The 115,343-nt window shown below is 36.4% G+C and carries 93 protein-coding genes (2 of these 93 only partly in view); 23 read left to right on the top strand and 70 right to left on the bottom strand.

From position 1 onward, the window contains the following. The 3 genes in view from AC27GZ_RS10200 to tsaA are tightly spaced (at most 13 nt apart) and all read left to right on the top strand, a layout consistent with a single transcriptional unit that may run on beyond the window. Positions 1 to 481 carry the 3' end of a cation:dicarboxylate symporter family transporter gene (locus AC27GZ_RS10200; RefSeq protein WP_487094881.1) on the top strand. It extends 1,724 nt beyond the left edge of the window, so 481 of the gene's 2,205 nt are visible here — the last part of the coding sequence; the start codon falls outside the window, past its left edge; it ends in the stop codon at positions 479 to 481. Positions 482 to 494: 13 nt separating this feature from the next. Further along, a complete protein-coding gene (gene rcsF, locus AC27GZ_RS10195) occupies positions 495 to 881 on the top strand; it encodes an Rcs stress response system protein RcsF (RefSeq protein ID WP_487094880.1) in 387 nt (128 codons plus the stop codon). Between the two features lie 10 nt (positions 882 to 891). Beyond that, complete coding sequence (tsaA, locus tag AC27GZ_RS10190; RefSeq protein WP_487094879.1) at positions 892 to 1,632, top strand: tRNA (N6-threonylcarbamoyladenosine(37)-N6)-methyltransferase TrmO; 741 nt, start codon at positions 892 to 894, stop codon at positions 1,630 to 1,632. Positions 1,633 to 1,862: 230 nt separating this feature from the next. On the opposite strand, the gene AC27GZ_RS10185 is transcribed toward tsaA, so the two are convergent. The 20 genes from AC27GZ_RS10185 to AC27GZ_RS10090 form a co-directional block, all read right to left on the bottom strand. Beyond that, positions 1,863 to 4,178, bottom strand: a complete 2,316-nt coding sequence (locus tag AC27GZ_RS10185) for a methyl-accepting chemotaxis protein (RefSeq protein ID WP_487094878.1) — start codon at positions 4,176 to 4,178, stop codon at positions 1,863 to 1,865. Positions 4,179 to 4,482: 304 nt separating this feature from the next. Further along, on the bottom strand, positions 4,483 to 6,663 hold the full coding sequence (locus tag AC27GZ_RS10180; RefSeq protein ID WP_487094877.1) for an ATP-binding protein: 2,181 nt from the start codon (positions 6,661 to 6,663) through the stop codon (positions 4,483 to 4,485). Further along, positions 6,660 to 7,820, bottom strand: coding sequence for a response regulator (locus AC27GZ_RS10175; RefSeq protein ID WP_487094876.1), 1,161 nt, complete (start codon positions 7,818 to 7,820; stop codon positions 6,660 to 6,662). The genes AC27GZ_RS10180 and AC27GZ_RS10175 overlap by 4 nt, the downstream gene beginning before the upstream one ends. 82 nt (positions 7,821 to 7,902) lie before the next feature. Continuing rightward, the gene (locus AC27GZ_RS10170; protein ID WP_487094875.1) at positions 7,903 to 9,642 is read right to left on the bottom strand and encodes an ATP-binding SpoIIE family protein phosphatase; all 1,740 of its coding nucleotides are present in this window, start codon (positions 9,640 to 9,642) and stop codon (positions 7,903 to 7,905) included. A 20-nt stretch (positions 9,643 to 9,662) separates the two neighbouring features. Further along, entirely contained in the window at positions 9,663 to 9,971 is a 309-nt protein-coding gene (locus AC27GZ_RS10165) for an STAS domain-containing protein (protein WP_487094874.1), read from the bottom strand. 41 nt (positions 9,972 to 10,012) lie between these two features. Then, positions 10,013 to 11,239, bottom strand: coding sequence for a methyl-accepting chemotaxis protein (locus AC27GZ_RS10160; RefSeq protein ID WP_487094873.1), 1,227 nt, complete (start codon positions 11,237 to 11,239; stop codon positions 10,013 to 10,015). Continuing rightward, on the bottom strand, positions 11,226 to 12,323 hold the full coding sequence (locus AC27GZ_RS10155; RefSeq protein ID WP_487094872.1) for a protein-glutamate methylesterase/protein-glutamine glutaminase: 1,098 nt from the start codon (positions 12,321 to 12,323) through the stop codon (positions 11,226 to 11,228). The genes AC27GZ_RS10160 and AC27GZ_RS10155 overlap by 14 nt, the downstream gene beginning before the upstream one ends. 44 nt (positions 12,324 to 12,367) lie before the next feature. Next, a complete protein-coding gene (gene cheD / locus AC27GZ_RS10150) occupies positions 12,368 to 13,027 on the bottom strand; it encodes a chemoreceptor glutamine deamidase CheD (protein ID WP_487094871.1) in 660 nt (219 codons plus the stop codon). Between the two features lie 52 nt (positions 13,028 to 13,079). Continuing rightward, positions 13,080 to 13,958 carry a CheR family methyltransferase gene (locus AC27GZ_RS10145; RefSeq protein ID WP_487094870.1) on the bottom strand — a complete coding sequence of 293 codons (879 nt, stop codon included), beginning with the start codon at positions 13,956 to 13,958 and terminating at the stop codon, positions 13,080 to 13,082. Further along, positions 13,943 to 16,702: a methyl-accepting chemotaxis protein gene (locus AC27GZ_RS10140; protein ID WP_487094868.1), complete on the bottom strand. Its 2,760-nt coding sequence runs from the start codon at positions 16,700 to 16,702 to the stop codon at positions 13,943 to 13,945. The genes AC27GZ_RS10145 and AC27GZ_RS10140 overlap by 16 nt, the downstream gene beginning before the upstream one ends. Positions 16,703 to 16,727: 25 nt before the next feature. After that, positions 16,728 to 17,186: a chemotaxis protein CheW gene (locus AC27GZ_RS10135; protein ID WP_487094866.1), complete on the bottom strand. Its 459-nt coding sequence runs from the start codon at positions 17,184 to 17,186 to the stop codon at positions 16,728 to 16,730. 75 nt (positions 17,187 to 17,261) lie between these two features. Beyond that, positions 17,262 to 17,789, bottom strand: coding sequence for a chemotaxis protein CheW (locus AC27GZ_RS10130; protein WP_487094864.1), 528 nt, complete (start codon positions 17,787 to 17,789; stop codon positions 17,262 to 17,264). After that, on the bottom strand, positions 17,789 to 19,909 hold the full coding sequence (locus AC27GZ_RS10125; RefSeq protein ID WP_487094862.1) for a chemotaxis protein CheA: 2,121 nt from the start codon (positions 19,907 to 19,909) through the stop codon (positions 17,789 to 17,791). Before AC27GZ_RS10125 ends, AC27GZ_RS10130 begins: the two co-directional genes overlap by 1 nt. A 34-nt stretch (positions 19,910 to 19,943) precedes the next feature. Next, positions 19,944 to 20,306: a response regulator gene (locus tag AC27GZ_RS10120; RefSeq protein ID WP_487094861.1), complete on the bottom strand. Its 363-nt coding sequence runs from the start codon at positions 20,304 to 20,306 to the stop codon at positions 19,944 to 19,946. Positions 20,307 to 20,346: 40 nt separating this feature from the next. Continuing rightward, a complete protein-coding gene (locus tag AC27GZ_RS10115; protein ID WP_487094860.1) occupies positions 20,347 to 20,634 on the bottom strand; it encodes an STAS domain-containing protein in 288 nt (95 codons plus the stop codon). A 521-nt stretch (positions 20,635 to 21,155) separates the two neighbouring features. After that, positions 21,156 to 23,000 carry a nitric oxide reductase activation protein NorD gene (locus tag AC27GZ_RS10110; protein ID WP_487094859.1) on the bottom strand — a complete coding sequence of 615 codons (1,845 nt, stop codon included), beginning with the start codon at positions 22,998 to 23,000 and terminating at the stop codon, positions 21,156 to 21,158. A gap of 200 nt (positions 23,001 to 23,200) precedes the next feature. Beyond that, entirely contained in the window at positions 23,201 to 23,569 is a 369-nt protein-coding gene (locus tag AC27GZ_RS10105; RefSeq protein WP_487094858.1) for a hypothetical protein, read from the bottom strand. 42 nt (positions 23,570 to 23,611) lie between these two features. Then, positions 23,612 to 23,854: a cytochrome C oxidase subunit IV family protein gene (locus AC27GZ_RS10100; RefSeq protein WP_487094856.1), complete on the bottom strand. Its 243-nt coding sequence runs from the start codon at positions 23,852 to 23,854 to the stop codon at positions 23,612 to 23,614. A gap of 51 nt (positions 23,855 to 23,905) precedes the next feature. After that, positions 23,906 to 24,505: a cytochrome c oxidase subunit 3 family protein gene (locus AC27GZ_RS10095; protein WP_487094854.1), complete on the bottom strand. Its 600-nt coding sequence runs from the start codon at positions 24,503 to 24,505 to the stop codon at positions 23,906 to 23,908. A 15-nt stretch (positions 24,506 to 24,520) separates the two neighbouring features. Continuing rightward, on the bottom strand, positions 24,521 to 25,309 hold the full coding sequence (locus tag AC27GZ_RS10090) for an AAA family ATPase (protein ID WP_487094853.1): 789 nt from the start codon (positions 25,307 to 25,309) through the stop codon (positions 24,521 to 24,523). A 207-nt stretch (positions 25,310 to 25,516) separates the two neighbouring features. On the opposite strand from AC27GZ_RS10090, the gene AC27GZ_RS10085 reads away from it, so the two are divergent. From AC27GZ_RS10085 to AC27GZ_RS10075, 3 genes are all read left to right on the top strand, one after another. Further along, the gene (locus AC27GZ_RS10085; RefSeq protein ID WP_487094852.1) at positions 25,517 to 26,128 is read left to right on the top strand and encodes a septation protein A; all 612 of its coding nucleotides are present in this window, start codon (positions 25,517 to 25,519) and stop codon (positions 26,126 to 26,128) included. Positions 26,129 to 26,167: 39 nt separating this feature from the next. Then, positions 26,168 to 26,470 (top strand): YciI family protein, encoded by a 303-nt coding sequence (locus tag AC27GZ_RS10080; protein WP_487094851.1) that lies wholly within the window; start codon positions 26,168 to 26,170, stop codon positions 26,468 to 26,470. A 141-nt stretch (positions 26,471 to 26,611) separates the two neighbouring features. Further along, a complete protein-coding gene (locus AC27GZ_RS10075; RefSeq protein ID WP_487094850.1) occupies positions 26,612 to 27,016 on the top strand; it encodes a lysozyme inhibitor LprI family protein in 405 nt (134 codons plus the stop codon). 85 nt (positions 27,017 to 27,101) lie between these two features. Here AC27GZ_RS10075 and AC27GZ_RS10070 read toward each other — a convergent pair whose 3' ends face one another. The 3 genes from AC27GZ_RS10070 to AC27GZ_RS10060 all read right to left on the bottom strand — a co-directional run bounded on the left by AC27GZ_RS10070 (position 27,102) and on the right by AC27GZ_RS10060 (position 31,665). Beyond that, the gene (locus AC27GZ_RS10070) at positions 27,102 to 28,157 is read right to left on the bottom strand and encodes an AI-2E family transporter (RefSeq protein ID WP_487094849.1); all 1,056 of its coding nucleotides are present in this window, start codon (positions 28,155 to 28,157) and stop codon (positions 27,102 to 27,104) included. Between the two features lie 155 nt (positions 28,158 to 28,312). Next, on the bottom strand, positions 28,313 to 30,910 hold the full coding sequence (locus AC27GZ_RS10065; RefSeq protein WP_487094848.1) for an ABC transporter permease: 2,598 nt from the start codon (positions 30,908 to 30,910) through the stop codon (positions 28,313 to 28,315). Then, positions 30,907 to 31,665 carry an ABC transporter ATP-binding protein gene (locus AC27GZ_RS10060; RefSeq protein ID WP_487094847.1) on the bottom strand — a complete coding sequence of 253 codons (759 nt, stop codon included), beginning with the start codon at positions 31,663 to 31,665 and terminating at the stop codon, positions 30,907 to 30,909. Before AC27GZ_RS10060 ends, AC27GZ_RS10065 begins: the two co-directional genes overlap by 4 nt. Here AC27GZ_RS10060 and AC27GZ_RS10055 point away from each other — a divergent pair. After that, entirely contained in the window at positions 31,664 to 32,326 is a 663-nt protein-coding gene (locus tag AC27GZ_RS10055; protein ID WP_487094846.1) for an arylesterase, read from the top strand. The genes AC27GZ_RS10060 and AC27GZ_RS10055 overlap by 2 nt on opposite strands. A 4-nt stretch (positions 32,327 to 32,330) precedes the next feature. After that, positions 32,331 to 33,902: a cation:proton antiporter domain-containing protein gene (locus AC27GZ_RS10050; protein WP_487094844.1), complete on the top strand. Its 1,572-nt coding sequence runs from the start codon at positions 32,331 to 32,333 to the stop codon at positions 33,900 to 33,902. A gap of 482 nt (positions 33,903 to 34,384) precedes the next feature. On the opposite strand, the gene AC27GZ_RS10045 is transcribed toward AC27GZ_RS10050, so the two are convergent. The 14 genes from AC27GZ_RS10045 to yceD all read right to left on the bottom strand — a co-directional run bounded on the left by AC27GZ_RS10045 (position 34,385) and on the right by yceD (position 45,167). Next, a complete protein-coding gene (locus AC27GZ_RS10045; protein ID WP_487094842.1) occupies positions 34,385 to 35,152 on the bottom strand; it encodes a TatD family hydrolase in 768 nt (255 codons plus the stop codon). 51 nt (positions 35,153 to 35,203) lie between these two features. Next, positions 35,204 to 35,530 carry a PilZ domain-containing protein gene (locus tag AC27GZ_RS10040; RefSeq protein ID WP_487094841.1) on the bottom strand — a complete coding sequence of 109 codons (327 nt, stop codon included), beginning with the start codon at positions 35,528 to 35,530 and terminating at the stop codon, positions 35,204 to 35,206. Between the two features lie 28 nt (positions 35,531 to 35,558). After that, positions 35,559 to 36,530 (bottom strand): DNA polymerase III subunit, encoded by a 972-nt coding sequence (locus AC27GZ_RS10035; protein ID WP_487094839.1) that lies wholly within the window; start codon positions 36,528 to 36,530, stop codon positions 35,559 to 35,561. A gap of 1 nt (position 36,531) precedes the next feature. Next, positions 36,532 to 37,167 carry a dTMP kinase gene (gene tmk / locus AC27GZ_RS10030; protein WP_487094838.1) on the bottom strand — a complete coding sequence of 212 codons (636 nt, stop codon included), beginning with the start codon at positions 37,165 to 37,167 and terminating at the stop codon, positions 36,532 to 36,534. Positions 37,168 to 37,264: 97 nt separating this feature from the next. After that, positions 37,265 to 37,732, bottom strand: coding sequence for an OsmC family protein (locus tag AC27GZ_RS10025; protein WP_487094836.1), 468 nt, complete (start codon positions 37,730 to 37,732; stop codon positions 37,265 to 37,267). Positions 37,733 to 37,866: 134 nt separating this feature from the next. Beyond that, positions 37,867 to 38,883 carry an endolytic transglycosylase MltG gene (mltG, locus tag AC27GZ_RS10020; protein ID WP_487094835.1) on the bottom strand — a complete coding sequence of 339 codons (1,017 nt, stop codon included), beginning with the start codon at positions 38,881 to 38,883 and terminating at the stop codon, positions 37,867 to 37,869. After that, positions 38,880 to 39,698: an aminodeoxychorismate lyase gene (gene pabC / locus AC27GZ_RS10015; protein ID WP_487094834.1), complete on the bottom strand. Its 819-nt coding sequence runs from the start codon at positions 39,696 to 39,698 to the stop codon at positions 38,880 to 38,882. The genes mltG and pabC overlap by 4 nt, the downstream gene beginning before the upstream one ends. 132 nt (positions 39,699 to 39,830) lie before the next feature. Continuing rightward, positions 39,831 to 41,066 (bottom strand): beta-ketoacyl-ACP synthase II, encoded by a 1,236-nt coding sequence (gene fabF, locus AC27GZ_RS10010; RefSeq protein WP_487094832.1) that lies wholly within the window; start codon positions 41,064 to 41,066, stop codon positions 39,831 to 39,833. Between the two features lie 132 nt (positions 41,067 to 41,198). After that, positions 41,199 to 41,432 carry an acyl carrier protein gene (acpP, locus tag AC27GZ_RS10005; protein ID WP_487054544.1) on the bottom strand — a complete coding sequence of 78 codons (234 nt, stop codon included), beginning with the start codon at positions 41,430 to 41,432 and terminating at the stop codon, positions 41,199 to 41,201. A 175-nt stretch (positions 41,433 to 41,607) separates the two neighbouring features. Beyond that, positions 41,608 to 42,342 (bottom strand): 3-oxoacyl-ACP reductase FabG, encoded by a 735-nt coding sequence (fabG, locus tag AC27GZ_RS10000; protein ID WP_487094831.1) that lies wholly within the window; start codon positions 42,340 to 42,342, stop codon positions 41,608 to 41,610. 8 nt (positions 42,343 to 42,350) lie between these two features. After that, positions 42,351 to 43,304, bottom strand: a complete 954-nt coding sequence (gene fabD, locus AC27GZ_RS09995) for an ACP S-malonyltransferase (protein ID WP_487094830.1) — start codon at positions 43,302 to 43,304, stop codon at positions 42,351 to 42,353. A gap of 47 nt (positions 43,305 to 43,351) precedes the next feature. Beyond that, positions 43,352 to 44,362, bottom strand: coding sequence for a phosphate acyltransferase PlsX (plsX, locus tag AC27GZ_RS09990; protein ID WP_487095261.1), 1,011 nt, complete (start codon positions 44,360 to 44,362; stop codon positions 43,352 to 43,354). Between the two features lie 73 nt (positions 44,363 to 44,435). After that, on the bottom strand, positions 44,436 to 44,606 hold the full coding sequence (gene rpmF / locus AC27GZ_RS09985; protein WP_116000475.1) for a 50S ribosomal protein L32: 171 nt from the start codon (positions 44,604 to 44,606) through the stop codon (positions 44,436 to 44,438). 48 nt (positions 44,607 to 44,654) lie between these two features. Next, positions 44,655 to 45,167, bottom strand: a complete 513-nt coding sequence (yceD, locus tag AC27GZ_RS09980) for a 23S rRNA accumulation protein YceD (protein WP_487094829.1) — start codon at positions 45,165 to 45,167, stop codon at positions 44,655 to 44,657. A 170-nt stretch (positions 45,168 to 45,337) separates the two neighbouring features. On the opposite strand from yceD, the gene AC27GZ_RS09975 reads away from it, so the two are divergent. Continuing rightward, entirely contained in the window at positions 45,338 to 45,934 is a 597-nt protein-coding gene (locus AC27GZ_RS09975) for a Maf family protein (RefSeq protein WP_487094827.1), read from the top strand. Between the two features lie 121 nt (positions 45,935 to 46,055). On the opposite strand, the gene AC27GZ_RS09970 is transcribed toward AC27GZ_RS09975, so the two are convergent. Together AC27GZ_RS09970 and rluC are read right to left on the bottom strand one after the other, a co-directional pair. Beyond that, positions 46,056 to 46,700, bottom strand: coding sequence for an HAD-IA family hydrolase (locus AC27GZ_RS09970; protein WP_487094825.1), 645 nt, complete (start codon positions 46,698 to 46,700; stop codon positions 46,056 to 46,058). A gap of 19 nt (positions 46,701 to 46,719) precedes the next feature. Next, the gene (gene rluC, locus AC27GZ_RS09965) at positions 46,720 to 47,715 is read right to left on the bottom strand and encodes a 23S rRNA pseudouridine(955/2504/2580) synthase RluC (RefSeq protein ID WP_487094824.1); all 996 of its coding nucleotides are present in this window, start codon (positions 47,713 to 47,715) and stop codon (positions 46,720 to 46,722) included. A gap of 749 nt (positions 47,716 to 48,464) precedes the next feature. Between rluC and rne the strand changes: the two genes are divergently transcribed. Next, positions 48,465 to 51,653, top strand: coding sequence for a ribonuclease E (gene rne, locus AC27GZ_RS09960; protein WP_487095260.1), 3,189 nt, complete (start codon positions 48,465 to 48,467; stop codon positions 51,651 to 51,653). A 111-nt stretch (positions 51,654 to 51,764) separates the two neighbouring features. Continuing rightward, positions 51,765 to 52,556 (top strand): ABC transporter permease, encoded by a 792-nt coding sequence (locus tag AC27GZ_RS09955; RefSeq protein WP_487094823.1) that lies wholly within the window; start codon positions 51,765 to 51,767, stop codon positions 52,554 to 52,556. A gap of 40 nt (positions 52,557 to 52,596) precedes the next feature. Here AC27GZ_RS09955 and AC27GZ_RS09950 read toward each other — a convergent pair whose 3' ends face one another. The 4 genes from AC27GZ_RS09950 to zwf all read right to left on the bottom strand — a co-directional run bounded on the left by AC27GZ_RS09950 (position 52,597) and on the right by zwf (position 57,382). Beyond that, positions 52,597 to 53,244: a bifunctional 4-hydroxy-2-oxoglutarate aldolase/2-dehydro-3-deoxy-phosphogluconate aldolase gene (locus AC27GZ_RS09950; protein WP_487094822.1), complete on the bottom strand. Its 648-nt coding sequence runs from the start codon at positions 53,242 to 53,244 to the stop codon at positions 52,597 to 52,599. Positions 53,245 to 53,317: 73 nt separating this feature from the next. Next, positions 53,318 to 55,132: a phosphogluconate dehydratase gene (gene edd / locus AC27GZ_RS09945; RefSeq protein ID WP_487095258.1), complete on the bottom strand. Its 1,815-nt coding sequence runs from the start codon at positions 55,130 to 55,132 to the stop codon at positions 53,318 to 53,320. An 82-nt stretch (positions 55,133 to 55,214) separates the two neighbouring features. Beyond that, a complete protein-coding gene (pgl, locus tag AC27GZ_RS09940; RefSeq protein ID WP_487094820.1) occupies positions 55,215 to 55,910 on the bottom strand; it encodes a 6-phosphogluconolactonase in 696 nt (231 codons plus the stop codon). A 2-nt stretch (positions 55,911 to 55,912) separates the two neighbouring features. Next, positions 55,913 to 57,382 (bottom strand): glucose-6-phosphate dehydrogenase, encoded by a 1,470-nt coding sequence (gene zwf, locus AC27GZ_RS09935; RefSeq protein ID WP_487094819.1) that lies wholly within the window; start codon positions 57,380 to 57,382, stop codon positions 55,913 to 55,915. 535 nt (positions 57,383 to 57,917) lie between these two features. Between zwf and AC27GZ_RS09930 the strand changes: the two genes are divergently transcribed. Both AC27GZ_RS09930 and pyk read left to right on the top strand, forming a co-directional pair. Further along, the gene (locus AC27GZ_RS09930) at positions 57,918 to 58,766 is read left to right on the top strand and encodes a MurR/RpiR family transcriptional regulator (RefSeq protein WP_487094817.1); all 849 of its coding nucleotides are present in this window, start codon (positions 57,918 to 57,920) and stop codon (positions 58,764 to 58,766) included. Positions 58,767 to 58,874: 108 nt separating this feature from the next. Then, positions 58,875 to 60,326 carry a pyruvate kinase gene (gene pyk, locus AC27GZ_RS09925; protein ID WP_487094816.1) on the top strand — a complete coding sequence of 484 codons (1,452 nt, stop codon included), beginning with the start codon at positions 58,875 to 58,877 and terminating at the stop codon, positions 60,324 to 60,326. Between the two features lie 180 nt (positions 60,327 to 60,506). Here pyk and AC27GZ_RS09920 read toward each other — a convergent pair whose 3' ends face one another. From AC27GZ_RS09920 to AC27GZ_RS09880, 9 genes are all read right to left on the bottom strand, one after another. Continuing rightward, positions 60,507 to 60,806, bottom strand: a complete 300-nt coding sequence (locus AC27GZ_RS09920; RefSeq protein WP_487094815.1) for a PilZ domain-containing protein — start codon at positions 60,804 to 60,806, stop codon at positions 60,507 to 60,509. A 96-nt stretch (positions 60,807 to 60,902) separates the two neighbouring features. After that, positions 60,903 to 64,997 carry an ATP-dependent RNA helicase HrpA gene (gene hrpA / locus AC27GZ_RS09915; protein ID WP_487094813.1) on the bottom strand — a complete coding sequence of 1,365 codons (4,095 nt, stop codon included), beginning with the start codon at positions 64,995 to 64,997 and terminating at the stop codon, positions 60,903 to 60,905. 119 nt (positions 64,998 to 65,116) lie between these two features. Next, positions 65,117 to 65,551, bottom strand: coding sequence for a CBS domain-containing protein (locus AC27GZ_RS09910; protein WP_487094811.1), 435 nt, complete (start codon positions 65,549 to 65,551; stop codon positions 65,117 to 65,119). 108 nt (positions 65,552 to 65,659) lie between these two features. Next, positions 65,660 to 66,520, bottom strand: a complete 861-nt coding sequence (locus AC27GZ_RS09905; protein WP_487094809.1) for an aminotransferase class IV — start codon at positions 66,518 to 66,520, stop codon at positions 65,660 to 65,662. A 33-nt stretch (positions 66,521 to 66,553) separates the two neighbouring features. Then, positions 66,554 to 67,402: a DUF4392 domain-containing protein gene (locus AC27GZ_RS09900; RefSeq protein WP_487094807.1), complete on the bottom strand. Its 849-nt coding sequence runs from the start codon at positions 67,400 to 67,402 to the stop codon at positions 66,554 to 66,556. Positions 67,403 to 67,433: 31 nt separating this feature from the next. After that, positions 67,434 to 68,387 carry a 5-oxoprolinase subunit C family protein gene (locus tag AC27GZ_RS09895; RefSeq protein WP_487094806.1) on the bottom strand — a complete coding sequence of 318 codons (954 nt, stop codon included), beginning with the start codon at positions 68,385 to 68,387 and terminating at the stop codon, positions 67,434 to 67,436. Beyond that, positions 68,384 to 69,115: a 5-oxoprolinase subunit PxpB gene (gene pxpB, locus AC27GZ_RS09890; RefSeq protein WP_487094805.1), complete on the bottom strand. Its 732-nt coding sequence runs from the start codon at positions 69,113 to 69,115 to the stop codon at positions 68,384 to 68,386. The genes AC27GZ_RS09895 and pxpB overlap by 4 nt, the downstream gene beginning before the upstream one ends. Then, complete coding sequence (locus tag AC27GZ_RS09885; RefSeq protein WP_487094804.1) at positions 69,115 to 69,840, bottom strand: 5-oxoprolinase subunit PxpA; 726 nt, start codon at positions 69,838 to 69,840, stop codon at positions 69,115 to 69,117. Before AC27GZ_RS09885 ends, pxpB begins: the two co-directional genes overlap by 1 nt. A gap of 25 nt (positions 69,841 to 69,865) precedes the next feature. Further along, the gene (locus tag AC27GZ_RS09880; protein ID WP_487094803.1) at positions 69,866 to 70,678 is read right to left on the bottom strand and encodes a putative hydro-lyase; all 813 of its coding nucleotides are present in this window, start codon (positions 70,676 to 70,678) and stop codon (positions 69,866 to 69,868) included. Positions 70,679 to 70,946: 268 nt separating this feature from the next. On the opposite strand from AC27GZ_RS09880, the gene AC27GZ_RS09875 reads away from it, so the two are divergent. From AC27GZ_RS09875 to AC27GZ_RS09865, 3 genes are all read left to right on the top strand, one after another. Continuing rightward, positions 70,947 to 72,503: an HD domain-containing phosphohydrolase gene (locus tag AC27GZ_RS09875; RefSeq protein ID WP_487094802.1), complete on the top strand. Its 1,557-nt coding sequence runs from the start codon at positions 70,947 to 70,949 to the stop codon at positions 72,501 to 72,503. A 94-nt stretch (positions 72,504 to 72,597) separates the two neighbouring features. Beyond that, the gene (locus tag AC27GZ_RS09870) at positions 72,598 to 73,554 is read left to right on the top strand and encodes a tetratricopeptide repeat protein (RefSeq protein ID WP_487094801.1); all 957 of its coding nucleotides are present in this window, start codon (positions 72,598 to 72,600) and stop codon (positions 73,552 to 73,554) included. A gap of 203 nt (positions 73,555 to 73,757) precedes the next feature. Continuing rightward, positions 73,758 to 75,191 carry a catalase gene (locus AC27GZ_RS09865; RefSeq protein WP_487094800.1) on the top strand — a complete coding sequence of 478 codons (1,434 nt, stop codon included), beginning with the start codon at positions 73,758 to 73,760 and terminating at the stop codon, positions 75,189 to 75,191. Between the two features lie 154 nt (positions 75,192 to 75,345). On the opposite strand, the gene AC27GZ_RS09860 is transcribed toward AC27GZ_RS09865, so the two are convergent. Together AC27GZ_RS09860 and katG are read right to left on the bottom strand one after the other, a co-directional pair. Beyond that, positions 75,346 to 76,314: a cytochrome-c peroxidase gene (locus AC27GZ_RS09860; RefSeq protein ID WP_487094799.1), complete on the bottom strand. Its 969-nt coding sequence runs from the start codon at positions 76,312 to 76,314 to the stop codon at positions 75,346 to 75,348. Positions 76,315 to 76,393: 79 nt separating this feature from the next. Then, positions 76,394 to 78,616 carry a catalase/peroxidase HPI gene (katG, locus tag AC27GZ_RS09855; protein ID WP_487094798.1) on the bottom strand — a complete coding sequence of 741 codons (2,223 nt, stop codon included), beginning with the start codon at positions 78,614 to 78,616 and terminating at the stop codon, positions 76,394 to 76,396. Between the two features lie 176 nt (positions 78,617 to 78,792). Between katG and AC27GZ_RS09850 the strand changes: the two genes are divergently transcribed. Then, positions 78,793 to 79,701 carry a LysR substrate-binding domain-containing protein gene (locus AC27GZ_RS09850; RefSeq protein ID WP_487094797.1) on the top strand — a complete coding sequence of 303 codons (909 nt, stop codon included), beginning with the start codon at positions 78,793 to 78,795 and terminating at the stop codon, positions 79,699 to 79,701. Between the two features lie 300 nt (positions 79,702 to 80,001). Here AC27GZ_RS09850 and AC27GZ_RS09845 read toward each other — a convergent pair whose 3' ends face one another. The 6 genes from AC27GZ_RS09845 to AC27GZ_RS09820 all read right to left on the bottom strand — a co-directional run bounded on the left by AC27GZ_RS09845 (position 80,002) and on the right by AC27GZ_RS09820 (position 91,046). Continuing rightward, positions 80,002 to 81,924 carry an arylsulfatase gene (locus AC27GZ_RS09845; RefSeq protein ID WP_487094796.1) on the bottom strand — a complete coding sequence of 641 codons (1,923 nt, stop codon included), beginning with the start codon at positions 81,922 to 81,924 and terminating at the stop codon, positions 80,002 to 80,004. A gap of 119 nt (positions 81,925 to 82,043) precedes the next feature. Continuing rightward, complete coding sequence (locus tag AC27GZ_RS09840; protein ID WP_487094795.1) at positions 82,044 to 83,573, bottom strand: sulfatase family protein; 1,530 nt, start codon at positions 83,571 to 83,573, stop codon at positions 82,044 to 82,046. A 48-nt stretch (positions 83,574 to 83,621) separates the two neighbouring features. Then, positions 83,622 to 86,021, bottom strand: coding sequence for a right-handed parallel beta-helix repeat-containing protein (locus AC27GZ_RS09835; protein ID WP_487094794.1), 2,400 nt, complete (start codon positions 86,019 to 86,021; stop codon positions 83,622 to 83,624). Between the two features lie 102 nt (positions 86,022 to 86,123). Then, positions 86,124 to 89,192, bottom strand: a complete 3,069-nt coding sequence (locus AC27GZ_RS09830) for a TonB-dependent receptor (RefSeq protein WP_487094793.1) — start codon at positions 89,190 to 89,192, stop codon at positions 86,124 to 86,126. A gap of 58 nt (positions 89,193 to 89,250) precedes the next feature. Then, positions 89,251 to 90,450, bottom strand: coding sequence for a FecR family protein (locus tag AC27GZ_RS09825; RefSeq protein ID WP_487094792.1), 1,200 nt, complete (start codon positions 90,448 to 90,450; stop codon positions 89,251 to 89,253). Beyond that, the gene (locus AC27GZ_RS09820) at positions 90,447 to 91,046 is read right to left on the bottom strand and encodes an RNA polymerase sigma factor (protein WP_487094791.1); all 600 of its coding nucleotides are present in this window, start codon (positions 91,044 to 91,046) and stop codon (positions 90,447 to 90,449) included. The genes AC27GZ_RS09825 and AC27GZ_RS09820 overlap by 4 nt, the downstream gene beginning before the upstream one ends. 661 nt (positions 91,047 to 91,707) lie before the next feature. Between AC27GZ_RS09820 and AC27GZ_RS09815 the strand changes: the two genes are divergently transcribed. From AC27GZ_RS09815 to AC27GZ_RS09800, 4 genes are all read left to right on the top strand, one after another. Then, a complete protein-coding gene (locus tag AC27GZ_RS09815) occupies positions 91,708 to 91,833 on the top strand; it encodes a hypothetical protein (protein ID WP_487094789.1) in 126 nt (41 codons plus the stop codon). 445 nt (positions 91,834 to 92,278) lie between these two features. Beyond that, positions 92,279 to 93,616, top strand: a complete 1,338-nt coding sequence (locus AC27GZ_RS09810) for a hypothetical protein (protein ID WP_487094788.1) — start codon at positions 92,279 to 92,281, stop codon at positions 93,614 to 93,616. 2 nt (positions 93,617 to 93,618) lie between these two features. Further along, the gene (locus tag AC27GZ_RS09805; protein WP_487094787.1) at positions 93,619 to 94,080 is read left to right on the top strand and encodes a hypothetical protein; all 462 of its coding nucleotides are present in this window, start codon (positions 93,619 to 93,621) and stop codon (positions 94,078 to 94,080) included. A 34-nt stretch (positions 94,081 to 94,114) separates the two neighbouring features. After that, positions 94,115 to 97,207: an EAL domain-containing protein gene (locus tag AC27GZ_RS09800; protein WP_487094785.1), complete on the top strand. Its 3,093-nt coding sequence runs from the start codon at positions 94,115 to 94,117 to the stop codon at positions 97,205 to 97,207. 70 nt (positions 97,208 to 97,277) lie between these two features. Here the strand turns inward: AC27GZ_RS09800 and rimO are convergent, their stop codons facing one another. After that, on the bottom strand, positions 97,278 to 98,741 hold the full coding sequence (gene rimO, locus AC27GZ_RS09795) for a 30S ribosomal protein S12 methylthiotransferase RimO (protein WP_487094784.1): 1,464 nt from the start codon (positions 98,739 to 98,741) through the stop codon (positions 97,278 to 97,280). A 222-nt stretch (positions 98,742 to 98,963) separates the two neighbouring features. After that, positions 98,964 to 99,908, bottom strand: coding sequence for a nuclease-related domain-containing protein (locus tag AC27GZ_RS09790; protein WP_487094783.1), 945 nt, complete (start codon positions 99,906 to 99,908; stop codon positions 98,964 to 98,966). Positions 99,909 to 100,250: 342 nt separating this feature from the next. Here AC27GZ_RS09790 and AC27GZ_RS09785 point away from each other — a divergent pair, with 342 nt between their 5' ends. Together AC27GZ_RS09785 and AC27GZ_RS09780 are read left to right on the top strand one after the other, a co-directional pair. Continuing rightward, on the top strand, positions 100,251 to 102,713 hold the full coding sequence (locus tag AC27GZ_RS09785; RefSeq protein ID WP_487094782.1) for a chondroitinase-B domain-containing protein: 2,463 nt from the start codon (positions 100,251 to 100,253) through the stop codon (positions 102,711 to 102,713). 87 nt (positions 102,714 to 102,800) lie between these two features. Continuing rightward, positions 102,801 to 103,331, top strand: a complete 531-nt coding sequence (locus tag AC27GZ_RS09780) for a DUF418 domain-containing protein (RefSeq protein WP_487094781.1) — start codon at positions 102,801 to 102,803, stop codon at positions 103,329 to 103,331. A gap of 184 nt (positions 103,332 to 103,515) precedes the next feature. Here AC27GZ_RS09780 and AC27GZ_RS09775 read toward each other — a convergent pair whose 3' ends face one another. From AC27GZ_RS09775 to AC27GZ_RS09740, 8 genes are all read right to left on the bottom strand, one after another. Beyond that, a complete protein-coding gene (locus tag AC27GZ_RS09775) occupies positions 103,516 to 104,403 on the bottom strand; it encodes a PDZ domain-containing protein (RefSeq protein ID WP_487094780.1) in 888 nt (295 codons plus the stop codon). A gap of 25 nt (positions 104,404 to 104,428) precedes the next feature. Next, positions 104,429 to 105,010 (bottom strand): hypothetical protein, encoded by a 582-nt coding sequence (locus AC27GZ_RS09770; protein ID WP_487094779.1) that lies wholly within the window; start codon positions 105,008 to 105,010, stop codon positions 104,429 to 104,431. Continuing rightward, the gene (locus AC27GZ_RS09765) at positions 104,997 to 105,578 is read right to left on the bottom strand and encodes an RNA polymerase sigma factor (protein WP_487094778.1); all 582 of its coding nucleotides are present in this window, start codon (positions 105,576 to 105,578) and stop codon (positions 104,997 to 104,999) included. The genes AC27GZ_RS09770 and AC27GZ_RS09765 overlap by 14 nt, the downstream gene beginning before the upstream one ends. Before the next feature lie 317 nt (positions 105,579 to 105,895). Beyond that, positions 105,896 to 107,494, bottom strand: coding sequence for an amidase (locus AC27GZ_RS09760; protein WP_487094776.1), 1,599 nt, complete (start codon positions 107,492 to 107,494; stop codon positions 105,896 to 105,898). 158 nt (positions 107,495 to 107,652) lie between these two features. After that, a complete protein-coding gene (locus tag AC27GZ_RS09755) occupies positions 107,653 to 109,809 on the bottom strand; it encodes a prolyl oligopeptidase family serine peptidase (RefSeq protein WP_487094775.1) in 2,157 nt (718 codons plus the stop codon). Between the two features lie 112 nt (positions 109,810 to 109,921). Then, a complete protein-coding gene (locus AC27GZ_RS09750) occupies positions 109,922 to 111,091 on the bottom strand; it encodes a pyroglutamyl-peptidase I family protein (protein ID WP_487094773.1) in 1,170 nt (389 codons plus the stop codon). 94 nt (positions 111,092 to 111,185) lie between these two features. Further along, on the bottom strand, positions 111,186 to 114,380 hold the full coding sequence (locus AC27GZ_RS09745; protein WP_487094771.1) for a TonB-dependent receptor: 3,195 nt from the start codon (positions 114,378 to 114,380) through the stop codon (positions 111,186 to 111,188). A gap of 285 nt (positions 114,381 to 114,665) precedes the next feature. Next, positions 114,666 to 115,343, bottom strand: the 3' portion of a protein-coding gene (locus AC27GZ_RS09740) for a FecR family protein (protein WP_487094769.1). 477 nt of this gene lie beyond the right edge of the window; the window shows 678 of its 1,155 coding nt (coding positions 478–1,155); its start codon lies beyond the right edge, outside the window — the gene reads right to left on this strand; the stop codon is at positions 114,666 to 114,668.

Here is a 115,343-nt window from a genome sequence, read left to right as displayed (position 1 = left end):
ATCACAAAACATTGCTTTTATTGTAAAAGAAAATAGACGCCGTGAATTTACGGATTGGAAAAATATATTTAGGCGCGATGATTTGATTATTGGTATACCTGAGTTGTTTTATAGTGAAAATTTAATTAAGCGATACTTTAAACATGGAAAAGTATGGGAAATATCTACCCCTAGGCTTTTCTTTAAGGAAGAATACCAACATATAGATGCTATGTTATTTGGGGCACCAACCGCTTCGGCATGGACGTTATTACACCCTGAGTACACAGTAATCGTCCCAAAACCAGCTCAACCACCACTCTTTATGGCATTTGCAATAAACAATAAAGATAATGCTTTTGAATTATTTATGAGAAACTGGATCACAACTAAGAAGAAAAATAATGACATTAAAAAATTATTTGATTATTGGATTGCCGGTAATAAACCTATTTTACTATCTGAAAAATTAGCTGAGTTAAAAACCTATGTCGAAAATTAGTTTTATAATAGCCATGTTTTTTTTATTAAACGCGTGTACTCACAATTATCAAGTTTCAACCAATTTAGACAAAGAAAACTTCAAGGAATATTTTTCAGCGTCTGAAGTAACTATTTATGAGCAAGAAGCAGACATTAGTGGTAAATATGAATTTATAGGCTTAGTTGAAGGTCAAGACTGTCAAGTTAAACCACATCATGCCGTTCCTGATAAAGTTATTGCTCGTACACAAGCGCGACAACTCGCATATAACAAACAAGCTAACGCTATAATATTTACTGGCTGTGCTGAGCTTTCTCCCGAACAACTCCAACTATTAAGCCAAAGCAATGATGCTCAACAATGTCACGCAATTGTTATTTGTTATGGTAGAGCTTTCGTCGTTGAAGATAATAGTTAACTAAGCTGATATGACTAATTCAAACGATAAAATAACCTTTAACGCAATAGGATATGTTAAATCACCTTATAAAGAGAAGTTTGCCATACCCAGGCAACCAGGATTAGTAGACGCGGCTAAAGGACAAGTTATTTTAACAGGCAAAGCTAATAACACAGACTTAATTAAAGAAATTGGCCAATTTTCACACCTTTGGCTTTTATTTGTGTTTCATGGGACTAAAGCGAAAGGATGGAAGCCACTTGTTAGGCCACCACGTTTAGGTGGCAACAAAAAAGTAGGTGTACTGGCAACTAGATCGACTTTCAGGCCAAACCCAATAGGTATGTCAGTGGTCAAGTTAACCTCAGTTGAAGTCAAAAAACACCAAGTCATTTTGCATATTTCTGGGCTCGACTTGTTAGATGAAACCCCGATTATTGATATCAAGCCCTATCTTCCCTACGCAGATTCAATACCTGATGCCCATGCTGGTTTTGCCCAACAACAGCCTGTAGATAGCTTGTCAGTGAATTTTAGCGGTCAAGCTCAGCAAACGATACATGAATTACAGGAAACTTACCCAAATCTAAGCTTGCTCATAGAGCAAGTATTAGCGCAAGATCCTCGCCCCGCCTATAAACAACACAAAGCAGATGACAAGAGCTATGCGATGTCACTGTATGATTTAAATATTGAATGGATGATGCAAAGCTTGTCAACGCTGGTTGTGACTAAAATCAGCAAAACCATTATAAAAACAAAGAATTAATAAAACTTAATTAATTCTTCGAGCTACGTGTACAACTTCTTTCTAGGTAACTTCTGTTTTCTTTATGCGTTTATCAAGTGCTAAGTTTGTTCAGGTTCTCTTAACGACATGACGAACATTAATAATTTGTTTGTCTTAAACAAAACATCGATGAGGAAGTAAGGCTTTATTATCAATAAAAGCTAAGGTAACAGGAAGGTTGAAACTGTTACCTATAATACTTTTTGTCCTTATTTAAATTGAGATACTTTGCTTTGTAATTCATCAGCAATCGTTGACAATGCGTTACTGGCACCAGATACGTCTTTTGAGGCATCAAATAGTTCTGTAGCAGATTTCTCAACAGTTTCCATGTTTTTCATGATAGCGTCACATGTATGCTTTTGCTCTTCACTTGACGCAGCCACTGAATGGTTAATGTTATCCAAATCTTTAATACCATTAAGTAATTCATTTAATGAGGTGGTGACTTCGTCTACTAAATGAATTCCGTCTTTAGCAGATACCGAGGCACGTTGCATCGAATTGACAGCTTCATCAGCCACTTCGGTTAAAGAATGGATATTTTCTTGAATTTCCACAGTACTTTTTTGTGTTCGAGTGGCAAGTTGGCGTACTTCATCTGCCACAACTGCAAAGCCTCTTCCATGCTCTCCAGCTCTTGCAGCTTCTATTGCTGCATTTAATGCTAGTAAATTTGTTTGTTCTGCAATTGAAGTAATAACATTCAATACATTATTAATACTTTCAACTTGGTGTTGTAGATTTTCTAACGTTTTTGATGAGGTATTAACTTCAGTAACAAGCTCATTAATATTGTCTCTCGCTAAGTTAGCTCGTTTAGTATTTTTCTCAGTAATATCTTTTGCTTGCGAAGTTTCATTAGAGGCTCTATTTGAGTTTTCAGAGACTTCTTCTATAGCATAATAAAATTGCTTTAAAGCATCATTCACAACATGAGACTGCTCTTGCTGTCTAGAGGCGACACAATTAGTTTGTTCCGTTGTTGCACTAAGCTGAGTACTTGATGAAGCGATAGTTTCAGAATTTTGTTTTATTGATTCTATAATTTGATTAATTAACGACAAGAAGCGATTAATCCCTTGTGTCACTTGATCTAATTCAGTTATGCCACAGTCCTTCAATACAATATTTAAATCAGCATCACCACTATTAAGCTTTTTAACTTCTTCCCCTATTTTCAGGATAGGTTTTGTTAATATCATAGACAACCAATAGGCTAGTATAAAAGTAACCGCAGTTAATAAAGATAAAACCGTAATAGCCGACCACCAAATACTACGACTTAACTTCTCAATAGATTCGTAGGCTTCAGCTACATCAATTTCAGATAATAGTGCCCATGTGTGAGGGCCATAGTGCACAGGGCCATAAGCTGACAAAACAGGTACACCACGATAATCATTTAATTCGGTATAACCTGAACGGCCAGCTAAAGCTTCATCAACGGCTAAACCACTAACAGGTTGAAGGCCAATGCTGGTATTTTGCTTGGCAATAAGTAATGATTTTTCAAGGTATCTATTAGATATAATTGCCAAATAGCCTTCTTTATCTTCGATAAAAAAGCGACTTTCATTTCTCAAGGTTTTATCGTTGCCTACTAAATAGGTCTCACCGCTTTGACCAAAGCCCTTATTTTTCCAATCATTGTTATGGGTCATAATGTTATTAATTTCCGCTAAAGGCATTTGGAAAATAAGAATCGCTTTAGATGTACCACCTATTTGAATTGGGCTTGCAATAAAACTTGCTGATGCATTATAAGAAGGCAGGTATGAGGTAAAGTCAGATATATAGGTTTCATTAGGTTTTAACTGTTTAGCATTTCTAAATGCCTCTGCAATACCTGTTTTTGCATAGGGTCCATGAAGCAAGTTGGTAGCGAAATCTAATTCTTTAAATACACTATATACAATGTTTCCTGTATCAGCATCGACTATAAAGATATCGTAATAGCCAAACTGATCTAAAAAATACTGAAAATCTTGATGGTATTTTTGGTGTGTACTCCCATAGGTTGTTTTAGTTTCAGGGACCACTAATTCATCTTTCTCACCTAATGAATGCGGATTATTACTGATGAAATCATATTGTAATAAATGTGCAGTTTGGCTGTTCTCGTTATAAAGCGATTCTACTTCTAGGCTAGTATTATTAAGTTCATCAAATTTCTTTCCAAATTCATTTTTATAATATTCATCTAGAGACTGAGTGATTTTATTCTCATTAGTAACATTGGATTGAGAAGCATATAGGTTAAAACCATCGATAAATTCCTGAGCAGCATTTTCAGTTTGAGAACTCGCAGATAAGGTTGTTATTTGTTTCTCTATAGTAGAAAAATACTTTTCAATTTTAGTACTAATTGCTGCTCTTTTTGCGATTAAATCACGTTGAGATTTTTTGTGAATATTTTCGTCTAATTCTTTAATTGACATTTGGGCAAGTAATACTACTACCGCCATTCCTGTGATAAGTACACTAGCAACCATACTTATTAAAATTCTAACTTTAAGACTCATGAATTAGATACAACCTTTAATGGGTTAAATGGGGACGAAAGATTACATTAAGCAAGTATTACGCCTAAAGTTTAATCAAGGAAAATAAGGCATTAGCGTAAATATCTTTTGTATTATTTATTTTTTGCACCAAAATTATCAAAATGTTGCACTGAATTGTGTTTTCAACAGTTCATTGAGCTTTTACCCAAAACACCATTCACGACTAATCTTATTTCTTTATGCAACTTCATGTAAGCAAGATTTAATCCCTCATATTCTTATGAGATGTTTTTTTCAGTTAATGGAAGAGATAGATTATTGACTATTTTGCAAGAAACTCTGCTAAGTCTTTTGAGTTGAAGGGTTTCCTAAGTACAGGGTAGTTCCAAGTTCGCTCTTCAGTTGCTATATAACCACTAATAGAATAAACCTTTATGTCTGGAATAACTTTTTTAACCATCTCAACCGCTTCACGCCCAGATAAATCAGGTAAGATCATATCCGTTATAAAAATGTCAAACTCGCTGTGGCTATCGAGAATGTTAATAAGCTCATCTTTGTTATTGGCCATAGAAACCTCTGCACCTTGGCTTTCCAAAAACAAGCAAACAAATTCTGCAATACTGATCTCATCATCTAACACTAAAACCTTTTTACCTTGCATGTTTGAACAAGTGTTCTTGTTTTTAACAGATTGAAATTGTTTATTAAGGGTTTTGCATTTAAATATTAAAGTAAAATGTGCACCTCCTAGTTCACTGTGCCCTTCTACTTGTATTTGACCGTTATGTTTATACATAGTGTTATAAACATTAGCTAAACCAATACCATTACCTTTATTAACGGACTTTGAGCTATAAAAGGGATCAAATATTTTAGTTAAATTTTCTTTTGCTATACCTGTGCCGCTATCTTTTACATGTACTTCTAATTGATTAGGGCCAGCTAGATTAATAGAAATTGCTATTTTGCCCGTTAGACCTTTTCCTTGAATAGCATCTTGAGCATTTAACACCAAATTAAGCAAAATATTGATAAACTCTCCTTGCGGAAACTTAATGACACAATGGATTGCTTCAAAATCAATTGTTAAATCAATGGTACTGAGTAAAAGCTGCTTAAATAAATATTTATTTTCTTGAATCTCTTTAATTGGATCGAAATTGACTACTTTAACTGTCGGTTTACGCGTAAAGGCCAATAGCCTTTCTGTTACATCCTTCCCTTTATCAATTGCGTTTTTAACACGGTCAATATACTTTGATATATCCTGTTCACCTCTAGAAAATTTTAACTCCAACATTTCAATTGCGCCTAGTGCCACGCCAAGTACGTTATTAATATCATGTGAAACATTGCCGAAAGTATTACCTAATAATGCTAAACGATTTGAAATGATTTGCTGTTGCTCTTGTCGAAACGCTTCTGTGACATTTTCAACAATCCAAATATAAATCCCTTCTTCAGCTTCATAAGTAACTGAAAAGTCAAAAACACTATTGTATTTATCAAAACTTACATTGGTATATTTGATTTGCCCTTGTTTTACAGCCTTTTTTTTATATTCCATGTAATCAGCAATACTGAAGTTGATATAGCTAAACAACACAGCGCTTGCGTTGTCTTGATGGGGGGAGATATCTTGATAAACAACATTGTCATTATCATCAATAAAAAAAATCGGCACTTTGATGGTTAAGTTAACCATAGCTAACAATTTTAACTTTTCAAAAACCCCCTCTTGACGGGTGATATCTTTAACAGTGCCATAAACCGCTTGAATATTACTTGATGTATCAAACTCAATTTCAGCCACAATATCTATTTTAACTTTTTCATTGTTAGCTAAATTAATCGTTGCTTTTAAATGGAAAGGCTCAGCGAGAGTTGTCGCTCTTTGCATTTTATCTATAAATAATTGTTGTTCTTTTCCTGACAGCAATTGACTGACGTTGTCGATACTAGGTTTAAACGTTTTTTTACTTACTCCATGCATTTTATAGAGTTTATTTGTCCAACTAAACAATTGATCTTGCAAGCTAAATCGCCAGTAACCAATATTATTGACTTTCTCAATAAGTGTTAGCCAATTATTTTGTCTCTGATACATAGCGCATAGTTTTTTATTATCAGGTATTGCTCTTATAGAGCCACATAATAAGCAAGGTGCATCACCATCAAACTCGGTAATTTTACAAATAAGACTTACCCAAATATTTTGCCTTTCTTGAGTTGTGAGAATACAGCTTATGTCAACCTTCTCTATGTCCCCAGAAAGGTGAAGCGTTATATGTTGCTTAAACTCTGATAAAGCCTCTTTTTCAAAGTGCTTCATCAAAAATTCGCTATTATCTTGATAACCTTTATATTCATAACCAAGTAATGTCATCAATTTGGGCGAATAAAACACGCTGTCATTTGCTAAATCCCATTGCCAGAATCCCTCATCGAGCTTATCAAGGGTTGGGATTTGATGGGGATGTTTGTGAGGGGCAGCTTTCAAAACAACTCATCCTCATCATCAATCTCTTGGGCAAGGTACTCTTGCTGCAAATTTAATGATTGTAATTGATCAACACTATGCGATGCACTATCAAGCAGTTGAACCACTTCAATAAAATTAACATCATCTTGCGTATGTCTTTTCAGCGCAGAATGCACTAAATCAGTGAGGTAATCTTCTTGCTCTACATTTAAATCTAAAACATGAAAACTTAACCCTATTTTTTGCACTATTTCATCCATCACTTCTTGATGATGATGTTTAGATATTTCGACCATTTTTTTTGTCGACTCTACTGCTTGCTTTATTTGTTCTTGAACCGTGACTAAAGAGTTTTTATAAGCAATAAAAGCCATTCTAGCGCCAACACATTCAATAACAGATGCTAGAGCGTCAATATAAATATCTGTATCTACAGTGCCTTGCTCTAGATTTAATATGAAAATAGAGACTTGAGGGTGATTAAAAATAGTTCTAGAGCCAAATTGATATAAACGAGATTTTACTTTTAACAATTCCATCACTTCTATTTCAACAGGAGAACATACGCCCCTTTCAGCACTGTAATATGCTGGTGTTTCATTTAAAGGATAAAAGGCGATACAACCATGTAACCCCATTGCATAGAAGAAAGAAAATATTTCATCACGAATATGCTCATAGCTATTGCATTGGTTAAGCTTAGAGGTAAGTTGCATACAACTGCCATATTTTGACGCTTGTGCCATTGAGATATTAATTACATTTTCTTTTGATTTTATCTCATTTTCAAACTCATGAATTTTCTCTTGATAACCAATTAAATGTTGCAATTTATTGTTTAAAGTTAATAGAGAAATAGGTTTAGCTAAAAAATCATCGACACCACACTCTAACCCTTGAAGTATGGCTTCTTCTGTGGCCATGCCCGAATAAAGAACAAAAGAAGTCGGTGAATTTGGGGTGTTTTGTTGTAACTTGATCCACTCTGAACCTCGATCAAGTCCAATATTTTCATCAACCAAAGCAATATCAAAATTAATATTTTCTTTAAGCAAATCATTAGCAACATTAAGGTTGTTTGCACACCTCACCTCAAAGTCATCTTCTAGACTTTCAGCTAATAACTTGAGGTACTCAATATCATCATCAATAATCAAAAGATTATGTTTATTCATTACTATTCTCCTTATATTTCCTTGTAAATTAATATCCACTTTTATTGATTAACATTGATATTGTTAAAAAATTTAAACCCTTTTAAGGATTGTCATGCCAAACATAAGTTGCAGTTACTAATGTGCCATTTTCTTGATAATCTAAGGTGTCACAAAGCTGATCTATCAACTCAATTCCACGACCACTTAGTTTCATGACTTCATCATTGTTTGAGCAATTATTTTTTATTACTTCCAATACATCAAAGCCTTCACCACTATCTTTCATATTGATCATCACCTTGCCACCATGAGCAAAAGGAAAGAAACTTACCTCTATATTTACATATCCCAGTGTTAATTTTTCTAGGCGTTTGGCTCTTTCATTATAATATTGACTAAAACCTTCAGGTGAGCTTTTCAATTCAGAACTTAGCCCTAAGACGCCGTGATCAAGAGAATTAACAAATAATTCAGTTAATAAAGTATATAAGCTTAGCCAATGTTCTCCCTCTCCTTCAATATCATTAATTTGGTTCATTAATAACGGGATGGGGTTAACCGTTGCTAATAACTTATCTGTTAAATTCAAGCGCCATGACCAACTTGGGTTTGCGTTATACAAGTTATCTTCAAAAGTAATACTGTCAGGGATGGTGACTTGAGAGGCGGACTTTTGTGGGGTAGATACTGTTGGCTCCCAACCTGAACATGGTACATCGATTAATGATATATCGTCTTCTTGTGGCATCCCCTGACAAAACAATTGCAGCTCATTTAAAACATGGTTTGCAATATTATTATTGAGCATGCCTGTTTCAGCGGTTTGTTCAAAATTATCCACGCCAAACTCTTGCCCTTTAGAATTTCTCGCTTCAATAATGCCATCAGAGATCATCACGAGATGATCACTTTCTTCAATAGAAATAACAGCGATGGGGGTATCTGGTAATAATTTAGGAAGAATTCCTAATGGTGGATGAATAGAGGGAAACTGTTGTTTAATAACTGCGTTTTTATCGAAAATATAAGCATTGGGTAAACCTGCATTAAATACATGCGCTGACTTTTCATGTGATGAAATACAAACAAAACAAGCTGCAAAAAATAAGTCATTCGGTAACAGAACATTAAGTTGCTTATTAACTTGAGCAATAATATCTATTAAAGAGAAACCTTTTTTAGTCATGGCTCGAAAAGTTTCAGTAACGGGGATTGCTCCAATAGAAGCCCGTAATCCATGGCCCGTAAAATCCCCTAAAAGTACATGAATATCACCATTAGGGCATAATGATGTTAACTGAATGTCCCCACTAAACATGGTGGCTGCCTGTTTAATTATCCCTATTTGATCGAGTGCAAAATTTCTTGATTCAATCACTTCAGACATCATTTTTTCGGCTAATTGAGCATCTTTATGTTGTTCTTGTTGCAAATCTTTTATCTGCTGATATAAATCGCTGATCCGTTGAATTGATTTAATTTTTGCTTTAAAAACTTGTGGCGTAAAAGGCCTGATAAGTATACCGTCGCCACCTGCTTCAACACTTTCAATATAGGATTTTTCAGTGTCCATACTCGTGATAAAGATAAGTGGTGCTAGATTGTCCCCTGAAAGCTCTTTTATGCGTCGAGTGGCTTCATAACCATCCATCACGGGCATGTTAATATCCATCAGAACTAAGTCGGGTTGAAATTCTATGTATTTTTCAACGCCTTTAGCACCATCATTAGCCACTTCAACCTCGTAGCCTTCCTCTTTTAACAGCGCGGACAGCATCAAACATTGAGTCATTGAATCATCAACAATCAATGCTAATTTGTTGTTTTTTATCTCTGTCATGTCAAGCATAAAAAAGTTCGCTAGTGCACAACATTCATTAAACGATGAAACTGAGCTATTTCTAAGATTTTACTTACCGTTTCATTGGGTTTACTTATGATTAACTCTCCTGTATTCATTTCAACATAATCTTTTAAGAGTAAAATCATGCCCAGCGCAGAGCTATCCATATAATTGGTTCGGCTTAAATCCAAGATAAAAGTCAAATTTTTATCTTGGAATCTACTATATGATTCTCGAAATTTTTGATGCAATGAAAAGTCAAACCTATCTTCAACCATAATAGATACTTGTTTGTTTTCTTCAGAATAATTTGCACTGACGGTCATAAGTTGCCTCCTTGAATAACCATTTTGATCGTAGAGATAAGTTAAAATAATTCGACATCACCTTCAGACATCGTAATTTGTTTCACACTGCGTTTACCTTCGCTTTCTTTAGTTTGCTGATAAATTTCTTGGCACTTTTCCTTTAATGTCACTAGTTGATGATGAGCAGACGTTTGTTTACTATCTTCGAAGCCTGACAAGACCTCACTGATTTCATAAATACTCTGCACATTCATTTCGAGTGAATACAGCGACTGCCTTGTTAAATCTTCAAATTGAAGAGAACGAACTCCAGTTGCTACAGCATCTTTTATTTTTGGTGAAAGAATCGCTAATTCCTCCACACTGAGCATTGTATGTTTATTAACTGTTTCAACATGTTCCATCATCACTGACATTTTATCTTTTGCTTCTAAAGTTGAGGTCATATCTGCTGAAGCCATTTTTTCTACAGATTCACGCAGTTTTGAAATCACCTCTCGAGATTTGTTAATCTCATTACGAATATCACTATTTAATTCTGTAGAACCTACCGATAAAGTACGTACTTCGTTTGCTACCACTGCAAAACCTCTTCCTGCTTCACCCGCTCTTGCAGCTTCAATAGCAGCATTAAGGGCGAGTAAATTTGTTTGACTGGCGAGCCCTTCTACTTGGGCAAGCAAATTAAAAATACTGTCAAATTGCGCCACCATTTCATCAGTAAAGCTCATTGTTTCTAAGCTTTGTTTGCTTGTATTAACAATAACACCAACAAAATCGTCAAGGGTTTGGTTAGACTGAATCACAAAGTTTTCTAACGTTGATTCTTCTTCTCCGTCCTTGAAACTGGTAGAGTTTTTAATTAAATTTTCAAACATATCTTGTTGCTCCATACTCAAGCCCTGCAAGTGTTTAAAACTGTCTGAAATACCTAGTACTGCTTCTTCAACTAAGGTTTTAGTGCGTTTTACTTCGTTTTCTATAATCTCTATTTCTTGATGTAAAAATTGCTGTAACTCCAAAACCACTTCATGAAACAAAGCATGATCCACAGCAAGAGTATCATCGGTACCTTTCGTGTTTTCCTTGCTTATTTGTGAAGACTGGGCTGAAAAGGTTTCAGATGAAGTTCGCTTGTAATATTGGTAGATATAAAAAATAAAAATAACAAGCAAAGTGCCTTGTAGTAGATAAAAAATAAGATCATTTTGCAGCAACACATGATTTAATATCAGTAAGGTCGATAACAAACCTCCTGTAATGACTAAATGTTTATTCTGATACATTTGCTGCCTCTTTCATTTCATTTCTATCTAAGCTTGCATAATCGAGAATAGCACTGCCTATTTGTGTTAATGGCAATTCCAGTACATGCGCATTCAGTGCATGTGCTTGACCTGGCATTCCCCAAACAAGGCTACTGGCTTTATCTTGAATAATTGTTCTAGCTCCTTGTTTTTTTAATTTCAACATGCCTTGGGCGCCATCTTTCCCCATCCCTGTTAGTAGTACCGCCTGTACATTACTGGCAACTTCTAATAGTGATTCAAATAAAACATCAACGGCAGGTTTATGCCTATTCACCTCTTCTGTATCCAGTAAAGTACAAAACATAGCGCCATTTTTCTGTGTGATTTCCAAATGCAAGTCGCCGGGTGCAATATAAACATGGCCTGATTTTATTTTTTGTCCATGACTGGCCTCATGAACCTCTAAAGGAAGTAAACTATTTAAACGTTTTGCGAAACTAAGACTAAAATTTTTCGGTATATGTTGAGTTATTACGATAGCCGGTGAGTTTTTAGGCATATCAGTTAATAATTTTTTAATCGCTTCTGTACCACCTGTGGATGCTCCTATCGCAATAATATGATTACTACGTTTAGCACCTGTAAAATTGACTTTTTTTATGCTTTGTTTGCTTGCTGATTTTGTAAGTGTATGTGCGAGTTGATAATTTTTATGATCAACTTTTACCGCCTGCTCTATTTTATCAATAAGCACTTCTTTAAAATTATCTTTAGTGGCTAAAAGCTCTTGTACACTTGGTTTTGCGATAAAATCGATCGCACCAAGTTCAAGTGCTTGCAAAGTAATATCAGCCCCTTTTTGTGTTAACGTAGATAACATAATAACTGGCATGGGCCGTAACCGCATAAGATTAGATAGAAAAGTGATACCATCCATTTTTGGCATTTCGATATCAAGGGTTAATATATCTGGGTTTAGCTCTTTTATTAACTCACGAGCAACAAGAGGATCTTCAGCCTCACCAACAACTTCAATGTTATTAACATGACTTAGTGCATCTTTAATAATATTTCGAATCATTGAAGAGTCATCAATGATTAATACTTTTATTAAACTCATATTAACTACACCCTCAGATTACCTAACTGTGCTTAAACTAAATATCAAAACAACTCAACATCACCTTCAACGTCTTTTTTATCAATTTTGCTTCGGTAATCACTTTCTCGACGTACAATAGTATCGTTATGTAAATTATTGAGATGTTTAACAAAAGCACGCCCTGTAAATGGTTCAAATAGTACTTTCCTTGGGCAAACATCTCCCAGATCACATTTATCAATGACAATGTCTTCTTCTTGTAAATAAGCTAAAGCAAAGTCTGCATTTTTTTTACCTACGTCAGACATTTGGTTTAGCATTTTTCCTCCACCAAACAATTTAGCACGCAGATTAACTCTTCGACCGCCACACCTTAAAATAGTATTTATGAGATGTTCCATAGCAAAATTACCATAACGAGTAGCATCGCTGACCAGTTCTCTTTTACCCCAATTTATTTCATGTAACTCTTTTGTGGTTAAAGGCAACATGAAGTGGTTCATTCCACCAATCTTTGCCTTATCATCCCAAATACATGCTGAAATACATGAGCCTAAGGTTGTGGCAATAACAACTTTATCAGTGGTCATATAAAACTCACCGGGTAATATTTTTGCTACAACCCTCTCTCGATTATTATCCCAATAATGATTTACATGGGTAAACTCAGGTAAGCATTGTTGTATACTTTGCTCCACTTTTAAGTGTTTATTTCTATGCACATCTCACCCTAAATAACCCTATAAAACCCATTAAAACAAAAGCATTTTAAACTTAATTTTTTCTAAACATTGTTCTACCGACAGTCGTAAAGTATTGCTGAAATTCTCCAAGATTTTCACTGTGACCAAGCATGAGTAATCCTCCTGGCGTTAATAAATCATAATAACGAGCAAATAAATCTTGCTGCGTTGCTTTGTCAAAGTAAATAATGACGTTGCGACAAAAAATAACGTCAAACTTACCTTTCATTGGCCATTCATGTAGCAAATTTAATCGCTTGAAAGTGATTAAGTCGGACACTCTTTTATCGACCTTTATTTTGTCAGCATTTATACCCACTCCTCGATGAAAGTAACTTTGCTTATATTTTTTACTCAAATTTTCTATTCGTCGATATTCATATATACCGGCTTTCCCTGTTGCTAACACATTAGAATCTATATCTGTTGCCAATATCTTAGCGTCCCAACCAGATAACTGCTCGCGCATTGCCTCCATTAATGAAATGGCAATACTATATGGCTCTTCACCTGTAGAACTAGCGGATGACCAAATTCTAAGTCGTTTTTTACCATTCGCTTGCGCCACTTTGCTTGATAACAACCTTGGAAGTTCTGTATTTATCAAATAGTCAAAATGATGCTGTTCACGAAAAAAACTCGTTAAGTTAGTAGTAATAGCATTGATAAAGTAATCTTTCTCTTCTTCTCCTTTTTCTTTTAATAAATCGCAATAGTCACTAAAAGAAGGTAATTGACGTTCTCTTACAATACGTGTCAGGCGCCTATAAACCATTTCACGTTTATGCTCATTTAAGACAATACCTGTATATTGGTATACAAAATCGCAAATAAAATTAAAGTCTTTATCGCAGAGACGTACTGCTTTATCTCGACTGACTGATTCCTTAATAATTAGAACTCCTCCCACTCTTGATCAGTGGCTGTTTGAATACGAGAGCTTGTAGAAGCTCTCGGTTTGGGAACAGCTAATCGAGTAGATTTACTTTTGGGCTTTTCTGTTGATGATGTATTGCTATTACCATTATTAAAGAAGGCAACTTGTTCAAGCAGTGCTTGAGACTGCTCTTCCATCGATTTACTAGAAGCCGCAGCTTCTTCAACCAAAGCGGCATTCTGTTGTGTCATTTCATCCATTTGACTTACTGCTGCACTAACTTCTCCAATACCAGCAGATTGCTCTTTACCTGCGTTATCGATATCACTGATCATATTACTTACTTCTTCGATTGAAGTTACTAGCTCTCTAAAAGTTTGCCCAGTTTCATCAACTAATTTAGTACCTTGCCCCACTGCTTCAACACTGTCATTGATTAAGCCTTTGATCTCTTTAGCTGCACCCGCTGATCTTTGTGCTAAATTTCTCACTTCAGCAGCAACTACTGCAAAACCTCGACCTTGTTCACCGGCTCTTGCCGCTTCAACAGCGGCATTAAGTGCAAGCAAGTTAGTTTGGAAGGCAATCTCATCAATTACACTGATAATATCGGCAATTTTTTTACTAGATTTATTAATATCACTCATCGCTGTAATAGCGTTATTAACTACCGAACCACCATTGGTCGCTTTTTCCATTACCGTATTAGATAATTTACTCGCCTCAGTTGAGTTCTCAGCATTTTGCTGTACTGTGCTAGTTAACTCCTCCATAGCAGAAGCTGTTTCTTCTAGGCTAGAAGCTTGAGATTCTGTACGATGGCTTAATTCGTTATTTCCTTGCGCAATTTCTCTTGCAGAATCAAAGACATTGGTAGAGGCTCCTCTTATTTCATCAACCATATTACTTAGATTATCTATAGAGCCATTCATCGCATTTGCTAAGGCTAAGAATTCCCCACCATAGTCGCTTCTCATGCTTTTAGTTAAGTCACCCTCAGCAAGCGACTGTGCAATATCAATAGCGTCAGTTATAGGGGCAACAATTGCATCCATTAAACCATTTATATTTTGCCCTAGATCCTTCATGAACCCTTCATACTCTTCTGTATCAATCCTGCTATCTAATTTACCGTCGGTGGCATCACTAATAAGGCTTTCTATTTGACTTTGTGCATCTTTTTCTTCAGTCAGATCAAGCCATTGTACAGCGGCTCCAACGTGATTTTTCTCTTCATCGAATAGAGCAATTGCAATTAATTGAAATGTTAAACCCGCCACTGTAATTTCAGTGTTGTATGGCATATTGGCGGGGTTACCTAATAAGTTTTGTTGATGGGCTGGATTTTTATGAAACACATCAAAGTTAGTACCAACCATAGTACTCACGCTAAATGCAGGTAAAACAGATTGTAATTGTGCTTCTCGACGACGCATCATGGTTAATACCGCAGGGTTAGCGTAAACAATATTGCCTTCTCTATCTGCCATCATTAAGTTTGTCGTCATACCATCAACAGCTGACGTTAAACGTCCTACTTCAACAGATTTAGCCCTTATTTGCGTAACATCCTGCCATTCAAGCGCATTACCTATATATTCACCTTGGGCATTACTAATTGCTGTAACACTTAACTCGAAGGTAAGATGCTTGATACGAATATCCGTTTTAAATGGTAAATTATTTATATCATCAAGTAATTTACGTTGATGCTGTGGATTTTTATGAAAGCGATCGATATTAGTACCTAAGATAGAGTCTATGTCAGCTTTAAATCCGGGCCAATTCTCTGCAAAGGTAACCTCATGTTCTTTAAGTAGAGCTAACGTTGCTTCATTAACATAAGTAATCTTAAAATCTCTATCAACCATTATGCTGGCGGTGCTTGATTGATCAATTGCACCCTGTAATTGAACGGCTTTGTTCTCTTGCAATCTAGCTTGAGATACGTCTTTCCACTCCAATGCATTACCAATATAGTTACCACTTTTATCTAGGATTGCACTCACGTTTAACTCAAAAGTTAAGTGCTTTATGCGAATATCTGTTTGATAAGGTAAGTTATTAGGATCATCAAGTAATCTTCTTTGATGGCTTGGGTTCTTATGAAATCCATCTATATTAGAGCCAATAATAGCGCTTATATCTGCTTTAAAACCAGGCCAGTTTTCAGCAAAAGTAGCTTCATGCTTTTTAAGCAATTTTATTGTGGCTTCATTTGCATAAGTTACTTCAAAATCACGATTGATCATCATAAAAGCCGTTGCCGACTGATCAAGTGCTCCTTGAAATTGTTCCGATATATCATTACTTTTCGAAGACTGCTTAGTTTTTGTATCCATAGTTGATCCTTTTTCAATATTTGCATTAGCAGCATCCGCTGCATCGATCATAGTGGTTGCGATAGTCTGGTATATTGCTGTCCAAGCTTTTTTAACAGGTGCTGTAAAGTCCTTCCCTAACCCTGTTGCTAAAGTTTTAATTAAAGCTGCCCCAACGGTATCGTAATGCTCAGTTTTAGCACCATATCCTACGTGCTTTACCCCTAACTTCTGTAAAACGGGAATAAGCTTGTCAGGCTCATCTAATAATTTTATTGCTGTATCAAGCATTGCCATCAGCTTTTTACCCTGCTCTGTTATATCGCTGGGAAATAAAGGTTTTATCGAGGGGTCCATTTCAAATAAAGTGTTATAAAAAATTTTTGCAGCTTGAGGAGCTATTGGTAATACTTTTTGCCAACTTGTCTGCACTAAACTAATTTGTCTTGGTGTCATAGTTTTTCCTTCGCCTTAAAAGTATTTAAATACAATAAAGTTCATCTTCACTGAGTAAAGCTGCGCTATCTAATAAAATCACTAACTTATCTTCAACACTTGCTAACCCTTTCAAAAAACAACTATCGATATTGTTGCCAAATTTTGGCGCCTGCCTGATGGATTTATTAGTAAATTTATACACCTCAGATACTGCATCAACGACTATACCAACCACCATAGTTCTTTCTTGAGTTTGATGTTTTAAAATAATAGTGACCGTTTTTTCGTTATAATCGAGCGGCTCTTGAGAAAAGCGCTGACGCAAGTCAATGATTGGAATAATGACGCCTCGTAAATTGATTACCCCTTTTATATAAGCTGGCTTATTAGGTAATTCAGTCACAGAGCTCCAAACTCTAATTTCTTGAACACAAAGAATATCAACCCCGTATTCCTCTCCTTGTAGAATAAAAGTAAGATATTCTTGCTCTATATCACTCATGTTAGCCACCTTAACTCCATTTTTGCGTAAGGTTCATTTTCATTAAATTAATTAGTTAGTTAGTTAGTTAGTTAGTTAGTTAGTTAGTTCATGCTTCTCAACTTGCTGTAAATGTTCAACATTAAGCAAGGTGACAACATTTTTACCAACATTGATTAAACCTTCTATATATTGTGGTTGAACATTTCCACCGAACGATGGCGAACTTTTAATTTCACTTGTTTCAACATTAAGCACATCTGAAACGGCATCAACGACAAAACCTATGGTGCGTGATGATTCATCACTTTGATAAGTTAAAACAATCACAACCGTAGTTTCATGATAAGTCGCTTTACCAATATTAAACTTCAAACGTAAATCAACGATAGGAACAATAACGCCACGCATATTGATAACGCCTTTAATATATTTAGGGGAATTAGGAATTTTGGTCGGAAGTTCCCAACTTCTTATTTCTTCAACACATAAAATGTCGACAGCGTATTGTTCTGTGTCTAGTGTGAAAGTTAAATATTGTTCACCACTGGTAATAAATTCAATCTCTTCAATAGCATGCTCACCTTGAGCTGGAATATCTGCTGCTAGCTCTTGAATATTCATTAGCTATGCTCCCCGACTATTGTTTGATTAATAGTTGAACCTGACTGGCGATTTTGTTGTGCAAAAGTCATTGCCATTTGAATCATTCCAGGAATATCTAAGATCATGGCAACAGATCCATCACCGAGTATAGTTGCCCCAGAAATGCCAATCACTTGTTGGTAGTTCTCTTTCAAACTTTTGATGACAACTTGTTGTTGTGCTAACAAGTGATCGACCATCAAACCTACTTTCTGGCCATCTGCTTCAACAACGACCAGTAAGGCATTTCCCATGTCGGTATACTCAGTGTGTAATCCAAATAATTGATAAACAGGAAGAATTGGTACATTTTCATCTCTAAGGCGATATAAAGCCATATTGCCAGAAACACGGTTGATGAGCTCTTCGTCTACTTGTAATGATTCAACGATAGAGATTAGAGGAATAATATAAGTTTCGGTGCCTACTTTAACTAATTGACCATCAAGTATAGCTAAGGTTAATGGTAAGTTGACTTTAAAGCAGCTACCCTTACCAAAATCAGATTCTACTTGGATCCTTCCCCCTAATGATTTGATATTACGTTTGACAACATCCATTCCGACCCCACGGCCAGAAATATCTGTAACTTGCTCTGCAGTTGAAAATCCAGGTTCAAAAAGTAGATCAAAAACCTGACTATCGGTTAATGTCGCATTCGGTTCAATAATCCCTTTCTCGACAGCTTTAGCGAAAACCTTCTGACGATTAATACCACCACCATCATCAGATATTTCTATAACTATATTGCCCCCTTGATGGTAAGCATCCAATGAAATGGTACCTTTTTCGGGTTTACCATTAGCAATACGAACTTCAGCAGGCTCAATCCCGTGATCTACCGCATTTCGCACTAAATGAACTAAAGGGTCTCCTATTTGCTCCATTACAGTTTTATCAAGCTCTGTTTGCTCGCCTTTTATTTCAAGCTCCATCGCTTTACCTGTTTTTATTGATAAATCATGAATTAAGCGCGGAAAGCGATTAAAAGCAAAACTAATGGGTAGCATGCGAATTCGCATAACACTTTCTTGTAGTTCTTTAGTGTTTTGCAATAGCTGCTCTAAACCATTAGTTAAGCGCTCAATTTTATCCATTTGAAAATCATTACCCAACTCTGAGAGCATAGATTGAGTAATAACAAGTTCCCCCACCAAATTTATCAAGCTATCTACTTTATCAACTCCCACACGGATAGAGCCAACATCAACTTTATTTTTAGCTTTCGGTTTGCTTGATTCATTTTTGTCAACAATAGTTGGTTTTTCTTTAGATTGTGTTTGTGTTTGTGTAATAACGCTATCAATAGCTGTAGGCGGAGTAATAGTTTCGGCTTCAACCTCAACACTATTTTCTACAGCATCAGTATTGTTCGAGGCTTCTTCATTATCAATTTTAATAATATCTAGTTCACACTCATCTTCTACCCACTCAAATATTTCTTTAATATCTTCAAGCGATGCTTGAGTAGCTAGTTCTAAATGCCAACTGAGATAAAGCTCTTGTGGGTCAATATCAGTCAATGCCGGTAACTCACTCGTTACAGCATTTGTTTCTAGCTCGCCTAACTCCGCTAACGCACTAAATAAAAACAGAGGGTCATTACCTGTTTTAGCTAAATTATGTTCAGGTACGAAGTGAATACGATAGCGAGTTAAGCTTGAGGTGTCAGCAGTATTTTCATCTGTTGTTTGCGCTGTAGCTGCATCACTGCTATTCAGTGCTAAACTTTGTTCTAATAATTTTGTTGTTTGTGAGATCTTTTCATGATTATAGTCTTCTTCATCCCTTGCAGCTTCTATCAACAACCTCATGCAATCTACCGAGGTTAGTAATAATTCAACATCTTTAGGATCAACTTCTCTGCGACCATCTCGCATTTCATCAAGTAAGGTTTCAACTAAATGCGTAAATTCAGTGACAGAATCAAAGCCAAACGTACCAGCCCCTCCTTTTATAGAGTGAGCAGCTCTGAAAATAGAGTGTATAGTTTCATGATCTCCAGGCTGCAAATTGAGTAAGCTTGACTCCATTAGTTCTAGCCCTTCAAAACTTTCCTCTAAAAAGCTTGGAATAAACTGTGATAAATCAACGCTCATGTGATTCCCTTACAATACTAATATTGTGAATAGATTATCGTACTACTCGCTTAATGGTTGCTAACAACTTTTCCGGATTAAAGGGCTTTACTAACCAGCCAGTTGCACCTGCTGACTTACCACGCATTTTCATATCAGTTGAGCTTTCAGTCGTTAACATCAATATAGGGGTAAACTTAAAGCTAGGAAGTTTCCTCAACTCTGAGCATAAGGTGATTCCATCCATATTCGGCATATTGACATCCGAGATGACAAGATCAAATACTTCTGCTTGAGCTTTGCTTAACCCCTCGCAACCATCTTTTGCTTCAACTGTTTGGTATCCAGCACTTTTCAAGGTAAAACTGACCATATCTCTTATTGAGTTAGAATCATCAACGACTAGTACTTTTGCCATGGTTTACTCCTATATTGATACTTCATAGTTCTGATAGCATTTAATTATTGTTTTGATTAGGTAAATACTGCATTAATAGTGAATCTTTGATACCGAGTTGATTGATACTTTCTTGCAGAACTTTTGATGCTGATTGAAATTCTAGCGATTTACCTTGAGCTAAAATATACGTAATAATGACTAAGACAAACTGAATCCCTATAGTGTCAATACGTGTTAAGGCACTGTCATCTATTACAATATTTTCATTCTCATCAATGATTGGTTGTATTTCAGTTCGATAGTCATCTACTTGGGCAATAGTGAGTTCACTAGGAAGTTTCAGCATTTAGCCATCCTGTTAGCTTAAGTTCTTGATTTATTCTTATAACAACACATCAAGATACTGACATTTAAGATCTTTATTCTTTAGTTTTTAACTATATGTCAGATTCTCACTAAATCAAGAAACTGAGATAAAATAATCAACAAAACACACAAGACATTGATATTTAAATAATTATTAACATCAACAAAGTTTTTTTAAAATTGATATAAGTAGAGTTAACAGCTAGCACAGAAGTTTAAAAGCGCAAGGTTAAGTAGAAGGATTTTAATAAAGAGGTTTTTAAGACAAAAAATCGAACAAGTTAACGTGGTAGGTAATAAATCATGATTAAACAAAAAAGCACAATGGCCCAAAAAGCCTTTTTGAAAAAGCTTAATTTTTTTTGTTTATCTTGAGGGTGTTTTTCAGGCAATGACATCCCACAATGACTACATTGTTTCATACCCTCTTTATTTTCAGTTTGACAAAAAAGGCATTTAATTAAAGGCTGATTCATAAATAATTCTTCCTCTTAATTTAAGCTATTGTGAGGTTAACTGGTGGTATAACTGTGGCAAGCGTAGTGGCAATTGCTCTGGTCGTAATATGACAGTAAAACCATCATTACCAAATAAGTAGGGTAAATAGGCTTGAGCATCGGTATCAATCGTGATGCAAAAGGGTTTAATGCCCAGTTTTTTAGCTTCACAAATGGCTTGGTGTGTATCCTCAATACCAAAACGTCCTTCATAATGATCAATGTCATTAGGTTTACCATCAGTTAAAATTAATAATAATTTCTCAGTACTTTTTTGCTCTTCAATAACTTTGGTTGCTTGTCTAATAGCTGCGCCCATTCTAGTGTAGAACCCTGGACGAATTGCTTGTATTCTGCCACGAACATGATCGCTATAGGGCTCATTAAAGTTTTTCAACATGGTAAAACGTACGTTATGGCGTTTTACTGATGAAAAGCCATACATAGCAAAATTATCGCCTACCGATTGTAAAGCCTCGCCAAATAGTAATAAGCTGTCTTGTACAACGTCAATAACACGATGTTCATTGTCTAGATGAGCATCTGTCGACATAGATAAGTCGGCAAGCAAAAGACATGATAAGTCACGGTTATTACCACGAAATGATTTAAACAAGCCTTTTTCAGCTGTTGCCGACATTTTACTTTCAACATGAAAATCCAACCATGCGCCTAAATCTAACTCTTCACCTTGTGGTTGTGCTTTTAGCCAGTAGCGTACACTACGTAATTGTTCAAATTGTGCTTGTATTGTTTTTGCTAACTTTTGTAGTTTTATCGGTAACTTTTGTGGCTTAGCATCTCGAGGAAGCATAGGCTGTAATAAACATCTATCCGGTTGTAATTGTTGCTTTTTATATTCCCATTCAGGTAAAGAGATGCCATCTCCCAAGGGAATATCATCTTCAGAAGCAGAAGGTAGATCTAAATCTATCTTAATTTGCCCACTTCTTTGCTGTTCTTGTTGTTTTGATAAAGTAATTACATCTAAATCTTCTATGGTACTTTGGCTATCTTCATCATCATCACTATCATCACAACCACGATCTAGCTTAGAGAATTCACTCCAAGAAAACATACTCTCTAAACGAAAAATCATCATACCGTGCTTTTCATTGGGTGAATCAACCCGCTCAGCTTTTTTACGACTGGTTTCTGTTTTTTTGGTGATTTTATTTTGTTGATTGCTTTCTGATGTTTCAGGGGATTCTTTATACTCAGGGCTAACTAAACTATCGGCTTTTGCTGAAGGATATAACCATAAGAACACAGCTTTTGGCGCAAAATTAACTAAGGGAAATTCAGTCACTGTTCCAGGTTTTAATAAAGCTTGAACAATGGCTTTCTCCATTGCTTGCTCAGCTATTGGTAGATCATCAATAGCAGGTCTTTGATCAACAAAAGCTTTAGCTAATTTTTGGTAACGTAAGCGCATTGATGGAAATTTTTCCAAAACATTCACAACAAGTGATTGATTGTCGTTTGCCCAATGATTGAACTTTCCTTGATGATTTGCAGCCAGTACTGCCAACCAAATATATAAATCGTAGTTAAGAGATTTCTGTTCAAAAATGGCGAGTGATTCGGGTAATCGTAAGCTTTCATCATCTTGCCATGCTAGAGAAATCTGTTGATTGTCACCTGATATTTTTTGTAAAAAACTTTTTCTTGTTAAATATTCTCGTGCGCTTGCCGCTTCTACACGCTTTACCGCATTACCGCCCAACGCTCTAAACACGACCCCCACTGATTTACTGACTTCATCAAAGGTGACTCTAGCCAGATCATATTCAGGATTAGCTTTTCGAGTGATATATTTATGCCAAAGACCACCAACCCACTCTTCCATTAAAATTCCAGTAATTTAACTATTTTTCATAGCCAAATTGTAGCAAGTATTTATCCCCGCAATGTGATGTGTATCAAATGATTAGTGTTTAAAGACAAGCTAAATAAATCACAAACTAAAAAAGGAAGCCAAGGCACGGAAGTAAAACCGCTAATTTAAGCCACAAAAGTAAGCAGCAAAAGTAAAGAGCTCAAAGCTACTTAAAAAATAGGGAGTTTTTTTGCCATGGCTCGCGCTAAATTGAACATGCCTATTAAAACAAAGCAAGCATGCATCGTGACAAAATAAAATATAACAATCATTAACGAGGTACTAAATTGGCTTGAATAAAACAGATAAAATATTGGCGCGATAGCAAGTAATACACCTGCAAATGCTGAGAGTTGAATACTTCGATATAAGTGTATTTTGTTATAGTTTGATAAGTGAATTTTATTTGATTTTCCTTGAGATGACTTGTACAAGTAATACAGTAAAACGAAGAAACTCAGGAGGGGTAACAGTAATAGATTTGCTAAATATAAAGACTGGTAGATTATCGCAAAGCTGTTGTTTTCATTAGACTTCATAGACTAAACCTGCCTTTATATCGCTAGTTGTCGACTAAGTAATTATATTAGATAAATTAGTGCAATGATAATTGGTAATACAATAACATAGGTTAACAGCAAATTTCTCCAAAGTGTTGGTGCATGTTTTAACTCCATAAAAATATCTGTTATTTGTTGCCCTTTTAAACAGGTTATCAATAAAACACAGATAATCAATAAATGGTTACTCTTTGAAAACACCTCAAGTAACTCACCTATCCCCACAGAAATAAGGGTTAAAATGAGTAAAAATAACCAACTCATGGTTAATATTCTACGGGTTAAACTTTTATACTTTAGCAAAATCATCTTTCATCAAATAACATAAATAATTGGGAAAAGAATAATCCAAAGCATATCAACCATATGCCAATAACTCGCACCTGATTCAAAGCCAGAAATATTGGTTTTGTTATAACCATTTTTAAACGCTTTAACACCAACAAACCCCAAAATAACCATACCCAAAAGCACGTGCATTAAATGGAAAAAAGTGATCATAAAATACAAAGTAAAAAAGGTATTAGTTTCAATGTCTATACCTAATTCAAATAAAGAAAAATATTCCCAAATTTTCACAAAAATATAAATACAGGCAAAAAGTAAAGCCACAAGCAGTAAGTTCGCCGCTTTATTACCACGATTTTGATACATAGCATTGAGTGCGATAGCGACAAAATAACTGCTGGTGATCAAAGCAATAGTATTTATTAACCCTGCATTTTGGTGTAATTCAGCTTTCCCTAAACTGAACATCTCAATATTTAGTTGCTCTGCAATAGCAAAACCGATAAATAAGATTGCAAAAACAGTGAGTTCAGCCAAAATAAAAAACCACATCGCTAAATCGCCAGGCAATCGTTTTTTATCCGCTGTCCATTCAGATTGACTACACTTAACAATTCCTTTATTCATATCAATTCATATTGATCATTTTTCATCAAAATAAATTCTAGCAACATCCATGAGTGCCTTAACGGTTTGAGGATCATCTGATAGCGGCTCAGCTAAGCAGCAACGACACACCTCTAATTCATCCATGCCTGAACTAATCATACGTGCTGCGTATATTAACAAACGTGTTGAAGCAACTTCATCTAAATCATTCTGTTCAAGTAAACGTAACGCACCGGCTAATTCAACTAATTTAAAAGCCAAGTGTGGATCAGCGCCGGCTTCTTTTATCAAAATTTGTTGCTCAACTTCAGGCGTAGGGTAATCAAAACGTAAAGCAACAAAACGTTGTTTGGTACTTGGCTTCATTCCTTTTAATAAGTTTTGATATCCCGGGTTATAGGATACTACCAACATAAATCCAGGTGCCGCCTCAAGCAGTTCACCAGTACGTTCTAACGGTAATACACGGCGATCATCAGCAAGAGGATGAAGTACTACAGTCGTATCTTTTCGTGCCTCTACGACTTCATCTAAATAACAAATGCCACCTTCACGAACTGCACGTGTTAATGGGCCATCTTGCCAATAAGTACCTTCAGGACCAATTAAGTGTCGGCCAACTAAATCAGCAGCGGTTAAATCATCATGGCATGCGACTGTATACAGAGGACGATTTAATTGTTCGGCCATATGTGCCACAAAACGGGTTTTACCACAGCCTGTAGGCCCTTTGATTAAAACCGGCAATTGATGTTCAAATGCATAATTAAATAAAGAAACTTCATTGCTTTGTTGTTGATAAAAAAGTGATTGCTCAGCCATAATGTTTTAAAAATAGTAATTAATTTGCACCTAAACTACCTTGCCTTTTATAAAAGTACAAACAGCATTAACCGCTTACTTGATGGAGATCATTGAATGGTGAAAGTTAATTTAATCTTGGTAATTTTTTGACTTTAGCTATTAAAGTGAAACGACTTTCGTTACCATTAAGACAAGCTAATAAAAGTTGTTTTTAAAAGGTTAATCATGCACGCTCTTCTTGAATATATTCCCCTAGTAGTCTTTTTAATTGTCTATAAATTTATTGATGTCTACTGGGCTACCGCCTCCTTAATTGTGGCTTCAGCTTTGCAAATTGGCTATTACTTCCTAAAAAAGGAAAAAGTACCTACACGTAATTGGATATTCTTTGGCTTAATTGCAGTATTTGGTGGTTTAACCATATTTTTTCATGACGATGCTTTTATAAAATGGAAAGTGACAATCATTAATGGCATTTTTGCGATTGCATTAATTGTCAGTCAATATATTTTCAAGAAAAACATTATTAAGCAGTTTTTATCAGAATCATTAACATTACCCGATCCTATCTGGTCAAAACTAAACTTATCTTGGGCAATCTTTTTTGCTTTATGTGGAATATTAAACTTATACGTAGCATTTAACTTTGATTTAGACACTTGGGTTAATTTCAAGGTTTTCGGTTTAACTGGTCTCACTTTAGTATTTGCTGTTGGCTCAATTTTTTCACTGTATAAATATTTACCTAAAGAAGATGAAGATGTCGCTGAAGTACTAGAAGATAGTATCGAAATAACTAGCAATGTAATGAGTGACTCCCCCGGTGATAAAAAATAACAACCAACTACAAATTCATTTATACATAATAGGAAAAATATGCTTTATTTAATTTACGGTGAAGATATCGAGAATAGCTTAGCAAAACGTTTATCGGTTAGAGAGCAACACTTGGCACGCCTACGTGACTTACAATCCGATGGAAGATTGCTTGCAGCTGGACCGTGTCCTGCTATTGACAGTAATGAGCCAGGCGATGCTGGCTTTACGGGCTCTTTAATCATTGCAGAATTTAATTCACTTGAGCAAGCACAAGCTTGGGCAGACGACGATCCCTACATTAGTGCTGGCGTATATAAAAATGTAACCGTGAAACCTTATAAAAAAGTTTTACCTGCATAAGGTTTAAGATAATCAATTTTCAGCTACGCTTTATTTGTAACAAGACACCTTTGAAACTATAACTATGAAACACTACCTAGAAAACGGTGCTAATAAAAAGGTGTCAGAGATGATTAAAGCGAGATAAGTGTTTATTACTATATGATGACAAAAACAAAATTTACTCTATTAATTGTAGCCTTACAATTTTGCTTACCTATTTCAGCTTATGCCGCTAAAACTGCTGCTGAATGTCAACAAGCAGAATGGTCAATACCAGAAAAGTCGAGCTGTTTAGATGGCATCATTAAAACACTTGATCGAGAGTTGCAAACTTGGGTTAATAACCACGTGTTTAATCTAGAAGAAAAAGCACTGAAAACAGGACGTCATTCAGCGTTAAAAATGTTTAAACGTTCACAAAGCAATTTCATTACCTTTAGAGACAATAACTGTCGATGGCAATATTTAGCGATATCTCCTGAAAAGGGTGCCGATATTGCCTACAAAAATTGTTATGTCACCCTGAGTCAAATGCGCATTAAAGAGTTAAGCGAAGTACAATAAGCTTGTCTTGGCTATAATTGTTTTGGCTATAAAGGATTTTGACCAAATTGTTTTGCAAAGCTTGGTTAGTTTAATATTTAGTTAATCAAGCTTGCTCTATTTCTCGCTCTACCGCTTCTTCATCACTGAGTAAAATGGCTATCCAACGCCCTTCAGGTGAGTTCTCACAGGCAATTTTCACAATCATGGTAAGTGGCACACTCAGTAGCATACCGACAGTACCTAACAGCCAACCCCAGAATATTAATGATAAAAACACCACTAGTGTTGATAAGCCGAGTCCTTTGCCAAGGTATCTAGGCTCAACCATATTCCCCATAACCATATTAATGCACACATAGCCAAGGCCAATAGCGCCAGCTTCACCCAAACCTAACTGTAGCATGGCTAACGTAACTGCAGGCACTGCTGCAATAATAGAGCCTATATTGGGGATATAATTTAATAGAAAAGCTAACACTCCCCATAATAAATAGAAGTCTAGACCAAAGAACCACAGCATTGCTGAAACTATAATACCTGTTGCAATACTTACCATGGTTTTAATGGCAATATAATTATTTACTGACGTTAAAAAGCGCTCAATTTGCTTTAAGCGCATATCAGGATCATCTAAGGCAAAGTGAAGCTTGATAGGAAAAGACGATGCTTCAAATAACATAAATACGACAGTAAGAACAATTAAGAATAAATTCGCCATTACAGAGCCAAAACCACTAAGCATATTAGCTGCCATGCCCATTGCTACTGCGGGATCAAAATACTCGAGTAAAATGCCTGAAGATATCTGGATATTATAACGAGCTAAAAAAGCTGTCAGCCAAACAAATTGCTCTTTTAGTTGTAATCTATATTGTGGAATAAGCTCAGATAATTCGTTTAAAGACTTACCTACCAAGCCAGCTAATGAAAGAGCGATAGAAACAAACAAGCCAATGACTATAATTACCGATATAACTTTCGGTATTTTATACTCACTTGCCTTGGCTACTAAAGGATTACAAATAATAGCGATAAATAAGGCCAGTAGGAATGGAACTAAAATGTTCGCGGCAATTTTAATACCAGCAAAAATAATAAAAATAGCAGCGATAGTTACAAAAACTTTGACAATACTTCTACTTTTAAGCAACTCGCCCATAAATGATAAATCCTTTAATGTTATTGTTCTTATGCGTTAATTCAATTTATTTAATGAAACTCGTTTTTTGCAATACGTTTATTGTTAAGTGCTTTACCTATGTATTTCATCTATGTGGCAATATAACTGAATATTGCCACTAATACCTTATATATCTACATGGTACGGCGAATTAAGGTCACGCTAGGTAAGTTAATTAATCGCCAACAAGCCAATAAACCAACAATGCCAACAAAGCTTGCACCAGCAATTATACCTATAATCCAAAAGTCGAAATGGAAACTAGTTTGCATATTAAAGAGGTTAGTTTGTAATAAATACACAGTTAACTCCATTGCCATACTTGCCATTAGGCCAGCTATAGCCCCTAAAGCAACAAACTCAAATAATACACTGTTTCTAAGTAAAGTCCCTTTCGCGCCAATGGTTCTTAAAATTGCGATTTCTCTTTCTCGCTCTTCCATACTTGCTTGCACTTGAGCAATCAGGACGAGGCAGCCTGCCATCACAACTAACACTAAAATAAATTGAACCGCTTTTGATACTTGTTCAATCACTTTACGTAATTGGTCGATCATAGCATCAATATCAATAATACTGATCGTTGGGTAGTCAGCGAGAAACGATTGCATCATTTTCTTTTTCTCTTTAGAGACATAGAGTGATGCAATAAAGCTTGCCGGAAAATCAGCTAAAACTTGCGGGCTAAAAATCATATAGAAATTTGGCTGCATAGATTGCCAATTCACTGTACGAATTGAGGTAACAGGCACTTTGATTGTGTCACTACCTAACTGAAAGGTTAATTCGTCACCCAATTCTATGCTTAAGCGCTCAGCCAAACGTTCTTCAATTGACACCTCAGCAGTTGTTGAAGTTTCATCCCACCAGCTACCTTGGATGATTTCATTTTCGTTTGGAAGTTGAGCACGCCAGGTTAAATTAAGCTCTCGTCCTACGCCTCTACGGCCATTATCATCACCATTATTTTCTTCTTTTGTTACACGCTTTTTAATTTGATCGCTATTGATTGCCGTTAAACGCCCACGGATTACCGCATATAAATCACTCGAAACAATGTCGTTATTTTCAATAAAATTTTCTACTTCATCTTTTTGATCATGGGCTATATTCACTAAAAATAAATTAGGGGCATTTTCTGGTAACTGTGCTTGCCACTCAGACAATAAAGCACTTTTAATGACAACAATCATTAATAACAGTTTAATAGCGATGGTAAAACTGACGAGTTGTACACTGTTAGCTGCAGCCCGCCTCTTTAAATTAGCCATAGCTAGGTGCCAAGCCGCACCTGATTTACTACCAACCGTGCGGCTCAAACTCATCAAACCTCGTCCAAGAACAAGTAATAACGCAGAAACTAAAATGCCTGATAATAGTAAGTTGATACTTAACGTTATGTTTCGGCTAAAAAGCACTAATAAAAAGAACAATGCTAATATGGGAGGTAATACTTGCAAGATTCGCTGAGCTAACGACTGCTTCCCTTCAACAAAGTTTTCATCTCTTAAGGTCACTAATGGTGAGGTAGCAATTAATTGCTTTAATGGCACTAATGCAAAAGCAACAGCACAAACTCCCCCAGTTAATACCGCCATAGCAAATGGATAAAAGCCAATCGGCATTAATTGATACGACAATATTGAGAAGGTATCTTGGCTTGCTTGATTAAGCTGTACCGGTAAATAGTCTTTTATCGCATATAAGCCTAACTGCGCTAATACATACCCGCAAAACAAACCTATTAAAATACTGACAAGACTTAAACTTGTCCAATGTAAAACATACAATTTACGAATATGTGATAACGATGCTCCCATCGCTTTATATACGGCAACACTGTTTTGGTGTTTTTGCCCATAACGTCTACTCGCTACTGCAACCGCAACTGCCGCTAAAATTATGCCTAATAAGCTTGCCAGCGATAAGTATTTTTCAGCGCGGTTTAACGCTCTTGATAAGGGTGATTGGCTCGACTGAATATCATACCAACGTTGGGTATCGTTTAGTTGTGGCTTAATCCAATCATCTAATGCTTTGATATCGTTTGGATGGCCAGCAAATAAATATTTATAGGTGATTCGGCTTCCCGCTTGTACTAAATTTGTCGCTTTTAAATCATCAAGATTTAGTATTACTTTAACCCCTGATGTAAAAACACTAAAAGAAGCATCAGGAATTTGCTCAGCTACACCAGCAATAACAACTTGGGTATCACCTATTTCAATAACATCTCCAACCGATACCGATAATAAAGAAAGGAGTTTAGGCTCCACATACACACTACCCTGCTCTGGTGCATGCATAGCTTGTGCTGTAGAGTTTTCACCTGAACTAATTAATAGCTCACCACGTAAAGGGTAAGCATCAGTAGTAGCAACTAACTCAACTAATTGCATATTATCACCAGCAAAAACCATAGATGACATTAAGACTTGCTCTGCTTGAGAAATATTTAATTGCTGACTTTGCTGTGATATTAAAGTTAAGTTGAGTTCAACTTTTTCATCATCAAGTGAACGACTAGTACGCAATATACGATCAGCAGCAATAAAGCTGGTGCTTTCGTTGAGTAAAGCTTGTTTAATTTGCCCAGAAAAACCCGCGAGTGAAAAAACACTCATTACGCCTAAAATAATTGCAAGCATGATAATCGTTAGTTCACCACGCTTTAATTCATGAAAAAACAATCGCATTGACTGCTTAGCCCAATTAGAAATTAAATGACTCATACGTTTGCTGACTTAATGATAGATTGCTGAAGTGTTTGTTCATTTTGTTCTGATGTCTGATCATCCAAACTGGCTTGACTGCTCAAATGACCATTACTCATTTCAACACTGCGCTGACAACGATCGGCTAACGATAAGTCATGAGTCACCAATACAAGCGTAGTACCGAAGCGTTTATTCAAATCAAATAATAATTCTGTGATATGGTTTGAGGTTTGTTTGTCCAAATTACCTGTTGGCTCATCAGCAAACAAAATATCAGGTTTAGTAATAAAGGCGCGCGCTATTGCAACACGTTGTTGCTCTCCTCCTGATAATTGAGACGGAAAATGATTGGCTCTATCACTTAATCCTACTTGTGCTAGAAGTGCCAATGCATCCTCTTTTGCATCCTTATCATTAGCAAGCTCTGCCGGTAACATGACATTTTCTAACGCTGTTAAACTATTAACCAATAGAAATTGTTGGAAGATAAAGCCAACATGATCAGCTCTGACTTGACTACGTTCTTCTTCATTTAGCTGGTGCAAAGGCTTGTTTTTAAGATAAACTTCACCTTGTGAAGGTAAATCTAATCCTGCTAAAAGTGATAAAAGTGTTGTTTTTCCTGACCCAGATGAGCCAACAATAGCAACAGTTTCACCTTTATATACCGTTAAGTCTATCCCCTTTAGTAATTGCAATTGCTTATTTTCTAAAGATACCGACTTAGTAATCGATTGAGTTTTAAGAATAATTTCGGATTTAAATGTCATGTTTAAAAATACTTATTTAAGTGTGTTACGGCTAATAGTTATGGTTGCGTTATTCTATTCAACAGCCAGTTTTAGTGAACAAAAACAACCAGACTCTATTTTAATACTAGGTGACAGCCTTAGCGCAAGTTTTGGTTTAAAAGAAAATCAAGGTTGGGTTTACCAACTAAACCAAGTATTACACCAACGTAACGCACCTTATAAGTTAATCAATGCTAGCATCAGTGGTGAGACTACAGGCGGTGCGCTAGCTAGGCTGCCTAACATTTTAACAAAACAAAATATTGATTATTTATTAATAGAATTAGGTGGAAATGATGGCCTTAGAGGCTTTCCACCAAAGCTAATTAAAAATAACTTGTTACAAATAATTGCCTTAGCCGAAGATAAAGGCATTAAAGTTCTATTGATGGAAATTAAAATACCGCCTAATTATGGACAGCGTTATAATCAATTATTTAATCAAACATTTGTCGATGTGGCTAATCAAGCTAATATACCATTATTACCTTTTTTTATGGAAGAAATTGCTATAAATCCAGACTTAATGCAAACAGATGGCATTCACCCGAACTTAGCGGCACAACCCCTAATTGTAGAGTTTATGGACAAAACACTTAATAATTTTATTTCACCACCTTTAGCTTTAATGGAAAAGTAACCCTATGGATTTTATCTGGATATTTTTCGCTTTTATTTGCGGTTTAGCAGCAAAAACAATAAATCTTCCTCCTTCTATTGGTTTTTTAGCCGCCGGATTCACCTTGCACTTTTATGGTTACCAGGCTGATGAAAGTTTGCGAGTTTTGAGTGACCTAGGCATTACTATTATGTTATTCACCATAGGTTTAAAGCTTAATGTCAAAAGTTTATTTAAAAATGAAGTTTGGTTAACTAGTTCATTACACACTATAATCTGGATAGTTTTTACCATTAGTGTTATGAAACTTTTTGCCTTACTCACTATCAACTACTTCACAGGCTTAGACTTTTACACCTTACTATTAATTGCTTTTGCATTAAGTTTCAGTAGCACGGTTTGTGTAGTAAAACTGCTTGAAGAAAATGGCGAAATGCGCACCCGCCATGGAAAAATTGCAATTGGTATCCTTGTAATACAAGATATTCTTGCCGTAGGATTTTTAGTATTTGCTACCGGTAAAGTCCCTTCAATTTGGGCATTCGCCTTATTAGGATTATTTTTAGTTCGTCCACTAATTAAAAAATTAGTCAATCACGTAGGTCACGGTGAACTCATTCCACTGATGGGATTTTTCATCGCATTAGGCAGCTATGAGTTATTTGAATTGGTAAATATAAAAGGTGATTTAGGCGCGTTAATTATGGGGATGTTCTTAGCTTCACATCCGAAAGCCTCTGAAATTAATAAATCATTAATTAGCTTTAAAGATCTTTTTTTAATAGGCTTCTTTTTATCTATTGGCTTTAGTGCATTGCCTACATTTGAAATGCTAAGCCTAGCTTTGTTGCTAGTACTGTTATTACCCGTTAAGTTTGCGCTGTTTTTTGGCTTATTAAGTTTAATGAAAATTAGATGTCGTACCGCTTTTTTAAGCGCATTAACCTTAGGCAACTTTAGCGAATTTGGATTAATTGTCGCAGCTATAAGCACCACCAATGGTTGGCTTACTAATGAGTGGTTAGTTATTTTAGCCTTAACGGTTGCCATCTCCTTCGTGATAACTAATGTGCTTTATCGATTTGCACATAGCTTCTTTAGTCATACTAAACATATTTTCCAACGCTTTGAACGTAAGCATTGTTTAGCTGAGGACACTTTTTCTCAACCCAGTCATGCACCTATCGTCATTATTGGCTTAGGTCGTGTCGGTATGGGTGCTTACCGGGCACTGACTGAACACAGTGACAAAAAAGCATGGGGGTTAGAGGCTGAAAAAGAAAAAGTTTCTTGGTTAACTCAACAAGGTGTTCAAGCATTTTATGGTGATGCTGAAGATGGCTTTTTTTGGGAACGAATAGACTTAACTAAAATAGAGTTAGTGTTATTAGCGCTTCCAAACACAATTGACAGTATGAATGTTACCGAGCAACTACAGATAGCCGGTTATAACGGAAAAATTGCTGCTATTGCTCGATATGACGATGAAAGGGAGAAACTTGAAGCCTACGGTATTGATAAAGTATTTAACTTTTATTCAGAGGCTGGTGTTGGTTTTGCGGATGAAAGTATTGCCTTGATTGATACAAATAGATAACTAATCACTTGGCTGTGGATATACTGTGAAAAAACAGTGCACAGCCAGTTCAAACATTGTGATTAAAAAGAAGAATCACATATATTGTAACGCTAAACAAGATTTTTAACCTTTAAAAATCAAATAGATAAAAAAAGGGAAAAATAATTCGCATTTGTAAAAACATCCACTACACTTAATAAATACAAGTTAAGCAGTTTGCACAACTTTTGGGCTTATTGCTTAATTTAACACCAACCACTACTCGTGGAAAAGTGATGCTCGCGCACTCTTTTGACTAGTTTATTTATTGGAATAAATTAGCCTAAGTAATGATGGTAATGTGTTTGTAGTGTTATCCTAATGGATTAATTAGCGCACGGCTCAAACCCCTTTGAGCCATTCCCTTGAGCCCGAATAGATTATTCGGGCTTTTTTTTATGATTTATATCAATTGAATTCTCTATATGGCTATTCAGCGAGAATACTAATTTATCTTGCCATTAAAGGTTAAATAAACGATTAAAGTTGTCTGTGGTTAATTTTGCGATTGTTTCCACAGACTGACCTCTAATACTTGCTAAATGTTTAGCAACTTCAACTACGTAGGCAGGTTGATTTTCTTTACCGCGATAAGGCACTGGAGCTAAATATGGCGCGTCCGTTTCAATTAGTAGCTTGTCATCTGGAACTAACTTTGCCACTTCCCTCAAAGCACTGGCATTTTTAAACGTGACGATACCAGAAAATGAAATATAAAAGCCTAAACCTAAAGCTTGTTCAGCCATATCCCAGCCTTCAGTAAAGCAGTGTAAAATCCCCCCTACTTCATCCGCTCCCTCAGAAATTAACGTATCTAAGGTATCTTGTTGGGCTGAGCGAGTATGAATAATCAATGGTTTGTTCAATGCTTTAGCAACGCGAATATGCTTTTTAAACGAGTCTAACTGTACTGCTTTTGTTTCGGGTGCATAATGATAATCAAGGCCTGTTTCTCCAATGGCAATAACTCGCTCTTGATCAGACAGTGATAATAACGTTTGCTCATCCACTTCATCTTCTTGGTTTAGGGGATGCATACCACATGAGATCAAAACATTATCAAAAGACTGTGTTTTCGCTAACATGGCAGGAAAGTCTTTTAAGGTGACACTCACACATAAAAGTTTATTAACTTTCTCGGCTTCTGCGGTGGCTACTACGTTGGCTAATTGGTTGTCGTGAAGAGATAAATCAAGTCTGTCTAGATGACAGTGGGAATCAATGAACAAGAATGTGCTCCATAAATTTCAAAACGTTTAACAAATATCAAACCAACTAACTTACATGGTTAACGTTGGCTCAGAAGAACTTAATTGACGAGCAATAGCCTGTTCAATTTGATTGCGTATTTTATCAGGATCGTCAGTAAAACTCACCCCTATTCCAGCGGGAGTACCATTTTGAGCACCTGTTGGTGTTAACCAGCAGACTTCGCCTTTGATCAGTGATGGCTCTAAAGAGTCTGGTAATAAGACATTTAGTTCAATTTCGCTACCAAGTTCATAAGGCTCTACAGTACGAATAAATAAGCCGCCTTCTTTTAAAAAGGGCATATATGATATATATAACTCATGCTCTGATTGAAACTCTACATTGATAGGGACCACACTCGCTCTCCTGCGTATAAATTATTTTTTATTGAAGCTTAGTTTCTTCAATAATGGCACTTATGTTGATAATAAGTTGCTCACAAGCAAATTGCTTATTAGTTTGTGTATAGGATTTTATAACTTTACACCCATTCATGATAACTTTATAGACTTGATTGATCACATCAGCAGTAAATCTTGTTTGATGCTGGCTTACAAGATTGTCTGTTAACAATTGCTCTCGTTGTAAATTCACCGTTATTTGCTCTAACCAACGCAAGGCATAATCACTCGATAATACTTGCTGTAATAGCAGGTTTTCATCTTTTTGATGGTACAAAAATGCTAAATAGCAATTTTTAAACGCTTGAAACTCTTCATAAACTAAGGGATCAGTAAGCTCAGGTAATTGGGTTAAATTAACAAAATTTGTGCTTTGTACTGATTGCTGGCTAGTGCTAATGTCTACATTATTTTCAGCTAGGCTAGCAATAAGTGCTTCACCAACAACAGGTCTTATGTTTAACACTCTAGTACGACTGATTATTGTGGGTAATAAGCTGTCAACATCATCTGTTAGCAGCACAATAATACTATTGTCTGTTGGCTCTTCAAGCGTTTTTAACAGTGCATTAGCAGCGGCTACTGTCATTAATTCACTCTGCTCAATCAGTACTGTTTTATAACGGCCAAGTTGTGCTGTTTTTTGCAAAAAGTCATTTGCATAACGAATTTCATCAACGCCTAAACTAGTCTTCTCAGCGAGTAAATGTAAATGATCAGGTAAGTTACCACTTTGTAAAAGTAAACAAGTTTTACATTGACCACATGCTGATAAGATGCCCTGTGGGTTAGGCAGGCTAGCAGGAGTTTGGCAAGCGAGTAATTGCGACAACCACTGTGCCAGTGTTAATTTTCCAGCGCCTTTAACACCCGAAATCAGTATGGCGTGAGGTAAAGTATTGTTCGTAAACTGTTGACTTAACAGTTGCTGGTGTTCAGTTAACCAAGGCTTCACATCAGACTCGCTTGGCTAGTATTGTATCGATAATACTAATCACATCAGCTAATACTTCTTCTTTTGATTGTGAGGCATCAACAACAGAAAATTTTTCTGGTAACTGTTTTGCTTGAGCTAAATAGCCATTTCTCGCTTTAATTAAAAATTCAGCCTTTTCATCTTCTAACCGATCAAGTCCTTCTCCACGGCTATGTACTCTTTTTAAGCCTTCTTTGGGGTCTAAATCTAAAATAATATTCATGTCAGGACTAAAACCTGATAAGGCAAGATCATTTATTTTGCGAATGGTCTCTAAATCAATGCCGCGCGCATAATGTTGAAAGCTGAAAGTTGCAGCATCAAAGCGATCAGAAATAACAACTTTTCCCTGTGATAATGCCGGTAGAATTTTTTCTTCAATATGCTGGGCACGACCCGCACCAAAGAGCATTAATTCAGTCATAAAAGACATTTCTGGTGTAGTTGGGTCGAGAATTACCTCTCTAATTTTCTCACCAATAGTTGTTCCACCTGGCTCTCTCGTTAATAAAACATCAAAGCCTTTTGCTGTTAAATACTTTTCAACACTTTGAATTACTGTCGTTTTACCTGCGCCATTACTGCCATCAAAGACAAGCATAAAGCCTTTATTCATATTTCTCTCATTTTAAACTGTTACCTTTATGGTATACGCACCATGATATATAGGTTTTAAACTGACAACAACACCTATACTAATTCATATCAAACACTTACATAGTTATTTCAGTGATAATCTTAGTGTTCACTGAATTAGCTATAAAGCATTGTTCGTGTGCTTGGTGATGCATTTTCTCAAGTTGCGCCATAGTGACTTGTTGCTCATTTGAAAACACAACTTTCGGTCTTAAAGTGACTTTTGTTATTGCGACTTTACCTTCGTTATTTTTTTCCATCAGCCCTTCAGCTAAGTCAATGTATGAATCTACAACGAATTTTTTCTTGGCCGCAATAGATAAGAAAAACAACATATGACAGCTGGACAATGAAGCAACAAACGCTTCTTCAGGGTCAACATTTTCAGCTAGCGAGTACGGAGTTGGCACAATGTGAGGTGATGATGAAGCCGGAACGCATACTCCACCATCAAAATGCCAATCATGGCCTCTGCTATACCGATTATCGGTAAAAGGCTCACCTTTACCCCTAAGCCATTTTATTTGAGCAGAGTATACTGACATTATATATTCCTTTTACAAACGGTAAGTGACTAAAAAGTTATTATCGACTCTTACTAACTAAGAATCAGTAGCGTCAGCATGAGCCGTTAACCATGCATAACACCCATAGTTTTAATTTCACAAATCAATGGGTATTATTTATTCCTTTGTTTAGCTAAATAATCAGCCACAGCACGGTTATGCTCAGCCAAGGTGCGACTAAAAACATGTTTACCTTTAGCATCACTGACAAAATAGTAATAGTCACTTATTGCTGGATTTAGCGCTGCTTTCAATGCTGATAAGCTTGGCATTGCAATCGGTGTTGGCGGTAAACCATTGATCCTATATGTATTATAAAGTGTCTTTTCTCGTAAATGAGCACGGGTTATATCACCTTGATAACGCTCACCTAAGCCATATATAACGGTTGGATCTGTTTGTAAACGCATTCTTTTAGCTAAACGGTTAATAAAAACAGAGGCAATCAGTGGCTGCTCTGGTATATGACTGGTTTCTTTTTCAATGATAGAGGCCATAATCAAAGCTTCATATGGGCTCTCATAAGGTAATCCTGACGCTCTTTGCTGCCATTCCTTCTCGAGTACCTCTGCCATCTTTTGATGAGCTCGTGTAAGCAATTGTACATCTGTAGTACCTTGCGTAAATGCATAAGTGTCGGGGAAGAACCAGCCTTCAGGGTTTGTTTGTTCAATGCCAAAGTAGCGAGAAATTTCTGATATGGGTTGGTTTTTCACGGTTTGAACTATGTGTGGTTGTGTAGCAAGTTGCGCTAACCATTGTTTAATCGTAGAGCCTTCTACAAAGGTTAGATGAAATTGATGCTCTTTACCGCTAGAAAGCATTGATAGTAACTCCTGTAAATTACTATCAGCATTGACTTGATAAGTGCCAGCTTTGATCTGGACACACTCTGGATATAAGCGAGCATAAGCACGAAGCCAAAATCTGTTTTCTATCCATTCTTTATTGACCAGTTGTTTTGCCAATTTCCCTACCGATACACCTTTATCTACGGTAAGCAGTTGTTGCTGAGAAATATTTAATGGTTGTTGTATTTGCTTTTCGAGCATGAGAAAGAAACTCAACATAAGCAAGACAGATAAAATGATAGCTGCAATTAAGCTTTTTATTAGGACACGCTTCATCATTTAGAATCACTTACATTATTTTCAGCCACTTTCAACATAACATTTTGTACTAATTCTCTTGATAGTGAATTACCATTAAATGTAGCTATAGGTATTACTCCTGTTACACAATTACAGATAAACATGGCTTGCGCTTTTGAAATAGTCGATAAGTCACATATGCTCACTATCGTGTCAGGAAAAAGTTTGAGAATTGTTTGACGCATAATGCCATTAACACCACTGTGCGTTATTGCAGGTGTATGTAACCTTCCATCCAAAAAGAAAAATACATTAGCGCTTGTTGCTTCTACAACTTCATCATTCATATTTAGCACTAGCAGATCATCATAATCGCTATTCACAAGCTCTTGCTTAATCATGACTTGTTCTAGGCGATTTAAATGCTTTAAACCAGCTAACATAGGGTTTAACCCTAATTTTTGCTTACTTACTCCTAAATGGAGCCCTGATATTGCTAATTCATGATAAGAGCTAGGGAAGTCATGCACCACGATAATAAGATCATAATTGTTTAACGCTGAGCGGGCATAACCACGACCACCACTATTAGCGGTGATCATAACTTTAAGCACAGCTAATTGATAATCACCCGCCACTTCCATTAATTGTTTTGTTAAGGCTTCTTGATTTGGAGCATTAATGCCTAATGATTTACAGCCAGTCATTAGTCGCTCAATATGCAAAGGTAAATATTGAATTTTTCCTTGATGGATTTTTGCTGTTGTGAACAAACCATCGCCATAAGCGAGACCACGATTTTCAATATCAATATGGTTTTGCTGAACACCATTTACCAAACAACGTTTCATCATGATTTTTATTATAGAAGCTAAATACAGGTGATAAAAAAGCCTGAAGACTTTCGCAAAGATGCTAAGTATTCAGGCTTAATCAATTGATTTCAAGTTTTTTAATCAAGTTTAAGTTTTGATCAAATTTCAGCGCTATACCTTTTTGAAAATAAGCGAGCCGTTTGTGCCACCAAAACCAAATGAATTACATAACACGTAATCTAAGTTAACATCACGAGCCGAACCGCGAATATAATCTAAGTCACAACCTTCATCAGGGTTATCTAAATTAATGGTTGGAGGAACTGCATTATTAACCAAAGCTTGTACACTAAATATAGCTTCAATTGCACCTGCTGCACCTAACAGATGGCCAGTCATTGATTTGGTTGACCCCATAAGCACATTATAAGCATCAGCGCCAAAAACAGATTTTACAGCATTCGTTTCTGCGATATCACCGGCAGGCGTTGATGTTCCGTGAGCATTAATATAACCCACTTTATCAGCCGCTAATTTAGCATCATTCAATGCATTCACCATGGCACGTGCTGCACCTGCACCATCAGCTGGGGGCGAAGTCATATGATAAGCATCGCCACTCATACCAAAGCCAACTAATTCAGCATAAATTTTAGCACCACGTGCTTTTGCATGTTCGTATTCTTCAACCACTACTACGCCTGCACCATCACCTAAAACAAAGCCATCTCGGTCTTTATCCCATGGGCGAGATGCTGCCTCTGGATCATCATTACGTGTTGATAAAGCACGTGCGGCACCAAAGCCTCCCATACCTAACGTTGTAGAAGCTTTTTCAGCCCCACCAGCAACCATAGCATCGGCATCACCATAAGCAATCATACGTGCTGCATGGCCAATATTATGAACACCACTAGTACAAGCAGTAGTAATAGAAATATTTGGTCCTTGTAAGCCAAACATAATAGACAAGTGACCAGAAATCATATTAATGATGGTTGAAGGTACAAAAAACGGAGAAAGTTTCTTTGGCGTGCCCATTTTTAACATTTTTTCATGGTTTTGCTCAATAAGGCCTAAACCACCAATACCTGAACCAACGGCCACACCAATACGAGGTGCGTTTTCTTCACTTATTTCAAGGCCTGAATCTTTAAGTGCCTGAACACCTGCTGCCACACCATATTGAATGAAAAGATCCATTTTTTTGGCTTCTTTTCTTTCCATGTAGTTTTGTGCATCAAATCCTTTAACCATACCAGCAAATTTGGTTGAGTATTCTGATGTATCAAAATGTTCAATATTACTGATACCACTTTTACCAAGTAGTAAGTTTTCCCAAGTTTCCTCAGGTGTATTGCCTAATGGGCTAAGCATACCGAGACCGGTAACAACAACACGTCTCATTGTGTTTTACCTCAATGATATTTTTAAAAATAAGATATAAAAAAAGCGGACACTTAAGGATAAGTATACCGCTCTTTCTCAATACATTTTCAAGCCACGTTTTTCAACGTAGTTTTCATTACAAATCGGTAATTACTGGTTAGCAGTAACGTAGTCGATTGCTGCTTGAACTGTAGTGATTTTTTCAGCTTCTTCGTCAGGAATTTCAGTATCAAATTCTTCTTCTAACGCCATTACTAATTCTACTGTATCTAATGAATCAGCACCTAAATCATCAACGAAAGATGAGTCAGTTTTAACTTCGGCTTCACTAACACCTAATTGCTCAATAGTGATTTTTTTTACGCGTTCTTCGATAGTACTCATTTTTTTTCCTTTACTTACTGAAAGTGCAGTTTTTCAAATTGCGTGTAGTTTATTCGTCAACAGCTCTCCATGCAAGCATCAAGTTGTATTTTTTACGTGGTCTAACCTGTTGACTTGTATTGATTTGCTTAAAACCAACAACTAATTTTTCATTCAAAGCCTTTAAATTAAAGGCTTAAACCATGTACATACCACCATTAACATGGATGGTTTCGCCAGTGATATAAGCAGCAGCATCAGAGGCTAAAAAAGCAACAGTAGTTGCTATTTCTTCCGGCTTACCTAATCGATTTGCTGGAACTTGAGAGAAAATCCCCTCTTTTTGCTCGTCGGTAAGCGTTTGTGTCATATCTGTATCAATAAAGCCAGGTGCAATAGTATTAACGGTGATACCACGCGAAGCGACTTCACGCGCTAATGACTTAGTAAAGCCTAGAAGGCCCGCTTTCGCCGTTGCATAGTTTACTTGTCCTGCATTGCCCATAGAACCAACTACAGAGCCAATATTAATAATACGACCATCACGCTTTTTCATCATAGGACGAATAGACGCTTTGCTTACTTTATAAATAGAAGTTAAGTTAGTATCGATAATATCTTGCCACTCATCATCTTTCATACGCATAAATAAGTTATCTCGGGTAATTCCCGCATTATTTACTAGAATATCAACACTACCATGGGTTTCTTTAATTGCCGCAAATACTGATGCAATTGAATCATCGCTAGTAACATTTAATACTAAACCATTACCAGCGCCTAAGTATTCTGAAATTTTTGTTGCACCATGCTCTGAAGTAGCGGTACCTACAACCGTCGCACCTAATGCTTGTAACTGGCTAGCGATAGCTTTACCAATACCACGACTTGCACCTGTAACTAGGGCAACTTTTCCTGTTAATGAAAACATACTATTTCCTATTCTTGAATCAATTCTTTAGCTTTAGCTAACGTATCTTCACTATTGAAAGATACACAGCTGATATTTTTATTAATGCGTTTTATTAAACCTTGTAATACTTTACCAGGACCAACTTCAACCATTTGAGTAATACCTTGCTCACCAAGCTGGGTCATAGTTTCACTCCAACGTACAGGGCTATATAGCTGCTTAACTAAAGCAATTTTGATTGCTTCAATATCAGTTTCTATTGCAACATCAACGTTATTAACAACACTAATAGTTGGCGTGTTAAAAGTAATACTTTCCAGATCGGCCGCTAATTTATCTGCAGCATCAGCCATTAATGCACAGTGAGACGGAACACTCACAGGTAAAGGTAACACGCGTTTTGCACCTGCGGCTTTACATAACTCCCCTGCGCGTTCAACAGCACTTTTATGGCCAGCAATAACCACTTGACCTGGAGAGTTAAAATTAACAGCAGACACAACTTCACCGGCTTGTGCTTCTTCACAAGCAGTTACGATGGCGTCATCGTCCAAGCCAATAACAGCTGCCATTGCACCCACACCTGCTGGTACGCAATCTTGCATGTATTCACCACGCTTTTCGACTAACTTAACCCCATCAACTAATGAAATCACTCCTGCACAGACTAGCGCTGAATACTCACCTAAACTATGACCAGCAACAACTGTTGGTAAAGTAACATTTTCAGCTTGCCACACTCGCCATAACGCAACACTTGCAGTGAGTAGTGCAGGCTGAGTAAAATTTGTTTGATTTAATTTTTCTGCTGGGCCTTCAGCAACTAATTGCCACAAGTCATAGCCTAACGCGCTTGAAGCTTCTTTAAACGTATTTTGAACTATATCGTTATCACTAAAGTCACTTAGCATAGCGACAGCTTGTGAACCTTGCCCGGGAAAAACGAAAGCTAAATGGCCTTGTAAAGATGTATTTTGCATATGATTAAACTTCTCTTTTTAACTATTTTATCTTTAATTGAATAAGATTATTGCGGCGACAGACCTTGCTCTAAAGAGTTTTTAATTTTTTCAGGAACTTGTCGGTCTACTTCTTTTACTGCCTCCATAATGGCTGAGAAAAAAGCGTTTGAATTTGCATTTCCGTGGCTTTTAACCACAATACCGCGCAATCCTATCAAACTTGCGCCATTATACTGGTCGGGGTTCATGGATTTGAGCATTTTTTTTAAGCTAGATTTTAATATGGGTGCCAGTAGCTTAACCAAAAAACTTTGACTAAATACTGATTTAGACTTTTTATACACCAAGCGTGCAACACCTTCACAGGTTTTTAACGTTACATTGCCAACAAAACCGTCACAAACAATCACATCTGCTTTATTTGAGAAAATATCACTACCTTCAATAAAACCAACATAATTGATACTTGTGTTTTCTGCTAACTCAAGTGCAGCAAGCTTTATATGGTCGCTTCCCTTCATAGCTTCTTCACCCATATTTAGTAACGCGATACGAGGTTTTTCGATACCGTCAACTTGCTGAGCCAATACAGAACCCATGACACCGAACTGATATAACACATGCGAATCACAAAAAACATTTGCGCCTAAATCAAGCATAAAAACATGCTTATCATCATCATGAGTTGGTAAAGAAGAAATTAAAGCAGGACGCTCAACACCTGGCAGTGTTTTTAATACAAAATGTGCCATTGAAAACAATGCACCAGTATTTCCAGCACTGACACAAGCTTGTGCTTTACCTTCATTTACAAGATCTAACGCTTTACGCATTGATGAGTCTTTTTTGTTACGAAGAGCAAAAGCAGGTTTATCATCCATTTCTACGGTTTGTGACGTTGAATAAACAGATAATTGTTTGTGCGTTGATAAAGCGTGTGAAGAAATATTATATTGAGCAAGTGTTGTAGTAATAATATATTCATCACCACAAAGAATAAGGTGCAAAGTAGGCATACTATTAATTGCCATTATTGCAGCGGGGATCGTTACAAGGGGGCCTTGATCGCCCCCCATAACATCTAACGCTAAGGTTAGATTATTTGAACTATTCAAGCTCAAATTTAAAAGCTATCTAAAGTAATGTCGCTTATTTAGCGATTACTTTAACGCCTTTATAAAAACCATCAGCCGTTACGTGGTGACGACGATGAGTTTCACCAGATACTGGATCTACTGATAAGTTTTCTGCTGTTAAAGCATCATGTGAACGGCGCATGCCACGTCTTGAACGAGACTTTTTGCTCTTTTGAACTGCCATGAGTTACTCCTAAATCGGTTATTAGTTAAATTGCTTTATAGCGATTAACTATTTGAGTTGTTTTAATACGTCAAATGGATTCGGTTTCTCAAGCTCTTCTGGCAATTCACCCCAAACACTATCCGCATCAGCTGAACAGTCTTCGATTTCGTGCCGTGGAATTAGTGGAATCATGAGTATTAACTCTTCTTCAACCAACTCTCGCAAGTTTACTTCACCATCTTCATTTAATTCTATTACATCATAATATGATGGAATATTCATCGCGGCTTCTTCATTTTTAGCAGGACTAAAAGTAAAATCTACTTTTAATTCACTGTCAAAAAGTTCATTACACCGCTGACAAGTTAATGCAACCAATGCCGACGCTGTACCAGACATTACTGTCAAACCACGTTCATCCACATCAAACTTAACACTAACTTGAACATGCTCGCTACGTTTTTCACTAACAGCAAGCAGTCTAGTCATTTCCGACACATTAAAAATACCTTCACACACAAGTCTTCGTTGTGCACTTCGGGTTGGACTAATTGTTATCGGAAGCTTAAGATTTTGCATAAGGCGCGCATAATAAAGCCCCTAAGGCCAAGTGTCAAAAGAAAATTAGTTAATTTCGTTTAAAATTTAAAGATTCTCCCTATAATAGCAGTTCTTTACGTATTTTTGCTTAATAGTCCGTCAATTTAGGCTAATTATCTTCTCTATATAATATAAAAAATAGGAAAACCATGAAAACCTTAGTTTTAGGCTCAACCTCTCCTTTTCGTAAAAGTATTTTAGAAAAACTTAACTTACCTTTTACTTGTGCTAAACCTAATATTGACGAAGCAGCACATGAGAATGAGACTCCGACACAATTAGTTGAGCGATTAGCCATTGAAAAAGCTCAAGCCGTTGCCAATGACTTTCACAACGCCTTAATTATTGGCTCAGATCAAGTGGCTGTTTGTGAGGGTGAAATATTAGGAAAGCCTCATAATTTTGACAATGCCGTTAAACAACTGACAATGTTTAGCAATAAAGCCATTACTTTTTATACCGGCTTATGTGTACTTGATAGTTCAAACAACAAGGTAAAATCCTTAGTAGAACCATTTACTGTACATTTTAATGCGTTATCACAAGAAGACATCAGCAACTACCTCCATGCCGAGCAGCCCTATAATTGTGCCGGTAGTTTTAAAAGTGAGGGCTTAGGTATTTGTTTATTTGAGAAACTTGAAGGCGATGATCCTAACACCTTAATTGGCTTACCATTAATAAGGTTAGTTGCTTTACTTAAAGCGCATGGGCTCAATGTACTTGCTGAACAAAAATCTAATTAACCATTAAAATAAGTAAACATAAGCTTATTTTGATCCAAGGCTATGCCAATAATAAGAGTACTGTTAGGCTCAGCGATGTTCTTGATAATTTAACAGAAACTTGTTTGAGCCCTTACTAATGTTAAAGGAGTAACTGTTGCAATTCGGTCAGTGAGTCAACAATAGCTTTTGGCTTGTAGGGCTCTAATTCTTCCCTATTTTGAGCACCTAAAGTAACACCAATACAGTCGATACCTGCATTGTTTGCCATTTCTAAATCATGATTAGTATCACCAACCATAACCGCTTTATGAGGCGCTATAGCGAATTCTTTTAAGATACTATTAATCATTTCAGGATCGGGTTTTGATGGCATTTCTCCTGCACACCGCGTTGTGTGAAAAAAATGTCCCGCCTCGCTTATTTGTAGCATTTTATCAATCCCTTCTCTGCCTTTTCCTGTTGCCACAGCTAATAACTTATTTTTTTTCAGTTCAGTTAATAAATTAAAAGCATTTTCAAATAATGGTGTTGGTGTAGTATCGGCCTCTAAGTATTGATATTTATATTGGCTTAACATCGCCTCCATTTGCTCTGGCATGATTTCAGGGAATAATTTCTTGATGCCAATAGGTAAACTCAACCCTATTATCCCTTTCGCATCTTCATTTGAAGGAACGGTTAAACCTACCTCTCTAGCAGAAGCTTTCATTGAAGAAACTATTCGGCCAACTGAATCCATCAAAGTGCCATCCCAATCAAATATAATCAATTCATAATCTTGCATTTAATTTGTCTCTTATTTTTTATTCTTTTACTAGCTTAGTAAGAAGGTTTTGTAAACTTGGTTCAAGTGGTGCTTCTATTTTTAAACGTTCTTCTGTTTTAGGATGTGTAAATTCGATACTAGCAGCATGTAAAAATAAACGTTTTAACCCCTTGCTTTTCATGTCACGATCAAACTCTTCATGCCCATATTTTGCATCCATAGCAATGGCATGACCACTAACTTGGCAATGGACACGAATTTGATGTGTTCTACCCGTAACAGGGAAAGCGCGAACCAAAGTAGCTCCCCGGTAGCGTTCTAGGACTTTATAACGGGTTTCAGATTCTTTACCGTTTATATTATCTGCAACAACAACCCGCTCACCTGATTTAAGATCGTTTTTCTTTAAACCTTCCGTGACTCTCGTTAACTTAGTAGGCCAATGCCCTTTTACAAGAGCATGATAAAATTTTTGTACTTTTTTATTACGTAATTGCTCGTGTAAGTTACGCAGCGCCGAGCGTTTTTTAGCCACGACTAAGCAACCTGAAGTATCTCTGTCTAAACGATGAACAAGCTCTAACATACGCGCATCTGGACGTAAGGCTCTTAAAGCTTCAATCAAACCAAAGCTTAAACCACTCCCTCCATGAACAGCCATACCTGAGGGCTTGTTAATAACGATTAATCGGTCATCTTCAAAAAGAATTTGTTTTTCTAGGTTAGCAACGATATTTAAACCCGTAGAGACATTATCCGTTTTTTCAGAAACGCGAATTGGCGCTATACGTAAAACATCATCAACCGCTAGCTTATATACAGGTTTAATACGCTTTTTATTAACTCTAATCTCACCTTTACGCATTAAGCGATATAAATGACTTTTAGGAACACCTTTTAAGGTTCTTAGTAAAAAGTTATCAATTCGTTGACCCGCATCTTCGACATCAATAGTAATAAACCTTACTTTAGGCTTATCAGCTTCTTGAGTGTTATCTTGGTTACTTTGTGCTGGTTGTGGTTTCTGTGACATGATTTGCTGCTTATCTGATGTCGAATATTGCAATTTGCGCAGTTTAACACATTTTTTTTGCGGCTTTTTAACATTTAAGCTGTTTTTTTATTGGCTTATCCGACTTTAATAAGGGATAATGCGAAGCTAATGCGGAAAAAGCGAGCTTATCTGAGTGCACTATTAAGTGTTTAACCTATAAACATTAAAAGTAACTTAGCTCATCTAGCATTAACTTTAGAAGCTTTAAAGAGAAACGTAAGAGGAAAACTGCGGCCACAGTAGTGTAGCGAAACCAAATTAGGTATTTGACTCATTATTAGAACGGCCAATTGTAATAACTAACGTGTGTAACTTGTTAGAAAAAACATAAACAGTTTTATCAATTAAATATTGGTACTAGCCCAGCTCCATAAAGCAAATTTTATTAAATAAACCTACTTTGCCGTAACAGTTTTCAGCAAGTAACTTATTCAACCCTATTTAACAGCGTAAAAAGTCGCTCGGTAGAATAAATTATTAAATACTGCAAAGAGGTGCGCACAGCACACTCGCTGAGCACATGAAGAAACATTGACACTATGACAAGCTATAAAAGCATCATAGTTAATTAATAACAATCAGAATTTATAACAGCTTAACGTGGTTTTACGACACGTTAAATTTGACAACCGTGAGGCTGACAGCTTGCTGTTAAAATAGCTATAGATTGCACTACTTTGTGTGCTAAAGCATAGTTGTGTTGTGACTAAAAAATGAGTCACATAACTATGAAACGTATGTTAATAAACGCTACCCAATCGGAAGAATTGCGCGTAGCACTTGTTGATGGTCAAAAGCTTTACGATTTAGATATTGAAAGCCCTGGCCATGAACAAAAAAAAGCCAATATTTATAAAGCAAAAATCACCCGTATTGAACCCTCTTTAGAAGCCGCTTTTGTTGATTATGGTGCTGAGCGCCATGGCTTCTTACCCATGAAAGAGATTTCTCGTGAATACTTCCCTAGTGGCTATAGCTTTAAAGGTCGCCCTAATATCAAAGAAGTGTTACACGAAGGCCAAGAAGTCATCGTTCAAATTGATAAAGAAGAACGTGGCCAAAAAGGTGCCGCATTAACTACCTTTATCAGCCTTGCAGGAAGTTACTTAGTCTTAATGCCAAATAACCCGCGTGCTGGTGGCATTTCTCGCCGTATTGAAGGTGAAGAGCGCACAGAATTAAAAGCTTCTCTTAGCAAACTTGACCTACCTAAAGGTATGGGCCTAATCGTTCGTACCGCTGGTGTAGGTAAAGCCTATGAAGAACTGGAGTGGGATTTAAGTGTATTATTACATCACTGGAAGGCAATTAGTGATGTTGCTGAAAGTCACCCAGCACCGTTTTTAATTCACCAAGAAACCAATCTCATTTTACGTGCTATTCGTGACTATTTACGTCGCGATATTGGCGAAGTATTAATTGATCGTCCTAAAACATTTGAAAGTGTTAAGAAGCATATTGAAATTGTTCGCCCTGACTTCTTAAGTAAGATCAAGCTTTACTCTAGTGATGTCCCCTTGTTTACTCACTATCAAATTGAAACACAAATAGAAACAGCCTTTCAACGAGAAGTGCGCCTTCCTTCAGGTGGCTCTATTGTTATAGACCCAACAGAAGCAATGACATCTATCGATATCAACTCAGCCCGTGCAACTAAAGGTAGTGATATAGAAGAAACAGCATTTAATACCAACCTAGAAGCTGCAGAAGAAATAGCGCGTCAATTAAGATTACGCGATCTAGGTGGGTTAGTTGTTATTGATTTTATTGACATGACACCAGTTCGACATCAACGTGAAGTTGAGAACCGCATGCGTGATTCCGTTCGTCAAGATAGAGCTCGCATTCAATTAGGTCGTATTTCTCGCTTTGGACTACTAGAAATGTCACGTCAGCGCCTGCGTCCTTCAATAGGTGAAACCAGCCAAGGTGTATGTCCTCGTTGTAGCGGTACCGGTCAAGTACGTGGTGTAGAGTCATTAGCATTATCAATATTACGTTTAATGGAAGAAGAAGCCATTAAAGAAAACACGCAACATGTACAAGCACAAGTACCTGTTCCTGTAGCTACCTATCTACTCAATGAAAAACGACGCTCGGTTATGCACATTGAGAAACACCACGGTGTTAAAGTGCTTATCTTGCCAAATCCACATATGGATACACCACAGTATGAAGTACTGCGAGTGAAAAAAGATGAAACGGTATCGAGTGCCAGCTATGACATCTCAATCAAAAAGGCAGAGTTGGAAGAAGCTAAAATGCCTAAATTTGATAAAGACGTAGCTAAGCGTGATGAGCCAATGATCCAAGCAATGGGTCAAGGTATGGCTGCACCAAAAGTCGCGGACAATAAAGAGTCAGCCACTAAAAATTCAGCAGCAAGTTCTAAAGTTAAACCTACAGGCTTCTTTGCTTGGTTAAAAGCCCTCTTCTCTTCTGAAGAAGAAACAGTTGAGGAACAAACACCTAACAAGCCTAAGCGCCAAGACAATCGTGGCCAACAACGTGGACGCCAAGGTCAACGCCGAGGTAATTCACGTAATAACCGCGGTAACAAACGCTCAGAAGAACGTTCAGAAGATCGTAATGCTAAAGGCAGAAATACACGAAACAATAAAGATGATCGTGAAAATGCTAATAAGCAGACCAATAAAGTCAAAAAACCAAACCGTAAGCCTGAGCAAGATAAAAACAAACAAGCAAAAGAAGAAGTCGTTGCAGAACGACGTCAACGTAGAACTAATCGTAAGAAAGTACGTGTAAATAAAGCAAAAGATGCTGCAAATGAAAGTATCGAACAAGTTGCAACTTCAGCTAAAAATCCTGCCAATGAATCAACTGCACAAAAAGCGGTTGCTGAAGAGAAAACGCAGAGTGTTAAAAGCGAAGAAGCAACAACAAATACTGACAAAGCTACACGTGAAGAACGTCCAAGAAACAGACGTTCACCAAGACATTTACGCTCAAATGGTCAACGTAAGCGTCGCGATAAAAATACTGAACAATCGCCAGCTAACGAGCAAGCAACAGCTGAGACTGCTAATGAAGCAATTGAAGCAATTGAAGCACGTTACCCTGAGTCAGAAGCTGAGACAAAGATTCAATCAACTGAATCTACTACAGAGAGTAATATAGCTTCGCCGGTTAGCGATGGTGTTAACCCTGCTGCAGAAGAGCTGGTTTCACAAGAAGTACAACAAGATTTACCTTTTGAAGACGTTGATACTAACGAAGTGAAATCAGAAACAGTTAAGGCTGCTACAGAACCAACTTCTGTAACTGAAGAGCAAACTCAATCAGTTTCTAACAAAGCTGAAACTCTTGTTGAACCTGTTACTGAAGTTAGCGCTGAGTCTAAAGTTGAAACGTCTGTTGATGCAGCAACTGCACAAGAGCAAGCTCCTTCTGAAGTAGCAGAGCCAATTGAACAAGCTATCGCTGCAACAACCGAACCTGCAGAGAGCGAAGTGAAAGTGACCATCGAAACTGATGAACAAGTTGACACTAAAGCAGAAGAAACTTCAGTCGAAGCAAAAACTGAAAGCAATCAAGAATTAGTTAAAGAAACTCCTGTTGCAGAAGAGACAATGACAGAAGCTTCAGTAGCAGATGATAAGGTAGAAACTGATAAACCTGCTTCTGATAAAAAAGAGCCAGTAAAAAAAGTCAAAACAGTAGCTAAAAAGTCTACACCAAAAGATAAAAAGCTGGCGAGACAAGTGAAAAAAGCAAACCGTTTATCTGGTCGAGCAACTTCGCCTATGACCAAAACTGAAACTATTACCACTATTAATGAAATTCCAACAAGCTTTATGGCTAGTGAAGATCGTTTTGTGCATCAAGTTTCAGGACGAACAGCAATCACAGCTGACGTGGTAAGCCGAAGCTCTGCTGAGGCAACTAAACCAGTCTAAGTTATACTTACACTAAAAATTTAAAGCCAGTTGTTAACAATAACAACTGGCTTTTTTATTGCCCGTAAGCGAGAATTTGTTTTTTATTATTTCAACGTCTAATACTAATTAATGCAAACTTTCATAGATATTAGCTGGTGGCAATTAGGCTGCTTTAGTTTACTTTTATTATTCCCTTTTGCGATTAATTACCAATTAAAAGTAACGATTAATACAGCAACGAGTATCGCTATTGCACGTATGACGGCTCAACTTATATTGGTTGGCTTGTACTTAAAGTATATTTTTATATTAAACAGCCCTACCCTTAATATTACTTGGCTAGTGGTTATGGTGCTTATTGGGGCAAGTGCTATTTTGTCATCAAGTAAGGTCAACCCAAAAACCTTATTTATTCCTGTGTTGGTGGGCTTGTTGGTTGGTTTAATACCCATATTACTCATCATGCTAGTTTTTATATTACAGCCAATGCCTACACTTTCAGCGCAGTATTTAATCCCAATTGGCGGTATGTTATTAGGCAACAGCTTAAGTGGAAATATTATTGCGTTACAACAGTTCTCTAAGGCTTTTGATGAGAAAAGTGAAGAATATGAAGGGGCATTAGCGCTTGGAGCCACTCCAGAGCAAGCCAGTGAAAGTTTCAGACAGGCTGCATTACAAGGAGCATTAGCGCCTATTATCGCAACCATGGCAACCACAGGCATTGTGACCTTACCTGGCATGATGACAGGACAAATTTTAGCGGGAGCTGATCCCATAATAGCAAATAAATATCAAATCATGATCATGATTGCGATATTTACTATGATGAACCTTTCCATCGCGATCTGTTTAAAACTTTCTGTACGTTTTGCCATTAACAAAACAGGTTTAATAAATATAAAAAAACCAGCACGTTAAACTTAACATGCTGGTGTTAATAAGGCTATTTGCAAAAAAGTTATTTAACGTGTGCTAATGCTTCATTTGCTAAGCGAGTGATTTGTCCCCAATCTTTAGTTTCAACGATGTTACTTGAAACCAACCATGAGCCACCACAACACATCACGTTAGGTAATGCTAGATAATCACGAACATTATTAATGTTAATTCCACCCGTTGGACAAAACTTAATATCAGGGAATGGTCCGCCGATAGATTTAATCGCATTTACACCACCTGAAGCTTCAGCTGGGAAAAACTTCAAATGATCATAACCAAAATCAGAAGCATCCATCAATTCAGAAATTGATGAAATACCAGGAATTAAAGCAATATTGCTTTCATTACCCGCTTGCAGTAAATCCTTAGTTAAACCTGGGCTAATAGCAAATTTAGCACCAGCATCATAAGATTGTTGCAACTGCTGGCGATTAGTAACCGTGCCTGAGCCAATAATAGCTTCAGGTAACTCTTTAGCAATTGTGCTTATAACATCTAATGCAGCCGGAGTACGTAACGTTACTTCTAAAACTCGAACATCAGCAGCAAGAAGTGCTTCGGCAATTGGCAAGGCATCTTCTACTTTGTTAATTACTAACACTGGCACAATTGGCCCTTGAGCAAAAAGATCCTTTGGCATGATTTGCCAATTTTTTAATACTGTCATAAATCCTCTATTTTTTTGCATCAACCTTATTGATGCTTAATGTTAATCTGCGTTAAATGTTTAAATAAGATTGTTATTCATCAAACAATGAACAAGCACCCGTTTCAGCTGAACTTAAGTTACGACGCATGAAACCAAAAAGTTCACGCCCCATTCCCTGATGATGACCATTCACTTGGAATTGAGCATTTTCACGTGCATTTAATTCCGCTTCATCAACCAATAAAGTTAATTCACCTGTATTGCTGTTTAAGTTAACCATATCGCCTGTTTTCACTTTGGCGATCAGACCACCGTCTAAAGCTTCTGGGCATAAATGAATAGCTGCTGGCACTTTTCCAGAAGCCCCTGACATACGTCCGTCAGTCACTAATGCTACTTTGAAACCTTTATCTTGTAGCACACCAAGTAATGGCGTTAATTTATGTAATTCAGGCATACCACGTGCTTTAGGCCCTTGGAAACGAACCACTGCAACAAAATCTTTTTCTAATTCGCCTGCATCAAAAGCTTTTTGTAATTCGTGCTGATCTTCAAAAACGATGGCAGGAGCCTTAACTTCATAACAATCACTCCTAAGCGAGGATGTTTTGATCACTGAAGTACCTAAATTGCCTTCAAGTGTTTTCAGGCCGCCATCAGCTTTAAATGGTTTATCGACGGTAGTTATAACTTCTTTATCACCAGATTCAGAAACACCATCAACCCACTTCAGCTGACCACTTTCTAATATTGGCTTTTGCGTGTAACGTGTTAAACCACGACCACAAATTGTTTCTACATCTTCATGTACTAAACCAGCATTAATTAGTTCTTTAAACAGTAATGCCATACCACCAGCTTCTTGGAAGTGGTTAATATCAGCCTGACCATTCGGGTAAATTTTGGTAATTAGCGGCACTACATGAGATAAGTCATTAAAGTCATGGAAGTCGATAATAATGCCTGCAGCACGAGCAAAGGCAATAATATGCATGATTAAGTTAGTTGAACCACCTGTCGCTAAAAGCGCGACAATCGCATTTACAACAGAGCGCTCATCGATCATTTCACCAACAGGCATGAAATTACCAGACTGCTGGGTTAAACGTGTAACTTGACGCGCAGCAGCTTTAGTTAATTCTTCTCTTAATGGCGTATTTGGCGGTACAAAAGAAGCACCCGGCAAATGCAAGCCCATCACTTCAACCACTAATTGGTTTGAGTTGGCAGTACCAAAGAAGGTACATGTACCTGCAGAGTGATAAGAAGACGATTCAGCTTCTAACAACGCTTCTTCATCTACCTCACCTTTTGCATATTGTTGGCGTACGCGTGCTTTTTCTTTATTTGGAATCCCTGAAGGCATAGGGCCAGCAGGTACAAATACCGTGGGTAAGTGACCAAATGTCATACTCGCTATAAGTAAACCGGGAACAATTTTGTCACAAATCCCAAGTACTAATGAGCCATCGAACATATTATGTGATAAACCAATGGCCGTAGACATAGCAATAACATCACGACTCATTAGGCTTAAATCCATGCCAGGCTGCCCTTGAGTCACACCATCACACATAGCAGGAACACCGCCCGCAAATTGAGCAACACCACCAGTTTCTTTAACTGCTTCTTTAATAATATCAGGATATACCTGGTAAGGTTGATGTGCACTTAGCATATCATTATAAGCAGAGGTTATTGCGATATCAGAGTGATTCAAGCCTCTAAGGGCTAGCTTATCTTCTTTTCCGCAAGCAGCAAAACCATGGGCTAAATTGCCACATGATAAACTAGCACGATGCACTGTGTTAGACTTTGCCGCCTCAATTTTAGCTAAATATTCACGTCGAGTTGTAGCACTACGAGCAATAATACGCTCAGTGATTTCGACTATCTCTTTTTTCATTGTAACTGTCATTGTTCTGCTTCTTATTTATTGTCTATGACTACACGTGATAGAATTTTTTCGTAAGTTGTAAGTTAACTAACTATTTAGCCCAGTAGATTTCGGTGCTTATATTGTCATTTTGTAAAAATGCACGTATTGGCATCTCATAAATATCAGTACTTGCCAATGCACTATCAAGCACGTCTTTTTTACTCTCTCCACAGATATGTAAAAATGTATGCTTACTTTCACTTAATGCGGCATAACTAAAAGAGATACGTTGATGTGGTGCTGTTGTTGGTTCAACCTTCATCAATGCACTCGAATTATTTAGATCTAAACCCGTTTTAATTTGGTCACTGCAAGGGAATAAAGAGGCTGTATGTCCATCTTCACCCATACCTAAAATTAGTACATCTAAAGGTAATAAGGTATTTTTTACGGCTAAATTTAAATCAGCTAATGTTTCCTCTGACAAGTCTTCACCTTGTTTAAGGTGAAAAAACTTAGCATTAGCTGCATTGTTTTGTAATAAATTTTCATGTACTAAACGGGTATTACTATCAGTACTATTAATATCTACCCAGCGTTCATCCGCTAAAGTAATTGTAACTTTCTTCCAATCTAGATCTTTTTCTGACAACGCTTTAAAGAAACCTTTCGGTGTAGAGCCGCCTGATACTGCAATACTTGCTTTACCTTTTAAGGCAATAGCAGACTGTAAAATAGCGCTAACTTGTTCAGCTAACGCAACATCCAGCTGCTCACGATTAGTAAAATCATTGAACTGATACATAATTATTCAACCCACTGGCGATCATCACGCGCGATTAAAGAAATAGATGATACTGGCCCCCAAGAGCCTGCAGCATATGGTTTAGGTGCTTCATTGGTAGATTGCCAAGCGTCTATGATGCTATCAGCCCAAATCCATGCAGCTTCTACTTCATCACGACTTACAAACAGTGACTGATTGCCATTTAACACTTCTAGCATCAAACGTTCATAAGCATCAATTACACGTTGATCTTGATAAGTTTCAGTAAAACTCAAATCTAACTTGTTTTCTTGAATGTGCATTTGCGAAGCGATGCCTGGAATTTTATTCATCATTTGTAACTCTACGCCTTCATCGGGTTGAAGACGAATAGTTAGCTTGTTTGATGGTAAGTCGCTATAACTATCTTTAAAAATGTTATGTGGTTGTTCTTTAAAATGTACAACAATTTCACTGTGTTTAGCTGGCATACGCTTACCAGTACGTAGATAAAAAGGAACGCCAGACCAGCGCCAGTTATCTAATTCAGCTTTAATTGCAACAAATGTTTCTGTTGTACTATTGGTATTAGCACCTTCTTCATTCAAATAACCCGGTACTTCTAGACCATTTAAGAAACCGTCGGTGTACTGACCACGGACCGTTTTTTCTTTGATATTAGTTTTATCTATTGGGCAAAGAGCTTTAACTGCTTTTAGCTTTTCAGCTCGAACACTTTCAGCACTTAAATCAGCTGGGGGCTCCATCGCTAATAAAGACAAAATTTGTAAAAGGTGGTTTTGAATCATATCGCGCATTTGACCGGCTTCATCATAAAAGCCCCAACGCCCTTCAATACCAACACTTTCAGCAACAGTTATTTGAACATGATCAATACTGTTTCTATCCCAGTTATTTGTAAACAAAGAATTTGCAAAACGTAATACTAATAAGTTCAATACCGTTTCTTTACCTAAATAATGGTCGATACGATAAATTTGGTTTTCATTAAAAAATCGAGCTACTTGATCATTAATCACTTTTGATGTTTCTAAACAATGACCAATTGGCTTTTCCATAACGACACGGTCTGCATCAGTAATCAATGAGGCATGATTTAAACCGTCACAAATATCACCGTAAATTGAAGGAGGTGTCGAGAAGTAATAAATACGAGTTGCATTTCCCTTTTCAATGGTAGTGGCTAAGCTTTCATAAGCTTTAGCATCTATCATATCAAGCTGTTGATAGACCAAGCGCTCAGTGAATCTAGCAAGCACTTTTTCATCAAGATCTTCTTTTACAAAATTGTTAAGGTTCTCTAAAACAAGTGCCTTAAATTCTTCTAACGAGTGCTCTTGACGGGCAACACCGACAATATGACTATCAGGATTAATTAAGCCACATACTTCTAATTGATATAATGCTGGTAACAATTTACGACGAGATAAGTCACCTAAAGCACCGAAAATAACAATTTCACTCGCTATCTGACAATCTATTTTATTCATAAAAACTCTCTGATCTTATGGTTCAGCTTCTGTTAAACATGATGATAACAAAATTCGGATCGATAAATTTGTTTAATGTTACCTTCTTATTATTTATCTTAATAAAGCTAACAAGACTGTAACTAAACTACATATTCCCTAATTTAGCGCTTGAAAGTTCATCAGTAAAGAACTTTTTGTAATTTTACTACATTTTTTTCAGTTTTATCATATTCAGTTTATATATATTAGTCTCTAAATTAACCCGTTTTCCTTTATAGACTGAAGAAAGTGTAAACACATTATCTTGTTATTTTTTCACAAAACATAGATATAAAACTCTTGAGTTCTTATTAAATATTTGCAAATTTCATACTATTTGCATTATATTAGTGATTATTATGAAATAAAATTTCATAATTCCTGTTACTAAAACAGAAAATAAATTACAGTATGGTATAATTAAGCTTTAAACAATTCCGGTTTAACATAATAACTTTTACTTAAAATATGCCTGTATGCATGGCTAAAACAGCAGATCTAGGATCACAACGTAATGAATATATTAGAAAAGATCGCCAATGAACTAGACACCTTAAGTAAGTCTGAGCGAAAAGTAGCAGAAGTCATCTTGTCGTCACCAAATACAGTGATTCATTCAAGTATAGCTGCACTTGCTAAACAAGCGAACATAAGTGAGCCCACTGTAAATCGCTTTTGCCGTCGTTTAGATACAAAAGGATATCCTGACTTTAAATTACATCTCGCGCAAAGTTTAGCGAACGGTACTCCTTATGTTAATCGTCATGTTGATGAAAACGATTCTGCAGATGAATACACGGCAAAAATATTTGAATCAACTATGGCTAGTCTTGAACTTGCCCGTAAAAGTTTAGACCCATCGTTAATTAACCGTTCAGTAGATGTCTTAACACAAGCAAATAAAATATCATTTTTTGGCTTAGGTGCTTCTGCTATTGTTGCACACGATGCCCAAAACAAGTTTTTCCGCTTTAATGTTCCTGTTGTTTACTTCGATGACATACTAATGCAACGAATGAGTGCTATAAATAGTAGACAGGGTGATGTTGTTATCGTTATTTCTCACACTGGCAGAACTAAATCACTTGTTGAAGTAGCAAGCTTAGCTAAAGAAAACGATGCAACGGTTATCGGTATTACAAGTGCAGGAACACCACTTGCAAAAGAATGTAGTATTGTTTTATCTGTTGATGTAAGTGAAGACACTGACTTGTACATGCCTATGTCTTCACGTATTGCACAACTAGCTTTAGTCGATGTATTAGCCACCGGCTTTACTTTGCGTCGTGGCAGTAAATTTAGAGATAATTTGAAAAAAGTAAAAGATAGTTTAAGAAGCTCGCGCTTTGAACGTAAAGAATAACCAGATAAGTGGTATAGCTTAGCATTGCGTCTTTTTGTTTTAGCAATATAAAGCCTATTACCACCTAAATAAAACACATGTCAATTTAAAGAAGTTATAAGGATTAAAATGCCTAGAAGAACGAAAATTGTTGCTACCTTAGGTCCTGCAACAGATGATAAAGAAAAATTAAAAGCGGTCCTTGCTGCTGGTGTAAACGTAGTAAGACTAAATTTCTCTCACGGTATCCCACAAGATCATATTGATAGAGCAAACAATGTTCGAGAAGCAGCAAAAGAGTTAGGTATTTACGTAGGTATTTTAGGTGACTTGCAAGGTCCTAAAATTCGTATATCAACTTTTAAAGATGGCCCTATAAAATTAGCTATTGGCGATAAGTTTGAACTTGATGCTACTTTAGAAAAAGGTCAAGGTTGTCAAGAAAAAGTAGGGATTGATTACAAGCGTTTAGTACAAGATGTTAGCGCTGGTGATATATTGCTTCTTGATGATGGTCGTGTGCAATTAAAAGTTATTTCTAAGTCTGAAACATCAGTATTTACGGAAGTGACTGTAGGCGGTCCGTTATCAAACAACAAAGGTATTAATCGCCAAGGCGGTGGCTTAACAGCACCTGCTCTTACAAGCAAAGATAAAGAAGATATAAAATTAGCTGCTAAAATTGATGTTGATTTTCTTGCTGTTTCTTTCCCTCGTGATGCTGCAGACATGCGTGAAGCTCGCTTACTTGCTCAAGAAGCAGGTTGTGATGCGCGTTTAGTATCAAAAATAGAGCGTGCTGAAGCTGTAAATGATGATCAAGTACTTGATGATATTATCTTAGCATCAGATGTAGTCATGGTTGCACGTGGAGATTTAGGGGTAGAAATTGGTGATGCTGAACTTGTTGGTAAGCAAAAGCATATTATCGCTCGCTCACGTCGTTTAAACCGTGTTGTTATTACTGCGACTCAAATGATGGAAACCATGATTGAGCAACCAATGCCAACTCGTGCTGAGGTTATGGATGTATCAAATGCTGTGCTTGATGGTACTGATGCAGTAATGTTAAGTGCTGAAACAGCAGCAGGTAAATACCCTGTAGAAACAGTTACTGCTATGGCTAATGTTTGTACAGGCGCTGAAAAGCATCGTTCAGTTAATATTTCAAATCACAGAATGGATTTAACTTTCACTGAAATTTCTGAAACAATTGCGTTATCTGCAATGTACGCGGCAAACCACTTAGACGGTGTTTCAGCGATTATTTCATTAACTGAGTCAGGCCAAACAAGTAAATTAATGTCTAGAATCACTTCAGGCTTACCTATTTACTCATTATCTCGTCATAGCAAAACTCTTAATAAAACAGCTATTTACCGTGGTGTTTATCCTGTTGATTTTGACTCTACGAACAGTAGTGATGAAACGTTAAGTGATGATATTTTAAAAGAAGTATGTAAACATTCTGACTTAACTGTGGGTGATAAAGTGATTTTAACTCACGGTGATTTAATGGAAACTATTGGTGCATCTAACACATTAAAAGTGTTAACTATTGCTAAAAAGCACCTTGCTTAATGATTAAATACCATTAATAAACGCAAAGTTACAGGTAACGAGTAATAAAATATCTCTCAAAGTATTTTTATTTCTTTTTACTTGTAACTTTTTTACTTTCTTAGTGAAAGTTTATCTTTGCAAATTTTCATTGCTAGCTATTACAATGTTCCATGTAACCCAGCAAGCTTTTATAAAGTATTAATCTAACTCTTCAATTGAAATTCCAATAAGATAACAACCTTCGCACTCTTCTTCGATACGAACGACTTTACCACGTAAATCTAACGACTGCACTTGGCTTGAGGCTGAATCTAGTTTGACTTTAACATTAGTAGACAACTCTAATGGGTGTTCCATTTCTATTGCCATGCCTGTAGCACTTAAATCTCGACAGGTTGCTTTTAACTGACTATTCGCTTCATCATCAATCACTGTTACAGTAATTTCACTGTTTAACATCATACGATAAAAGTCACGCTTATCATCAAAATTTATCATCACTACTCCAATGCATCTATCATCAAATTAAGTGCAATCAAATTGCACTAAGCATTTATACTGAGCTTACTCGCTTGTGTCAACAAAGCAAAATAATTAAAAATTTTTCAGAATAGTCATTATACGTTTTAACGAAACAGGCTGGTTAGTTCCTAAATTTTGTGCAAATAGTGATATTCTAAGTTCTTCAATCATCCATTTAACCGTCAAAATATCTTTATCAATCGGCTTATCTTGGCGTTGCTTCGAGAGCACCGCGTTATAAGCATCGATAGCTTTATTAACCTCTATCAACTTAAGTCTATCTTGATTTGGATCGATAGGAAGCTTTTCTAAACGTCTTAAAATTCCTTGTAAGTAGCGAATTATATCGTCTATTTTCTCTAAACCTGATTTACTGACAAAACCTTTAAATACAAGGTTTGAACTCTGCTCTTTAATATCACTGTGAGCTTGAATAACATTTAAAGCAACATTACCTTTAAGTTTTTTAGCAATTTCATGTCTAAGGCTTAGTGCTCGCTCAACATTTATGGCAGCATTTAAAACACAGTCGGCTATTTCAGCGCGAACATAGTCACTAACCTGCTTAAATTCAGCTTGAGTTCTCGGTAGATGTTCTTTGCCTTGTTGATGCATATGTTGTTTTACTAAAAAGACACAAGCTGCTTGAATACAGTCTTGGAGTAAGTCAGCAATTGCGCCAAAAGGGTTAAAATAAAGCCCTAATTTAGCTTTATTTGGCATTTTTTCTTGTAAATACCTCAGTGGTGAAGGAATATTCAACAAAATAAGTCGACTAAGCCCGAGTAACATAGCAGCTTCAGCTTGTTCTTGCTGTTCGAAAAGCTCTATGGCAACACTTTTTTGATGATCAACCAAAGCAGGAAAAGCTTTAATGGTAATATTGGCTACTTTTTTTTCATAACCGTGAGGTAAAGTATCAAAGCTCCACGTTGTTAAGTTTTCTTGCTCAATGCCTTTTTCTGCCACCTGTTTAATTGACGCCTTAACTTTACCCTGCAACTCTGCTTTAAGTTGATTCAAGTTGCGACTTTGTTTTAACAACTTTCCTTTCTCATTCACAACTTTAAAGTTCATTGTTAGATGTACAGGCAACTCGACGTCTTGCCAAACTTCATCAGGTAGCCTTACGCCTGTCATTCGTAACAATTGTTTTGCTACTGCATTATAAATACTTGAATCACCGAATTTAATATTAGCTATACAAGCATCTGCATAGTTAGGAGCTGGAACAAAATTACGTCTTAAGTTTTTAGGTAATACTTTAATCAAAGCCACTACTAGATCATAACGTAACGCAGGAATAAGCCAGTCAAAGTGTTCATCTTGTACCTGATTTAACATAGCAATTGGAATAATCACGCTAATACCATCATCAATATCGCCTGGACTAAAATGATAACTCAGTGGTAACGTTAATTGCCCTTGCTGCCAAGTATCAGGATATTCTTTAGCTGATAACTCACTCGCAGTTTCATTTAATAAAAAGGCTTTAGTGAAGTTTAAGTATTGGCCATTTTTAACTTTAAATGTTTTCCACCAACTTAAAAAACTTGCTTGGCAAACCACTGAATCAGGTATTCTTTCAAGGTAAAAGTCAACTAACTGCTGCTCGTCTATTAAAAAATCTTTACGACGCGCTTTTTGCTCTAGATCTTCAATACTATTAACTAGTGCTTGGTTTTGTTGTAAGAACTTCTCTTTAATCGAACTGTCACCATTGACCAGTGCTTCTCGAATAAAAATATCTCGACACGTGGCAGGCTCAATCCCTTTAAAATTCACCTTGCGCTTTGCAACAATGGTTAAGCCATAAAGTGTGATTTGCTCAAACGCCATCACCGCCCCTTGCTTTTTCTCCCAATGAGGTTCGCTATAGTGACGTTTTAATAAATGTTGCGCCAATGGTTCTATCCATAGAGGATCTATACGGGCATTCATACGAGCGAATAAACGGCTAGTTTCAACAAGCTCTGCTGACATTAACCATTTAGGTGATTTTTTTGCTAACACAGAGCCCGGAAAAACAAAGAACTTACTACCACGTGCTCCTTTATATTCTCTGTTTTCATCTTGTTGACCTAAGTGGCTTAATAAGCCAGATAATAAAGCTTGATGTACGGTAACCAAACTATCAGGAATTGAAGATGACTTTTCCTGCTGCTGCGTTTTTCCTGATGAATTATCTTCAATGGAAAACTGATAATTGACACGAGTTAAGTTGATTTTTTGCTCTTTTAACGTCAATTTCAGTTGACTGAAAATATCTTGCCACTCACGTAAACGGATATAAGATAAATATTCTTTCTGACAAAGCTTTCTAAATTGATTTTGTGTTAATAGCTTTTGCTGTTCACTAACATATTGCCAAAGGTTTAACAGACTAATGAAATCTGAATGTTTGTTTTTAAAGCGACTATGTTTTTCATCCGCCGCTTGCTGTTTTTCATGAGGTCGCTCGCGGGGGTCTTGGATGCTCAAAGCACTGACAATAATAAGCACTTGCTCAATACAGCCTAAATCAATGGCTGTCATTATCATTTTGGCTAAACGGGGATCAACCGGAAATTTTGATAATAAACGCCCTGCTTTTGTTAACCTTAGTTCATTTGAACTTGTATTTTCTTTAGTTTTATAACTATTAATTGCCGCCAATTCTTCTAGTAATCGCATACCATCAGTGATATTGCGATTATCAGGCGATTGAACAAAAGGAAAGTTATTTATGCTACCAAGATCTAATGCGAGCATTTGTAAAATAACGGTCGCTAAATTGGTGCGTAATATTTCAGGGTCAGTAAATTCAGGACGGTTATTAAAGTCTTCTTCACTGTATAAACGAATACAAACCCCTGAAGATACACGACCACAACGCCCTGAACGTTGATTGGCACTTGCCTGTGAAACCTTTTCAATAGGTAAACGTTGTACTTTAGTTCGATAACTATATCTTGATATACGTGCTGTTCCCGGATCTATTACATATTTGATACCCGGTACGGTTAAACTCGTTTCAGCCACATTAGTTGCTAAAACAATATTTCGCCCAGTATGTGGCTTAAAAATACGGTTTTGTTCACTGATGGTTAATCGCGCATATAAGGGTAAAACATTAGTATGCGGTAAATTCGCCTTATTAAGCGCAGCAGCAGTATCTCGAATTTCTCGCTCACCGTTTAAGAAAATAAGAATATCCCCTTGCCCCAGAGCAGATAACTCATCAACAGCGGCCAAAATACCGCTAATAATATCTGTTCCCTCAAACGCTTTATCTTCCTTTGTTTCTTCTGATGTATTTTCTTCATGTAAAGGGCGATAAAGCAACTCTACCGGATAAGTACGTCCTGAAACTTCAATTATTGGCGCAGCCTTGCCCTTTTTATCAGCAAAATGTGTTGCAAATCGTTCTGGATCAATGGTGGCTGAAGTGACGATAACTTTTAGATCAGGACGTTTAGGGAGAATTTGTCGCAAGTAACCCAGAATAAAATCAATGTTTAGACTGCGCTCATGCGCCTCATCAATAATAATAGTGTCATACTGGCGTAATAGACGATCTTTTTGCATTTCAGCTAGCAAAATACCATCAGTCATAAGTTTAATATAACTCTGGTTACTTACTTGGTCATTAAAGCGAACTTTATAACCAACTTGCTCACCTAGCTTACTTTGTAATTCTTCTGCAATTCGATTAGCAACCGTTCTCGCGGCTATTCTACGTGGTTGTGTATGCCCAATTAAGCCATCCACACCTCGGCCTAAGGCTAAACAAATTTTAGGTATTTGGGTGGTTTTACCTGAGCCTGTTTCACCAGCTATGATCACCACTTGATTATCCCGAATTGCATCGGCAATTTGCTCGGCATTATCCGCTATAGGTAATCCTTTTGGATAAACAATTGTCGGTAGGTTATTGAGTTTAAACTGCTTTTCTAAAATAGATTCTTCTATGTATTGTTGAGTTCTTTGTAATTGCTTCGATAACTGTACTAACTTGCTTTTAACTTGCTCACCTGTCGATTCATTAGTTTTAGATAGTTGTTCAAGAGCTCTTTTCGATGAAACTAATTGTTTTTTAAATCGAAAAAAATCAGATTTTTTTACTTGTTTTAATAAGTCAAACAAGGATTGTATATCAGGAGTATTATGGGAAGAATAACTAGACAAAACAGACTCTAATAACGCAAAGAAATGGTAATAAAGTCTATTTTATCAGTTGTTGTGCAAAATTTACATGACTGAAAAAAATCAGTCCAAACGCAGCCGATATTTAACCGTTAATGTGTTTAACTTGCTGCTTTTACTTTAGTAGTTTGAAGGTTAGCACGCATGTGTTGGTCAATAGCCTGTAATACATCATTGCGACAAATAGTGCCTAATAAATTACCACTATCATCAATCACAGGGTAAACCTTAGGTTTATTTTTTAACATCATTTGCCCTAACTCAATAACACTATCATATGGCTTCATAGATAAAACATCTTCGCGCATTAAGTCACCTACATCAGCCACATGCTCGTTATAGTAGATAGTTTCAATCATTTTAGCTAACACATCACTTTCTGATAAAAAGCCGATTAACTTACCATTACTATCAACCACTGGACCACTAATTTGTTTCGTTTTCAAAAAACGTAATGATGCCTCCTCAACAGCCATGTCCGCAGTAAAAGTCACGGGATAATGGTTCATATATTTTTCTATTTTTAAAGATTCCATTTTAATTCCTTAGGGTGTTGACAAAAAAGCAAACGATATATAAACAATGTAGATAATTCTTTTACAAAACACCACTTTTTCATAGGTTTATATTTATAATATTATCGTCTAGTAAGAAAACTTGTTATCAAAATATAATTTTGCTGCTTTTAACCAGGTTTTACCCACTTTACCATCACCTACGGGTTTGCCATCAAGTTTAGTTACTGGTGCTATTTCTTTTGAGGAGCTTGTTATCCATATTTCATCTGCGGTTCGCACTTCATCAAGGGTTACCACGCGTTCTTCAACAGGGATAGAGCCTTCTTTTGTAAGGATATCTATGACAAGTTTTCGCGTTATCCCCGGCAAAATTTGATTATCTTGAATGGGAGTAATAACCCTGCCCTCTTTAACGATAAACACATTTGAAGAACTCGCTTCAGTCAACTCTTGATAGCGATTATAAAGTAAAGTTTCCTGACTACCTTGCATTACCCCTTGTTGAAAATGCATAACGTTACCCAGTAACGCAGTTGATTTAATGTGACAACGCTGCCAGCGAAGATCTTCAGTACTAGTTAAGGCATAACCTTCGCCAACAGTTGCAAGATCTGGAACTTTGGGCTCAGGGATGTTAAAAGTCATGGCAAAAACAGTGGGGGTTACATTATCAGGATATGCGTGAAATCGCTTAGTATCTGCGCCACGACTTACGTGTAAATATAGGCCTAATGCGCCATTATTATTTTTTTCTGCTAACTGATTACATAAGGTAAGCCACTGCTCATCACGCCAGTTAAGTTCAATGCCGATAGCTTTTAAACCATCATTCATACGTTCAATATGCGCTTGAAAACCAACTTTTTTGCCAAAATATGATGGAATAACTTCATAAATGCCATCACCAAATAAAAAACCTCTATCTAGGGGAGATATTTTAGCGTCTTCAATGGGCATATAATCGCCATTTAAAAATACAATACTCATATTTACTTCCAGTAAACTTTCATTGTTTCACTACTAACTATAACCAATTAACGCGCGAATTCTAGCTATTAATGCCATACCTTCTGATGCAGGTAGTCCATCTTCTGTAAGCTCATTTTTACGAGTTACGCCGTCAACACTACCTAAATCAGAAAGATATTTTAATACTTGTTCAGGAGACGCTTTATAAAGTAAATCTTGTTTAGACCATATACTTAAAAAAGCTAACAAACCATATACCCCCCAATTTGAAACGTCTGCAATGATCAACTCATCACACTTAGTAATAGCTGGGATTATAGCTGGTGTTATATCGAGTGTTGATAAATCCTCTTTAACATTGCCCATCCCTATTTCGTTACCGCCATCACCTATGGCAATTGTCGGGCAAGTAGCATTTGTCAAAAAGTGATCAAAACAGGCTGTACGATTACTTATATCCTCACCACGCATATTGTAATAGCAGCCATCTTCTGCCAGCCCAGGTCGCTCTATGGATATTATCGATTGCGGGTTATAATCAGCCAATGCTTGAGTTGCTTCTTGAGGGTTACTGGCTTTTAGACCAATACTTATCTCACAGATTCGATAATCATTTTGTAATACTTTCGCCATTGGCATACCACAAACAAGCACGGGCGTAGCGCCAAGTTGCTCTAAAGCGCGATATAAGATTAATGCACCTACTGGCCCGTCAGTTTCAAAAGTATTTTCGACAGGGAACCCTGTACCAATTAACACAACCCCTTTGATATCACGTAAAATGTTCGCTGCTCGAAAACAATAACCTGCTAATAACTTAGGTTGTAACGTTTTCATGCCTCGCAAGTTACGCTCTACTAACATATTTTCTATTGTTTGACTGAGCGCTTGTTCATTCATGTTACTTGCCTCACTTATCACATAGCAGCGATTAATCACACTTAACAAGAGAAGTACGCATAAAACGGCTTAACGCTAAATGATACAAGTTATGCGCCATTTCCATGCTGATGGGTTCAAAGTGAACAGTTGCTCCTGGACTTAATTGACCAAGCTTGGCTGTATCTAATGAAATCACTGCACCTATCTTAGGGTAGCCACCAATTGTTTGTCTGTCGTTCATTAGAACTATAGGTTGACCATCTGCAGGGATTTGAACCGCTCCTTGGCATATACCTTCAGATAAAATACCATCGATATCACATTCAATAGCACGACCTTCAAGGCGGTAACCCATTCGGTCACAGCTTTTACCCACTTTATATTCGCTGGAAAAAAATAATCGTTGCTGGTGAGATGAGAAGTGGTGTTGCTGATAGCTCGGTACGGTATGTAACACAGTGCTTTGCTGATAGCTCGGCCAATACTGCTCAGAAAGTAATAAATTCTGCTGTTGTTGATGGTTAACGTCTTGGCATGGAATTATGTCACCTGTTTGCAGCTTACCGCCTGCAATTCCACCAACTTTTTCCCTACATACCGTGGCAGTACTACCAAAGCTTTCAGGCACCGTAAAACCACCACTTACGGCTAAGTAACAACGCACACCTTCACTAGCAAACCCTAACTCTACAGTATCGCCCGCTTTTATTTTATAACTACGCCATAAGGTTTTTGCATGGCCATTAATGAGTAATGGCATATTGGCTCCCGTTATAGCAACTAGAGTATCAACTTGCGCAGTTAACGCTAAACCACCAACACTAATTTCAATTGCACTGACATTAAGTTCATTGCCACATAAGCGATTCGCCCAATGAAAAGCATGCTTATCAATAGGGCCACCATTGGTTAAGCCAATATTAAATGTACCAAAACGCCCTTCATCTTGAATTAGCGACAAAAGACCCGGCTGTTTAACTAAAAAACCTAAAGCTAAAGTCATATTATCAGCCCGTGTTGAGTCGGTAACACGCCTCCTAAAGCAATAAACTCAGCTTTAGAAACTTCTTTAAACTTCACTTTATCTCCCACTTGCACTGGCATTGTAGGCTGGGTTTTAGCATCAAACATATCAATGGGGCACAAGCCGATAATGTTCCAGCCACCGGGTGATTCACTCGGATATACGGCAGTTTGCCTATCCGCAATAGCAACCGCGCCTTTGGGCACTTTTAAGCGTGGCGAGCTCAATCTTGGTGTTGCTATACGTGGATCAACTTCGCCTAAGTAAGCAAAGCCAGGAGCAAAACCAATAGCATAAACGAGATATTCTTGTGCTTGATGAATATCAATAACTTCAGAAACACTTAAATTAGCCTGTTTAGCAATACCTTTTAAGTCAGGGCCAGACTCTGGAGAATAATAGACAGGCAGTTCAACAATTTTTCCTGCATGTGATCTGCTGCTTTCTTGAGATAAAGAACTTAGTAATGCACGTAATTGATTACGAATTTGATGGTGATCATTATCCAACATATTAAACATCACCATTATAGAGGCATAAGAAGGGATAATATCGATAACATCATCTGACATATGTTGGCGAATTAACTGTGAGGCTTGTTGTACTTTGGCTGAAACAAGAGGGCTAGGCTGCTCAGCAAAATATATAATTAACGCGTTTTCACCTGCAACATGAATGGTCACCTTATCAATAGCACTTTCTAACATTAACTAATAAGCTCCCTAATTGCCTCAATAGCCTGTACACCTTCAATGTTATCCCCATGTACGCATAAACTGTCTGCAACTAAAGGTAAAACTTGTCCACTCACTGTCGTAACACTACCTTGCTCTTTTAATTGCTGTACTTGAGCAAGCATTTTGTCTTTACTGTGCACAGCACCCGCTTTAGTTCTTGCCAATAATTTGCCGTCATCGTCATAACACCTGTCTGCAAATGCTTCACTGAGTAGTTCAATATTAAACGTTTTGGCCTCAGCTAAGTGTTCTTCAAAGTTTAGGGTCGCTTGCAACATTAATTTTAATGGTTTGTGATAACGTGATAAGGCAGTAAAAATAGCTTGTCTAACCGCTTGTTTAGCCATCATATCGTTGTACAAAGCCCCGTGGGGTTTAACATAACTTAATTCAATCCCTAACGATTTTGCAACACCATCAATAGCAGCAATTTGGTAGGTCACAAAAGCGATAATTTCATCAGCTGAGCAATTCATTGAGCGGCGTCCAAAACCCACTAAATCAGGATATCCCGGATGAGCCCCAACAGTAACACCATGTTGTTTTGCTAATTCAAGCGTCTTTTGCATCACTAGCGGATCGCCAGCATGAAAACCACAAGCAATATTCGCTTGGTCAATATGAGGCATCACTTGCGAGTCTAGCCCCATAGTCCAGCTACCAAAGCTCTCCCCTAAATCACAATTTAATTTCATATGTTTCCTTAAAATAAAATGCTATTTATAGCACCGCTAAACTTGAATTGCTGATATCAGTTACCAACATTTTACCTGGGCTATGGGTAATACAAAATGGTGGTTTACTTTGCGCTAAAACAAGTTGAGGAGTAACACCACAGCCCCAAAAAACTGGCAGTTCATCAGGGTTAATCGAGACCGAGTCACCATAATCGGGTTTATTGATATCTGTAATACCGATCAGCTTAGGATCGCCTAAATGAATAGGTGCTCCATGTACAGAAGGAAAGCGCGTGCAAATTTGTACCGCACGAATGGCATCTTTAGCCAACATAGGCCGCATACTGACAACCATATTACCACTAAAGCGCCCTGCACTTTTACAAGGCAAAGTCGTTTTGTACATAGGCACATTTTTGCTTTCAGTAATATTTCTAATTTCTAACCCGTCTGCAATTAACGCTTCTTCAAAAGAAAATGAACAGCCTAAAACAAAAGTGACTAAATCTTCACGCCATAAAGTATTTATATCCACTAATTCTTGTTTTAACTCTCCATTTTCGAATAGTCGATAACCAGGAATATCGGTGCGTATATCAATATTTTTACCAAGCTCTGGTAACAGGTATTCTCCAGCATGTGCCGACATTGCAATGAGTGGGCAAGTCTTGGGATTCAGTTGACAAAATTGTAAAAAATCGTTTGCCCAGCTTTGCGGCAAAATAACGATATTTCCTTGAACACACCCTTTGGCATAACCTGAAGTATTATCGGTAAACTCTCCTTTGCGAATTAGCTGTCGAAGCTGAAATGCACTCAGTTGAGATGGGGGATATTTAACATCACTCTTTGTCATGTAAGTTCCACGTAAAGCTTATAGCGATCCTATTTAATCAAACTCTAGTATTGCTAAAAATAACCAATAAAGCCACATTAGCGTTTGTTTATTCAGCCAAAATCTTCAAATAGTTGGGGAATATTTCCTCTCTAAATAAACATAGTCAATTACTTCGAATCATAAATCACAATTGGGAAAATGGTTTATCACAAATTTTCCTGCCAAAATTATAATAAGTTCCTATACTAGGTAATACATAAATCAATAACTTATAAGCCAGTTAGCCATGGAAAATATTGACCACTTCATTGATATCGGCATAAAGCTCTCAACAGAAAAAAATCATCACGCCCTGTTAGAAAAAATTCTAAGAAGCGCAATGGAGCTTGCTCATGCAGATGCGGGCACTATTTATGCGCCAAATGAACAAGAGCAACTGGTGTTTAATACCGTTATCAACCACAGTTTAAATATTCATTTAGGCGGTATAAGCGGTATCGATATCGACTTCCCTAATATTGATATTTACCAAAATGGCGAAATAAACTCTCGGGCAATGGTTGCAATTAGTGCTGCAACTAGCGAAGTGATCAATGTTGAAAATGTTGATGAATGTAAAAGTTATGATTTTAGTGCCGCTAAAGCGATGGATGATCGCATGGGTTACACAACGGATTCAGTATTAACCATTCCGATGAAAAACCATGAAGGTGAACTTAATGGTGTTATTCAATTAATTAATGCTTCAGATGAGCAAGGTAATATTATTGCTTTCTCTCCCGACATCGTCAGAACCACTATGTCACTCGCTTCCTTTGCTGGCGTTATATTAACGAATAAGGAACTAATTGTGGAAATGGAAAATTTGTTTTCTGCCTTTTCAAAATTAATTGCCTCAGCAATTGATAGAAAATCGCCTTATACAGGCAACCACTGCCGCCGAGTGCCTGAAATTACCATGCTACTTGCCCATGCTTGTCATGACATAGAATATGGCCCTTTAGCCAATTTCACTATGGAAAAAGAAGATTTTCATGAACTCAGTGTCGCTGCATGGCTTCATGACTGTGGCAAAGTTGCAACGCCTGAGTACGTGATGGACAAAGCTAAGAAGCTTGAAACTATATTTGATCGTATTGAATTGGTACATGCGCGTTTTGAAATTGCTGCTCGCGACATTACTTATTCAACACAGTTAACTGACCAAGAAAAACTCATCAAACTAAAAAACCTCAACAGTGATAGAGACTTCATCACTAATGCCAATACTGGTGGTGAATTTTTTGATGATGAAAAAATTGCGCGTGTTTATAAAATAGCCAAAGACTATAAAGTTACTATCAGGGGTAACACTCAATCTGTGCTTAATGAAGATGAAGTTACTAATCTAATTGTGAAGCGTGGCACCCTTAACAGTAAAGAGCGACAAATCATTAATGATCATATGAAAGTCACCGTTGAAATGCTCGAATCTATGCCTTTTCCTAAACATTTAGAAAATGTACCGGAATATGCCTGTGGTCATCACGAAAAAATGGATGGTACCGGTTACCCTAAAGGCTTAAAGCGCGATCAAATGTCGATACCTGCCCGTATCATGGCAATTGCTGATATTTTTGAAGCCTTAACATCAAGCGACAGACCTTATAAAGAACCAAAAACACTATCTGAAACTTTGAAAATTATGGGCTATATGAAATTAGACAATCATATAGATCCTGATTTATTTGATGTTTTTATTGATCAAAAGATTTACTTAGTATTTGCTAAAGCATTTTTACAAGCATCACAAATTGATCATGTAGCAACTGATAAAATACCGGGGTATAAAGCAATTAGCTAATTTTTCACCGATTGGCAGCCTTGTTTCCATTTAGCACTATATATTTAGTTAAAAACAAGCTAAGTTAGCTTTTTCCCACAAATAATTCTCATTTATGCTTCGGTTATTATCTCTATCACTTATTTTATTTAGTCTTAACAGTTACTCAAAAAATATTACAATCACAGACATCAATGAGATAGAAAATGCTTGTCAACAATCTACACCTACATGTTTAGCATTGCTAGAAGTTGGGCTTAACGATAGTCCACCAAATTCAACACAATGGTTTCGCTTTAAACAATTAAGATTGAATACATTATTTGATTTGCAAAAGTTAACCTTACTTCAACAAGAGTTAAATCACTGGCTTTCTCTCGATGAAAGTCAGCAAGCGAACCTTCCCCCTAATTTTTCAGTCTATGTATATATATATAAAACCAAGTTATTACTTTCTGATGAACCTAGTGAAGAACAGAAAAAACGCATTCATTATTACCTTAATAAGGCTGTAAACCTACTCAGTGACATCAATGTGAGTGTACCTTCTCCAATAAGGCTAATTGAAATAGCAAATTTACAAATTTCAATGAAAGAAGTGGAGCCAGCTAAAAAAACTTTATTGCAATTAGAAAAAAAGTTTAACAACCGATACCACCCTATTTTCAATCGTGAATTATATGCAAATTTAGGTCATATAGCATTACAGCAAAAAGATTATCCTTTACATGTTGAGTATCGTGAAAAAGCACTCAAGTGGACTTTAGAAGAAGCCAATAACCAACAAAAATCTGTCGCTTATATTAATCTTGCCTTTGCTCAACAAAAAATGGCTAGCTATGACAAAGCAGAAGTAAACTATCGTAACGCTATAACGTTTGCTGAATTGGCACAAGATAAGAGAAGTAAAGAAAGTGCGCTATTACGGTTAATCGAAGTTACCTACTTACAAGGTAAAATAAAAGAAGCAAAACATTTATTTAACGACACGCCTAAGATTTTTTATCAACAAATTACTGAACAGCATAAGCAAGCATTACTACAGCAATTAAAAACAGCTTTAGCAGAATAAATTCTGCTAAAGCTACCCTCTATTTAATTCCTTAAATAAAATACTTCAATAAAGCCCTTCATAGAAAAAAAGCCCCCTTTAACAATCAATTTTTTTAATTAACTCATTATTTACCATCTAAAAAAAACCACTTTCAAACTTGTAAAAACATACTATAGTTTAGATAGAAATATTTACTTTCACTCAAGTTAAGGAAGAGCTTTATGACACAGAAAAAGTTAACAACAGCTGTTGGTTGCCCAGTAGCAGATAACCAAAATGTAATGACTGCTGGCAAAAGGGGCCCTCAACTATTACAAGATGTATGGTTTTTAGAAAAACTCGCCCATTTTGATCGTGAAGTCATCCCCGAAAGGCGTATGCATGCAAAAGGCTCCGGTGCTTTTGGTAAGTTCACCGTAACCCATGACATCACGAAATATACTAAAGCAAAAATATTTTCAGAAATAGGTAAAGAAACTGAGCTATTCACTCGCTTTACAACTGTTGCAGGAGAACGTGGTGCAGCAGATGCAGAACGTGATATCCGCGGCTTTGCTGTTAAATTTTATACTGAAGAAGGTAACTGGGATTTAGTAGGAAATAATACCCCGGTATTTTTCTTACGTGATCCGTTAAAATTTCCTGACTTAAACCATGCTGTAAAACGTGATCCAAAAACCAATATGCGTAGCGCTACAAATAACTGGGATTTTTGGACTTCATTACCTGAGGCTCTACACCAAATCACTATTGTGATGAGTGATAGAGGTATACCTGCCACATACCGTCATATGCATGGTTTTGGTAGCCATACATTCAGTTTCATCAATGCAGACAATGAGCGATTTTGGGTTAAATTTCACTTAAAGTCTCAACAAGGTATCAAAAACTTAACCGATGCAGAATCAGAAGCCATAATAGGTAAAGACAGGGAAAGCCATCAAAAAGACTTATTTGAGTCAATTGAAAACAATGACTTCCCAAAATGGACATTAAAAGTACAAGTAATGCCTGAAGCTGACGCTAAAAAAGTACCTTATAATCCGTTTGATTTAACTAAAGTGTGGCCACACAGTGATTATCCGTTAATTGAAGTGGGTGTGATGGAGTTAAACCGTAATCCTGAAAACTTCTTCGCAGATGTTGAACAGTCTGCTTTTAACCCAGCCAGTGTTGTACCGGGCATTAGCTTTTCACCTGACAGAATGCTTCAAGGACGCTTATTCTCATACGGCGATGCTCAACGCTATCGTTTAGGTGTAAACCACAATCACATTCCAGTGAATGCACCTAAATGCCCAGTGCATAGCTATCATAGAGACGGTCAAATGAGAACTGACGGTAATCAAGGAGCAACTATTGGCTATGAGCCTAACAGTCAAGGGCAATGGGCAGAGCAACCTGATTTTTCTGAACCACCACTAGATTTAGAGGGCTATGCTGATCATTGGGATCACCGTGAAGATGATGATTATTTCTCTCAAGCGGGCAATTTATTCCGCTTAATGTCACCAGAGCAGCAACAAGCATTATTTGATAATACCGCAGGCTCAATGGCGAGTGTTCCTGATGAAATTAAACAAAGACACATTAAACATTGTACTGCTGCCGATCCTGCATATGGTGCAGGCATTAAAAAAGCATTAGGTTTATAACCTTCACTGGTTTAAGCATTTAAAGCATGTAAAGTAAATTAAGCAAAACTAATTATTAGTTAAGCAATGTGCTGAACAACGTACTGAGCAACGTACTAAGAAAAGGCTAACATTGACTGAATTTAATTAAATTAATTCATTCGTGTTAGCCTTTTTATTCTTCATGGTTAAGCGTTTTAAAAAAGGTTTTAATTGCTTGTGTTTCTGCAGCCGTCAACCTAATTCCTAACTGATGCCAGCCTGTATCGTCTATCGCTTGTTCAATAGTTTTTGCGGCACCGTCATGAAAATATGGAGCGGTATTTAAGATATTTCGTAATGAGGGCACTTTAAAAAAATAGTTATCCGCTGGGTTTCCTGTTACCTGTCCGCGACCTTTATCAACTTTATTTGGATAGGCATGTACTATCCCCATTTTCATAAATAATTGCCCTCCTAAAACCGGTCCATTATGGCAAGCTACACAGCCTTTCTCTATAAAGGTAACTAAACCATTTTTCTCTTCCTCACTAATCGCGTCAAGGTTACCAGCTAGAAATTTATCAAACCTATCCTTGGTTATTAATGTACGCTGAAATGAAGCAAGTGCCTTGGCAACATTGTTCATTGTAACTGGTGAAGTGTGATTGGGAAAAGCTTGCTGAAAAAGGATCAGGTAATCTTTATCAATTAGGCGGCTAACTACCTCATGCTCGGAAGTCATGGCCATTTCTTTTGGGTTAAATAGAGGAAATACCGCTTGCTCTTCTAGTGTTTTAGCTCTTCCATCCCAAAACTGGGCGATATGTAAACCGGCATTCCATGTAGTTGGTGCATTACGCGTTCCTGCTTCCCCAAAAGCCCCTATCGAAACAACTAAATTATCAACACCTGCCGCACCATTGATAATATTGTGACAAGAATTACAAGATTGCTCATTATTAATTGATAAAGCTGTTTCAAAATACAGTTTTTTTCCTAATTGAACCTGCTCAGCTGAGTCAGACTCATTATCTGTCATGGCAACAGGCAAAGGCTTAAAATAAATTTGTGCCGTTTCATAAAGTGTTTGGCGAGCATAAACTTGCAAACTAGTGAGTGTAAATAGTAGTAAGAGTATTGTTGAAAGAAATAATTGTTTCATAAGTCGAGTGAATTAGAAATAAAATAGCCAGTACTACCTAAAGGTGGTACTGGCTAATAACGTTAACACTAAATCGAGCCTATTTTAAGTCAAAGCGATCTAATTGCATCACTTTAACCCAAGCATTGACAAAGTCGTTTACGAATTTCTTATCAGCATCATCTGATGCGTAAACCTCAGCAATTGCACGTAATTCAGAGCTTGAGCCAAAAATCAAATCAACTGGCGTTGCTTTCCATTTTAACTTACCTGAAGCACGATCATGACCTTGATAAATGCCCGCTGTAGACTTATCTTTTGTCCATACGGTGGACATATCTAATAAATTAACAAAGAAGTCATTAGTCAATGTTCCTGGCTTAGTAGTAAGTACCCCATATGATGAACCATCATAGTTAGCATCAAGAGAGCGCATACCACCAACAAGTACCGTCATTTCAGGTACATTCAAACCAAGCATGTTGGCTTTATCTACTAGCATTTCAGCTGGAGACATATAACTCTCTTGTGAATAGTAGTTACGGAAACCATCTGCTTTTGGTTTTAAGTAATTAAAAGACTGAATATCTGTTTGCGCTTGGCTAGCATCAGCTCGCCCCGGTACAAAAGGAACTTCTACAGAACTACCTGCTTGCTTAGCAGCCTTTTCGATTGCTGCTGCACCACCTAATACAATTAAGTCAGCCAGTGAAACCTGTCTTTTAGATGACTTTTTGTTGTATTTTTTCTGAATAGCTTCAAGTTTATCTAAAACCTTATTTAACTCTTTAGGGTTATTAGATTCCCAGCTATTTTGCGGTTCAAGGTTAATACGAGCACCATTTACCCCGCCACGCATGTCTGTTACACGATGACTAGACGCTGCAGCCCAAGCTGTTCTTACTAACTCAGAGGTAGTTAAACCAGATTTAAGAATTTGCTTCTTAAGGTTTTTAATATCTTTACTAGTTACAAGCTTATGCTTAACCTCAGGAATTGGATCCTGCCATGATAAAATTTCGCTTGGTACTTCTTTACCTACATATCGAGCTCGAGGCCCCATGTCGCGGTGAGTTAATTTAAACCAAGCTTTAGCAAAAGCTTTATCAAACTCTTTAGGATCGGCTCTAAAGCGTTCAACAACTGCTCTAAAACTAGGATCTTCTTTTAAGGCAATATCTGTTGTAAACATAATAGGCGCATGACGCTTATTTGGAATATGCGCATCAGGGACTAAATTTGCAGCAGCCTTATTATCAGGTATCCATTGTTTTGCACCTGCTGGGCTTTTAGTAAGTACCCAGTTGAAGTTCATTAAGTTATCAAGATAATTTGAAGACCATTGAGTTGGTGTAACCGTCCAAGCACCTTCTAAACCACTAGTAATAGTATCGGCACCAACACCAGTGCCACATTTGTTCTTCCAACCTAAACCTTGCTCTTCAATAGCTGCAGCTGCAGGCTCTTTGCCAACACATTCGCTAGGCTTTTTAGCACCATGCGCTTTACCTAACGTATGTCCACCAGCAATCAAAGCAACAATTTCTTCATCATTCATTGCCATACGGCCAAAAGACATTCTAATATCTTCTGCAGCCAATAACGGATCAGGTTTGCCATGTGGTCCTTCTGGATTGACATAAATCAGGCCCATCTCTACAGCAGCAAGTGGCCCTTTTAGTTTGCCTTTATTATCTCTACGCTCATCAGCAAGCATATTCGTTTCTGGTCCCCAGTAAACTAAATCTGGTTCCCAATCATCAGATCTACCGCCTGCAAAACCGAAGGTTTTAAATCCCATCGACTCTAATGCAACATTACCGGCAAGCACCATTAAGTCAGCCCAAGAGATTTTACGTCCGTATTTTTGTTTAACCGGCCATAATAATCTACGTGCTTTGTCTAAATTCGCATTGTCTGGCCAGCTATTTAAAGGGTCAAAACGCTGTTGACCACCCGATGCGCCACCTCTACCATCATGTACACGATATACACCGGCACTATGCCATGCCATGCGAATCATAAGCGGACCATAGTGTCCCCAATCTGCGGGCCACCAAGTTTTTGAATCAGTAAGTGTTGTTTCAATATCTTTTTTAAGCTTATTAATATCTAAACTTGCAAACTCTTTAGGGTAATTAAACTTTTCTCCATAAGGGTTTGACTCTGCGCCATGTTGTCGTAATGGACTTAAATTAAGTTGATCAGGCCACCAAAATTGATTTGTTTTAGCAGCGCCTTGCGCTAACACCGAGGTAGGTGTCACTAATGTTGATAGTGCAAATGATATTGCTGCAGCAATAGGGAGTGTTTTGTTAAACATTTTTTTATTCCTCTTACCTGTGTTTATTAACTTTAATTAACTTCATGTTAACTATAGGAAAGGATTATTTTTTTTTAAAGTTGATTAAATAAAACATAATGTTCAATTTTTTTGATGGTACAGGTACAGTTTTTTTGATTAATATATAACTTATAATTAATTAAATGATATTTAGAATGATTTCTTTAAAACAACTACACTACGCACTTGCTATTGAAAAAACATTACACTTCAAGAAAGCAGCTGAGGCTTGCCACGTATCTCAGTCAGCATTAAGTACATCTATTAATGAACTTGAAAAACAATTAGGCGTAATAATTTTTGAGCGTAATAATAAGCAAGTTCTGGTAACAAACAAAGGGCAAGTCATTTTAAATAAAGCTAAAAAAGTAAAGCTTGAATTAGACGAACTTCTTCAAGTAGCTCATATCGATAAAAAGCCTTTTAGCAGTCCTCTTACCATAGGAGTAATACCCACCATTGGGCCTTACCTTTTACCTAAAGTTTTGCCAGAGGTTAGAAAACAATATCCAAACTTTAAATTGAGGATCATTGAAGAACAATCTCACTCCTTAGTAGAAAAGGTAAAATCTGGAAATATAGATGCTGCCATACTTGCCCTACCTTACCCAATTGAAGGGTTGATAAGCTTTGATTTTTGGCAAGAGGATTTTTATTGGGTTTGCCATAAAGATGAATGCCCAACTAAGACACAAGAAATTACCAGCGAAGAGTTGGAAATTGATAAGTTAATGCTATTAAAAGATGGTCATTGTTTAAAAGAGCATATTTCAGCCGCCTGTCAATTACAGAGTAAAAAGCAAGATACTGATTTTGATTCAGCCAGTTTGCATACATTAATTCAAATGGTTGCAGGAAAGCTAGGCACAACACTGGTGCCACAAATGGCTTTAGATCAATTAATCAATAATGAATCCGAATTAAGAGCAATTCATTTAAATGAACCTGGCCCTCACAGAACAATCGCTATTGTTATTAGACCTAATTACGTTCGAACAAATGAATTAACCACACTCAAAAACATTTTCACAGAACAATTAAACAGCAAATGCGACAAAGCTTAAAGTTTAAAGATAGATATTATTAAATTTTTTAAAATGTTGTTATTTACTTAATTAAATTTACTGAACAATATAATTACTACGGTGATCAATATTGTAAATCACAAGCATAATGAATAATTCCCTTGTCATCTTTTATGTTCTAATTAACAAAATAAATGAGGGAAACAAATGCTATTGCGATTGTTTTTAAGTAAATTAAAAACCAAATAATCTATAATATTTTCATGATGTTATGAACGCATCCTGATGGAGTAAAAATTATTAAATGTTTATTTTAATGCCCTCATTGCAGTGAAGGTATTAACCTTTCTTTTCAACATACAAATAAAATGCAGGTAATCCTTGATCTAAACCACTTTCATCCTGTTGATTATCAAACCAAGCTTTAACATCCAACTCTCCCTTAGATAAGGTTGTTTCAAAAGTAACTGACGTTGCACCTTCTACAACAGCCATAGTGAAAAACTTATCATTAAGCTGTAAATGCGCGTAACGTCTATTTATCACCTTTTCAGCAGGAATATCATGCAAAAATAGTGTCATAGAATAAATACCATTTTTGGCTACTTTTAAGGCCCATGGTGATACAATAAACTTCTCTTCATCACCAACCCAACCGTGACCTTTTCCCCATTTATCATCACCAAAACCCGGCCACCAAGGTACTTGACTAGTATTTGGAGATAACCAATCCATCGCTGTTAATCTAGAAGGGTTTTCATATTCTGAACCAATAATAGGTCGAGTCGTTGGTGTACCTTTACTAGTAACATGAACCCACCAATTTTCATAAGCATTTGCCATTTCTTTTATACGTTGTGGATTTAATGCGCTGATATCATTTTCTTGCGACGGATCTTCGGTCAAATTAAATAGTTCAACACCGCCTGTTTCAATTGCATGAACGTAACGCCAATTACCTTGCATAACTGCATAAGGACGCTGTGGGTTAGGGTTTAGTACTCGTTGATTTGTCACTACCAAGGTTCTTTTAGGTAAGGTCGTTGCATCTTTCAGTGCGGGAACAAGAGAAATACCGTCAGTGTCAATATTTTTGCCATCAATACCAACAAGGTCAAGTAAAGTAGGTAGTACATCAATATGAGCAGTTAGGTCACTAATGTCAGTTGGCTGACCTAAATTTCCATTAGGCCAGTGAATAAATAGGGGAACACGATGTCCTCCATCATACGTTGAGCCTTTACCTTCACGTAAATGACTATTTAAACTATTAAGTTTTATCCCTGTGTTGCCTTCGATTACTAATTTAACTTCATCAGATAATCGACTAAGGGGTTCGCCATTACTTCTTGCGGCCATTGATGAGCCATTATCGGTCAGGAGGATGAAGATAGTGTCACCTTCAATTTTGTGGTCTCGAATTGCTTGACGAAGGCGTGCAACATTATCATCAATATTAGTTATCATGCCATAAAACTTCGCTAAATCATCTTCTAGACCTAACATTCTGTATGGCTCTATGTATTTTTCAGGAGCACGCCAAGGAACATGAGGCGCATTAGTTGATAAATATAAAAAAAAGGGTGCATCTTTTTTGGTTTGTTGATGAATGAAATCTATTGCTTCATCAAACCAAATATCAGTTGCAAAACCATTATATTTTTTCTCTTGTCCATTAAGAAAATAGGTATCGTCAAACTGGTCATTTCCCCAGTAATCTGGCGCTTGCCCAACACCGCCTCCTCCATGACTTAATACATGTTCAAAGCCTTGGTCTTGCGGTCTAAATGGGTAATTTTCACCCAAGTGCCACTTGCCAATCATAGCGGTGTTATAACCGTTATCCTTTAATATTTCTGGCAATATATAATGTTCATTGTTAAGCATATGGCGTCCCATTACCGTATGCCAAACACCAGCTCGAAGCGAATACTGTCCACTCATTAAAGCAGCGCGTGTAGGAGAACAAGTTGGGTCGACATGAAAATTAGTAAACCGATGACTTTCTGAAGCAAGTTCTTCAATATTCGGCGTTTTCACAATGGGGTTATCGTACATGCCAAAATCTCCATAACCTTGATCATCAGTCATGATTAATACGATATTAGGTTTTGAGATTTCTGTATCAACAGGTAAAGAATTAAGAGTACCCTTACGAGTATCATTAACCCAAGAATTTCTATTATTGTCACAACTTGATAGTGAAACAACTAAAGTCGCACTAAAAATTAACCTTAGAATAGATCTCGTTACATTCTGCACTACTCTTCTCCTGAATAATTTTTTTGTCATAGATTAATGATTAATCTATGACAAACTCAAAACTCGAAACAATTATTGCTAACGCTATAGGGCTTCAGTGAATAGATTGTTAAAACCGGTTATCGACTTGAACCTCGGGATTTAATTTCATTTAATTTTGCTAACAAATCTTGTACTTTGTGAGGATGTGAACTAGCAACATTAATTGATTCACGAGGATCTTCTTTTAAGTTATATAACTGCACACCTAATGCGCCTTTACTAAAAGTTTCCCTTGCTGGCTGAGTGAATCCTCCTGAGCCTAAACCATCAATTAGCTTCCAATCACCCTCTCTTATCGCAAACATACCATCTAAAGCGTGATGTATCATTGGAGCTCTTGTTTGTTGATTTTTAGGATTGTGTAATAATGTCGGTAATATATTAAAGCTATCAGGCCCTTCATCATCGGCTAATTGAATATCGGCTACAGCGGCAAAAGTCGCCATTAAATCAGCTAAAGTAACTTGTTGATCTGATGTAATATTTGCTGGAATGTTATCTGGCCACGTTACGATTAGAGGCACGCGATGACCACCTTCATATATGTCTGCTTTTTGACCTCTGAAAGCGCCATTTGCCAAATGTTTGTATTTTTTGATATCACTGGCTTTCCAATGAGCGCCATTATCAGACGTAAAAACAATGATGGTATTTTCATCCATCCCTGTTGATTTAAGTGTCGCCTTAATTTGACCTACTACATCATCAACTTGAACGGCAAAGTCACCGTAATATCCTGCTTTGCTTGTCCCTATAAACTCATCAGTTGGTAACCATGGTGTATGAGGAGCTGTTAATGGGAAATATAAGAAAAATGGTTTACCGTCTGTTGATTGACTTCGTGATTTTATATAGTCAATTGCTTTGTTGGTAATAGTCGGTAGTACTTCTTTGTGAACAAAACCTTCAGCAACCTCTCCTCTTCGCCAAAAACCTTCACCCCCTAAACGACGTTGCTCGCTTGAATTAATTAAACGACCATCTATAGCACGGTAAGGCTTTTCATTTTCAATATAAAGGTAAGGCTTCATGTCTAAACTAGCCGGAATACCAAAGAAATAGTCGAATCCAACAGCATTAGGACCTGGACTCAAATGACCATAACCACCGCCTATACGCTGTGGTTTATCAGTTTCTTTAAGATAGTAATCTGGCTCTAAGAACCCTAAACCTATATGCCACTTCCCTATAGCTGAAGTATGGTACCCTTTCTTTTTCAAGATAGAGGGTATTGTCGCTCGGTCAGTTTCAATTAATAAAGGTGAGTACCCCCACAATACGCCAGACTTAAGAGAAGAGCGCCATGCATATCGACCAGTTAGTAATGAGTAACGTGTTGGAGTACATACCGACGAAGGAGTATGCGCATCAGTAAAACGCATACCTTCATTAGCCAATTGATCCAAGTTTTTTGTGGGTATAGCACTTTTACTATTATAAGCACCTATGTCTCCAAACCCCATATCATCAGCAAGTATCACAATTATATTCGGCAATTTTTTTTCTGTTTCGGTAGAAGAAGACCCACCTGCACTGGCAAATTGATTAACGCCAAATGCGAATAAAGTTGTGGTAAATAAAACAATGGATGTAAGAAATTTATTCAATTTATTATCCTTAAATTTATATAACGCAAAAAGCTAAAGTAATGAAAATTAATCAAGTAAATTAATCTCTAAATGTTGCTCTTGTTGATTTCTCATAATCACCACTTCTAAGTGCCCACGCCATTTTCTAGAGCGGTATGAGGTTAATAAATCACTAATGGCTACAATCTTATCTACACCGCCAAATTCAGTATCTATAACACGCAGGATCACATCACCTTTCTTTAATCCGCCTAATTCAGCTTTACCGTTAGGCACAATATCTATAATTAGCGCACCTGCAATTTCTGGAATACCTAAGGCAGATTGCTCACCAAGAGTGGTAACAGACTTAAAGGTAGCGCCAAATAAATCCATTTCGTTAGAGTTAGATGCATCATTATTATTGAGGTATAAATTAGGGAATTCAGGTTTTTCAGCCTTAACCTTTAAGTGTTCACTTTTTACACCAAATTCATCCATAGAAAAGTTTTTAAAGCCTATCGTAAGGGCCAATGATTCTTTACTCACTTGGTAATTGCCATTTTCAGGGTCTATAAATAATGGTTCGCCAAATACAGAGTTCTCATCCAGTCCTAATTTTTGTGCTTTTAATAACGCTTGCTCAGTAGTGAAAAAGTTTTTATCAATTTCATTACCCCAAAAATTATTCAGAATAGGTTTATGGCTTGCTAATATGATGTTGTGGCGGAAAGTATCATCGCTGTTTTCAAACCATACATGTGGATGGAATGAGTTATTTAAGATGATGTTATTTTCAACGGTACGGTTAAAACCCTCTCTGAGTTTTAAACCGCCACTTAAGGCAACATTATTATAAATTTCATAGTTTGAAGAGCCATCATCTAAGTCAATATCCCAACCATGATCACACTGAAAACGGTTGTTTCTGATAATGATTGGGCTAAGAACATCCGCTTTATATAAGTCTGGATGTGTTTTAGCTAACTTATCCATTTCAGGGCGAGTTGGGTGCCAAAAACGGTCTCTGCCCCATGAGTTAAATGCGCCATGATCGCCTGTTTCTAACACGGTTTCAAAAACATCATTATATTCAAGAATATGACCGCCCCATGTGCCTTCACTGACGTTGATACCTGCACGAGGTACACGATAAATAGAGTTATGGCTAACGGTGATATCTGATGACATTGATAACTGCACACCAGCCACTTGTTTTTCAACTTGTCCTATATCGTGAATTAAATTATCAGTAGCAATGGATTTTGAAGGATAGTTTTCATTTTTAGGACCAAGCTCCATGTCCATATCATCAAGCTCTACAAATTCATGATATTCAAAACTTGGTGATCTAACCGCTGTTGCACTACCGACAAAGCTAATGGCACTCGCGCCAATATCAAATACTTCATTGCTAGCAATTCTGGCATTACGGTTGTAATTACTGACAAATATTGCATTGCCTCCTAAGTTATGAAAAATATTTTTGATAACACTGATATTCTCAGTACCGTCCATTAAAATGGCGCCTCCACGATATATAGCCCAATCGCTGCGCAAAAGTGGCTCGTTAGTTTTCATAAACGTTTGTTTGGTTTTCGTGAAGGTTAATCCTTGAATAGTGATATGTTTTACCGGATTTGTTGAATCACCTTGAAGTTCGATTAAGTGATCAAGTTGAGATATTTCAACTTGGCTATTGGCTAAATCCATGCCTTGAGGGGGATAAAAATATAGCGTTAATGTGTCTTTATCAAAATACCATTCACCAGGGGCATCTAATTCTTCAAAAATATTTTCTACATAACGGTATTTCTTATGTAATGGTGAATAGCGGTTATTTTGAAAGCCGCCATTGAGCTTGAGTTCACCTTTGTCATCAACGCCCTCAATTTGGTAATGCATACCGCCCCAACGACCTTCATGGAGAGCATGAACGAAACCACCAACAGGGTTTTTCCACGTTGCGATGCGCTCTGGTGAAATTGCATCAGCACCATAGCCATTGAAAACCTGCACTGAAGCGTCAAAATTTGGATATCGTGCACTGATTTGCTTAGCACCATTAATATATAATTGGTCTATGTTTTCTACTGAAAGCTGTGCTTTCATGATTTGGTTATGAGGTTGCCAGTCTAGATTTACTAGAGTAGCAGCGCTTAACGTTACCTTGCCATTATCTTCTGCGCTAATGATAAACGGCTGTTCTTTTGTTCCCGAAAATTCTGGGCCTAGAATGATAGGTTTTGTTAAATAATAAACACCTGAACTAAGTTGTATTTCTACACTTTTATTTTTAGATAATAATGTTTTAGCTTTTAACAAAGCGTTTTCTAAACTAAAGCCATTTTGTTTTACTTGTCCTTCAGGATAAACAATCAATAATTCTGGACTATTAGCCGCAGAAGTAGCTTTATGATGGGCATTTTCATGAACTGGTGAACAAGAAAATAAAAAGAGGCTTACAATAAATATATAGATACGCATCGACTACACCTAGAAAATTTGGATGTCATTAAATAGAGAAAGAAAAAGGAGATAGCGCTAAAAGCTATCTCCCGAGCTATGTTTTAAAGTGTTCAAGCCACCTTAAAATGCTGCTCTAACGCCAAGGGTGAAACGACTGCCAACATCTTCTAAACCTCTATTTACATTTAAAGAGTTAGTTTGAACTAGCACTTCATTAGTTAAGTTCAGTGCTTCAAAATTGATAGAGATGTTCTCAGTGATGTTGTAGCTTGCTGAGAAGTCTAACTGAGAGTACTCATTGGTAAATGAACCGTCACCAAAATAGTTAGTACCATTATTTACAAACTTATCGCGGTAGTTATAAGCTAAACGAGCGCCAAAAGATTCATTCTCATAGTAAGCAACCATGTTATAACTAGTCTCAGACAAACCATCTAAGGTGAGTAATGGGCCATCTTCAGCAGTCTGAATTTTATCAGCGTGTACCACTGTAAAGTTAGCCATAAAGCCTAACCCCTCAACAATTATGTCAAGTGGTTGTTGCCAGTTTACTTCAAAACCATACATGTCAGATCCTTTACCGTTATCAGGTAAGAATCGAGTAAATGTATCTGTTACTGGGTTATTACCATCTAAATCAGTATAAGTAACTTGCTCTGGTTGCGTAGAAGATACGACAAACGAGTCGATAAATTTAACAAATGGAGATACTGAAAGCATACCTGCTTCTTCAAAGTACCATTCAAATGACAAGTCAATTTGATCTGCTAAGTAAGGATCTACATTTGGATTGCTTGATTTGATTGTTTTAATATTTACATCAATTGTTGTTGCAGGTGATAATACTGCTAAATCAGGGCGAGACATCACACGTGCAGCACCAAAACGAACGACTACATCGTCAGATACATCGTATGCTAAGTTAAAGCTTGGTAAAACTTCAGTGTATGAACGACTCACTGAGCTTTCAGAAGAGTCTACGAAAGTTTGCGCACCACCTTGACCAAATCTAATGGTTGAAAAATCAGGAATATTACCACTAGACTCTTGATCAGTTGACACAACACGAATACCAAAATTACCATTGAGCCTATCTTCAGCACCGCTAAAACTTAATTTTGCATAACCAGAAAATACGTCTTCTTCAACATCAATAACACGTGAGCCGCCTTCGGTAATTGTTCCAGCTGCAACTAATTCTGCTAATGAAACATACTCTAATAAAGTATCTACATCACCGGTGAGCCATTGTGATGGAAAGTTTTTAACGCCATCATAGCCATCCAAGAAATTGCTAGGATTATATTCCGACATATATTTACTGGCATTAAAACTACCACCCTCAATATTTGGGTTAAAAGTTTCACCTAAAAGACCAGCTAGGGCTTCAGCACTAACACCTAGATTACGAAAGCCATTGTATTTAGAACGAGAGCTATACTTAGCACCAAACTCTAAATTATAAAAAGTGAAGTCTTTCCCTATATTCCACTCAATACCATGATCAATATCAATTCTCAAATCGATATTCTCATCTTCTATTGGTTGGTCAAGACGCCCATTAACACCAAGTGAGTTAAAGTTATTTCCATCTAAGTGATCAAAACCTGGTGCATATTCCACTTGCGGAATACCGGCATAATCCTGACTAAAATCATATGATGCATTAGCTCGACCTATAACAGCGTGTGCAAGATTTGTAACGAGATTTTCCGATTTTGCATAAGATAGTTCCACGCTAATAGCCCAATCATCACTAAGTTGATAGTCTGTACCTAAAGAAAGTGATGTTAAGGTATCATTTGAGTCTGTGGTTCTAGCATTGTTACGATTATCAACGCCATTAATACCTAAACGTTCGATCAAATCACCTGAAATTTGGCTATCGTAAACTGATCCGCCTGCAACAACATTAGTCCAACGGAATGAATTTAATGGCAATGCACCAACAATATCAAATTCTGAATAAAGCCCCTCTAACCAAATATCTATATTATCTGATGGACGCCATTGAGCTGTAGCCAAAAAAGTTGCTCTTTCACGCTCTTCTTGTAGTGGAGAAAAGTTTGTCGCATGATCAAATTGATATCTTGAGTCATCAATTATACCATTTAAATCATAATCTAACCCTTTACTTGACTCGGTAGCTGGCTCTAAACCGAAAGCTTCATAAATATGAGACTCAACAGTACGTGAATCATAATGAGCACCTAAGGTAATACCAAAACTATTATCTTCATTTACATTAGTGTAAAGCACAGATAAATCAGGTGAAGTTTCACCGGAGTTTTCTTCATGTACTGCTTTAATATTCGTTACAAAGGAGTCTTTACCTAAATCAAGAGGTCTAGGTGTTTTTACATTGACTGTACCTGATAGTGCCCCTTCTTCCATGTCTGCTGAAGGTGTTTTATACACTTCTAGTGCACTAACAAAATCTGAAGGTAAAATAGTAAAGTCAAAACTACGACCACCTGTTGCAGAAGGTAATGTTCTCCCGTTAAATTGAATTCGAGTGAACGCAGGGCTTAAGCCTCTAATGCTTACATCGTCCCCTTCACCTCTATTTCTTGATATCTGTACACCACTGATGCGTTGTAATGATTCAGCTAAATTTTGATCCGGAAATTTACCAATGTCTTCCGCTGATATCACATCAGCAACTACATCTAAAGAACGCTTTACTTCAGTCGCCTTAGCTAAACTACCTCGAATACCAGTAACGGTTATTTTCTCAATCTCACTATCTGCTTCATTAGCTAAGTTAGCTTCTTCTGCACCTGATGCAGATGAGAACAATATTGCAAATATAGATGCTAACGCTGTTTTTTGTGACTTCATCTCTTGTTTCCCCAAACTATTGTTAGTAGCTTCTTTCACCAAACGTGGTTTAATTAAAAAAGCTTTGTTGTTTGAGAGTTCCCCATCAAGGTTGCTACCTTTAAGTAGCACATCAAGTGCTTGTTGCACGTTAAAGTAGCCTTGAACAGAGTTCCCTTTCTTATTTTCGACAAGGTCATAAGGGAATAGAAATGATATCTTGCTGATATCTGAGAGAGTATTAAGTGATTTATCTAAAGATTGAGCGGGAATATTAAATTCATATTTTCCGTTTATCTTTGGATGCTCATTAGCTTTAACTATACATGTTAAGCTAAAGAAACTTAATAATCCAAAAACTATTAGCATCTTATTAACCTGCCTATTAATAAGATGCTCAAGAAAACTAAATCTACTATACATATTTTTATTTTATTTGTTTTTTTATAAGTAATTGTACATGGTTTTCATCTAATTTGTTAACACTAATACCAAAACCCGACTCTAACACATAGAACAAAGTATCGGTTTCACCTACTTGAAACTGACCACCAATGCGCATTGACTTTAGCTCAGGATCAAGTACGTCTATTTTCACTGGGGTATGGCGAGTAATTTCATTAATCACTTCCTCTAAAGATTCACCAGCAAAAACTAGTTTACCTTCTTTCCAAGAAAGAAAGCGAGTAACTTCACTGGTATCTAATTCATCAACATCACTGATATCATCATGCTTTACTGGAATACTAATGCGCTGACCAGCGGTTAGTTTTCCTAGCATTTTTTTCAAAGAAGCGGGTTGTTTCCCTAACTGTTCAGCATCAGGTGTTGAGCTTTCAGAAGTCACCTTACCCTCTATATTTTGCTCGATTTTAATCGCTTTATAGTCATCAGGGATAACAACCAGAGTATTATCTACAATCGCCAACTCAACGGTTCCTTCACTAACCAATACTTCAATTCTTTCAGGAAGTTTATGAACCGTGAAAGCAGTACCTATAGCACGAACTAATCTATCATCAGCGTAAACCTCAAAGGGACGCGTAGCATCTTTAGCCACTTCAAAGTGTGCTTCACCTGCTAATAAGTTAATGCGACGAAAGTTTTCACTGTAATTTATTTGCACTTTACTCGAACTATTTAACCATAAACTTGAGCCATCTGGTAAATTATGCTGGATATTCTCACCTATACTCGTTTGCAGGACGATATTAGCAGGGTTAGTATCTGGTTGAATGTTCAACACACCAAAGAAGGTTATTACACATAATAAAACAGGAACCAAAACAACAGGTCTTATTATGATTTTACTTTTCTGAATACTCACCGTTAGTACAGAAAATAAAGCTATTAGTGGTAAAAATAGACGAGTCAAAAAACTCAACATTACAGATGGCTTTTGCATTTCTTGAGGTATCATCACTTGTGAAAGTAAATCCATTTCTCCCCATGAACTCGCCATAGACTCTATACATTCTCGATGAATATTACTGGTAGCAACCCATGCATTCAGCTCTTTGATCTGCTTTTCAGATAAAGTCGGTGTATCCTCTAGTAATAAAACCCATTGAGCCGCTTCTTCATTGATTTTGCTTCTATTAGTGAAGCCTTCAACATTAGTATTCATGATACACTCCCTGATTTAATGGAGGTATTTTTGCTTTGAGCACGTGGCTTTTCATTGTGTTCATTAATATACTTTTCTCGGGCGTCATTATAGGCGCACATTCCTTTGGTGATGTAATTACTGACGGTAATTGTCGAAATATTCATACGTTTTGCGATATCTTTAGTAGTCATTCCATATACTTTTCTCATAACCACGACCTGACGGCATTTATTAGGTAAACCAGCGATTGCCTCACACATAACACCAAGCTTTTCTTGTGCTAATGTATTACTTTCTAAGTTATCTAGTTCGAGCTGACTGTCTACTAAATCTATATCTTCTACATATTCATTTAACTGTGTTGAAGCTCGTCTAAAGTCAGAAAAAATTAAATTTTTAGCGACTTTAAACATAAATGATTTTGGTGTTTTTACATCACTTTCAAGAGAGGATTTATAGGTTCGTAAAAATGTTTCCTGACAAACATCATCAACATCTTGAGAGTTTACTACAAAGCTAGAAATATAGAATTTTAGTGAAGATTTATAACGCGTAAAAACACTTAAAATACTTTCATTTTTAGTGTCTTCTTGTGAGTTTTTTTTTGTTACCACATTATTATCCATTATATTATTATTTCGTGATACTTCTTTTCAAAGAGATTAGAAAATTAAACTATAGGTAAATTAATAACATAAAATACAAAGAATTAATTTAAACATAAACATCATTTCTGTTTTTTGCCTCAACAATAAGACGTATGAGTTAACTAAATCTACTACAGTTTTTTAAAAATTTATTGTTTATTTTTACATCCTTCTAATGTTCAAGAAACTTCATAAAGTGACGTTAACAAAATTTGAAATTAGTTTGGATAATTTATAGGTAAAACAACGTGTACATTATTCTTTTTACATACTAAAAATTGACTTTCAAAAGCTGTTTGATCTTCACCGTTTGTTGAAGCGTTTATTTTTAACTAAACTCGCGGAAGATAACATGGCTACCTTGATTAGAATGGCAAATTACATTTTTAGTTCGAATCACAGCCATATTGATGTTAAGAACTTAATGGAAGTGCTTTACATCAATGTTAAATATTTTTAAGGGCAATGAAAAATTTGACACAGTGAAGAGCTCGAATTTGACATACAATTGCAATTAACAATATTTATTGTTTAGTTTTTTAGAATATTATCGTTTATTTAATCAAATTTACTAAACAACATAAAAGTATCACTATGTTGTTGTCTATAAATAAACGAGGAATCTGACATGAAAACAATAATTAAGAATATAAAAGCCGCTTTAAATTTATCGGCCAATAAAGTAGAAGTGGTAAATTGTAACTACGCAAATAATTACTACGGTGATCAACATTGCAAAACACAAGTAAAATAAATTTTTCTTTATTGCCAACATTCAAACCTAGTCATAGCGTTATCTCTGCTTTTATACATATATTGCCAGTCTAGGTTTGATTCAATAATCACCAAAAATATAAATTATACATTTACTCTATATTCAGAGATTCCTAAGCGACCTACTTACTAACAAATTATTGTTGAGATAAACTATTTTTAGCTTCTTTCTTTTACTCTACCTTTTCCTCCGTTATAAGGGCGGTGCACCAGACATTTACTTCATTGAATGAACAATTTCATCGTTATTAATGGTAGTAAACTTGTTACTAGTGATGAAGTTTTTTTATGGTTTATTGAAAAATTCTATTTTTATCTTACACTTAAAATATAACGCGTAAATAAAGAAAAAGTTTCGATTTAATTTAATGAAATTTTATTTTTAATTTGACTTTCTTAGCAATTATTCCCTATGGGAGATTGAAATGACTTCCAGCCTCTTTTCATTTAGAAGCGCATTACTGTTAGCATTATATCTTTGTGCAATACCAATATTAAGTGCAACAGAATCAACAGACGAGCGTGTACAAGCACTTGAGCAAAAAGTAATTGCGCTTGAAAAGCTCGTCAAGCAATTGCTAGAACAAAATACCGCAAAAAATATTCACAACCAAAGTGATAAAACAAATGTATCCCCATCTACAGAAAAATCCCTGGAGTTAGAATCAGAAAAAACACAATTATCAAAGCTACAATCTATAACTAATGAAAACACAATAGCCATTGAACGAATTGAAGAAGTATCACAACAAACCGAACTTGCTATTTATTCTTATGAAGATTTAGCAGAAGAATTAGATAATAGTATGAAAATTGCTGGCTATGCCGACGTTGAATACAAGGGCTCAAGTGAACCAGGCGTCAATGAAGAATTTAGAATGCACCATTTATCGTTATTTTTTACTAAAGAGTTCGATAATAACATAAAGTTTTTCTCTGAAATAGAATACGAAGACACACCAAACTTTAAAGGGGTAAATGACGGCTCAGGTGATCTAGCAGAAGCGTCGGGTAAAATTTTTGTTGAAGCAGTCAACTTTGATTTAAATTACTCTCAATATTTAAACATGCGAGTTGGTCGTTTTTTTACGCCTGCTGGTATTTGGTCAGAAGATCATTACCCACCGTTTGTAACCACACAGGAAAGACCTTTACACTTAAGAAAGGTATTTCCTCAACTGGTAGACGGTATGTCACTTTCAGGTAATGTTGAGCTGATTTCAAACCACTTTTTTAACTATAACGTTTACTTGGGTAATGGTCAGTCAAATGTCTCAGGGAAAAAAGACCTAAACAGTACTAAAGCTGTCGGCTTTAAAGCTGATTATCGCGCGCCTTGGCTAGATGATTTTATGATGGGTTTTACCTTATATAATGATAATCAGGATAGTTCAAATAATGATGCTGATAATTCAGCACTAGGTTTTCATCTTAAATTAAGACAACGTAACTTTACCTTACAAGCTGAATATGCAGAAGCTGACCTTCTGTTTACTAACCCCAATAATGATTACAGCACCAAAGGTTACTACGCTCAATTATTATATGATATTGATCAATGGGGCTTAGGTTTACGTTATGATGTTTTCGATAAAACAGACTTAGAAATTGATGAAACGACTAGAAACTCATTTTTTATTAATTACCGACTCAATGAATATATAAAACTAAAGGGGGAGTATCATTATGATCAACATGCTGATCCTCTAAAAAGTGACTTTGGTTTTTATATCTTCTCCGTCACCGGCTATTTAGGGAACTAGACATGAAATATCCAATAAAAAAATTATTCATGTTGATCCTATTTATAGTAGCTCAACTTTCCATTGCTTTTAAATTATCAGCTGACGAAGTTGTTGTTGTCATTAATGCTCAAAATGAAGAAATATTAACAGTAGAGATGATCAAACAAATATATTCTGATCAAAGAAACTTTTGGCAAACTGGAGATCAAATTTTATTATTTGAATTACCAGTAAAAGACAAAAAACGAACATTATTTTCAAACTCGTTATTGAATAAGTCAGCCATCGCAAGCCAAGCTGAATGGTCTAATCGTTATATAAACAATACTTTAAAAAACAAAGTAAAAATAAAAAAAGAGCAATTAGTTGCTAAATTTGTAGGTTCGTATAAAAACGCTATCGGTTATATCTCGGCCAAGGAGGCTAAAAAACAAAAAAACTTAAAAGTTGTGATGGTTTTGAATAAAGATTCATCAAATTAATTAAACTATGTATATACAAAATAAAATTAATTTTATGCCTGTTTGGCTTCGTCGTTCTATCGCTTTAAAGGTATTAATTTACGTTGGAACGGTGATTTTCACACTGGTTGCATTACATACCTTTATTAACGTTAATCAACTGGATAATAAACTTTATCCGGTTGTAATAAACTCGCTAAAAAATTCACTGAATAGTTCAGCAAATATTTTCGACATTATTTACAAAAAAACGAAAGAAGATGCACAATTAATAGGCTCACATAATAGTTTAAATAATTATATAGATTACAGAGTATTAAAAGATCAGGAGGGTATGAATGATGAAGTTGTAGATTTAGAACAGTTCCTACGCTCATTAACTAACTTTAAAATACAATATAAAAATGTAGAAATAATTACCAACGATAGCTCTATCATTCATATTCATAACGGTGAAATTGTACAAGCAAGTCAACTGTTTGAGGAGCTTTTTCAAAGCAATAAAAGTCATAATACCAACACTAAAAAGCACAAAGAGCATGCCTATTTTTCCAAGGTAAATGAGCAAGTATTATTTACACTGAATTATTATTTTCATATAGATAATGATTTTATAAATGGCCCAGGTACCGAGGTATATATAAGTATCACAAACGATATTACTTCTGAGTTGAACACCTTAACAGAGTCTCTTTTAATAGATGATATATTACTGTCATTAACATCTAAAAATACTGATATATTAGGAGAAAACTATAGTGAAGGGGCACCTGAGCTTTGGTTAAAAGAAGCCCTCTCTATTACAAACTTAAATTCAACCTTATCAGTGTATAAAAAAAGAGAGCATGCTTTTTCATTAATTAACGATATTGAAAATTCCGCCTATTTTTTAGCTTTAATTTTAATAGTAGCTATTGCACTTAGCCTGATATTAACTTCAAAAACGGTAATCGCCTCACCACTGAAAAATATTATCAATTTTGTTAATAATGACGTGTTAAATCAGCATAATTTAAGTAATAGATATAAAAGTCAAAGTATTGATGAAATAGGCATATTTTCACATGCACTTAACAATATGTTAGATGAGCTTCAAAATCGCGAATTAGCACTAAAAAACAGTGAAGAACGATTATCCTTGGCTTTATGGGGTGCTAATGAAGGCATGTGGGAGTTAGATTTTACTACAAAAACCTTATATTTAGATGTGAGAAGTTGTGAAATATTAGGATTAGGGGATACAGCTATCACTCTCACTACCGACAAATTTTTTGAGCAAATACACCCTGACGACAAAACCAAAACTCAAAGGTATTTCTACGACTTCAACAAAAACAAAGCTCAACTTTTTGAAGCTGAGTTTCGTTTTTATTTAACTGACAGCTTTTGTATATGGCTAAAACTTAAAGGTAAACAAAACAACACCTTAGGTATTACGGGAACTATTCAAGATATATCAGAAGAAATTGAAGCAGAGCAGCAAATACAACTATACGCTACTGCATTTAACAGCAGCAATAATGCCATCTCTATTCTAGATATTAACTTTTTAACACTTGCAGTTAATAAAGCCTTTGTCAAAATTACCGGTTACAGTGAAGACGAAGCTATTGGTGTGTTACCACAGTTTTTACAAAATAATGAAAAAGTCATTGACTTAAATTGTATTCATCAAAAAATAGAAGAACAAGGTTTTTGGCAAGGTGAATTTATAGCGAAACGTAAAAACCATGAAATATATATAAAAGATATCGATTTAAACCCTGTTTATGGTAAAGATGGTCAATTGACACACTATGTAGCAGTTTTCTCAGATATCACAGAGAAAAAAGAGTCTGAAAAAGAGCTTTGGTCTATGGCCAATCACGACATGCTAACTCAACTTCCTAACAGGGGTTACTTCAAATCTTCATTAGAAAGTGCTATAGCCCACTCAACAAACTCAAATGACATTATCGCACTATTATTTTTAGACTTAGACAAGTTTAAATCAGTGAACGATACCTTAGGCCATGAGGCAGGTGACGAACTTTTAATCAAAGTCTCTAATGCCCTAACAAGTTGTGTGCGCCAACAAGATACCGTTGCCCGGCTGGGTGGTGACGAATTTGCTATTATTTTGCAAGGTGTAACCTCACAAGAAAATGCAAAATCGGTAACCAAAAAAATAATTACAAAATTTGAGCAAGGTATAAAAGTACAAGGCAAGGATACTGGTGTAGGTGTAAGTATAGGGGTCAGTTTGTTCCCTAAAGATGCGAAGACTGCCGAATCATTAATTAATTGTGCTGATACTGCCATGTATAGCGCCAAATCAACGGGTAGCAATTTATTTCACTGCTATGATCCTACCATGGGAGATCATGTAAACCGAAGAAACCAAATTGAACATGAGCTAAGACTAGCCTTAGCAGAGGATAACTTATCACTTTATTTCCAACCTCAAATTGATATCAGAACAAGTAGAATAATAAGTTTTGAAGCACTATCTCGCTGGAATCATCCAACACTTGGAGCAATTAAACCTGATGAGTTTATCCCTATCGCGGAAGATACCGGTTTAATCGCAGAATTAGGTATTAACGTTATTAAAAACGCATGTAAACAACTTAAAAAATGGCAACAACAAGGTTTTTCCGAGATTAGTTTAGCCGTAAATATTTCGCCAAAACAATTTTTGCTGACCGATATCCATTTAGTCGTAGCGAATGCAATCGAACAGTACCAAATTGATGCGAAATATTTAGAGTTAGAGCTAACAGAAAGCTTAATTGTTGAAGAGCCAGAGAAAATAATCACTACATTAAACATGTTAAAAAGTATAGGCATTCGCTTGTCTATTGATGACTTCGGAACAGGTTATTCTTCACTGAGCTATTTAAGTATGTTTCCACTAGATATATTAAAAATAGACAAAAGTTTTGTTCAACAAACTCAAAATGATGCTCGAAGCCTTTCTCTAACAAAAGCAATCATAGGTATTGCAAATAATTTACAGCTAGAGACGATAGCTGAAGGTGTAGAAACAGAGCAACAGCTTGAGATTTTAAAAACTCTGGGATGTCACTATATTCAAGGGTATTATTTTAGTCCACCAGTACCTGCCGAACAGACTTACACATTACTTGCAAAAGACGCTATTCAATAGTGAAGCATATATGAAGCGCTTCTGTGGCAATATCAAAGAATAAGATTCTGAACATGTCAATCACAAGAAATTACTCGTCATCTTCCACTCTGACGCCCCAAACATCATGTTCATCAGCATGAATGATTTGCACCCAAAGTTGATCGCCGGGCTGAGCATCATAATCATCAGATAAATACACTTTACCATCTACTTCAGGTGCATCCATATAAGAACGGCCAACAATACCCAGTTCATTCACTTCGTCAACAGTGATTAGATACTCCTGACCAATACGATCTTGTAGTTTTTGTGCACTAATTTCAGCCTGCACAGCCATAAAGCGTTGTAGTCTATCTTCCATCACCTCATCATCAACATGATCAGGCAAGTCATTTGCAGTAGCGCCTTCTACGGGCGAGTATTTAAAACAACCAACGCGATCTAATTGTGCTTCTTTTAAGAAATCTAACAACTCTTCAAATTCTTCTTCTGTTTCACCAGGGAAACCAACAATGAAGGTAGAGCGAATAACTAATTCTGGACATATTTCACGCCACTTCTTAATACGCTCTAAAACCCTGTCCGAGCTACCAGGGCGTTTCATCAATTTTAAAATACGTTTGTTGGCATGCTGAAAAGGAATGTCTAAATATGGCAAGATTTTCCCCTCTGCCATCAAAGGTATAATGGCATCTACATGCGGATAAGGGTAAACGTAATGTAAACGCACCCAAACGCCCTGCTTCGCTAATTCTTCACAAAGTTGCTGCATATGTGTTTTAACTGGCATACCTTCGTAAAAATCAAGTTTATGCTTTACATCAACGCCATAAGCAGAGGTATCTTGAGAAATAACTAATAACTCTTTAACACCTGCATTCACTAAACGTTTAGCTTCCCCTAACACATCACCTACGGGACGAGAATCTAAATCGCCACGCATTGATGGAATGATGCAAAAAGTACAACGGTGATTACAACCTTCAGATATTTTTAAATAAGCATAATGCTTTGGCGTAAGCTTAACACCATGATCAGGAACTAAATCAATTAAAGGATTATGCTTTGGCTTTGCAACATGTTCATGTACTTGGCTTAACACTTCATCATACGCATGAGGTCCAGTAACCCCTAACACATTTGGATGAAGTTCAACTATCTCATCTTTTTTCGCACCTAAACAACCAGTAACCAGTACTTTACCGTTCTCAGCTAACGCTTCGCCAATTGTATCTAAAGACTCCTGAACTGCAGAATCAATAAAACCACAAGTATTAACAATAACCATTTCAGCATCAGCGTAAGAGTTAACAACATCATAACCTTCAGTGCGTAGTTGAGTAAGAATACGCTCTGAGTCAACTAAGTTCTTCGGGCAGCCGAGACTCACGAACCCTACCTTTGCAGCGCGATTTGAATCAGTTTCCGCTTTAACCACTTCGTTATGTTGCTCTGCAATCATTTTAGAAGGAATGTCTAACGTGGTAGTTTGGCTTTCGTTTGAGTTACTGCTTTTTTTAAGTGCTTGTGGGTCGAATTGTTCTACGGTCATATTGCGCTCTGCTGCTTTAACTTCGTTCAATCGAATTAAAGCGTCATAAATGGTGGTTTAACAGCCTTTATTGTTTATTCAATTGTTTTGCTAAGGCCATTGTTTAATGGCGCGGGATTATACAGGAAAAGGTAATTGATAGGAAATATGGTCTTACTCGGATTGTATTATGAAAACTAAAATTAACAAATTATGTTGTATGGAATTTATTAAAAAAAAGCATTAAATAGAATAAATTAGCGTTGTTGCTTGCTCACAGTCTCCGCATTTCAACAGATAAGTTTCTTTATTCTTAGACACCTTGGTGTTTTTACTGCTACAACTGACACAAGGTATTTTCATTGCGGTATTCGTTTCACACTTATTGCATTTAATAAAATAACCATAGCGACCATGTTGAGCAGAATAATCAGATTTTTCACCACACGCTTTACACTGCAAGATTGAATCATCTTTAGTCTTAACATTAACTGGTGCACTCCAAACTTCTTGCTTTACTACATTTTCAACGATTTTATTATCGCCTAGTAGAGCCATAAGAAATGACGTTATTGATTTTAACTCATCGTCATTAAAATCTGGCCTCGTATCAAAAGGATTAAGCTTTGTAATAGCATAAGTTTTCAATTTCATTATTTCGTTGAGTTTATCAACCAAGAACTCGGTTTTAACAAGTTGTTTTGATACGTCATTAGGCATTGAATCACGGTCGATGACAGCGTTACTTGATACAGCACAAACATTATCCCAACACCGCATTCCAAATGATTGCTGTTTAATACCTAGTAACTTACCTAAAATACTTTCTCGATTTGCATGTAACATTTCTCGAAGTAGTTTTTGTTGAAGTTCAACCTGCTTAACTGGTGAAGCCATTCCAGCCCATTTACTGTTCAAGCTACGAGTCCATTCACCTAAGTCATTAACCTTAACTTCACCTTTGATGCTTTTAGATTCGATTAATACAAAACCGTACGGATAAACAATTAAATGGTCTATTTGGGCTGTTTCATCATTGTGAGTAAACTTAAAGTCATTGATAACATACACTTGTTTATGGTCTTTGAAGGCACGTCTTAAAAAGAAAGCTACATCTTGCTCTTGTTTTTGCCCTGCTTTCGCTTGTGGAGATACAGCATTTTGAAGAGTTTTATTTTTTAGAATCATAAAACAACATCGTCCATGAAAATCGAATTGTAATTAAAATAAATCATACCGCAAACAGTTCTGTTTATTAAAGCTTATTTTTTACTGTCTTTCCGTTTACACAAACCACCTATCCGTTCCCCCCCTTCCAACACACCACAACCAATTGCATTATTCGACAACAGTTAATTAGACCGTTGTTCAATTAGGTTATTTATGAGAGCATCAAAATAATCTAAAGACTTAAATAATACCCGCTGATTTGTACTTTTAGATGAAATATAGAGATACATTAAGATGATTTTTCGAGATAATCACTTAGTTAATAGAGATCCATTTAAAAGATAATATTTTGGGAAGAAAATGTTCACTAAATTAGTATTTGTAATATTGCTCACTCTCTTAGTTAGTTGTGGTGGTAGTGGTAGTTCTAGCTCTGGCAATAATAACGTTCCTATTACTGACCGAGATGGTGACGGCGTTAATGATAATGTCGATGCCTTCCCTGATGATGCAACAGAAACGGTTGATAGTGATGGCGATGGTGTTGGTGATAATGCCGATGTTTTCCCGAATGATTCAACCGAAACGGTTGATAGTGATGGTGATGGTGTGGGTGATAATGCTGATGATTTTCCTAATGATCCAACCAAGACTGTAGCAGATACTCCATTTACCGGTGTACCTTACGATTATGAACAATTTCAAGACGCTCTAGATAACGCAAACCTTCAACAAACTGACTTATCTGATTGCGTTAATGACGATATTAATGACACTTGTTCAAAAAGTGATGTTGTCAAGGCGGGCGGTTATGCGAGCTATGACTCAGAGTATTTTTATATTGATAGCAAAACAGGCTGGCTAACGTTTGAAATGAGTGGCGATAGTAACCGCACAGAATTACGTTTCACAGAAAACTTCTTAAGCAACTTGTCAGATACTAGTTACACTATGACTGCAGAAATCCAACCTATTTCACCCGCTGACTCAGTAGCGTCGAGTGCTGATGGAAAAGAAATCACCTTACTGCAAGTGCATAACAAAGGTGAAAATGGCAACACTGACTCAACGGTATTATCACACCCGCTACTGCGTATTGTTTGGGATGGTGCACAACGTACGGATGACAAAACAAGTCAGTCTTATAGTAATGCTTATTGGGCGGTCATTAAAACTAATGCTTATGAATGTAGTGAGAGTAAACCAAACTATAACCCGTTATGCGCATCTACCGATTCATACAACCGTTACTACCTAGCTGATTTCAATGAAAACAACCCGACGAAATTTAAGGTACAGGTAGCTAACTCTCAATTAATTATTAATGTTGATAATAATGAGAAAGTTGATTTTGATATCAGTTATTGGTCGCACTTATATAATTATTTTAAGGCGGGCGTGTATAACCAATATGAAGATGGTAATAGTGTTATCCAGTTTAAAAGTATAACTTACTCAGAAGATGATTATGATCCTGGCACAGAAGAAGATACAACCGCCTATGATAAACCAGTAACTTACGATGCGATTGCTACCAGTATTTCAGATCTTAATACAAAAATATCAGCAGCATCATCAGGTGATGTTATTGCCTTAGAAAACGGTACTTATAGCAACGTGAACCTTTCGATAAACACTGACGGGGTTATCGTTGTCGCCGAGACAAGCGGCTCTGTATTTATTGAAGGTACATCTACCTTTTACCTAAATGGAGACAATATAATATTTGAAGGTTTTACTTTTCAAAACGGACAGCCTGCAAATTCAAAAGGGGCAATTATCATTAGAGGAAATCACAATCGTGTTACCAACTGCAAAATTGATAGTTTTAATGACAATGAGCCTAATAACTCCTATAAATGGGTTTCGTTAGATAATGACGCAACTTTTGGTGAGGTTGATCACTGTACCTTTACAGGTAAAAACACCGAAGGCTCGCTTCTAGTGGTTTGGCGGGATAATACGAGTCGTCAGGATCATAAAATTTACCGTAATGTGTTCTCTGATTATCAATATGTAGCTGCTGATGATATTAATGATGATAATAATGGTTGGGAAGTTATTCGTATCGGTACAAGTGCCGAATCACAATCGTCTTCGTACACAACCGTTGAGTATAATTATTTTTATGATGTTAATGGTGAGATAGAAATTATTTCCAATAAATCGGGGCATAATATTTATCGCTATAATACCTTTGAATCCAGTGCTGGTTTGTTAACGCTTCGACATGGTAATTTTTGTACCGTCGATAGTAACTATTTTCTGATTGACGATACAAGAGGTGGTGGAGTTCGTGTTATTGGTGAAGGACATACGATCACTAATAACTATATAGAAGGTGCTAAATCAACGAGTAATGCACGAGGTGGCATTGCGCTAAGCTCTAGCGAAAATTCACCTGCACTAAACGGTTACTGGGAGGTAAGTAATGTAACTGTATCTAATAATACCATCATCAACTCTAGACAGAGTTTACATTATGGTTCAGGTGCTAAAGATAATGCTCCAGCATCGGCAACAATTAGCAATAACTTAATCCGTAACAATATCGATAATGATGGAGATTATGATTTTATTCGTGTAACAAATAATAGTAGTGGTGAACCATTAGATATTATTGCCCCAACCTATTCAAATAATTATTTTTATGGCTCCTCTAACCTCGGCTTATCGCCAACGCCAGCGGGAATCAATTTAACTGAAGTGGCGTTAAGCCAAAATGCTAATGGCCAATACTTCGCTACCAATGATTCATTAAACGTAGGTGCGCCAGAGCTTATAAAACTCGACTTTGATAGTGCAGTGGGTTGTGATTTTTAGGATGACAAAACACTGAATTTAAAGAATGAATAGCAGGGGTTATGGGGGCGATTTTATAGTAGCCTAAGTTATTTTATTTTTGGTCTGTTGCTTGGGCGACTAGGTTGGTTAGCTAGTATTACTGAGAACAAAGAAAAATTCATAAAAATTTTGGTGATTTCAGCACCACTAGCCCTAATCTTTTGGTTTATTCATCTAGAATTTGTTGGTGGTGCACGGGGACTTTGGAAGCATGATAACAACACTTGGTTAGCTGTCGTGCGTTTTGAAATTAATGAACTGTTTTCGTTGTTTTTATCGTTAGTCTACGCCAGCGCTTTTATCCTATTAGCAAGCAGATATAATCATTCAAAACTATTAACTTATCTCAGCAGTTATGGTCGAATGGGTCTGACAACTTATATCAGCCAATCCATAATTGGCACATTTATCTTGTTTAATTGGGGATTGGGAATAATGAATAAAATCACAGTGACAGGCACCCTAGTTGTCTTTGTATTCATCACTCTATTTCAAATGAGTTTTAGCCACCAATGGCTAAAACACTTTCAATACGGGCCATTTGAATGGTTATGGCGCAGCCTTACATATTTTCAATGGGTAAAAAACAAACGATAAAAATTGTTTAGCCTGTGAGTAAAATAATCAAACTGAGCTACATTTTGAAAAGCCAGTGAATAGACTAAATGATACATCGTAAAAACATAGTAAACGAACGTTCTAAATTCATATACATACAACGTAAAAACTTCATGTATAAGTAGGGTTCATTATATAAAGTAAGTTAATGTACGTATTATTATTACTTGCAATCTATCTTTTTTGTTTTCCAGATAACAGGGATCCATGTTGCTTTTTCTTTCCCATCACTAGATTGTTTAGGCGCCAAACGTTTTGCAGCAATGTAATATTTAATATTAGGCTCTATCTCAATATCTATAGCACTTTTTCCACCACCCACTGCATCATTAAAAAAAAACCCTAATGTAAATGTAATATTATGCTTTCCAACAGATAACTTTCTTCCCTTTCTTTCTACACCTACATTTTGTTCACCTACCTTTCGAAATTTTACAGAATGTAACCCAAGTGATTTTGGAGCTAGTTTGTTAACAGTTACAATTCCGCAACCAATGTTATCGTTTGCTTGAGACAATTTTGAAGTGGTTTTACCTACACTTAAACTTGTATCAGGTAAATCAATCGCGGGCAATGCCAACGAAATTTTTTTATAGGAACCCGCAGAATTTATTACTCCTAAATGTAAATTGTCATTAGGCTTTAATATCCATGCTTTCCTAACTTCTTCATCAGTCTTCATTTCTGATACTTTTAAACCATTTAAATCGACAATAACATCGTTGACTGATATTCCAGCTAAATGAGCAGGTCCACCCTGAGTAACTGAAACAACTTTAAATCCTGATTTTCCATTTCTTGCATCAATTAACAACCCTATTTCAAAATGACTTTTAGCTGGTATATTTAATTCTAAATTGAAATCTTCGAGCTCTTTTCCAGCCGCTTTTTCATTTTTATATACAGCTAAAAGTGTCCCAATAATTTCGCTCTCAAGTTGCTTTAACAATACTTTAGACTCAGGTGAATATTCATACGTATTTTGAAATGCTTTCGCTTGTATACATACCAAGATAGCTAAAGCTGCTGTAATAATATGAACCCTATTCATATCTCTATCCTTATAGTTAAAACCGTTATATTTTCAGTAAACCGTTTCTTTTTGAAAGTAGTAAATATTTATTTAAAATATTTGTTCTAATCAACCAAAGTTCTGAAATCTCTGCATCTGATTTGTTGTCTAAATAAGCTTTTTGTATTCTGTTATCTATAGTTTGAATTTGATATTGCATTGATGCTAAATCTTGCTCACCACCATGAATATCAAGCATTGAAAAGTAAATATTTTCTTGAAGCTCTTGATTATATTTTATTAATTCCGCGATATTTAACTCTGTATCAGTAATAGGTGAAAACTTGTCAAATCTAGCAAAAACAAAAATTACCAACATTAACGAAGCCGCAAGACCGCCACATACATAACGCCAAATTGAAATCTGTTTTTTTTGCTTAATTATGTAATTAGCATTTATTGTTTGCTCATATGAATGCCTAACTTTGGCCCAGTTTTTATTTGGCTGTTCTTTAAGGGAGACTTCAGACAGTGAGAGCCTTATTTTAGCTAAGTTCTTCGACCTTTGTTGACAATACAAACATATATCGAGATGTTGTTTTCCATTATCATCAAGCTCCAGTAATTCGTCATCACTTAAATGCATCACACTCTCTCTCAACGTTCACTAACCTTTTAAGTTCTACATACGCCCTTTTTAAAGTCATTTTAGAAAAGCTTTCTGACTTATCAAAAAAGTTAGCAATATCTTTGTGCTTATATCCTTCTAACTCATGCAATAGTAAAACTACCCTACTAATTCTCGACAGCTTGCCCAAGTAATATTCAAGTTCTAAGTGATTAACTAGCCATTGAGTATCAAATAAACTTGTTGATTCACTTTCTCCTATTTCATTGTCCAATAATAAATGTACTTGGTGCTTTGATTTAATGTAATTTATAGATTCGTTAACTACTATTCTTCTTATCCAACCTGCAAAACTTCCTTTAAAATCATAACTAGAAATATTCTTTATAACTTTAATAAAAACATCTTGCGTAATATCTTCCGCGATTGTCATATCATAAGTAAATCGATAAGCAAGGTTGTAGCTAGCATTTATATATGTATTGTAAATGACTTCGAACGCATCAATATCTCCGTCCTTAGCACGTTTTATTACTTCTTCTGATAATTTAAATTGAAATCCTGTCTTAACCATTGATATTGGCATTCATATGTTCCATTTATATTTACTAGACAAGGCAATTACCAATTAAGTCACAAATAAATTATTTAATTTTTTACAAAGCAATAATAGGCTTATCAGAACTCGGCATTTAATTAAAAATAACTTGTTTGAAAACAATAGAATTAATGAGGTGTAATTCTTCTTTTTAAATCAGTTTTCGTTATTAGAGAAGCAATTTTTTGAAGTGTTTTTTTAAAAACATACAATAACATCGTCCATGAAAATCGAATCGTAATGATAAAAGCATAAACTAAATAGTTGTCTTAATTAAGGTTTAATTCATTAAACTTTCTATAAACCTATTTTTTCATTATTTGCTCATAAGCATTTGCATAATTAATTAATTTTTGCTCGCTCATAGCTTCAGCAGTGAAAGATAAGCCAACAGGCATACCGTGCACATCTCCCATTGGTATTGTCAAATGAGGGTAACCAGCTATTGCTGGATATGTTGAAAAATAACCCTTGTAATTATCACCGTTAAGTAAATCAATTTTCCATGCAGGCGTTAAAGTCGCCGTAATGATAATATCTAAGTTATTTTCTTGAAGCAGTTTGTCCATACCATTTTCACGAGTAGCTTCCCTTATTTTTGCCAGAGCTTCAATGTATTTCTGCTCAGTTAATGGGCCTTTTTCTTGGGCACGATCAAACTTTTCCTGTAGAAAATACTGCATCTCAGTATCTTTGTTTTTCAAATTAAACTGAATAACTTTTTCCAGTGTTAATTCATTGTACTGATTTGGTAAGCTGGAAAAATATTGATTAAGACCCGATTTAAATTCATAAAGTAAGACATCATAGCTATCACGATAAAAACCACTATAAGCTCGCGTAGTTAAATCTTCTACTAACACGGCACCTTGTGCTTGAAACTGTTGCTTAACTTGCTCAAATGCAGCCGCAACACCCTCATAGGAAAGCGCACTAGAATAAAGAACGCCAATACGTTTCCCTGCAAAGCTAAAGTTACTATCCGGCACGGTAATATTTAAGGTTTTATCTTTTAACAATAATGTTGCTTCATCTTGCTTATCGATACCTGATATTGCCGCCATGATAATGGCAGTATCAATAACATTTTTTGTCATAGGTCCTGCAGTATCTTGCGTATGTGAGATTGGGATGATTCCGGTACGGCTTACACTACCAACGGTTGGCTTAAGAGCCACAACACCGTTTGCCGATGCAGGGCAAGTCATAGAACCATTAGTTTCAGTACCGATTGCTGCAACACTCATGTTAGCTGCAACAACAGCACCAGAGCCTGAACTAGAGCCACAAGCGGTACGAGTTAAGTCATGTGGATTACGAGTTTGACCACCTACAGCACTCCAACCAGATGAGGACCTATTTGAGCGAAAGTTTGCCCATTCACTAAGGTTTGCTTTACCAAGAATAATCGCACCCGCTGACTTTAGCTTTTTAACTAATGTCGCATCTCTGTTGGTAAAGTTATCTTTGAGTGCTAAAGAGCCAGCAGTAGTTGCCATTAACTCTGTTTCGATATTGTCTTTAATTAAAATAGGAATGCCATGAAGTTGTCCACGCACTTTGCCAGCAGCTCTTTCTTCATCGAGAGCTTTCGCTATATCAATGGCACTAGGATTGACAGCAATAACCGCATTTAGTAAAGGATTTTGAATCTCTATTTGTTTAAGGTAAAACTCAGTTAGTTGAGTGGCACTTAGCTTGTTGGTAGCCATTAACTGTTGTAACTCTAAAATATTTGCTTCGCGAGTTAGTTTATCGAGCTCTTGATGAAGGGATTCTTGCGCGTTTTCAGTCGTTTTGTTCACTGCTTGTTGACTAACATCCTCAGGCTGGCAACCAGAAAGAAGTAATACCAGCAGCATTAAGTTAGCAAATATTGAATAGTAACGGTGTTGAGTGTTCAAAGAGTTATACTGTATAGCGTTAAAACCATGCATTTGGGTATGCCTTTTAGTGGTCAATGATTTAGCTTTTTTAATCACCACAATAGAGCCATTGTGGTGATTAGTTCGGTACTATTTTGTAATGAAACCTTAATTGAGGTTTCATTACTCAAGCTTCCTTAAATGGAGGTGATTCCCATATTAAATAGAATAAACGAATAAATATCCGCAAATTCGTCAATGGTTTTAGCCACAGGCGTACCCGCACCGTGACCTGCATTTGACTCTATTCTAATCAATGTCGGAGCACTGCCAGCTTGTTTTGCTTGAAGTTCAGCAGCAAATTTAAAAGAATGAGCAGGTACAACGCGATCATCATGATCTGCTGTTGTGATCATCGTTGCAGGATAACTTACTCCTTCTTTAACATTATGTAGAGGTGAATAAGCTTTCAAGTATTCAAACATTTCTTTACTTTGCTCTGAAGTACCATAGTCATAAGCCCAACCAGCACCAGCAGTGAAGGTATGATACCTCAACATATCTAATACACCGACAGCAGGAATAGCCACTTTCATTAAATCAGGGCGTTGAGTCATTACTGCTCCAACTAATAAGCCACCATTTGAACGGCCATTAACGGCTAAGTAATCACTAGAAGTATAATTTTCTTCTATTAGGTACTCAGCAGCAGCAATAAAGTCATCAAAAACATTTTGCTTTTTAAGTTGAATACCGGCTTTGTGCCATTTTTTACCGTATTCACCACCGCCACGTATATTGGCAACAGCATAAATACCACCTTGCTCCATCCATACTGCGTCTATAGGGCGGTATCTGGGTGTTAAGCTGATATTAAATCCACCGTAAGCATATAATAAAGTTGGATTTTTACCATTTAATTCAGTTCCTTTCTTATAAGTGATAATCATCGGAATAGAGGTACCATCTTTTGATTTATAAAAGACTTGCTTAGATTCAAAAGCATCACTATCAAATGAAGAGCCTGACTTTCTATACACTTCACTTTGCCCATTCTTAGGCGTATAGCTATAAATTGTTGCTGGTGTTTTGTAGTTATTAAACGAGTAATAAAGCGTTTCATCGTCTTTACCACCTTGCATTTGACTTACGTTACCTACCCCAGGTAGTTCGACAGAACGAATGTTATTTCCTTCATAGTCATATTGAAAAACTTTAGATACACCATCAACCATATACTCTGTGAAAAAGTAACCACCAGCTTTTGATATTGAAAGTACATGTTCCGTTTCAGGGATCAAATCTTTCCAATTATCTGAGGAAGGAGCCTTTGCATCTGCGATAACAAGTTTTCTATTGGGTGCATTTAAGTTTGTGATTAAGTAAAGAGTATCGCCATCACTATCAATTATGTCTGTGTCAGCTTCAAAATCATCACGCATAGTGATTAATGGGCTATTAGATTTGGTTAAATCTTTTAAGTAAAGATCGTTACCAGACGTTGACATTGCACCATTAATTAATAAATAACGATCATCTTGAGTAACTCGAGCATTAACATAACGGTGCTTCTGCTCAGGTGTATCACCATAAACTATTACATCATCTTTTTGTGCTTGACCTAATTTATGGTAATACACTCTATGTTGATCAGTTTTGGCTGATAACTCACTACCTTCAGGTTTCTCGTAACTTGAATAGTAAAATCCTTCATTTTTGTACCAAGAGATAGCAGAAAATTTAATATTTTCTAGTGGTGCTTCTAGTTGCTTCTTAGTTACAACATCAATAATAATCACTTTACGCCAATCACTACCACCTTCGGATATTGAATATGCAGCAAGAGAACCATCTCTAGAGAAACTAACCTGTGTTAGTGAAGTTGTCCCGTCTTCACTAAATTTATTAGGATCTAAAAAGACTTCAATATCACCATTTTCTTTTTGTTGGTATAAAACAAATTGATTTTGTAAACCATCATTTTTGTAAAAATAGGTATAATCTCCTTCCTTAAAAGGCGCACGAACTTTTTCATAATTCCATAGCTCAGTAAGGCGACTTTTAATTTTTTCTCGATAAGGAATTTGTGCTAAATAACCCGATGTTAATTTATTTTGCTCACTAACCCAATTAGCTGTTTCATCACTACGATCGTCTTCTAACCAACGGTAAGGATCTGAAACTGTTGTGCCAAAATAGTTATCAACTACATCCCCTTTCTTAGACTTTGGGTAAATAACGTTATTTTCTGTTGCTTGTGAAGTTGCTGAATTTTCAGTTTTATTGCCTATGCAACCAGTGCCTACAGCACAGAAAACAAGGGAACTGATCAATATTTTTACTTTATTTTTCATTATGGTTCTCGACTATTTATATTGAATTTTTATTGCGACGATAAAATGGTATTACTTAAATAGAGACTTATATTTCTCTATCATTTCTAATAACTAAAATTTGTAATAAATGCTAAATTGACGTTAAAGACAATTCTAACATTCGCTGTATTTGCTCAACTATTTCTATCTCTGTTTTCGGCTCATACTGCTGAATTCTAGGGGTATGAATATGACCTGTTGGAATGTATGAGTTAAGTTGATTGCGAAGACGTATACTTCGATAAGAAATTTCATTTGAAAGATATCCTCCACCTGAACCCTGAACGGCAATATGACCTGTTAACTGATTAAGTGTATTAGGAGTGTTCTCTACAGGTTTACCCGAGTTACCTATACTAGTAACAGTATGGTTATCATTTATTTTAAATTTTCCAGTTGCCTTCATCATTGAAACAACGGGTAAACTAAATTCAACAAACTCATTACCTGGTAATAGTGATTTATTTATTTTTGGAACAACTGGAGCTTCTGGTGTTCCCCCAGAAAATACATTTTGATTATCGTGCAAAATTACACTGCGACGTTTTCCAGGAAATCTTTCTAAGTCAAAATCACTTCTTCCCATGCTAATGGTTACAATCATATCTACATTGTTTAAGGCGTAGAATGGAGATAATAATGACTCAATAATTCCTTTATCAAATTCTTGATAAGTAACAGGAACCATTACCGCGTTTATTTCAGCTGTAATACCTTGATACTCGATGACTTTACCATCTAATTTTAGGGCTGTAATACCAGATGGATTACTTTGATTGATATTCCTATCTAATAAAAACGGATCAAAACCCGTTATTAAAATCTTCTTTGTCGTGCCTTTTACATAGTTAAGATCAGTTCTCCCTCTGGATCCTTCATCAAATATGTTCAATAAAGTATCTAGTTCAGAAGGCGTAACGTCAAAACCTGGTGACGTTATTTTTATAATTTTTGTCATTTGTAATCGCGCCCAATACAATGGTCTGTCATCGGGGAGATTACTGGCAATCATTGTTTTTTTAGCATCAAGCCAAAGATTGTGCGAAATATTCTTTATCAATATTTCAGCTTGTTTAAAGTTTTCAACAACTTTCCATTGCTTGCTTAATTCATGAATGTTCTTAGAGAAAACATTCAATACATCTGGCATTTTCTTGCTTGCCTGCTCTATCCTCAACTCTTCTACAGTTAATTGTTTAGCTTGAGATAAAGGGATTAAAATAACAGATAAGGTGATGAACAATATTGATTTATAAAACATGCTACCTACTTTTAAACGTTTAAAAAAGTGTAACCAACACATAGGCATTGATTACACTTATTACTATAACTAAGGGTAATTATCACTTAGCCAATTAAAAGCTAAAGTTTACACCAGCATAGTATGAACGACCTAATAATGAGTAGTTCTGAGGACCCCATACAGTATGAGGATGATTTAACCAAGTCTCATCTGTAACATTATTAACGCCTACGTATAAGTTAAGCTGTGATGTTATGTCATATCCAACCCATAAATTATGGTACAGAGAGTCTTCAACTTCTAACGCTTCATAGAGCTCAGGAGAAACATCATAAGCATACGCACCACCTTCAGTGTATTTGGTTGTCCAGCGAACATTCAAATCATTTAAGTTGTATGTAAGCATTAGATCCGCTTTTAACTCAGGCGAGCCTACTAAACCTAAGTATTCATATTTCTCTAACTCCTCTGTGAGGTAATTATATTGTGAATATGATTTCTCTAACTGACGTGTCCCCATCAAGTTAACATTGAATATACCTGCTGACCCCATGTTATAAAGGTATGATATTTCAACGTCATAACCTTTACGGATAGAGTTATCTGCATTAATAGCCGTATCATAAACAAAATTTACATAACCATCAGATTCACGAGAAACTTGGCCACAAAAAGCATTATCAATAGTTTCAGAATCAACACAATTACTTAACATAGTGTCCGCACCAAAGTTAACAATCATATCTGTTAAGTCTATGTCGTAATAATCTATAGATATTCTTAAGTTATCAATAAAAGTTGGTTGGAAAACAAAGCCTGCAGTGAAGGTTGTTGCCTCTTCTTCTTTCAAGTCAGGGTTACCACCACTTTTCACTTGGCCTGTTGCACCTACAAGGTTAGATTGCCAGCCTTCTTCAATGCCTAAAGCTCTACAGTTAACTTCACGGCGGCCGTCTTCAGGACCACCAGTTATCTGGTTTACATCACAAGGGTCAATCAAATTTTGAAAGCCAATAGTTTCACCATTAAATAACTCACCTAACTGCGGAGCTCTAATCGCTTTAGAGTAGGTAGAACGGAAACGAACACTATCATTAATTGCCCAATTAACGCCTACTTTAGAGCTAATAAAGTTAGATGACTCTGTTGAATATGATGCAGAGCGAACTGCACCTTCTATTTCTAAATGTTTAACAAAAGCTACATCACTGACCAATGGCACTAAAATTTCACCATAAAATTCTTGAATGTTACGACTCTTATCATTTACTGGAGACTTAAGTGTACCGTCAAGATTACCACTATTCCAAAGTTCTGCCGGCTGATAGTCTAGACTTTCATAACGAATATCCACACCACCTGTGACTTGTACATAACCTGCTGGAAGCTCGAATAGTTCACCTGAAATGTTGGCTGCAATGCTGTGGTTTTTAACATTTGTTTCCGCCGAGCTGTCAGACAAGATGTAATCAAGAAATTCTTGAGAAGCGGGACCGAACGGGTTATATGCTGGACAAGAGTCTGTATCAAGACATTCACCAATAGCACTAAACGAATCAGCATTATAACGATCAGTTCTTACGTAACCCGTTACTTCTAAGTCTGTTTTAGTAAAACCTGTTGACACATAAACATCCCAACTCCAATCTTCGTTTATAGAGCCTTCAAGCGTTAAACTAGTAGCGAAGAATTCTCTATCTGTAGTATGGCCACGAGGACCACCTGTATAGAAAGTAGGTTGAATATAAAGCCAATCGTAAGCACCAAACTGATCAGACACTGATTGAGGGACATCAACACCATACCACTCTAAGTAACTCACTTGAGTCCATGCGCTTGAGTATGCAGGGTCAACTTTGTCTTCAGAAGAAGATTTTGAATACATAACATCAGCAGTTAACCTGATGTCATCAAAATCATAATTTAATTGGCCATATGCGTTCACTCGCTCATACGGGCTTACTGCTAGGTTATAGCTATGCGGATCATAACCACTTCCGTCTTTTGTAATCCAACCGGCATCAACTTGATCTGCAGGAGTACTAAGTACAGTATTACCTTGTTCATCAACTTGATAATAATCACCTGTATTATAGTCATAAATAGGCAGTGTTCTGTTGTCTGAACTCCAATATGCGTAACCTAAGTTGTGACCTATAATGTTGTCAAAAATGCCGTCATCAGGACCTGTATCTTCAGGGTTTTTAATGTAACGAGTGTGATTTGCTGCACCAGGTCTTTTTGAATATGGTAAGTCTTCTTGATTAAAGTAATCAATTGAACCACTAAAATTACCGCGACCTTCATTGAAATTTACACCATGAGTTATTGTAAACGATTGTGTTTCTCCGCCCCCTGCTTCTGTCGTGCCTGCTTGAGCGCGAATCGCTGTTCCTTCATAGTCTTTCTTCAAAATAAAATTAACAACACCAGCAATAGCATCAGAACCATAAACAGCTGAACCACCACCTGTCATAATTTCTACACGCTCAATTAACTCTGATGGAATAACACCAATATCAGTAATCATTAGGTTATTATCTGTGGTTATTGGCGTAGGACGTTTACCATTTATCAAGTTTAGGGTTCTTGTTACCCCTAAATCACGAAGGTTTGGCGCATTTAAACCTGAATTACCAAATGAATAATTACCTGTTGTTGAGTCAAAGCCTTCTGAGAACTGAGGCATTGAGGATAAAACATCATTAATATTTAATGCACCAGTCATCTGAATAGTTTCAGCATTTACCGTGGTTGTAGGGCTTGGGGCATCAAAAGTGGTTCTTGTTAACCGAGAACCTGTTACTTCGATTTTTTCAATACTTCCTTCTTCAGTTGAATTGTTTTCTTCCGCATTTACAGTCGCAGTTGATGTAAATATGGTTGCGAGTAATGTAGCTAATATTGTTTTTTTAGTATTCACGCTGTTTCTCTTATTGTTTGATGTTTCAGCGTTATTCTTGATACTTACTCGAATAACGCCCCTATCAGAGATTTCAGCAATAAGGCCAGATTCATTTAATAAAAGATCAAGCGATTCCTTGATGGAGTATTTGCCATTTACAGCATTCGCTGTGCGTGACTCAGCTATATCGTATGAAAAGATTAGTAACGCTTCTGTTTGCTCAGCTAACAAGTTAAGTGCTTCAGCTGCATTAGATTGAGGGATATCAATTAAATATTGGTTAGAATATTTATTCTTATTAACGTACGTTTCAGACTGAACATACATAGACGCACATATTGTCCATATATATATAGCCCAAACGAGCATTTTTTTATGATATGCCTTACTTTTACTTTTCATACGAGACAACCACTATCATTTATTTTAAATTATGCTTTGATTGCTATCTCGTCATTAATGGGACAAAAACAACACAAAATACCGAAGCTTTTAATTTAATATTTATAGTTGAAAAAATTTAAACCATAGAAATTAAAGGTTTAAATGAACCTGCTCTGCGTAACTAAGTCAGAGCATTTTTCTTATAGGAGTTTCCTTAATTCTTTCAGGCTTCAAGCTCTCCATTATTAGCTTGAAGCCTTTCTAATTGTAATAGCGCACTTCTGTTATCACATTTTTACTTTCTTAATTAACACTACTTTCTATTTCTTCAGCACTAATTTCTATTCGTTTATTGTCTAATCGAGTGATGTTAAGTCCGAAACTAAATTCTAAAGTATCGAAAAGACTTTCTAAATCGCCGATTTTAAACTGTCCGCCTATACGAATTTTTTTCAACTCAGGGTCAATAATTTCAATTTCCACAGGGCTATATCGGCTAATTTCTGCTACAACTTCATCGAGTGTATCTCCTGTAAACAGCACAAAACCTTGGCGCCAGCTATCTCGACGTTTTCGCTGTTTGTCATCCATCACTTCAACTGTTACTTTAGATTTTTTGACTTCGCTACGGTCAGAAACATACATAGTAGCCCCTTCACCCGCTTCTAAAATGCCAAATTGTTCAACAGGTATCGCGATATATAGAACTGGATCTTTTTGACTTTGAGAATCTAAAGATTTGGCTTCATTTACAGACGGATTAGTTTCAATCGAGCTTTTTAGTTCAGCTAACTCAACCTTTCCTTCAGTTACCAAGACTTCGACATCTTCTTTGCGCAAGTAAACAGTAAATGCGGTGCCTAATGCCTCTACTCGTCCTTTTCCTGCAAATACTCTAAAAGGTCGATCTTTATTTTTAGCAACTTCAAAATGAGCTTCACCTTGAATTAAGTGAATATTTCGAAATCCATCGGTGTAATC

Source organism: Colwellia sp. SU-HH00943 (assembly GCF_057546125.1).
Note: the sequence above shows the minus strand (reverse complement) of the source record. Positions and strands in the feature narration are given on the sequence as shown.

Bases quoted from the DNA above. Each gene is read 5' to 3' on its own strand.
- AC27GZ_RS09905 (WP_487094809.1), bottom strand. From the start codon at position 66,520: ATGAGTATTGTATTTTTAAATGGCGATTATATGCCCATTGAAGACGCT.
- AC27GZ_RS09770 (WP_487094779.1), bottom strand. From the start codon at position 105,010: ATGCATTTAAGTGATGACGAATTACTGGAGCTTGATGATAATGGAAAA.
- AC27GZ_RS10085 (WP_487094852.1), top strand. From the start codon at position 25,517: ATGCACGCTCTTCTTGAATATATTCCCCTAGTAGTCTTTTTAATTGTC.
- AC27GZ_RS09930 (WP_487094817.1), top strand. From the start codon at position 57,918: ATGAATATATTAGAAAAGATCGCCAATGAACTAGACACCTTAAGTAAG.
- AC27GZ_RS09900 (WP_487094807.1), bottom strand. From the start codon at position 67,402: ATGAATGAACAAGCGCTCAGTCAAACAATAGAAAATATGTTAGTAGAG.
- AC27GZ_RS10140 (WP_487094868.1), bottom strand. From the start codon at position 16,702: ATGACACCAAGACAAATTAGTTTAGTGCAGACAAGTTGGCAAAAAGTA.
- tmk (WP_487094838.1), bottom strand. From the start codon at position 37,167: ATGAATAAAGGCTTTATGCTTGTCTTTGATGGCAGTAATGGCGCAGGT.
- AC27GZ_RS09875 (WP_487094802.1), top strand. From the start codon at position 70,947: ATGGAAAATATTGACCACTTCATTGATATCGGCATAAAGCTCTCAACA.
- edd (WP_487095258.1), bottom strand. From the start codon at position 55,132: ATGAAAAAAGAGATAGTCGAAATCACTGAGCGTATTATTGCTCGTAGT.
- rimO (WP_487094784.1), bottom strand. From the start codon at position 98,741: ATGACCGTAGAACAATTCGACCCACAAGCACTTAAAAAAAGCAGTAAC.
- AC27GZ_RS10115 (WP_487094860.1), bottom strand. From the start codon at position 20,634: ATGCTGAAACTTCCTAGTGAACTCACTATTGCCCAAGTAGATGACTAT.
- AC27GZ_RS09955 (WP_487094823.1), top strand. From the start codon at position 51,765: ATGCAAACTTTCATAGATATTAGCTGGTGGCAATTAGGCTGCTTTAGT.
- AC27GZ_RS10135 (WP_487094866.1), bottom strand. From the start codon at position 17,186: ATGAGTGATATAGAGCAAGAATATCTTACTTTTATTCTACAAGGAGAG.
- pxpB (WP_487094805.1), bottom strand. From the start codon at position 69,115: ATGTTAGAAAGTGCTATTGATAAGGTGACCATTCATGTTGCAGGTGAA.
- AC27GZ_RS09750 (WP_487094773.1), bottom strand. From the start codon at position 111,091: ATGTTTTATAAATCAATATTGTTCATCACCTTATCTGTTATTTTAATC.
- pabC (WP_487094834.1), bottom strand. From the start codon at position 39,698: ATGATGAAACGTTGTTTGGTAAATGGTGTTCAGCAAAACCATATTGAT.
- AC27GZ_RS09920 (WP_487094815.1), bottom strand. From the start codon at position 60,806: ATGATAAATTTTGATGATAAGCGTGACTTTTATCGTATGATGTTAAAC.
- AC27GZ_RS10160 (WP_487094873.1), bottom strand. From the start codon at position 11,239: ATGTATCAGAATAAACATTTAGTCATTACAGGAGGTTTGTTATCGACC.
- AC27GZ_RS09785 (WP_487094782.1), top strand. From the start codon at position 100,251: ATGTTCACTAAATTAGTATTTGTAATATTGCTCACTCTCTTAGTTAGT.
- AC27GZ_RS10155 (WP_487094872.1), bottom strand. From the start codon at position 12,323: ATGAGTTTAATAAAAGTATTAATCATTGATGACTCTTCAATGATTCGA.
- AC27GZ_RS10090 (WP_487094853.1), bottom strand. From the start codon at position 25,309: ATGGCTGAGCAATCACTTTTTTATCAACAACAAAGCAATGAAGTTTCT.
- AC27GZ_RS09975 (WP_487094827.1), top strand. From the start codon at position 45,338: ATGAAAACCTTAGTTTTAGGCTCAACCTCTCCTTTTCGTAAAAGTATT.
- AC27GZ_RS10080 (WP_487094851.1), top strand. From the start codon at position 26,168: ATGCTTTATTTAATTTACGGTGAAGATATCGAGAATAGCTTAGCAAAA.
- yceD (WP_487094829.1), bottom strand. From the start codon at position 45,167: ATGCAAAATCTTAAGCTTCCGATAACAATTAGTCCAACCCGAAGTGCA.
- AC27GZ_RS10130 (WP_487094864.1), bottom strand. From the start codon at position 17,789: ATGAATATTCAAGAGCTAGCAGCAGATATTCCAGCTCAAGGTGAGCAT.
- AC27GZ_RS10060 (WP_487094847.1), bottom strand. From the start codon at position 31,665: ATGACATTTAAATCCGAAATTATTCTTAAAACTCAATCGATTACTAAG.
- AC27GZ_RS10125 (WP_487094862.1), bottom strand. From the start codon at position 19,909: ATGAGCGTTGATTTATCACAGTTTATTCCAAGCTTTTTAGAGGAAAGT.
- AC27GZ_RS10095 (WP_487094854.1), bottom strand. From the start codon at position 24,505: ATGAATAAAGGAATTGTTAAGTGTAGTCAATCTGAATGGACAGCGGAT.
- acpP (WP_487054544.1), bottom strand. From the start codon at position 41,432: ATGAGTACTATCGAAGAACGCGTAAAAAAAATCACTATTGAGCAATTA.
- fabD (WP_487094830.1), bottom strand. From the start codon at position 43,304: ATGCAAAATACATCTTTACAAGGCCATTTAGCTTTCGTTTTTCCCGGG.
- AC27GZ_RS09825 (WP_487094792.1), bottom strand. From the start codon at position 90,450: ATGAATACTAATGTTGAAGGCTTCACTAATAGAAGCAAAATCAATGAA.
- AC27GZ_RS09835 (WP_487094794.1), bottom strand. From the start codon at position 86,021: ATGCGTATCTATATATTTATTGTAAGCCTCTTTTTATTTTCTTGTTCA.
- AC27GZ_RS10050 (WP_487094844.1), top strand. From the start codon at position 32,331: ATGGATTTTATCTGGATATTTTTCGCTTTTATTTGCGGTTTAGCAGCA.
- AC27GZ_RS09950 (WP_487094822.1), bottom strand. From the start codon at position 53,244: ATGACAGTATTAAAAAATTGGCAAATCATGCCAAAGGATCTTTTTGCT.
- AC27GZ_RS09805 (WP_487094787.1), top strand. From the start codon at position 93,619: ATGAAATATCCAATAAAAAAATTATTCATGTTGATCCTATTTATAGTA.
- AC27GZ_RS09865 (WP_487094800.1), top strand. From the start codon at position 73,758: ATGACACAGAAAAAGTTAACAACAGCTGTTGGTTGCCCAGTAGCAGAT.
- AC27GZ_RS09815 (WP_487094789.1), top strand. From the start codon at position 91,708: ATGAAAACAATAATTAAGAATATAAAAGCCGCTTTAAATTTATCGGCC.
- AC27GZ_RS09895 (WP_487094806.1), bottom strand. From the start codon at position 68,387: ATGACTTTAGCTTTAGGTTTTTTAGTTAAACAGCCGGGTCTTTTGTCG.
- AC27GZ_RS10075 (WP_487094850.1), top strand. From the start codon at position 26,612: ATGATGACAAAAACAAAATTTACTCTATTAATTGTAGCCTTACAATTT.
- plsX (WP_487095261.1), bottom strand. From the start codon at position 44,362: ATGGGGGGCGATCAAGGCCCCCTTGTAACGATCCCCGCTGCAATAATG.
- AC27GZ_RS09745 (WP_487094771.1), bottom strand. From the start codon at position 114,380: ATGAAAAGTAAAAGTAAGGCATATCATAAAAAAATGCTCGTTTGGGCT.
- AC27GZ_RS10175 (WP_487094876.1), bottom strand. From the start codon at position 7,820: ATGAATAAACATAATCTTTTGATTATTGATGATGATATTGAGTACCTC.
- katG (WP_487094798.1), bottom strand. From the start codon at position 78,616: ATGTTTAACAAAACACTCCCTATTGCTGCAGCAATATCATTTGCACTA.
- AC27GZ_RS09830 (WP_487094793.1), bottom strand. From the start codon at position 89,192: ATGCTAATAGTTTTTGGATTATTAAGTTTCTTTAGCTTAACATGTATA.
- AC27GZ_RS09970 (WP_487094825.1), bottom strand. From the start codon at position 46,700: ATGCAAGATTATGAATTGATTATATTTGATTGGGATGGCACTTTGATG.
- tsaA (WP_487094879.1), top strand. From the start codon at position 892: ATGACTAATTCAAACGATAAAATAACCTTTAACGCAATAGGATATGTT.
- rpmF (WP_116000475.1), bottom strand. From the start codon at position 44,606: ATGGCAGTTCAAAAGAGCAAAAAGTCTCGTTCAAGACGTGGCATGCGC.
- AC27GZ_RS09880 (WP_487094803.1), bottom strand. From the start codon at position 70,678: ATGACAAAGAGTGATGTTAAATATCCCCCATCTCAACTGAGTGCATTT.
- AC27GZ_RS10165 (WP_487094874.1), bottom strand. From the start codon at position 9,971: ATGACCGTCAGTGCAAATTATTCTGAAGAAAACAAACAAGTATCTATT.
- fabF (WP_487094832.1), bottom strand. From the start codon at position 41,066: ATGAGACGTGTTGTTGTTACCGGTCTCGGTATGCTTAGCCCATTAGGC.
- rluC (WP_487094824.1), bottom strand. From the start codon at position 47,715: ATGTCACAGAAACCACAACCAGCACAAAGTAACCAAGATAACACTCAA.
- zwf (WP_487094819.1), bottom strand. From the start codon at position 57,382: ATGAATAAAATAGATTGTCAGATAGCGAGTGAAATTGTTATTTTCGGT.
- rcsF (WP_487094880.1), top strand. From the start codon at position 495: ATGTTTTTTTTATTAAACGCGTGTACTCACAATTATCAAGTTTCAACC.
- AC27GZ_RS09885 (WP_487094804.1), bottom strand. From the start codon at position 69,840: ATGAAATTAAATTGTGATTTAGGGGAGAGCTTTGGTAGCTGGACTATG.
- AC27GZ_RS09910 (WP_487094811.1), bottom strand. From the start codon at position 65,551: ATGGAATCTTTAAAAATAGAAAAATATATGAACCATTATCCCGTGACT.
- fabG (WP_487094831.1), bottom strand. From the start codon at position 42,342: ATGTTTTCATTAACAGGAAAAGTTGCCCTAGTTACAGGTGCAAGTCGT.
- AC27GZ_RS10065 (WP_487094848.1), bottom strand. From the start codon at position 30,910: ATGAGTCATTTAATTTCTAATTGGGCTAAGCAGTCAATGCGATTGTTT.
- AC27GZ_RS09860 (WP_487094799.1), bottom strand. From the start codon at position 76,314: ATGAAACAATTATTTCTTTCAACAATACTCTTACTACTATTTACACTC.
- AC27GZ_RS10070 (WP_487094849.1), bottom strand. From the start codon at position 28,157: ATGGGCGAGTTGCTTAAAAGTAGAAGTATTGTCAAAGTTTTTGTAACT.
- AC27GZ_RS10105 (WP_487094858.1), bottom strand. From the start codon at position 23,569: ATGAAGTCTAATGAAAACAACAGCTTTGCGATAATCTACCAGTCTTTA.
- AC27GZ_RS09800 (WP_487094785.1), top strand. From the start codon at position 94,115: ATGCCTGTTTGGCTTCGTCGTTCTATCGCTTTAAAGGTATTAATTTAC.
- AC27GZ_RS10110 (WP_487094859.1), bottom strand. From the start codon at position 23,000: ATGGAAGAGTGGGTTGGTGGTCTTTGGCATAAATATATCACTCGAAAA.
- AC27GZ_RS09810 (WP_487094788.1), top strand. From the start codon at position 92,279: ATGACTTCCAGCCTCTTTTCATTTAGAAGCGCATTACTGTTAGCATTA.
- AC27GZ_RS09850 (WP_487094797.1), top strand. From the start codon at position 78,793: ATGATTTCTTTAAAACAACTACACTACGCACTTGCTATTGAAAAAACA.
- AC27GZ_RS09775 (WP_487094780.1), bottom strand. From the start codon at position 104,403: ATGAATAGGGTTCATATTATTACAGCAGCTTTAGCTATCTTGGTATGT.
- AC27GZ_RS10055 (WP_487094846.1), top strand. From the start codon at position 31,664: ATGTTTAAAAATACTTATTTAAGTGTGTTACGGCTAATAGTTATGGTT.
- AC27GZ_RS09790 (WP_487094783.1), bottom strand. From the start codon at position 99,908: ATGATTCTAAAAAATAAAACTCTTCAAAATGCTGTATCTCCACAAGCG.
- AC27GZ_RS10170 (WP_487094875.1), bottom strand. From the start codon at position 9,642: ATGACAGAGATAAAAAACAACAAATTAGCATTGATTGTTGATGATTCA.
- AC27GZ_RS09870 (WP_487094801.1), top strand. From the start codon at position 72,598: ATGCTTCGGTTATTATCTCTATCACTTATTTTATTTAGTCTTAACAGT.
- AC27GZ_RS10120 (WP_487094861.1), bottom strand. From the start codon at position 20,306: ATGGCAAAAGTACTAGTCGTTGATGATTCTAACTCAATAAGAGATATG.
- AC27GZ_RS10185 (WP_487094878.1), bottom strand. From the start codon at position 4,178: ATGAGTCTTAAAGTTAGAATTTTAATAAGTATGGTTGCTAGTGTACTT.
- AC27GZ_RS10025 (WP_487094836.1), bottom strand. From the start codon at position 37,732: ATGTCAGTATACTCTGCTCAAATAAAATGGCTTAGGGGTAAAGGTGAG.
- AC27GZ_RS09765 (WP_487094778.1), bottom strand. From the start codon at position 105,578: ATGCCAATATCAATGGTTAAGACAGGATTTCAATTTAAATTATCAGAA.
- pyk (WP_487094816.1), top strand. From the start codon at position 58,875: ATGCCTAGAAGAACGAAAATTGTTGCTACCTTAGGTCCTGCAACAGAT.
- AC27GZ_RS10100 (WP_487094856.1), bottom strand. From the start codon at position 23,854: ATGAGTTGGTTATTTTTACTCATTTTAACCCTTATTTCTGTGGGGATA.
- pgl (WP_487094820.1), bottom strand. From the start codon at position 55,910: ATGTATCAGTTCAATGATTTTACTAATCGTGAGCAGCTGGATGTTGCG.
- mltG (WP_487094835.1), bottom strand. From the start codon at position 38,883: ATGATGAAGCGTGTCCTAATAAAAAGCTTAATTGCAGCTATCATTTTA.
- AC27GZ_RS09755 (WP_487094775.1), bottom strand. From the start codon at position 109,809: ATGAAAAATAAAGTAAAAATATTGATCAGTTCCCTTGTTTTCTGTGCT.
- rne (WP_487095260.1), top strand. From the start codon at position 48,465: ATGAAACGTATGTTAATAAACGCTACCCAATCGGAAGAATTGCGCGTA.